Annotated in this window: 91 protein-coding genes and 1 tRNA gene (2 of these 92 cut by a window edge); 58 read left to right on the forward strand and 34 right to left on the reverse strand. The window is 59.1% G+C overall.

The window, feature by feature from the left end; all coding sequences use genetic code 11:
• The 5 genes from Q1A63_RS16710 to Q1A63_RS16730 form a co-directional block, all read right to left on the reverse strand.
• On the reverse strand, window positions 1-608 hold the 5' portion of the coding sequence (locus tag Q1A63_RS16710) for an ABC transporter permease (RefSeq protein WP_298972775.1). 505 nt of this gene lie to the left of the window's left edge; the window shows 608 of its 1,113 coding nt (coding positions 1-608); its start codon is at window positions 606-608; its stop codon lies beyond the left edge, outside the window.
• On the reverse strand, window positions 605-1,381 hold the full coding sequence (locus Q1A63_RS16715) for an ATP-binding cassette domain-containing protein (protein WP_298972777.1): 777 nt from the start codon (window positions 1,379-1,381) through the stop codon (window positions 605-607). The genes Q1A63_RS16710 and Q1A63_RS16715 overlap by 4 nt, the downstream gene beginning before the upstream one ends.
• Window positions 1,382-1,868: 487 nt before the next feature.
• Window positions 1,869-2,288, reverse strand: coding sequence for a response regulator (locus Q1A63_RS16720; RefSeq protein WP_298972779.1), 420 nt, complete (start codon window positions 2,286-2,288; stop codon window positions 1,869-1,871).
• Window positions 2,289-2,392: 104 nt separating this feature from the next.
• Window positions 2,393-4,696 carry an ATP-binding protein gene (locus Q1A63_RS16725; protein ID WP_298972780.1) on the reverse strand — a complete coding sequence of 768 codons (2,304 nt, stop codon included), beginning with the start codon at window positions 4,694-4,696 and terminating at the stop codon, window positions 2,393-2,395.
• A gap of 5 nt (window positions 4,697-4,701) precedes the next feature.
• A complete protein-coding gene (locus Q1A63_RS16730) occupies window positions 4,702-5,451 on the reverse strand; it encodes a transporter substrate-binding domain-containing protein (RefSeq protein WP_299632258.1) in 750 nt (249 codons plus the stop codon).
• A 357-nt stretch (window positions 5,452-5,808) separates the two neighbouring features.
• On the opposite strand from Q1A63_RS16730, the gene Q1A63_RS16735 reads away from it, so the two are divergent.
• The gene (locus Q1A63_RS16735) at window positions 5,809-6,522 is read left to right on the forward strand and encodes a hypothetical protein (protein WP_298972783.1); all 714 of its coding nucleotides are present in this window, start codon (window positions 5,809-5,811) and stop codon (window positions 6,520-6,522) included.
• Between the two features lie 60 nt (window positions 6,523-6,582).
• Window positions 6,583-7,359 (forward strand): alpha/beta hydrolase, encoded by a 777-nt coding sequence (locus Q1A63_RS16740; RefSeq protein ID WP_299632259.1) that lies wholly within the window; start codon window positions 6,583-6,585, stop codon window positions 7,357-7,359.
• 123 nt (window positions 7,360-7,482) lie between these two features.
• Here Q1A63_RS16740 and Q1A63_RS16745 read toward each other — a convergent pair whose 3' ends face one another.
• On the reverse strand, window positions 7,483-8,028 hold the full coding sequence (locus tag Q1A63_RS16745) for a DnaJ domain-containing protein (protein ID WP_299632260.1): 546 nt from the start codon (window positions 8,026-8,028) through the stop codon (window positions 7,483-7,485).
• Between the two features lie 427 nt (window positions 8,029-8,455).
• Between Q1A63_RS16745 and Q1A63_RS16750 the strand changes: the two genes are divergently transcribed.
• Entirely contained in the window at window positions 8,456-14,473 is a 6,018-nt protein-coding gene (locus Q1A63_RS16750; protein ID WP_298972785.1) for a choice-of-anchor I family protein, read from the forward strand.
• 160 nt (window positions 14,474-14,633) lie between these two features.
• Here Q1A63_RS16750 and Q1A63_RS16755 read toward each other — a convergent pair whose 3' ends face one another.
• A complete protein-coding gene (locus Q1A63_RS16755; RefSeq protein WP_298972786.1) occupies window positions 14,634-15,674 on the reverse strand; it encodes a helix-turn-helix domain-containing protein in 1,041 nt (346 codons plus the stop codon).
• A gap of 116 nt (window positions 15,675-15,790) precedes the next feature.
• Between Q1A63_RS16755 and Q1A63_RS16760 the strand changes: the two genes are divergently transcribed.
• From Q1A63_RS16760 to Q1A63_RS16780, 5 genes are all read left to right on the forward strand, one after another.
• Complete coding sequence (locus tag Q1A63_RS16760) at window positions 15,791-16,873, forward strand: class I SAM-dependent methyltransferase (protein WP_298972787.1); 1,083 nt, start codon at window positions 15,791-15,793, stop codon at window positions 16,871-16,873.
• Between the two features lie 26 nt (window positions 16,874-16,899).
• On the forward strand, window positions 16,900-18,126 hold the full coding sequence (locus tag Q1A63_RS16765; RefSeq protein WP_298972789.1) for an NAD(P)/FAD-dependent oxidoreductase: 1,227 nt from the start codon (window positions 16,900-16,902) through the stop codon (window positions 18,124-18,126).
• The gene (locus Q1A63_RS16770) at window positions 18,116-18,316 is read left to right on the forward strand and encodes a hypothetical protein (protein WP_298972791.1); all 201 of its coding nucleotides are present in this window, start codon (window positions 18,116-18,118) and stop codon (window positions 18,314-18,316) included. The genes Q1A63_RS16765 and Q1A63_RS16770 overlap by 11 nt, the downstream gene beginning before the upstream one ends.
• A gap of 31 nt (window positions 18,317-18,347) precedes the next feature.
• Window positions 18,348-19,877, forward strand: a complete 1,530-nt coding sequence (locus tag Q1A63_RS16775) for a cytochrome c peroxidase (protein WP_298972793.1) — start codon at window positions 18,348-18,350, stop codon at window positions 19,875-19,877.
• A gap of 193 nt (window positions 19,878-20,070) precedes the next feature.
• Window positions 20,071-20,844, forward strand: a complete 774-nt coding sequence (locus tag Q1A63_RS16780) for a hypothetical protein (protein WP_298972794.1) — start codon at window positions 20,071-20,073, stop codon at window positions 20,842-20,844.
• A 160-nt stretch (window positions 20,845-21,004) separates the two neighbouring features.
• Here the strand turns inward: Q1A63_RS16780 and tcuA are convergent, their stop codons facing one another.
• Window positions 21,005-22,477: an FAD-dependent tricarballylate dehydrogenase TcuA gene (gene tcuA / locus Q1A63_RS16785; RefSeq protein ID WP_298972797.1), complete on the reverse strand. Its 1,473-nt coding sequence runs from the start codon at window positions 22,475-22,477 to the stop codon at window positions 21,005-21,007.
• A gap of 102 nt (window positions 22,478-22,579) precedes the next feature.
• On the opposite strand from tcuA, the gene Q1A63_RS16790 reads away from it, so the two are divergent.
• Together Q1A63_RS16790 and Q1A63_RS16795 are read left to right on the forward strand one after the other, a co-directional pair.
• Window positions 22,580-23,191: a GntR family transcriptional regulator gene (locus Q1A63_RS16790; RefSeq protein ID WP_299632261.1), complete on the forward strand. Its 612-nt coding sequence runs from the start codon at window positions 22,580-22,582 to the stop codon at window positions 23,189-23,191.
• A complete protein-coding gene (locus tag Q1A63_RS16795; protein WP_298972801.1) occupies window positions 23,188-24,216 on the forward strand; it encodes an AbrB family transcriptional regulator in 1,029 nt (342 codons plus the stop codon). Before Q1A63_RS16790 ends, Q1A63_RS16795 begins: the two co-directional genes overlap by 4 nt.
• On the opposite strand, the gene Q1A63_RS16800 is transcribed toward Q1A63_RS16795, so the two are convergent.
• The 5 genes from Q1A63_RS16800 to Q1A63_RS16820 all read right to left on the reverse strand — a co-directional run bounded on the left by Q1A63_RS16800 (window position 24,194) and on the right by Q1A63_RS16820 (window position 29,748).
• A complete protein-coding gene (locus Q1A63_RS16800) occupies window positions 24,194-25,162 on the reverse strand; it encodes a D-2-hydroxyacid dehydrogenase family protein (protein WP_298972803.1) in 969 nt (322 codons plus the stop codon). The genes Q1A63_RS16795 and Q1A63_RS16800 overlap by 23 nt on opposite strands.
• Window positions 25,159-25,398: a hypothetical protein gene (locus Q1A63_RS16805; protein WP_298972806.1), complete on the reverse strand. Its 240-nt coding sequence runs from the start codon at window positions 25,396-25,398 to the stop codon at window positions 25,159-25,161. Before Q1A63_RS16805 ends, Q1A63_RS16800 begins: the two co-directional genes overlap by 4 nt.
• A gap of 52 nt (window positions 25,399-25,450) precedes the next feature.
• Window positions 25,451-26,536 (reverse strand): 4-oxalomesaconate tautomerase, encoded by a 1,086-nt coding sequence (locus Q1A63_RS16810; RefSeq protein WP_298972808.1) that lies wholly within the window; start codon window positions 26,534-26,536, stop codon window positions 25,451-25,453.
• Window positions 26,537-26,546: 10 nt separating this feature from the next.
• A complete protein-coding gene (locus Q1A63_RS16815) occupies window positions 26,547-28,574 on the reverse strand; it encodes a tripartite tricarboxylate transporter permease (RefSeq protein ID WP_298972809.1) in 2,028 nt (675 codons plus the stop codon).
• 67 nt (window positions 28,575-28,641) lie between these two features.
• Window positions 28,642-29,748, reverse strand: a complete 1,107-nt coding sequence (locus Q1A63_RS16820; protein WP_298972810.1) for a tricarboxylate transporter — start codon at window positions 29,746-29,748, stop codon at window positions 28,642-28,644.
• A gap of 131 nt (window positions 29,749-29,879) precedes the next feature.
• Here Q1A63_RS16820 and Q1A63_RS16825 point away from each other — a divergent pair, with 131 nt between their 5' ends.
• On the forward strand, window positions 29,880-30,554 hold the full coding sequence (locus tag Q1A63_RS16825) for a response regulator transcription factor (RefSeq protein ID WP_298972811.1): 675 nt from the start codon (window positions 29,880-29,882) through the stop codon (window positions 30,552-30,554).
• Window positions 30,551-31,972: a sensor histidine kinase gene (locus tag Q1A63_RS16830; protein ID WP_298972814.1), complete on the forward strand. Its 1,422-nt coding sequence runs from the start codon at window positions 30,551-30,553 to the stop codon at window positions 31,970-31,972. Before Q1A63_RS16825 ends, Q1A63_RS16830 begins: the two co-directional genes overlap by 4 nt.
• Before the next feature lie 51 nt (window positions 31,973-32,023).
• On the opposite strand, the gene Q1A63_RS16835 is transcribed toward Q1A63_RS16830, so the two are convergent.
• Window positions 32,024-33,553, reverse strand: coding sequence for a LuxR C-terminal-related transcriptional regulator (locus Q1A63_RS16835; RefSeq protein ID WP_298972817.1), 1,530 nt, complete (start codon window positions 33,551-33,553; stop codon window positions 32,024-32,026).
• A gap of 209 nt (window positions 33,554-33,762) precedes the next feature.
• Here Q1A63_RS16835 and Q1A63_RS16840 point away from each other — a divergent pair, with 209 nt between their 5' ends.
• From Q1A63_RS16840 to Q1A63_RS16865, 6 genes are all read left to right on the forward strand, one after another.
• On the forward strand, window positions 33,763-34,227 hold the full coding sequence (locus Q1A63_RS16840) for a hypothetical protein (RefSeq protein ID WP_298972821.1): 465 nt from the start codon (window positions 33,763-33,765) through the stop codon (window positions 34,225-34,227).
• Between the two features lie 4 nt (window positions 34,228-34,231).
• Window positions 34,232-34,585, forward strand: a complete 354-nt coding sequence (locus Q1A63_RS16845; protein WP_298972824.1) for a hypothetical protein — start codon at window positions 34,232-34,234, stop codon at window positions 34,583-34,585.
• Window positions 34,586-34,597: 12 nt separating this feature from the next.
• Window positions 34,598-35,905 (forward strand): serine hydrolase domain-containing protein, encoded by a 1,308-nt coding sequence (locus Q1A63_RS16850; protein WP_298972827.1) that lies wholly within the window; start codon window positions 34,598-34,600, stop codon window positions 35,903-35,905.
• Window positions 35,906-36,034: 129 nt separating this feature from the next.
• Window positions 36,035-37,057, forward strand: coding sequence for an alcohol dehydrogenase AdhP (gene adhP / locus Q1A63_RS16855; protein ID WP_298972829.1), 1,023 nt, complete (start codon window positions 36,035-36,037; stop codon window positions 37,055-37,057).
• 501 nt (window positions 37,058-37,558) lie between these two features.
• Complete coding sequence (locus Q1A63_RS16860; RefSeq protein WP_298972831.1) at window positions 37,559-41,110, forward strand: hypothetical protein; 3,552 nt, start codon at window positions 37,559-37,561, stop codon at window positions 41,108-41,110.
• Window positions 41,111-41,122: 12 nt separating this feature from the next.
• Complete coding sequence (locus Q1A63_RS16865) at window positions 41,123-45,157, forward strand: hypothetical protein (protein WP_299632263.1); 4,035 nt, start codon at window positions 41,123-41,125, stop codon at window positions 45,155-45,157.
• A gap of 55 nt (window positions 45,158-45,212) precedes the next feature.
• Here the strand turns inward: Q1A63_RS16865 and Q1A63_RS16870 are convergent, their stop codons facing one another.
• On the reverse strand, window positions 45,213-46,517 hold the full coding sequence (locus tag Q1A63_RS16870; protein WP_298972834.1) for a serine hydrolase: 1,305 nt from the start codon (window positions 46,515-46,517) through the stop codon (window positions 45,213-45,215).
• On the opposite strand from Q1A63_RS16870, the gene Q1A63_RS16875 reads away from it, so the two are divergent.
• A complete protein-coding gene (locus Q1A63_RS16875; protein ID WP_298972835.1) occupies window positions 46,516-47,301 on the forward strand; it encodes a LytTR family DNA-binding domain-containing protein in 786 nt (261 codons plus the stop codon). The genes Q1A63_RS16870 and Q1A63_RS16875 overlap by 2 nt on opposite strands.
• 50 nt (window positions 47,302-47,351) lie before the next feature.
• Here Q1A63_RS16875 and Q1A63_RS16880 read toward each other — a convergent pair whose 3' ends face one another.
• Window positions 47,352-50,006, reverse strand: coding sequence for an HWE histidine kinase domain-containing protein (locus Q1A63_RS16880; protein ID WP_298972836.1), 2,655 nt, complete (start codon window positions 50,004-50,006; stop codon window positions 47,352-47,354).
• 70 nt (window positions 50,007-50,076) lie between these two features.
• Between Q1A63_RS16880 and Q1A63_RS16885 the strand changes: the two genes are divergently transcribed.
• Window positions 50,077-50,469 (forward strand): response regulator, encoded by a 393-nt coding sequence (locus Q1A63_RS16885; RefSeq protein ID WP_298972838.1) that lies wholly within the window; start codon window positions 50,077-50,079, stop codon window positions 50,467-50,469.
• Window positions 50,470-50,542: 73 nt separating this feature from the next.
• Here Q1A63_RS16885 and Q1A63_RS16890 read toward each other — a convergent pair whose 3' ends face one another.
• Window positions 50,543-51,142, reverse strand: coding sequence for a biliverdin-producing heme oxygenase (locus Q1A63_RS16890; RefSeq protein WP_298972840.1), 600 nt, complete (start codon window positions 51,140-51,142; stop codon window positions 50,543-50,545).
• 210 nt (window positions 51,143-51,352) lie between these two features.
• The gene (locus tag Q1A63_RS16895) at window positions 51,353-52,120 is read right to left on the reverse strand and encodes a LytTR family DNA-binding domain-containing protein (RefSeq protein ID WP_298972843.1); all 768 of its coding nucleotides are present in this window, start codon (window positions 52,118-52,120) and stop codon (window positions 51,353-51,355) included.
• Window positions 52,121-52,207: 87 nt separating this feature from the next.
• Here Q1A63_RS16895 and Q1A63_RS16900 point away from each other — a divergent pair, with 87 nt between their 5' ends.
• The 5 genes from Q1A63_RS16900 (at window position 52,208) to Q1A63_RS16920 (ending at window position 56,413) form a co-directional block, all read left to right on the forward strand.
• Window positions 52,208-53,302 carry a linear amide C-N hydrolase gene (locus Q1A63_RS16900; RefSeq protein WP_298972845.1) on the forward strand — a complete coding sequence of 365 codons (1,095 nt, stop codon included), beginning with the start codon at window positions 52,208-52,210 and terminating at the stop codon, window positions 53,300-53,302.
• Window positions 53,303-53,497: 195 nt separating this feature from the next.
• Entirely contained in the window at window positions 53,498-53,788 is a 291-nt protein-coding gene (locus tag Q1A63_RS16905; RefSeq protein WP_298973465.1) for a ribbon-helix-helix domain-containing protein, read from the forward strand.
• 92 nt (window positions 53,789-53,880) lie between these two features.
• The gene (locus Q1A63_RS16910) at window positions 53,881-54,276 is read left to right on the forward strand and encodes a VOC family protein (protein WP_298972851.1); all 396 of its coding nucleotides are present in this window, start codon (window positions 53,881-53,883) and stop codon (window positions 54,274-54,276) included.
• A 31-nt stretch (window positions 54,277-54,307) separates the two neighbouring features.
• Complete coding sequence (locus Q1A63_RS16915; protein ID WP_298972852.1) at window positions 54,308-54,826, forward strand: twin-arginine translocation signal domain-containing protein; 519 nt, start codon at window positions 54,308-54,310, stop codon at window positions 54,824-54,826.
• A gap of 15 nt (window positions 54,827-54,841) precedes the next feature.
• Complete coding sequence (locus tag Q1A63_RS16920; RefSeq protein WP_298972854.1) at window positions 54,842-56,413, forward strand: GMC family oxidoreductase; 1,572 nt, start codon at window positions 54,842-54,844, stop codon at window positions 56,411-56,413.
• 366 nt (window positions 56,414-56,779) lie between these two features.
• Here Q1A63_RS16920 and Q1A63_RS16925 read toward each other — a convergent pair whose 3' ends face one another.
• Genes Q1A63_RS16925 through Q1A63_RS16935 form a run of 3 tightly spaced genes read right to left on the reverse strand, consistent with a single transcriptional unit; the run spans window position 56,780 to window position 61,846 of the window.
• Window positions 56,780-58,105 carry an HlyD family type I secretion periplasmic adaptor subunit gene (locus Q1A63_RS16925; protein WP_298972857.1) on the reverse strand — a complete coding sequence of 442 codons (1,326 nt, stop codon included), beginning with the start codon at window positions 58,103-58,105 and terminating at the stop codon, window positions 56,780-56,782.
• A gap of 1 nt (window position 58,106) precedes the next feature.
• Window positions 58,107-60,197: an ABC transporter transmembrane domain-containing protein gene (locus tag Q1A63_RS16930; protein ID WP_299632264.1), complete on the reverse strand. Its 2,091-nt coding sequence runs from the start codon at window positions 60,195-60,197 to the stop codon at window positions 58,107-58,109.
• Entirely contained in the window at window positions 60,197-61,846 is a 1,650-nt protein-coding gene (locus tag Q1A63_RS16935; protein ID WP_298972862.1) for an ABC transporter transmembrane domain-containing protein, read from the reverse strand. Before Q1A63_RS16935 ends, Q1A63_RS16930 begins: the two co-directional genes overlap by 1 nt.
• Before the next feature lie 243 nt (window positions 61,847-62,089).
• Here Q1A63_RS16935 and Q1A63_RS16940 point away from each other — a divergent pair, with 243 nt between their 5' ends.
• Window positions 62,090-64,981, forward strand: a complete 2,892-nt coding sequence (locus tag Q1A63_RS16940; protein WP_298972864.1) for a PA14 domain-containing protein — start codon at window positions 62,090-62,092, stop codon at window positions 64,979-64,981.
• Window positions 64,982-65,089: 108 nt separating this feature from the next.
• On the opposite strand, the gene Q1A63_RS16945 is transcribed toward Q1A63_RS16940, so the two are convergent.
• Both Q1A63_RS16945 and Q1A63_RS16950 read right to left on the reverse strand, forming a co-directional pair.
• Window positions 65,090-67,507, reverse strand: a complete 2,418-nt coding sequence (locus Q1A63_RS16945) for a DUF2309 domain-containing protein (RefSeq protein ID WP_298972866.1) — start codon at window positions 67,505-67,507, stop codon at window positions 65,090-65,092.
• Entirely contained in the window at window positions 67,504-69,093 is a 1,590-nt protein-coding gene (locus Q1A63_RS16950) for a proton-conducting transporter membrane subunit (protein ID WP_298973469.1), read from the reverse strand. Before Q1A63_RS16950 ends, Q1A63_RS16945 begins: the two co-directional genes overlap by 4 nt.
• A gap of 98 nt (window positions 69,094-69,191) precedes the next feature.
• On the opposite strand from Q1A63_RS16950, the gene Q1A63_RS16955 reads away from it, so the two are divergent.
• From Q1A63_RS16955 to Q1A63_RS16970, 4 genes are all read left to right on the forward strand, one after another.
• The gene (locus tag Q1A63_RS16955; protein ID WP_298972869.1) at window positions 69,192-70,082 is read left to right on the forward strand and encodes a LysR family transcriptional regulator; all 891 of its coding nucleotides are present in this window, start codon (window positions 69,192-69,194) and stop codon (window positions 70,080-70,082) included.
• Window positions 70,083-70,223: 141 nt separating this feature from the next.
• A complete protein-coding gene (locus tag Q1A63_RS16960) occupies window positions 70,224-71,021 on the forward strand; it encodes a phytanoyl-CoA dioxygenase family protein (protein WP_298972873.1) in 798 nt (265 codons plus the stop codon).
• Window positions 71,022-71,509: 488 nt separating this feature from the next.
• Window positions 71,510-72,709, forward strand: coding sequence for a hypothetical protein (locus Q1A63_RS16965; protein WP_298972876.1), 1,200 nt, complete (start codon window positions 71,510-71,512; stop codon window positions 72,707-72,709).
• 187 nt (window positions 72,710-72,896) lie between these two features.
• On the forward strand, window positions 72,897-76,118 hold the full coding sequence (locus tag Q1A63_RS16970) for a reductive dehalogenase (protein WP_298972879.1): 3,222 nt from the start codon (window positions 72,897-72,899) through the stop codon (window positions 76,116-76,118).
• 62 nt (window positions 76,119-76,180) lie between these two features.
• On the opposite strand, the gene Q1A63_RS16975 is transcribed toward Q1A63_RS16970, so the two are convergent.
• Complete coding sequence (locus Q1A63_RS16975; RefSeq protein ID WP_298972882.1) at window positions 76,181-76,666, reverse strand: copper chaperone PCu(A)C; 486 nt, start codon at window positions 76,664-76,666, stop codon at window positions 76,181-76,183.
• A gap of 55 nt (window positions 76,667-76,721) precedes the next feature.
• The gene (locus tag Q1A63_RS16980; RefSeq protein ID WP_299632265.1) at window positions 76,722-77,033 is read right to left on the reverse strand and encodes a hypothetical protein; all 312 of its coding nucleotides are present in this window, start codon (window positions 77,031-77,033) and stop codon (window positions 76,722-76,724) included.
• 210 nt (window positions 77,034-77,243) lie between these two features.
• Between Q1A63_RS16980 and Q1A63_RS16985 the strand changes: the two genes are divergently transcribed.
• Complete coding sequence (locus Q1A63_RS16985) at window positions 77,244-78,698, forward strand: aldehyde dehydrogenase family protein (protein ID WP_298972886.1); 1,455 nt, start codon at window positions 77,244-77,246, stop codon at window positions 78,696-78,698.
• On the opposite strand, the gene Q1A63_RS16990 is transcribed toward Q1A63_RS16985, so the two are convergent.
• From Q1A63_RS16990 to Q1A63_RS17020, 7 genes are all read right to left on the reverse strand, one after another.
• Window positions 78,699-79,634: an AEC family transporter gene (locus tag Q1A63_RS16990; RefSeq protein ID WP_298972887.1), complete on the reverse strand. Its 936-nt coding sequence runs from the start codon at window positions 79,632-79,634 to the stop codon at window positions 78,699-78,701.
• Window positions 79,635-79,700: 66 nt separating this feature from the next.
• The gene (locus Q1A63_RS16995) at window positions 79,701-80,501 is read right to left on the reverse strand and encodes an MBL fold metallo-hydrolase (protein ID WP_298972888.1); all 801 of its coding nucleotides are present in this window, start codon (window positions 80,499-80,501) and stop codon (window positions 79,701-79,703) included.
• Window positions 80,501-81,307: a TatD family hydrolase gene (locus Q1A63_RS17000; RefSeq protein WP_298973471.1), complete on the reverse strand. Its 807-nt coding sequence runs from the start codon at window positions 81,305-81,307 to the stop codon at window positions 80,501-80,503. Before Q1A63_RS17000 ends, Q1A63_RS16995 begins: the two co-directional genes overlap by 1 nt.
• 33 nt (window positions 81,308-81,340) lie before the next feature.
• Complete coding sequence (locus tag Q1A63_RS17005; protein ID WP_298972889.1) at window positions 81,341-82,447, reverse strand: DNA polymerase III subunit delta'; 1,107 nt, start codon at window positions 82,445-82,447, stop codon at window positions 81,341-81,343.
• Window positions 82,444-83,082 (reverse strand): dTMP kinase, encoded by a 639-nt coding sequence (gene tmk / locus Q1A63_RS17010; RefSeq protein ID WP_298972891.1) that lies wholly within the window; start codon window positions 83,080-83,082, stop codon window positions 82,444-82,446. The genes Q1A63_RS17005 and tmk overlap by 4 nt, the downstream gene beginning before the upstream one ends.
• The gene (locus Q1A63_RS17015; protein ID WP_298972892.1) at window positions 83,079-84,248 is read right to left on the reverse strand and encodes a D-alanyl-D-alanine carboxypeptidase family protein; all 1,170 of its coding nucleotides are present in this window, start codon (window positions 84,246-84,248) and stop codon (window positions 83,079-83,081) included. The genes tmk and Q1A63_RS17015 overlap by 4 nt, the downstream gene beginning before the upstream one ends.
• 21 nt (window positions 84,249-84,269) lie before the next feature.
• Window positions 84,270-85,166, reverse strand: coding sequence for an SPOR domain-containing protein (locus Q1A63_RS17020; protein WP_299632266.1), 897 nt, complete (start codon window positions 85,164-85,166; stop codon window positions 84,270-84,272).
• Between the two features lie 193 nt (window positions 85,167-85,359).
• Here Q1A63_RS17020 and Q1A63_RS17025 point away from each other — a divergent pair.
• From Q1A63_RS17025 to Q1A63_RS17105, 17 genes are all read left to right on the forward strand, one after another.
• Window positions 85,360-85,449: transfer RNA gene (locus Q1A63_RS17025), tRNA-Ser, on the forward strand.
• Between the two features lie 1,396 nt (window positions 85,450-86,845).
• Window positions 86,846-87,790, forward strand: a complete 945-nt coding sequence (locus tag Q1A63_RS17030; RefSeq protein WP_299632267.1) for a tripartite tricarboxylate transporter substrate binding protein — start codon at window positions 86,846-86,848, stop codon at window positions 87,788-87,790.
• Window positions 87,791-87,868: 78 nt separating this feature from the next.
• Window positions 87,869-88,309: a tripartite tricarboxylate transporter TctB family protein gene (locus tag Q1A63_RS17035; RefSeq protein ID WP_299632268.1), complete on the forward strand. Its 441-nt coding sequence runs from the start codon at window positions 87,869-87,871 to the stop codon at window positions 88,307-88,309.
• A 5-nt stretch (window positions 88,310-88,314) separates the two neighbouring features.
• Window positions 88,315-89,814 (forward strand): tripartite tricarboxylate transporter permease, encoded by a 1,500-nt coding sequence (locus Q1A63_RS17040; protein WP_299632269.1) that lies wholly within the window; start codon window positions 88,315-88,317, stop codon window positions 89,812-89,814.
• Window positions 89,815-89,817: 3 nt separating this feature from the next.
• Window positions 89,818-90,993: an L-rhamnonate dehydratase gene (locus Q1A63_RS17045; RefSeq protein ID WP_299632271.1), complete on the forward strand. Its 1,176-nt coding sequence runs from the start codon at window positions 89,818-89,820 to the stop codon at window positions 90,991-90,993.
• Window positions 90,990-91,901: a dihydrodipicolinate synthase family protein gene (locus Q1A63_RS17050; protein ID WP_298972903.1), complete on the forward strand. Its 912-nt coding sequence runs from the start codon at window positions 90,990-90,992 to the stop codon at window positions 91,899-91,901. The genes Q1A63_RS17045 and Q1A63_RS17050 overlap by 4 nt, the downstream gene beginning before the upstream one ends.
• Before the next feature lies 1 nt (window position 91,902).
• Window positions 91,903-92,616, forward strand: a complete 714-nt coding sequence (locus Q1A63_RS17055; protein WP_299632272.1) for a GntR family transcriptional regulator — start codon at window positions 91,903-91,905, stop codon at window positions 92,614-92,616.
• Entirely contained in the window at window positions 92,616-93,617 is a 1,002-nt protein-coding gene (locus tag Q1A63_RS17060) for a 4-hydroxythreonine-4-phosphate dehydrogenase PdxA (protein WP_299632273.1), read from the forward strand. The genes Q1A63_RS17055 and Q1A63_RS17060 overlap by 1 nt, the downstream gene beginning before the upstream one ends.
• Before the next feature lie 40 nt (window positions 93,618-93,657).
• The gene (locus tag Q1A63_RS17065; protein ID WP_299632274.1) at window positions 93,658-95,157 is read left to right on the forward strand and encodes an aldehyde dehydrogenase (NADP(+)); all 1,500 of its coding nucleotides are present in this window, start codon (window positions 93,658-93,660) and stop codon (window positions 95,155-95,157) included.
• Between the two features lie 66 nt (window positions 95,158-95,223).
• On the forward strand, window positions 95,224-96,186 hold the full coding sequence (locus tag Q1A63_RS17070) for a tripartite tricarboxylate transporter substrate binding protein (protein WP_298972908.1): 963 nt from the start codon (window positions 95,224-95,226) through the stop codon (window positions 96,184-96,186).
• Between the two features lie 49 nt (window positions 96,187-96,235).
• Entirely contained in the window at window positions 96,236-96,694 is a 459-nt protein-coding gene (locus Q1A63_RS17075) for a tripartite tricarboxylate transporter TctB family protein (protein WP_298972910.1), read from the forward strand.
• On the forward strand, window positions 96,691-98,166 hold the full coding sequence (locus tag Q1A63_RS17080) for a tripartite tricarboxylate transporter permease (protein ID WP_298972911.1): 1,476 nt from the start codon (window positions 96,691-96,693) through the stop codon (window positions 98,164-98,166). Before Q1A63_RS17075 ends, Q1A63_RS17080 begins: the two co-directional genes overlap by 4 nt.
• Window positions 98,163-99,056 (forward strand): amidohydrolase family protein, encoded by an 894-nt coding sequence (locus Q1A63_RS17085; protein WP_298972913.1) that lies wholly within the window; start codon window positions 98,163-98,165, stop codon window positions 99,054-99,056. Before Q1A63_RS17080 ends, Q1A63_RS17085 begins: the two co-directional genes overlap by 4 nt.
• Window positions 99,057-99,074: 18 nt before the next feature.
• On the forward strand, window positions 99,075-100,064 hold the full coding sequence (locus Q1A63_RS17090; RefSeq protein WP_299632275.1) for a DctP family TRAP transporter solute-binding subunit: 990 nt from the start codon (window positions 99,075-99,077) through the stop codon (window positions 100,062-100,064).
• A complete protein-coding gene (locus Q1A63_RS17095) occupies window positions 100,065-100,517 on the forward strand; it encodes a TRAP transporter small permease subunit (RefSeq protein ID WP_298972917.1) in 453 nt (150 codons plus the stop codon).
• Complete coding sequence (locus Q1A63_RS17100; RefSeq protein ID WP_298972919.1) at window positions 100,514-101,800, forward strand: TRAP transporter large permease; 1,287 nt, start codon at window positions 100,514-100,516, stop codon at window positions 101,798-101,800. Before Q1A63_RS17095 ends, Q1A63_RS17100 begins: the two co-directional genes overlap by 4 nt.
• The gene (locus tag Q1A63_RS17105; protein WP_299632276.1) at window positions 101,797-102,465 is read left to right on the forward strand and encodes a cyclase family protein; all 669 of its coding nucleotides are present in this window, start codon (window positions 101,797-101,799) and stop codon (window positions 102,463-102,465) included. Before Q1A63_RS17100 ends, Q1A63_RS17105 begins: the two co-directional genes overlap by 4 nt.
• Before the next feature lie 123 nt (window positions 102,466-102,588).
• Here the strand turns inward: Q1A63_RS17105 and Q1A63_RS17110 are convergent, their stop codons facing one another.
• Window positions 102,589-103,611 (reverse strand): LacI family DNA-binding transcriptional regulator, encoded by a 1,023-nt coding sequence (locus Q1A63_RS17110; RefSeq protein ID WP_299632277.1) that lies wholly within the window; start codon window positions 103,609-103,611, stop codon window positions 102,589-102,591.
• Between the two features lie 397 nt (window positions 103,612-104,008).
• Here Q1A63_RS17110 and Q1A63_RS17115 point away from each other — a divergent pair, with 397 nt between their 5' ends.
• The 3 genes from Q1A63_RS17115 to Q1A63_RS17125 all read left to right on the forward strand — a co-directional run bounded on the left by Q1A63_RS17115 (window position 104,009) and on the right by Q1A63_RS17125 (window position 107,632).
• Window positions 104,009-105,544, forward strand: coding sequence for an ABC transporter substrate-binding protein (locus Q1A63_RS17115; RefSeq protein ID WP_299632278.1), 1,536 nt, complete (start codon window positions 104,009-104,011; stop codon window positions 105,542-105,544).
• 140 nt (window positions 105,545-105,684) lie between these two features.
• Window positions 105,685-106,737: a beta-propeller fold lactonase family protein gene (locus tag Q1A63_RS17120; protein WP_299632279.1), complete on the forward strand. Its 1,053-nt coding sequence runs from the start codon at window positions 105,685-105,687 to the stop codon at window positions 106,735-106,737.
• 55 nt (window positions 106,738-106,792) lie between these two features.
• Window positions 106,793-107,632, forward strand: a complete 840-nt coding sequence (locus tag Q1A63_RS17125; RefSeq protein ID WP_299632280.1) for an alpha/beta fold hydrolase — start codon at window positions 106,793-106,795, stop codon at window positions 107,630-107,632.
• On the opposite strand, the gene Q1A63_RS17130 is transcribed toward Q1A63_RS17125, so the two are convergent.
• The gene (locus Q1A63_RS17130) at window positions 107,629-108,624 is read right to left on the reverse strand and encodes a 2-dehydropantoate 2-reductase (protein ID WP_298972932.1); all 996 of its coding nucleotides are present in this window, start codon (window positions 108,622-108,624) and stop codon (window positions 107,629-107,631) included. The two genes, Q1A63_RS17125 and Q1A63_RS17130, sit on opposite strands and share 4 nt — an antisense overlap.
• Window positions 108,625-108,825: 201 nt before the next feature.
• Between Q1A63_RS17130 and Q1A63_RS17135 the strand changes: the two genes are divergently transcribed.
• The 7 genes from Q1A63_RS17135 to Q1A63_RS25680 all read left to right on the forward strand — a co-directional run.
• On the forward strand, window positions 108,826-110,421 hold the full coding sequence (locus Q1A63_RS17135) for an ABC transporter substrate-binding protein (protein WP_298972934.1): 1,596 nt from the start codon (window positions 108,826-108,828) through the stop codon (window positions 110,419-110,421).
• Between the two features lie 76 nt (window positions 110,422-110,497).
• The gene (locus tag Q1A63_RS17140) at window positions 110,498-111,418 is read left to right on the forward strand and encodes an ABC transporter permease (protein ID WP_298972936.1); all 921 of its coding nucleotides are present in this window, start codon (window positions 110,498-110,500) and stop codon (window positions 111,416-111,418) included.
• 13 nt (window positions 111,419-111,431) lie between these two features.
• On the forward strand, window positions 111,432-112,277 hold the full coding sequence (locus Q1A63_RS17145) for an ABC transporter permease (RefSeq protein WP_299632281.1): 846 nt from the start codon (window positions 111,432-111,434) through the stop codon (window positions 112,275-112,277).
• Between the two features lie 3 nt (window positions 112,278-112,280).
• On the forward strand, window positions 112,281-113,270 hold the full coding sequence (locus tag Q1A63_RS17150; RefSeq protein WP_299632282.1) for an ABC transporter ATP-binding protein: 990 nt from the start codon (window positions 112,281-112,283) through the stop codon (window positions 113,268-113,270).
• Window positions 113,267-114,244 carry an oligopeptide/dipeptide ABC transporter ATP-binding protein gene (locus tag Q1A63_RS17155; protein ID WP_299632283.1) on the forward strand — a complete coding sequence of 326 codons (978 nt, stop codon included), beginning with the start codon at window positions 113,267-113,269 and terminating at the stop codon, window positions 114,242-114,244. The genes Q1A63_RS17150 and Q1A63_RS17155 overlap by 4 nt, the downstream gene beginning before the upstream one ends.
• Window positions 114,245-114,508: 264 nt before the next feature.
• Complete coding sequence (locus Q1A63_RS17160; protein WP_298972946.1) at window positions 114,509-115,183, forward strand: DMT family transporter; 675 nt, start codon at window positions 114,509-114,511, stop codon at window positions 115,181-115,183.
• Between the two features lie 15 nt (window positions 115,184-115,198).
• Window positions 115,199-115,343, forward strand: partial view of an EamA family transporter gene (locus Q1A63_RS25680; RefSeq protein WP_366524378.1) — the 5' portion only. The gene runs 62 nt beyond the window's last position; 145 of the gene's 207 nt are visible here — the first part of the coding sequence; it begins with the start codon at window positions 115,199-115,201; the stop codon falls past the right edge of the window.

Genomic DNA, 115,343 nt, shown 5'->3' on the forward strand with positions numbered 1-115,343 from the left:
CCGATGGCGATGGTGTAGCGGCCAAAATGTGTGGCGCGCAGCAGAATGTAGCCTGCAATCAGCGTCAGCAAGCCAATGACGACCGGTGTTGGCAGAAATTGCAGGGTCTGCCCGCGCCCTATCTCGGTGATCAGATCGGGAAACCGGGCCAGCACGAGGCCTTTGGCCAGCACCAGCGCAAAGCCTCGATACACCAGATCCATGGCCAGCGTGCCGATCAGATCCGGCACCCGAAAGACCGTGATCACCAGACCGTTGATCAGCCCCATGCCCGCGCCAAGCGCCAGACAGATGATCACCGCGACCCACGCGGGGAAATCGTATTGCTTGATCAGGAAGGCCATCATGATGGCAGAGAGGGCGGCAACGGACCCAATCGACAGATCAATCCCGCGTTGGGTGATGACAAAGGTCATCGCCATGGCCATGGGCATGTAGAGGGCCGCATCCAACAGGATCTGGTTGATGTTGGACATCCGGAAATACCGGGCGGGTTCAACTGCGCCCATGAAGAGCGCGATCATGGCAATCATAGCCATGGGCCCCAGGATGCCCATGTAGGGTTCGATCCGCGCGGCGAGGCTTGTGGGTGTGGCTGCGGCGCTCATGCTGCGGCACCTCCTTGTGTAAGATTTGCGCCCGTGATGAGCCCCAGGACTTCCTGGCTGGTGGTTTCAGCGGTGCGCACAACGCCCGCACATTCGCCGCGGCGCATCACGTGGATGCGGTCTGAAATCTCAAAGACATCATCCAGCGCGTGACTGATCACGATGACGGCCAGGCCCTGGTCCTTGAGGACTTCGATCAGTTTCAGCGTCCGCGCGGTTTCCTGCGGACCAAGGGCGGCGGTGGGTTCGTCCATCACCAGTACCCGCAAATCGTCGTGGCGTACCGCGCGCGCAATCGCAACGGCCTGCCGCTGTCCCCCCGACAGGCTTTCCGTCATCACATCCATGCTCTTGAGCTGCACGCCCAATCTGTCTTTCAGAACGGCGGTGGCCTGTTCGGTCATTTCGCGATTGTCGAGGATCGGGATGCCCATCACCCGCTTGGTCAGCTCAGAGCCGAGAAAGAGATTTTGCGCAGGTGTGAGATGATCGGCAATCGCAAGGTTCTGATAAACCGCATCGATGCCATTGGTGATCGCATCCGCATGGCTCGACATGACCAGGGGCGCGCCGTCGAATGTCATATGCCCTTCGGTCGGCTGATACACACCGGTCAGCACCTTGATCAACGTTGATTTACCCGCGCCATTGTCCCCAACGATTGCAAGCACCTCCCCGGCATAGGCCGTCAGATCGACATTGCGCAGGGCGGTGACGCCACCGAAACGCTTCGTAATGCCGTGCATTTCGATGATAGGGGTGGGGTCGGACATCGCGCTGCTCCTTCAGGGTCTCATTCATGCGTTTTGCGGTGAAGATGAAAAACATGAGACCCGTAAGTGGTCACACCGATGCTGCCCGTAGACAGTCATCTTTTTGTCTTGCCTCCCCCGCGCGACAGGCAGCCAAATCTAGGTTACCGGTAACGTAGCTCTAGCATTTGTGGAATTGCGCCACCTGTCAAGTCAATTGTAACGGTGATCAGATTGGGTCAGGTAACGTGGGCAGTCAGAGAGAGATATATTTTCCTAGAGCTTTGAAAAATTTGAGAAATGATGACACGCAGTGAAGGTTGAGATGGGCGTGAGACAACATGCTGGAAGCATTTCTCTGAGCGACCCATGGAAGGGAAAACGGGCGATCTCAACGCCGGTCCGACTCGTTGACTCGCTCGGCCTTTGCGCAAGCCAACCGATTGCCGTGACCTGTCCAATGCCTCAATCGAGCGCCACGCGCGCGGCGGCCATCATGCAAAACGCCCTAGCGGGATTTCCGAAGCAGAAGGTTGATCGCGTTCAGCAAATCCTTGGTATCCGTTGGCTTGCCCAAAGTGATGTCAGCGCCAAGGTCGCGCGAAATATTCAGCAGATCGGCCATTCCCTGGTTATGAATGGCGCCCGAAATGGCGATGATCGGCATCTCTTTCATCCAGGGTTCGAGGTTCCAGCTGAGCGCGCCCCGCAGTCTGGAGATCAGGGAAATACCACCATCGGGGACTGACTTATTGTCTTTCAGCACGATGATGTCAGTGATCAAAAGGTCGAACTTCGCCGCAGAAATATGTGCAAAAGCATCGGTGGCCGAGGTGCATGTCGTGATCTCATGCCCCTCCGCGGTCAGAACTTCGCTCAGCACGGTCGCGAGGCTCTCGTCATCTTCCATCAATAGTATCTTGGCCACCGGCTACTCCGTATGTTCGTTTGGTTCGAGTGGATGGTCCGGATCCCACAGAGCCATCATTGGGGGCAGTAAGTTTCGTTTTCGACAAGCATCCCTACCAGCGCTCACTTTTCATCTACCTTCGATGTCACGGCGAGCGCCTCTGCCAGGATTTCAGCCAATTCCACAGGCGGGCAGGGCTTTTGCACCATCGGTGCCACGACCTTTCCCATTTCAGAAGAGGTAAACCCGGTGTAGCCCGACATGTAAACAACCGGCAGGCCCGGGCGCAGTTTCCGGACACGGCTGGCCAATTCAAAACCGCCAATGCCGCCGGGCATGACAATGTCCGTCAGCAGCAGATCAACCTGCGTGCCGTCTTCAATGATTTGCAACGCTTCCGGTCCTGATCGCGCGGGGATGAAACTGAACCCCAGTTCGGCGATCAGATCTTCCATCACCACCAACAGGCTCTCTTCATCCTCGGCAACAAGAATTTGCTGACCGTTGCCGCGCCGAATGGGCAGGCGCGTGATCGGGGCTTCGCGTTCGTTTTCGGTTGTTCCGCGGGGCAGGATCATGCGGATCGTGCTGCCGTATCCCAGTTCGGAGTAGATGCGCAATTCGCCGTCGGAATGCTGAATGAAGCCATAGACCATCGACAGGCCCAGACCTGTGCCGGAGTTGGTGTCCTTGGTGGTGAAAAACGGATCGATGGCGCGCCGCTTCACTTCATCGGTCATGCCGGGTCCGTCATCCGTGACCGATATTTCCACATACCGATACGCCCGGGCATCATGGCGTGCGACATCTTCGGCGTGCTCCTCCATCATGCCCTGTGTGATATAGGCATGCAGGTCTTCGCGCCGCAGCGCCAGGTCCACATCCACTTCATCCAGCGCGCGTGCCTTGATGATGATCTTGCGTCCCTTGCCAGTGCGCATGATGGCGTCCCGGCTGTTCAGGACCAGGTTCAGCAATGCATTGTCCAACTGACCGTGGTCGCAATAGACAAGCAGCTCCGGATCCGGCGGGACCAAGACAATGTCAACATTCGCCTCGATGGCGGGCCGGGCGAGTGCTTCGAATTCTCTGAAACTATCCGCCAGCGCGCGCGATTTTGCGAGGCCGGGTTGGCGCTTGGCAAAAGCCAGCAGACGACCGGTCAATTCGCGCCCGCGCTCAACAGCGCCAAGCGCTGTCTTCAGCACCCGGTCTGAGCGGTCGGAGATGTTATCTGCCCGTGTGAGCTGCATGGCATAAAGGATCGTTGCGAGCAGGTTGTTGAAGTCATGGGCAATGCCGCCGGTCAGTTGGCCAAGGGCGTCAAGCCTGCCCTTGCGTTCGATCTGCTGCCGATTTTTTTCAAGCAGCGACACATCGTCTAGCACGATGACACACCGCAAATTACTGGCTTCATCTTCCACCAGCGCGCTGGAGACGCGCACATAGCGGTTCTCGTGGTGCCCGTCCCGTGTCATCAAATGCGTCTCACCGGTGAGCACCTGACCCGCCAGCGCACGATTGATCGGGTCCGACGAGGCATCAAGCGGGCGCATGTCCACGATGTCCAGGAACTTGATCCTTTCTGGCCACTGGAAGGGCGTTTGCTGTGATTTTCCGCCCAGCATGTGCCGTGCGGCGGGGTTGATCACATCGACAACGCCATGCTGGTCGAGACCGATAATGCCGTTCATCGTCGTGTCGAGCACAACGCGTAATTGTTCGGACGCCGCGCCAAGGTCGCTGTTCACGTCGGAGAACCGGGTGCGCGTGGTGTTGACCGCAGCCAGGATCGCATCGAGGTCATCCACAACCGACGTATCAGGACGGTCCAGCGCAAGCGGCGGGCCATCCGTCAGCCAATTCGGTTCTGAGACGTAGGCGGCGATCCGACGCAAATGCCGACTGACCAGCCGGGAAAAAATCACAAAGATGGCGATGGAAGCGAACCCGGCCTTGGCAACATTTGACAAGAAGACCACCAGCACCTGCGCATAGAGATCTGACCAGATGCGTGCGCGGCTGAGGCCCAGCTCAAGCGTACCAAGCGGGGTAACCCCACGCGCCTGATCGCGGTATACAAGTTCGATCTTGTCAAGCTGGAGGATTTCGTCGGGATCACTCGGCACACGCTCCCAGAGTCTGCCTTCGTCCGTAGACAGTTTTATCGACGCGATGTCAGGGTTCGAGAAGATGCCGTCCAATATCTGATCGACCTGCTGGACGTCATAAGACCAGAGCGCCAGGCTGAGGCTTTGCCCAAACCCGTTTTGGATCTGCGGGGTGACCTCGCGCAGGGTGGCATCCTGTCGGTGGAATGTCAGATATAGCTGAACCGAGGTGGCAATGACCGACAGCAGCGCACTAGTCAGCAGCACAAGAAGTAGCAGCTTGAACGCAAGGCGGTTGTTTGATCGCTCGGGCATCTAGGCTAGTTCAGATTATGTTTGATGAGCAGCGTGGCCAGCGACCCATCTGCCTGCATTTCAGCAAGCGCGGCGTTGAAGTCAGACACGATGGTTTCATGGTCGGGCCTGAGTTTCGAGACCGCCATATGGATTTCCTGATCAGCCAATGCTGGGTCCATGAATTCGATTTGTTCCAAAAGCGCCGGGTCCGCACCGAGAATGGAGTGCCGTATCACATGCGTGCTGTCCAGCGTCAGATCAACGCGACCGGCCGCGACCATCTGAATGCCCTGAAGGGTGGTTGTGACCTCGAATTTGTTGAGGTGATCCGCGCCGTCAAATTCGGGCTCATAGAGAAAGCCCGTCCCCACTGCGATTGTGTAGGGCTGCAGCGAATTCAACCCACGATACATGATATCCGATCCGTTCTTTCGAACGAATTTCACCTGCGTCTTGAAAAACGCGTCGGAATAGCTGAGCGACACCTGCATTTCCGGGTCAAGAAACAGGCTGGTCACAACATCATAGTCGCCAGCTTTGGCGCCGCTGACCACACGCGACCAGGGCAGGATCGCCGTTTCCACGATATATCCGGCACGTGTCAAAACCGCACGTGTCACGTCTATCGAGATGCCCTGGCCCGGTAATGTCCCTCCGGAGAAAGGTGGCCATTCATCGGCCACCACGATCAGTTTTTCATCCGCAAAGGCAGGGCTTTTCGGGAGAAAAAGAGCAATTGTCAGAACAAAAAACCATTTTTTCAACAATGACATGGGAGGATCACCTATGCGCCTGTGCAAATCTGTCGGCGATTGTATGAATAAATAGCCTGAGATTACAAGCTAGGGTAGCAAGACGAATGATCTAGTCGCCACGAACTTTTATTGCACAGAGGCGCCTTTCTCGTCCAATAAGCGTCCTCTTGAGACAGCGGATCAGAGCAACTTTCCCGCATCCGCCCCGTCGCTGTCCGCTCTTATAGGGAAGGAAGCAAATCCGCTGCGCAGCCATTTCGAATTCCCGTCCACCCATCTAGGCAGGGGCAATAAAATCGGATGCACAGGAAACCGAACATGCAGACAAACCGAGGCCAGAAACGAAGCAAGCCAAGGGGGCGTGGAGCCCAAACGATGGGTAAATCCAGTCGATGCATTTACAGGTATGGCGACCTGATCAGATCCATGGTTGCGGCGCTGTTGATGGTCTTGATTTCCAGCGCGGCACCTGCTGGTGAGGTGTTTTCCACCTTTCCAAAGACCCCTGACACGGATCAGCGATACATCATTTACGTCCACGGACGCATCATCGAAACCGAAGGGGTCGACCCTGTATCGCCGCGGTTTGGACTGTATGCATACGGCGATATTGTTGCAGCTCTCGCCCGAACCGAGGCGCATGTCATTGCCCATTTGCGCGTAGGCGATACCGATCCGTTCCACTACTCCGATTTCCTGACCCAAGAGATCAACGCAATGATATCGCACGGCGTGCCAGCGCAAAACATCACCTTGGTTGGCTTCAGCAAAGGCGGATACATCACCTTGCTCACGGCGAAGCGGTTGCAAATCCCATCTTTGCGATACGTGGTGATGGCCGGATGCACATCAGGTGTTGTGGATGGCCGTGATCGGCGGGCGGACGGCTTGCAGGGGTCAATCCTGTCAATGGTCGATGTGGCCGACGACCTGGGCTTTTCCTGCGCCCCGCTCTTTGCACGCAACCCGCAGCTTTCGCAGGCCGACGACATGACATTCCACGCAGGAACGGCGCATGGCTTTTTCTATCGCGCCGATCCAGCCTGGATTAATGAGGTCCTGTCCTGGTCAGAAGCTGGCGCAACGTAAATCGGCGGGTGCCGCGCCGGCGAAACCAATGACATCAAAGCCCGAAAGGTTGTCTCGAAAATGCTCTATTGCACAGAAATGGGCTCCCAGCAGGGCGATCCGATCTTGTTTCTGCACGCAGGCAGCTTTTCGGGAACGATGTGGCAGCAGATTGCAGGCGGTCTGCCGGAGATGCGCTGTCTGCTTCCCGATCTCCCCGGTCACGGATACTCCCGCAACATCGAACTCCAGACCCTTGCGCACGCCGCAGATACCGTTGCGGCACTGCTTTTTGAGAAACCACGGCACCGCCCGGTGCATCTCGTTGGGCTCTCTTTCGGGGGCTATGTCGGATTGATCTTGATGGCGCGGCATCCTCAGCTGATATCGCGGGCGATGCTTAGTGGCATTCACCTGGGCGCCATCCCGAACCCGCGGATGATGCAGCTCTTTGCGGGGGCCATTTCGCCGCTTATCCGGTTGAAATGGTTTCGTAAAAGGATGGCAGCGTCGCTGGGCGTCACAACGCCGGAGATCTACGACCGGGCCGATGGTGCGGCCAATCTATCCCCGCGCACCCTCAGGAGGCTTCTACACCTCGTTTCGGTATTTGACGTGCAGGACCTGCTTGCTGAGATCAACGTGCCGACGCTCATGATCGCCGGAAAAAAAGAGCATCCCACCATTCTGCAATCGCTTTCCGACTTTCAGCAGCTGATGCCCCAATGCACCGCAAGAACCGTTCCCGAACTGGGGCACGCGTGGTGCAATCAAGACCCAAGGCTATTCACGGAAACGGTGCGTGCCTGGGTCAATCAGAGCCCGCTTCCAAGCCAATTGACTGCTGTGGCGCGTTGAAGTTTGTGCGAAGGAGAGCCGAGCCTTCCGTGCGCTTCGGATCGTTCCCGCTCCATCATCGGCGTCGTGAAAAACGTCACAGGGCAAATAGGGAGCTTGGCAGTCAGACCCGCTGCGGCGCATTTAGATGTGGGGGTAGCAAAGGGCTCGTGTATCCACTCTTGGGCCGGTATCAATCCTGCTGATCTGGTCTAGAACGGTGCGATAGGACGCCGCAGCCAGACGGATCAGCGCGCCGTCAGCGGCGGAGGGTCGTCCAGCGCCTTCAGGGCTTGTGATCATGTTCAAAACAGGTGCGGAGGTCTTCGACCGCGTCTCTTTTTCGGTGCGTTCGGCATGGTTGTCTGGCGCTGATTGTGCCGATGCGGCTCGACGACATTGACCACTGTACTGGCCTGAACGACCGCTTGCCGTTTTCTGTTGCGCGAAGTTGCGATAGTCCGGTCTTGCCCGCTTCGACCGGGGGAGAGCGGTTTTTTTCAGATGTGCCGTCAAAGTGTCAGCGGCCGCATTGATACGCGCCAAGTGACGGGATGACCGGCTCGGATCACTGGAACGATCAGGGTGATGCCTAAGCGCCATGGCCCGACGGACCCGCCGCACATCTTCGAGCGTGGCATCGTCACCGAGGCCTAAAACACGTGCGGCATGTTCTGGTGTAGCTGCCATTTTCGCTCCAAAGTGTTGCGGAATTCGTTAAACTTTTTCTTTTATATTATGAAAAATTTGAAACGAATACTCGGATAAGTATTCGTGGTTAACTGTCGTACCGGCCATTAGCACATTGTTATTATTTGGTGGAGGGTGCGGCGTAGCAGACAGAATACACAGGCACGCAGGCGGTTGTAGCGACCGTTGCATTGAAGGTCGCCTGTCCCGTTTTTCGCCGAAAAGCGCAACGATTTCACAAGTCTGTACGGCGCGTGTATCAAATCTGTTACGTTCTGCACCTAGCAATACGCTGGGGGGCAGGCGCTGCCTTAGTCAAATTGTAAACACGTCGGATCCAGTGCTTTGTCTGCATTGGTGTTGGTGTCGGTTGCCCCCGTTGAACGATCCTTGCGGATAGAAAGAACCATTTTGGGGGCCACGATACATGACATTCACGCTACAAATTCTTCACGCATCCGACCTTGAGGGTGGACTGGACGCGATTGAAAACGCGCCAAATTTCGCAGCCGTCGTTGATGCGCTTGAACAGGATGCAGCAGATAACGGTACCGCATCTGTTCTCTTGTCCGCAGGCGACAACTATATTCCCGGCCCCTTCTTTAATGCAGGCGGTGATTTCGGGCTGAGCGCGACCTTTGAAGGATTTTATAACGCGTTGTTTGGACTAATTGATACTTCGGTTCTGGATCCGGCCGCGGACACTAACGGCGATGGGTTTTTCGACAATGCCGAAATTGAGGCAGAGATCACGGCTGGGTCGGTCACCTTCGATCAGGTCTACACCACGGATGTGAACGGGGATGGGTTTGCCGATTACTTCGAGGAAATCGATACCGCCTCCGGGCGTCTTGATATTGCGATCATGAACGCCCTTGATTTTGACGCTTCGGCAGTTGGCAACCATGAATTCGACGCTGGCACGGATGCCTTCGAGAACATCATCAACTACGATAGCGAAGAGGGCAACGCGCTTTCCTCCGGTCGCTACGGTACGGTGAACTTCTTGCAGGAAGTCGACACGCCCGGTGCGCAGTTTCCATACCTCAGCGCCAATTTGGACTTCTCACAAGACTTCGATGTGGGTGCGCTCTTTACCAACGAGATCCTGCCCAACACCGATTTTGCTTCCGATCTGCTGAGCGCGCGGGACAACCCCGCGGACCCTGCAGCGACGGCATCGGATTCCAATGACAGCAAGGTTGCGCAGGCCACGGTCCTTGAGGCCGGAGGTGAGCAAATCGGCGTGGTGGGCGCCACAACCCAGCTCCTGGCGTCGATTTCGTCGCCCGGCGACATTGATGACGTCTCCAACCCCGGCGCAAACGATATGGCGGCGCTGGCCGCTGTGCTGCAGCCGGTGATCGATGATCTGATCGACGGTGCGGACAACACGCTGGGAACAGCCGATGACCTGAACAAGGTCGTGCTGGTCAGCCACCTGCAGCAATTCGCCCTGGAGCAGGAGCTGGCGGGCCTGTTGCGCGACGTGGACGTCATTGTCGCAGGCGGCTCTGATACCATCAACGCAGATGCGCAGGATCGGCTGCGCCCCGGCGATACTGCCGATCAACCCTACCCGGTGATTGTGGACGATGCGGATGGCAATCCGACAGCGATTGTTTCGACGGATGGCGAATATTCCTACGTCGGGCGTCTGGTGGTCGAATTCGACGATAATGGTAATATCGTACCCACCTCGATTGACGAAGACGTCTCAGGCGCCTTTGCAACGGATGAGCAGGGGGTTCTGGACGTCACCGGGGCAGCAACCCTCGTGGAGGCCATCGCCGCCTCGCAGATGGCGACGGACGTCAAGAACCTGACCCAAGAGGTCACGGGCATTGTCACTGCGCTCGACGGAGATATCGCAGGGCAAAGCGACGTGTTCCTGAACGGTACCCGCGAAGCGGTTCGTACCGAAGAAACCAATTTCGGCAATCTGACGGCGGATGCGAACCTGGCGGCGGCCCAGGAGGTGGACCCCGAGGTGGTGGTGTCGATCAAGAACGGTGGCGGTATCCGTGCCTCGATCGGCGAGTTGGTTGATAATGGCGATGGTACCTCCTCGCGCCTGCCCACGGCGGCAAACCCGCTGTCGGGCAAGGATGCGGGCGAGATTTCGGAGCTGGACATCGATAATGCGCTGCGTTTCGACAATGGCCTGTCCATTGTCGAACTGACGCCCGAGGAGTTGAAAATCATTCTGGAACATGGCGTGGCGGCCACCGAAGATGGCGCCACCCCGGGGCAGTTCCCCCAGGTCGGCGGTCTGCGGTTTTCGTTTGATCCCAGCGGTGAGGCGCAGGTTCTGGACGGCAGCGGCACTGTCACCACCGAGGGCGCACGCATCCAGAATGTTGTGCTGATTGATGAAAACGGCACCGCGATCCAGCAGATCATCACCGATGGCGAGGTTGCAGTGGGTGCGCCCGCGTCGATCAAGGTTGTGACACTGGATTTTCTGGCCGGTGGCGGCGACGGGTATCCGTTCAGCAATTTCTCCAGCGTGACCGACCTTGGTATTGGCGAACAGCAGGCACTATCTGACTTCCTGACCGACAACTTCCCGGAGGACGGGAGCACGTCGTTTGATCTGGCAGATACCGACGCGCAGAGCGATACCCGCATTCAAAACCTGTCTGTGCGGGATGACAGCGTCAACGTGCCGCTCGCCAGCGAGGAGCTGCGCTTTGAGATTGTCGCGGAATTCGAAGGCGAAGGGGGCGAAGGCGCCTCTGAAGTCGTCGTGCATGAGGATGGCAAGCTCTATGTCACTAACGGCGAGATGGACCGGATCGATGTCTTTGACATTGCCAGTGACGCACTTGCCATGTCCATCGACCTTTCCGGTCTCGATGGCTACGACGGTGTTCAATCCGTGGCGGTCAAGAACGGTGTCGTGGCCGCGGCAGTTGCACGCGACGTTGTCGAACAAATGGTTTTCGGCGAAACCGTGGACCTGTCGCAACCCGGCTTTGTCGCGCTCTTTGATGCGGAAACGGGTGAGCTCCTGTCGCGCGTCGATGTGGGCAACCTGCCGGATCAGCTCACCTTCAACGACGATGGCACGCAGCTTCTGGTCGCAGGCGAAGGCGAAAAGAACGACGACAGCGATCATGACGACAACCCATTGGGGACCGTTGCGATTATCGACACAACTGATCCCACCGCGCCGGTGGCAAACGTGCTGGATTTCACCGCGTTCAATGGCCTCGAAGATGTCGCGCGTGACGCTGGCATCCGCATTCAGGAAGGGGTGAGCCTCGCCGAGGACGTCGAGCCGGAATACATCGCGATCAGCCCCGATGGCAGCACCGCCTTTGTGTCCCTGCAAGAGAACAACGCCATTGCGAAGGTGGATCTGGAGACCGGTGAGATCTTTGACATCTTCTCGCTCGGCACAGTCGATTTCAGCAGCGAGAGCAAGCTCGATGCAGATGACAACGGCGTCATCGATATCCGCAATTTCGACAATCTGGTGGGCTTCCGTATGGCCGATGCGATTTCCAGCTTCGAGATTGACGGTCAGACCTATATTGCCACCGCGAATGAAGGTGACAGCCGCGATTTCGATGAGGACCGCGTCGAGGATCTGGCCGAAGACGGGCTGCTGGACGACAGCGTCGACACCACCGGGCTGGAGCGTCTTGAGGTCTCCACCATCGACGGGGATACAGATGGCGACGGCGACGTTGACGTGCTGCATACCTTCTCCTCGCGGTCGTTTTCGATCTTTGATGAGGATGGCAATCTGGTCTTCGATTCCGGCCCCGAATTCGAACAGATCATCGCCAATCTTGCCCCTGAGCGGTTCAACGACGATGACGGTGATACCGATGGGGACGAAGACCGGTCCGATGCCAAGGGCCCGGAGCCTGAGGCGATCATCATCGGTGAGGTCGATGGCGATACCTTCGCCTTCATCGGGTTGGAGCGGGACAGCGGCGTGATGATTTATGACATCAGCGATCCGGCCAATGCGAGCTTCGTCAACTATATCCCACCTGCCTTTGTCGACACGACGCCCGGCGGCGATGTGGCACGTCATGGCCCGGAAACCATCGCCTTTATCTCGGCTGAGGAAAGCACCACGGGCAATGCACAGATTGCCGTGGCCTATGAGATTTCGGGCACAACCATCGTCTACGATCTGACCGCTGCGGCACCCCGTCTGACCATCTCGGAAATCCAGGGGGCCGGGCATGTCTCCGCCTTTGAAGGGCAAGAGGTGCGCACCACCGGCATCGTCACGGCCATCGATGGCGCGGGTTTCTATCTTCAGGACCCGGAGGGTGACGGCGATGACGCCACCTCCGATGCGATCTTTGTCTTCACCGGGTTTGGCAACACGGATGTTGTCTCTGTCGGGGACGCCATCGATTTGCGCGGCACAGTCAGCGAATTCATCCCGGGCGGTGCCGGATCCGGCAACCTCTCGACCACGCAGATCAGCAATGCGCAGATCGAGGTCACCAGCAGCGGCAATGCCCTGCCAGCGGCCACTGTGCTGGGGGCTGCGGGCCGGACACCGCCGACCGATGTGGTGATTTCGGAGGGCGAATTGCCGGTGAACCTGCAGGACGAACCGGGCACCTTCAATCCGGAAACCGATGGGATCGATTTCTACGAGAGCCTCGAAGGGATGCTGGTCACCATCGACAATCCGACCGCTGTCGGCGCCACCAACCGTTTTGGCGAATCCTGGGTGGTCGCAGATGATGGTGCGGGTGTGACCTCGCCCACAGGCGGTCTCAACGACCGGGGCGGGCTGACCATCAACGCAAATGCTGAAGGGACCGGGGATCTCAACCCTGAAAAGATCCAGGTGCAATACGACCGCGATCTTCTGCCCGACGGGTTTGATCAGTTCGACGTCACGGTGGGCGATGCGCTGACCAATATCACCGGCGTCGTCGACTACGGCTTCGGTAACTTCGAAGTGCGCGTCACCGAAAGCTTCGAGGTGGAAACGCCCAGTGAGAACGACCGCGAGGTGACGGAATTGGAAGGCACGGATGATCGCCTGTCGGTGGCCACCTACAACGTGCTCAACATCACCTCGGCACCGGCGGATGGTGATGCAGCGCAAATCGCGGAGCTTGGCGAACATATCGCCACAAATCTGGGCGCGCCGGACATCCTCGCCTTGCAGGAAATCCAGGACAACAGCGGCGTGGCCGATGACGGCACGCTGGATGCGGATGAAACGCTGCAGGCGCTGGTGGATGCCATCGAAGCGGCGGGTGGTCCGCGTTATGAGTTCGTGAGCGCAATTGTGGATGAGGATGGCGAGAACGGCGGCGTGCCGGGCGGCAATATCCGCAACGCTTTCCTCTACAATGCGGAACGGGTTGACCTGAAGGAGGTCGAAACGCTCGAATCCGACAAGCTTGCTGAATACGGTGTGACAAACTCAGACGCCTTTGAGGGCACGCGTGATCCGCTGCTTGGGGTGTTTGAATTCAACGGCCACGATGTGACGCTGATCAACAACCACTTCAGCTCCCGGTTCGGGTCGACGCCGGTCTTTGGCGGACCGCAGCCCTTCGTTCAGGCGGGTGAAGCGGAACGCGAACAGCAGGCTTTGACGCTCAACGAAGTGGTGGACGCCATTCGTGCCGACGACCCACAGGCTAAAATCTCGGTGCTGGGGGACCTTAACACCTTTGAGTTCACGGATGAGTTGGCCGAAGATCTGCCAGGTATCGGCGAAGCCAAGGTTCTCACCAACCTGATCGAAAATCTGGAGGGCGACGCGGCCTATACCTTCAACTTCCAGGGCAACAGTCAGTCGCTGGATCATATCTTCGTCACCGACAACCTACTCGCGGATGCGGAAATCGACGTGGTCCATGTCAACACCGACTTCAGCGATTTTGCTTCTGATCACGAACCGATTGTGGCGACTTTCCTGCTGGAGGACGAGGGTGGCGAAACGCTTGTTGGCGACAACCGCAAGAACGTGCTGGAGGGCGGGAACGGCGATGATCTGATCCTCGGCCTCAGGGGTCATGACATGCTCTTTGGCAACAAGGGGGACGACGAGATTTTCGGTGGCCGTGGCCGCGACATGATCGATGGCGGTGAAGGTGACGATAACCTCTTTGGCGGGCGCGGTCGCGATTTCATCAACGGCGGTGACGGCAATGATGTCATCAGCGGCGGTAACGGCAGCGATACGATCATCGGTGGCGAAGGCGACGACACCATGAGCAGCGGTGCCGGTGCTGACGAGTTCATCTTCTCGGGGATGTTTGGCAATGATGTGATTGCTGATTTCAACAAGAACAGCGATTCGCTGGATTTTGTCGGCGTCGCCCAGGATGAGCTGGCGATTGAAGAGAACGATCTTGGCACAGTGATCACCGCATCAGGCGACGCGGAGGGTACCGTGACTTTGGTGGGCGTGTTCGATTACGACCACGAGTTCTCGTTCGTCTGAGGATTGGGTTCCCGCGGATCGCCGATCATCAAGGATCTGGTCGGCGATCTATTCCCATGCTGCAAGATGTCTCCGGTTTGGGCCGGGGACATTTTCTATGGGTGCAATCGATACATCGGTCGACCAAGATCAGATAGGAAGCCATGCGCAATATCGGCTGTCATACCGTCCCAAGATCATCAAACCGCATTGTATTGACCAGGCGTTTCTTGCGGTAAGCCGAAGCTGACAGCCCGACATGTCGTTTGAAAGCGTTCCTGAAGCTGGAGGGTTCTGAATAGCCCACTTCTGCCGCGATGTCCTCGATGGCCGTGTCCGTTGTTTCCAGCATCTGCTTCGCTTCTTCGATGCGCAATGTCTGGATGTAATCCGCGGGCGACTGACCCGTGGCACTGCGAAACCGTCGCAACAGGCTGCGTTCGGTGAGCCCGGACCTTTGCGCCATGGCCGCTACCGGTTTTGGCACCGCGTAGTTATCTGCTGCCCAAATCTGGGCCTCGGCCACCACCGCGTCCTCATGCTGGCGGCCTGCAATCAGCGATGCATAGTGGAGTTGCCCCTCCGTGTGCGGCTGTAACAGATAGAGCTTCGCCATGTGTCTGGCCTCTTGCTCACCGGCAAATCGACCGATCAGATAGAGCATCAGATCCCCCCAGGCGGAGGCCCCGCCGGCTGTGACCACGCGGTGACCTTCCCCCGCCGGAACGAGAATGCGTTCGCGTCGCAACTGAACGTCGGGAAAGGCGCGCGCCATGAAATCGCAAAAGCCCCAATGGGTCGTGGCATCCAGACCATCCAGAAGGCCGGTGGCCGCCAGCAGAACCGAGCCGGAGCACACGGATGTGATGATGGCACCATTGGCATGGGCATCAAGGACATAGGCTGCCATTAGGTCAAATTCCGCGGGCATCGGTTGTGATGGATCGAGGTGCAGGTCCGGCACGATGACCAGATCTGGCTGCGCGATATCGCAGAGCGCGCCGTCGGGTGTGATGACGCGGCCGTTTACATCGCTGTAGGGTTTACCATCCAGCGACAGCAGCTTTGCCGCAAAGGCGGGCGCACGCGGCTCTGCGCCATGCAGCACCTCCCAGTCGCGCCCGACCGACGCCATCACGTCAAGAATGCCGAAGACTGTTGAAGTGCCGACACAAGGCATCGCGAGCACAGCCGTCCGACAAGCCGTTGGTTCATGGGGCATGGGTGTGTCCGATTTTCACCGTTTCGATCTGTTGGCCGCATATCACGACTCAAAAACATCCGGCAATACCACAGTCGACAGACGGGGCATTCCGCTGCGTCGCTCGGAGCAAGATTATGACTGAACACACATCCCTGTTGCCCATTGATGAGGCCAAGGCCCAGGATTTCGCAAACCGCATGGTCGGCGCTTTGAACAGCGCTGCCTTGTCCCTGATGACGTCGCTGGGTCACCGCACCGGTCTCTTTGACACCCTCTCGGCGCTGCCTGGCGCGACCTCGCAGGAGCTGTCTGACCAAGCTGGTCTGGCGGAGCGATACGTTCGCGAATGGCTTGGCGTGATGGTCACGTCAGACGTGGTTGAATACGATCCGCAGAAGCGGTCTTTCACGTTACCACCCGAGCACGCGGCGTTTCTGACGCGCGCCGCAACGCCCAACAACATTGCAGTGACCAGCCAGTTCATCGGCGTTGCCGCCGCGGTCGAAGAGGAGATGCTGGCGCGCTTTCAGGACGGAAACGGCACGCATTATCACCACTATGATCGGTTTCATGCGGTCATGGCAGAGGACAGCGCGCAAACCGTGGGCGCTGCCCTGATGGATCATATTCTGCCAATTGTGCCGGGTCTCCGTGACAGGTTGCAGGCGGGCATCGATGTCGTTGACGTCGGGTGTGGCGGTGGCCGCGCGATGCTGCTGCTGGCTCAGAAGTTTCCGGCCAGCCGCTTTACCGGGATCGATCTATGCGCGGACGCTTTTGCGGACAGCGCTGCGGAAGCAAAGCGGCTAGGCCTTACAAACCTGACCTTCAGGGCGCAGGATCTGGCCGAGGTCGACACGCTGGGACCATGTGACCTGATCACTGCCTTCGATGCGGTGCATGATCAACGCGATCCACAGGGTCTGCTGGATCTGATTTTCAGATCGTTGAAACCCGGCGGGCTTCTTCTGATGCAGGATATTGGCGGGTCGCGTGATCTGGAGATCAACAAGGAAAATCCCTTTGCGCCGCTGCTTTATACAATTTCCCTGATGCATTGCACGCCGATTTCGGTGGGGCAGGGCGGACCGGGGCTTGGGGCCATGTGGGGCGTTGAGACGGCGCAGGAATTCCTGGCATCCGCTGGCTTCCAGCAGGTCGATATGCAGCGCCTGCAGCATGACCCAATCAACGCCTATTTCATCGCGCGAAGGTGACGCCGTTCTGAGTGAGGAGAGTACCAGTGACAGAAGATTTCAAGAACAGCGCAATTGTGATCGGTGCGGGCTTGTCGGGCCTGGCCGTGGCAAAAGAACTCCGCGCGCGCGACATTCCGGTGAAGATCCTGGAGGCGCAGAATCAGGTGGCTGACCCGTGGCGGTCGCGGCATCCACAATTGCGGCTGAACATCCACCGGCATTACGCCGCTCTGCCCGGCAAGAAGATGACACGGGCGGATGGCACCTTTGTGCGCCGAGACACGGTGGTGCAATTCCTTGAGGAATACGCGCATGATCTGGATGTAGATATCCATTTTGGCGAATCCGTCAGCGCAGTCGAGCGCGCCTGGGGCGGTTGGCAGGTGGTCACCAACCGGGGCGTGCATCGGGCGGCTTATCTGATCGTCGCCACAGGTCGGGAGCGGTTGCCGGTGATTCCGGTCTGGCCTGGCATTGAAGACTTCGGGGGCGCGGTGATCCACGCAGCCGACTTTGCAGATCCGCGATCCTACGATGGCAAACGGGTGCTTGTGGTGGGGGCAGGAAACTCCGGCACCGACGTGCTCAACCACCTGTCGCGCAGCGCGCCGTCAAAGGTTTGGGTGTCGCTGCGGCACGGGCCATCGATCCTGCCCACGCGGGTTTTCGGGTTCCCATTGCATCGGTTGGCGGGGCTTTTTCTGCACGTCCCAAAATGGTCGCTGGATCCGCTTTTTGCCGCGATCCAATGGCTGGCCTTTGGCAATCTTCGCAGTCATGGGATGCGGCGCCATGTCTTGGGCGGCGGGACGCGCATGCTGCGTGAGGGGGTGACTTTTGCCCTTGATGACGGGTTCGTTGCCGCGCTGAAATCCGGTCGGGTCGAAGCGGTGGCGGAGACCGTCGGATTTACGCCGAACGCCGTAAAGCTCGCTGATGGGCGGAAGATTCTCGCCGACGTGGTGATCTGCGCGACCGGCTACGCGACCGGGTTGGCGCCATTGTTCGAAAAATTTGGTGTTCTGGATGCCGAAGGGAGGCCTCTGCACCCCACTGGTGAGCCTGATGAGAATTGCCCGGGCCTGTGGTTCACGGGGTACAGAACTCATTTCAAAGGGTTTTTCCATAGAGCAAGCGTAGGCGCGCAACGCATTGCAGAGGCAATTAGCGCGTCTGAAAAAAAATTATCGACCGTGAACCGCGTCACATACGGCGCGAACGACTTGGCGCTAAAGGCGCTCAATGTGAATGGAGTTAACGATGACCAGTAAAGTTATGAACCGCTTGGTACCGCACAGACCGGGCCTGCGAAAGATTCTGCAAAAATGGGTAGCAGACCTGCGCCAACGACGTGAACTGCGTGCCCTTGATGATTTGCCCGACCACCTGTTGCGGGACATGGGGTTGGACCATCACACCCGCGCAGAACGCAACCGGTTCGGTCGCGATCTCTGGAACTGATCCAAATCTAGAAACCAAATTTGAACAAGAGATGAGACCGATGCAGCACCTGCAAACCCGTCCTGCCGCCCAACTGTTCTTTCGGCGCTTTTTCACGACCGTCAGCGCAATTTCAATCATCGCGATGTCTGTAGGCGGCGTGTTTCACGCCAAGGCGGAAGAAAAGACGATGCGACCGGCACCATTAACGGATGCGGCCTTCCTCTACGATGGCGCGCCGCCGGAGGCGATGGTTTCTCTGGGCCGCGCTTTGTTTTTCGACCCCATCCTGTCCGGAAACCAGAATATCGCCTGCGGCACCTGCCATGATCCCGCGCGCGGAAGCAGCGATGGTGTTGCCTTGTCGATTGGCGAAGGCGGAACCGGTTTTGGCCCGGATCGGCGCACTGCGGATGGTGTTATTGAACGCATTCCGCGCAATGCGCAGGCGCTGTGGAATATTGGTGCGCGCGAATATGTCTCCATGTTTCACGACGGGCGGCTGGAGCCTGATGTCGCGGGCACCTTTGCAAGCGGGTTCTGGAGCCCCGCCCGCGAAGATTTGCCAGAAGGCTTGGATACGCTGCTCGCCGCACAGGCGATGTTCCCGGTGTTATCGCCGTCCGAGATGGCGGGGCAGAAGGGTGAAAACCCGGTTGCAACCGCTGTTGCCGAAGACCGCCTTGGTGATGCCTGGCGTCTGCTGGCCGCGCGTTTGGATGCAAATCCCGACTATCGGGCCATGTTTGACACGGCCTTTCCCGAATTGGCATCGGACACGCCTGTTTCCTTTGTCGCGGCGGCGCGGGCCTTGGCGGCGTTTCAAACCGTCGCGTTTCGATCTGATGAGAGCCCCTTCGACAGGTGGAGCGCCGGCGACGACACGGCCCTTGATGCGCAGCAGAAGCGTGGATTTGTGCTTTTTAATGGCAAAGCAGGCTGTGTGACCTGCCACTCCGGTCCCCTAATGACGGATCACGCATTTCACGCGATCGGCGTACCGCAGGTAGGCCCCGGCAAGGGGCATGGCGCGGATACCGGCTATTGGCGGGCGTCTGGCTTCAAGGATCGGCTGGAGGATGAAGGGCGCTACCGCGTCACTTTTGAAGAAGCCGACCTTTTCGCCTTTCGCACGCCCAGCCTGCGCAACGTCGCGCTGACCGGCCCGTGGGGGCACAATGGTGCCTTTGGTGATCTGGAGGCGATGGTGCGTCACCACCTCGACAGCACCGCGTCACTGCATGCCTACGATGTCGCCGAGGCGAGATTGCTACCGCTAGATCAGGTGATCGAGGCGAAAGGTGAAGGATCAAAGCTGCTCTTTCCGCTGGTCGATGCGAAGCGCCGCGCGGCGTTTGATCTGCGTGACACCTGGGTGCACCGATCCGACAACCTGCGCCACCGGATTGCTGCTGCAGCGCAGATCGATCCGGTGGCGCTGGAGGATGAGGAGGTTGATGCCTTGATGGCCTTCCTGCACAGCCTGACAGATCCGACGGCAATTGACCGCACACATCTCATACCTGCGCGCGTTCCCTCCGGTCTGCCACCGCAACCCGCCGCTTCGCAGGATGTGCCCTAAGGCGACCGATCTGTTTTGAACACGCACTCTGACCCCGAATGGTCCCGGATCGATGGCTTACATCTGACCCGGGACGTGCCGACAGCCCAAAACACCCGCTGCTGGCTTTCACCTGGCCCGATCTCATCCCTTTCGGATCGGGCCGTTTTCCAAAAAGGCAATTTCGCCAAATCAACTTATGAAGGACTGAAAAATGCATAAATCTCTCTTCTCCGGCGCGTCGCTACTGGTTCTTGCAACGGCGGCCCTGGCTGCGGATAAAGCTGAGCTCGAATTCGATTCCGGGGTTCCGGTTGGGTCGGTCGCAAACACCTCGGCGACGCTGGCCACATCCGCCGCGCCTGAACACATGACCCTGAGTTTCATTTTCCACATTGATGAAGGCATGGCAGAGCAGGACGTCTTCTACGAAAAAGTGCCGGGCTCGGGTGAGGTGTTCCGCCCAACGGCGGCCACCCGCGATATGGAGGCCCCCCTCTATGCACCGGCGGTTCCTGTTGCCCATAATTTCCTGGATACCACGGACACGGGCCCCTATCCGAAAGGTCCTGCGCTGGGCATCACACTGGGTGAGTGGTTTGCGGCCAAAGGCGCAGGCACCTACACCTGCGAGGACGGCGTCGGTGAGGTGGATTTCGCCTTCGAAAACCTCGTGCCGAATGGTGTCTATACGATGTGGCATGATTTCATGGTGTGGCCGCCGACAGAACCGTTCATCGGCACCTACGATCTGCCTTTTGGCGCACGCGATGGATCGGAAAACGTCTTTGTCGCAGAGGCGGACGGGTCGGCGAAATTCATGCGGACGATCTCACCCTGTCTGCAGCTTACCGGAGAGCACCTCATGGCCGATCTTGCGGTGGCGTGGCATTCAGACGGTCAGACCTACGGGCCGCTGACCGGCGAATTCTCCACCGTCACACATGTGCAGATGTATGTCGGCCTGCCCAAGCGCGCGGGCATGTAGCTGCAGGTTTCGGGGCGGTAAATGTGCCGCCCCGGTGTCCTGACAAACTGCAAGGTGGTGGGCTTTGCGACGATGATCGAAGATCATTTGCACTCAAAACGCGCAAGCCAACGACATCCATTCCCAACCCCATGCAATTGACTGTTTGGATAAATTCGGCTCAGGTGCCTCGGGCGGCGCCGTCCCCGGCGCGGCGCCCGAAAACGGCCCCCGAGGTCAGGCCGGACCCGCCGGGGTAACCTTCAAAGAAAACGCCGCCAACCATTTCGCCGCAGGCGTATAAGCCGGGAATTGCGTTTCCGTCCCCGCTCATAACCGCCCCTTGCTCAGACACTTTAAGGCCGCCATAGGTGAAGGTGATGCCACCGGTGACCGGGTAGGCCTTGAACGGTGGGGTGTCGAGCTTTTGCGCCCAGTTGGATTTCGGCAGGTCGAGGCCAATCGTGTTCTTGCCGTCAAGGGTCGTGGGGTCAAAGGTGACCTCCTCGTTTACCGAAGCATTAAAAGCCGCCACCGTCTCTAACGCCCGGGTTTGGTCTACGCCGTCCATCTTGGCGCAAAGTTCCTCCAGCGTGTCCGCCTGCACGAAATGGGCATCATGGAACCGGTACTCCGCATAGAGTAAATCATCGACCTTTGCGTCGAAAACCTGCCAGGCGAAATGGCCTGGCTGCTCCAGCACCGCCTTGCCGAATTGCGCATAGGTGTAGTTGCGGAAATTCTCGCCCTCATCGACAAAGCGCGCACCCTTGGCGTTCAACATCACGCCCAGAAAGTAGCAGATCTTGCGGTAATTCTTGCGCTCAGAGGGGGGCAGGGACAGGCCGCCATAGTCCGCCATGTGCAAATCCATCGGTGTGGCGTGGCAACCGGCGTAGAGCCCATATTGCATTGCCCCGACCCTGCCAGCCATCACCAGACCGTCGCCGGTGTTATGAGGGGTACCGCGCACCTTTGCCTTGTCCCAATGCCCGCCCATCAGTTCCGCGCGCATGTCGGCACTGGCCTCAAACCCACCGCAGGCCAGTATGACGGCATCCGCGTGCAGCACCCCACCGCCGGTCTCGACACCGCAAACACGTCCATCCTCCATGATCAGACCGGTGACCGCGCTGTCGTACCTGATCTCCCCGCCCAGTCGTTCGAAGGCAGCCAGTTCCATATCAAAAAGCCCGACGCCTTCGTTTTCGGTCGCAAGCGTCAGCCCACCCCAGAACACATGCCGCCCATTCTTCTCAAAACTCTGACGGCTGTAGATCGGTTCGAATTTGACACCATGATGTCCAAGCCATTGCATCGTCGGAAGGCTTTCTGCGATCAGGCTTTCCTGTTCCTCGGACAGGGCGCGCCCGCCGTTGAAGGCCAAGAGGTCACTGGCGAATTTGTCCCTTGTGTAACCCCCGAAATCGGTCACAGAGAGTTTCGGATCATCGGGGTCCTTGAGCAACGGCAGCAGGTCATCGGCGCTGTCATAGGCAAATCGCATCGCGCCCGCGGTATATTTGGTATTGCCACCGGCGAGCGTTTCATCCGCCTTTTCCAGCATCAGGACCTTTGCGCCGGCTTCACAGGCGGCGATGCCAGCGCAGAGGGCGGCATTGCCCGATCCAACAACGATGACTTGCTTTGACATTTGCGACTCTCCTCAGTATTGCCGTATTGTATCCAGACGTATACAATTTGGAAAGCCATTGTCTTGACCACTCCTGAACCAACGGATCTTTCTCAAGGGGGCGTGGCCTTCGCCAAAATCATGGCGGCGATCCAGGCGGGGGAATTTAAGCCAGGCGACCGGTTGCGTGAGGTCGATGTCGCGAACCGCCTGTCCCTGTCACGCACCCCGGTGCGGGAGGCATTAAGGCGGCTTGAAGCCGAAAACATCATCGAGCACCGGCCGCGTAGTGGCGCCGTGATCCGAACCCTGTCGCGGACCGAGGTGGTCGAGCTTTATGAGATGCGCCTGGTGCTGGAAAGCACGGCGGCACGGATGGCTGCCAAACACGCTGCCGAGGCCGAGGTTGATGCGCTGGCCGCCCTGAACGCGCAGATCGCCGCCGCCGTGCAAAAACCCACGGTCGCCGCCGCGATCAACCAGCAGTTTCACCGCTCGATTCATTTGGCGGCACGCAACCGTTTCCTGTTGGAATCTGCGCGTGCGCTCAACAACGCCCTTTTGCTTCTAGGGCCCACAACGCTGGCGGATGCGGCGCGGATCCGCACGGTCGTGGATCAGCATGCGGTGATCATCGATGCCATCCGGACCGGGGATGCCGGAGCCGCTGCCGCCGCCGCTGAAACCCATTTGCAGACGTCATTGCGCCACCGTCTCATGGTGATGTCCGCATGAAACAGGTCATTCTATCGCATGCGATCGCAACCCTTGGCGTGGGTGCGTTTCACCTGCTGCACCTGCCGCTGCCGTGGTTGCTGGGGCCGATCACAGCCTGTCTCATCGCGGCCCTTGCCGGGGTGCCGATGCGCGGGGTCCCGGTGGTCAACAACCTGATGCGCACCATTCTGGGGGTTGCCGTGGGGGCGACCTTCACCTGGGCGCTTGTGGTGACGATGGCGGGCATGTGGACGACGCTGATCCTTGTGCCACTGATGGTGTTTCTCATTGGTCTTATCGGGGTGCCGTATTTTCAGCGTCTCTGGGGGTTTGACTTCGCCACCAGCTACTATGGTGCGATGCCCGGCGGCCTGCAGGATATGCTGCTTTTCGGGGAGGAGGCCGGGGGGGACGTGCGCGCGCTTTCGTTGATCCATGCGACGCGGGTATTGGTCATCGTTGTGGCGCTGCCCTTCATTCTCAAGGGCTATTGGGGAGTTGATCTCAGCAATCCCCCTGGCGTGCCCGCAACGACGCTGCCGCTGTCGCAGCTGTTCCTGATGGCGGTTTGCGGGATCGTCGGTTGGCAGGTCGCGAAGCGGGTCGGGCTCTTTGGCGCGTCCATTCTGGGGCCAATGATCCTTGCGGGTGTCCTTGCGCTGCTGGGTGTTCTGCAGCACCGCCCCCCGGCAGAGGCGATCTGGATGGCGCAGTTTTTCATCGGGATGACGGTGGGCACAAAATACGCGGGTGTGACCGGCCATGAGGTGCGCCGCGACGTGACCGCAGCGCTGGGGTTCTGCCTGATCCTGCTGGTGCTGACGAGCCTCTTTGTCGAGGCGATCCATCTGCTACAGCTTGCCCCACCGATGGAAACGCTGCTGGCCTTCGCCCCCGGGGGGCAGGCCGAAATGACCGTGCTTGCGCTGATTGCAGGGGCCGATATGGCCTTTGTGATTGCCCACCACGTGCTGCGCATTGTCGTGGTGATCCTTGGGGCACCGCTGGCGGCGCGGATGTTCAGCCCCAAACCTCCGGGTTGATCATGTTGATGGGCGCGCCATCGGCATAGGCGTTGATCTGGTCAAAGATGTCACTGAACTGCAGATCAAATTCATCCTCGGTGACATAGCCGATGTGCGGGGTTGGCAGCACATTGGGATGTGTCAGCAGCGGATGCGTCGTGTCGGTCAGGGGTTCGCTATCAAAGACATCGACGGCCGCGAAAATGCGGTTTCGCGTCATTTCCGCTTCAAGCACGCCGGGGGCGATCAGACCGGACCGCGACGTATTCACCAACAGACTGCGCGGTTGCATCGTGGCGAGGTCTGCGGCGGTCACGATGCCTTTGGTCTCAGGCTTCAGGCGCACGTGCAGGCTGACGATATCCGAGGTGGCAAAGAAGGCTTCGCGGTTGGCTGCAACTATCACCCCGTCTGCGGCGGCGCGGGCGCGCCCTTCCGGCGAGGCCCACCATTGCACCTGCATCCCAAGCGCCTCGGCATATCCCGCGACGGCCTTTGCGATCCTGCCGTAGCCATAGAGGCCTAGGGTTCGCCCCCGCAGGCTACGCCCCACACCCGATTGCCAGGTACCCGCGCGGAGCGAGGCAACTTGCTGGGGGATCTGCCGGTAGCTGGCCAGGATCACGGCCAGCGTATGTTCTGCGGCGGCATAGGAGGGCGTGTCGGAATGCATGTTCGAGCACAAGAGCACGTTATGACGCGTGCAGGCGTCCACATCGATATGCGGATAGACGCTGCGCTGCGAAATCAGGCGCAGGTCGGGCAGGTGTTCCAGCAGATCCGCGCCGATCCGCGTGCGCTCGCGGAAAAGCACCAAAGCCTCCGCCTGCCGGAGCCGCGCCGCCAGACGTTCTGGGTCAGGTTCATGGTCGGTCCAAACGGTCACCTCATGCGCGGCCAGCTTGGCAAAGCAGGGCAGGGTGCGCAGCGTGTCGAACCAATCGTCCAGAATATGGACTTTCACCGGCTTTCTACGCCGTCGGCTGCTGTGGGCGCGCGCGGGGTCGGAATAAAGACGTCTTCTTCCAGCGAGCGGATCGCCAGCAACACCTTTTGTCGTTCCGCCAGCAGGTGATTGAATTGCGCGTCGCATCCCGAAATCGGGACCGGGTAAGCGCTGATTTCATCGCTGAGCAACCGGCGCGCCACGGCAAGTTCTGATTGCGCGGCCAGGATGCAGTCTTCGAACTGATCGGTCATGATGCTTCCTCCTTGTTTACTGTATACTATTGTATACTGAAATTAGGCTGCGTCAATCACCTGCCCAGACTGATGCGGGCACATAGACAGCGCCGCTCGCCAGTTTACGGGCGGTGCGCACCAATCCGGCGGATTTCACGGCAAAGCCGCTGGCGGTGTTCTCGAAGGCGACATCGACGTCAATGGCGCCGGATGGGTGTTCCAACGTGACCCGGGCGGGCGTTTCGTTTGGCAACGCCACATCGGCCACGGTGCCAGGGGTCAGAATGCAAGAGGCGAGGCATTGTGCGCCGGTCACCGCCATGGAGGGGTGGCAATTCCACGGCATGAAATAGCGCGCCGTCATCGTTCCGCCGTCTCTTGCGGGGGCCAGCAAGCCAAACTTCGGTGTGACGGATTGCGACACATCACCCATCCCCATGCGCAGGCCCGCTTCGCGACGCACCGCTTCCATACGCACGAAAAAAGCCTTGTTTTCATCAAGCTCCGTTGCACTTTCATACCCGTTCAGCCCGAAGCTTGCAGCGTTTGCGATCACCATGGGCATGGCCACATCCATGCAGGTGACCTCTATGCCCTTAATCACGTCGATCAGATTGCCGGTGGGCAGGAAAGCCCCGGTCACGCCGCCGACGGTTTCCATGAACTGTAGCGCAACGGGGGCCGCACTGCCCGGCACCCCGGCAATCTGCGTATCACCGTCATAGCGGACCTGACCACCCGGCGTCTGCACCAGCGCCGCAACCTTGGCTCCGGTATTTACGGCGCGAATGTTGACGGGCGTCTCGTCTTGCCGTGCGGGAACCAACCCCATTTCGATGGCCGCGGGGCCGACGCCCGACAGGATATTGCCGCAGGTGGGTTTGAAATCGACAAGCCTGTCTTCGACACTGACCTGCGCAAAGAAATAGTCGACATCCGCCCAAGGGTCGTCTGATTGCGAGAGCATCGCGACCTTGGTCGTGACCGCCACGCCGCCGCCGATCCCGTCGATATTGATCGGATGGCCTGACCCGAGCATGGCGATCAGCACCTCGGCCAGGGTCTCGGCATCCTCGGGCAGATCGGCGCGGTTGAGGTAGGGCCCGCGCGAGGTGCCGCCGCGCATGAAGAGGAAGGGGATGGCGGTCTGGGTCATGGCCGTCTGCTCAGGTCAACGGCCATGGCAAATCCGCATATTCCTGCAGCAGCCCGGGTGGAAAATCGCGGTTGAGCAGCCAGGCCATGCCACACATGAAGGTGAGGCCGACGGCAGTGTAGATCGCGGCATAGGCGGTGCTGACGCGGGCGCGCAGCTTCATGAAGCTGAAGAGGAAAACGGTGAGCGCGAGGATGAACCCGAAAAGCGAGGTCAGGATCAGCAGCCCGGCAAACCACGCCAGCGTCGGCCACAATCCATGGGTGGCATCGGCCTCCTCCCCGCTCTTTTCGCGGTCGGCAAAGATCGTATCTGTTTCGGGCTTCAGCATCATGGTGATGATCAGGATCGCACAACCGACCAGGCAGACCCCGGCGACAAACATCGGGAAGGTCCGGTCGCGGCTGAAGCTCGGGATCGAGGCGGCGTCATAGAAGGCGTAGGCGATATAGCCGGTCACCACGAGCAGCATCACGAAAGGCGCACGCTTTGAACCGGATTGTACGTCGCCTTCGGCCATGATGTTTTTGGCCTGGCGCAGCCCCATCACGACAGAGATCACAGTGATGATCAGCAGGACAATGACGATCGGGCTGAAGATGTAGTCGAGCCCGTCCTCGAAGCTTTTCCGGAACCGCGACTGCGCGATCTGGAGCGCCTGGTTGGCGTAGTTCTCCGCAGGGGTGGAGAGCACAAATCCGATCAGGAAGGCGGGCCGCGACCAGTCAAAGCGGCGCATCATCAGTCCCAGAAAGCCGATGGCGAAGAGGGCGACAAGATCCATCAGGTTTTGACCGGACTGGAAGGCGGCAAAGCTGATGATCATAAAGAGGAACGGCGCCAGCAGGGCGAACCGAATGGTCGTCAGTTTCGCAATGCCGCCGGAGGCCGCGATGCAGATGATGGTGCCCACCACATTTGCCAGCGCCAGCAACCAGACGATGGAATAGGTGATGTCGAGGTTGTTTTTCAACATGGCCGGGCCGACCTCGATCTGACCGGAGCCCAGAAGCGCGATGGCCCCGATGAAGATCGCCATGGAGCCGGAACCGGGGATACCAAAGAGCAGGGTTGGCACGAGACCGCCGCCTTCCTTGGCGTTGTTGGAGCTTTCCGGTCCGATCACGCCGCGCACTTCGCCTTTGCCGAAGTTCGATTTGTCCTTGGTCGTCTGTACCGCGTGCCCGTAGGCGATCCAGTCCACGACCGACCCGCCCAAACCGGGGATCACGCCGACGACAACGCCGATGATCGAACACCGCACGGACAGCCAGATGTTGGCAAACCAGTCTCTCACACCTTCGAGCCATCCACCGCCCAGTTGCGGCTCGCTGGAGATGGCGCGGTCCTGGCGCAACAGCGAGACAATCTCCGGGATGGCGAAGATACCAAGGCCGACGATCACCAGTTTCAACCCGTCGGTCAGATAGGGCAGGTCGTAGGAGGACATCCGCAGATCGCCGGAGGAGGCGCCTTCGCCGATGGTGCCGATGAGCATGCCAAGACCGGCCGCCACGATCCCCTTGATCGCCACGCGGCCCGCCAGAATGCCCACCATGGACAGGCCGAAGATCGTGATCATCAAAAGCTCCGGCGTGCGGAATTCGAGCACGATGGGCCGGGCGATCAGGATGAAGACGGTGAGGAAGCTAGCACCTACCAACCCACCGAAAAGGGAGGAGGCAAAGGCGGCGGACAAGGCCCGCGCGGCCTTCCCTTTCTTGGCCATGGGGAAACCGTCGAGCACCGTCGCCTGCGAGGCGGATGATCCCGGAATCCCCATCAGGACGGAGGCAAAGGTGTCGGAGGTCGGCACCACCGCGACCATACCCACCATCAGCGCCAGGCCCAGGATCGGATCCATCCCGAACATGAAGGGCAAGAGCAGCGACAGACCGGCAATCCCGCCGAGCCCCGGAAAGACCCCGATACACAGGCCCATCACAACGCCAAGCACCAGATACCCGATCACGACGGGTTGCAGGATCAACCCCCATGCATCGCCCAATGCGGGCAACGCCTCCATGATGACATCCATGAACTCTCTCCCTGCCTTGCTTGGAAAAGCGCCCCGACCGTTGGCCGGGGCGCTCAAAAAACAAGGCTTAGTTCAGCGAAACGCCGTATTTTTCCTGCAGCCAATTGACCACGAAGTCCTTGGCTTCCGGCGTCACATTGGTGCCGCTTTCCAGCGCTGTTTGCGCGGCCTCACCAGTCATTTGCGGGTATTTGCCCAGACGTTTGCCGGAGATTTCCGCAAAGTCGGCCCGCGCCTTCACCGCTTCAAAGGCAGCGGTATAGGTGGCGATGGCATCCGCCGTCGCACCTGCTGGCAAGAAGACCATCTTCTGGGCGGGGAATCCCGCGATGAAGAATGCCTTCCAGGCATCCCATTTTTCGCCGGAAGTTTCACAGCCATCGGTGGCCTCGCACACTTCCTTGAAGGTGGGAATGTCCGGGAAGGTCGGGTCCCGCACGATATTGCCCGCATCATCCAACGCGCCCCAGGTCATCATCGGCACGGCAGTGCCCGCCTCGACCAGCGGGGTCACACCCGACAGATAAGAGGAAGAGGTCTGGTAGTCGATATTGGCCTCACCCCGTTCAAACATCAGGCGACCATCGCCGCGTCCCTTGATGCCCATGACGCTCTCGACATTCAGCCCCAGCATTTCCCAGGCCAAAGTGGGCACAAGATCCAGACGGGTCGCGCCCTGATTGCCGTAGATGAAATCTTCACCCTGCAGCGGTGTGGCGCTCAGCCCGTCCATCTTTGCAGCCAGATCCGGTGGCAGATAGGCGACGCCACCGGTACCAGAGGCGAGCACCACGTTCCAGTCGGCGTAGTTGTATTTCACCCGCGGATCGCTCAGCAGGAACGGGAATTGCGTTGAGCCGCTGGAGCCGAAGATCAGCGTGCCATCGTCATATTCCTGCTCCTGAAAGAAGTTGGCGCCTTTGGTCGATCCGGCACCGGGCATGAACTTCACGACGACGGTGGGCTCGCCGGGCAACGCCTCAGACAGCAGCGGCGCATAGAAGTTGGCCCATTTGGCCGATCCGCCGGTTTCGGAGAACGGAATGATCCACTCAACGGTCTTGCCGCTCAGATCGATGCCGTGGCCGCCCGCATGGGCCTGAAGTGAAAAAGTCGCAGCAGCCGCGGCCACAAGGCCAACCGCCACGCGACGCGTGGTTGTGATTAAGGACATATGTTCCTCCCTGATATGTGGCGCTTCCTTTCGGGAAGACGCCATGCAAAATCGCCGGTCTTGTCCCGGACCGGTTGATGTCACAAAGGTTACCTGCGAACCTTGCACGAAACTTTCAGGCTTCAAAAAAGATGCGGATCACCCTTGTTGAAGACAATATTGGCCTCGCCAAAGGCATTGCCTACCGGTTGCAAGACACCGGACATGCGGTCGATTTGTTGCACGATGGGCACGAAGCCTCGGTGTTTTTGCGTGACGATAGCTCTGATCTGATCATCCTCGATATCAACCTGCCGGGGATCGACGGGCTGGCCCTGCTCAAGGAGCTCAGAGCGCGCGACGACGGGCGGCCGGTTATTTTGCTGACCGCGCGTGCGGAGACCGAAGACCGGGTCATTGGCCTCGATGCCGGCGCCGATGACTACTTGATCAAACCTTTCGAGATGGCGGAGCTGGAGGCACGCGTGCGTGCGTTGACCCGGCGGCGCGCGGTGCCGCACCGACAAACCGCGCAGATTGGCGCAGTGAGTTTCGACGCCGCCGCGCGCCAGCTTTTTGCCGATGACGCGCCCTTGGAATTGCCGCGTCGTGAGCTTTCGGTGTTTGAATGTCTTTTGTCTGCCGAAGGTCGGCTGGTGTCCAAGGCGGCCCTGCTGGACTATGCCTACGGCGTCGGCACAGATGTCGATGAGAAGGTCGTCGAGGTTTATATATCACGCCTCCGGTCACGGCTAAAGCCCTATAATATTGGGATAAAATCCCAACGTGGCCTGGGATACCAAATGCGCTACGAGCCCGAGGCATGAAGGTTCAATCGCTGCGCGCGCGGCTGATCCTGATCATCCTGACGCCGCTTTTGCTGATCTCTGTCGTGGCCACGGCCTGGCAGTTTCACAACACGACCGACCGCGCCGAGGAGATCTTTGACCGCGGCTTGCTTTCGGCGGCGCTTGCCATTTCCCGTGACGTCGCGGTGTCCGGCGGCGATGCGCTCAGCCCGGCCACACGTCGGTTGGTGAGCGATACCTCGGGCGGTGAACTCTTTTACCATGTCTTTGCGCCAGACGGCGTGTTCGTCACCGGCTATGCCACCCCGCCGGTGTCGCCTTTCCCGGTCGCTGCAGGGCCGCAGGAACCGCAATTCTATGACGCGGTTTACCAGGGTCGCGATGTTCGTGTGCTGCGGTTCCAGGACGCGACGGTCATCGACAATGTCTCCGGCCTGTTCACCATTACCGTTTGGCAGGACACGCAGGTGCGTGCCGGTTTCATCCGCGATGTGGTCCTGCGCGTGTTTGGCGTGATCGCCCTGATGGTGGTCAGTGTTGCCTTGGTTGTCTGGTTCGGTGTCGGCTTGGGATTGCGGCCCCTGCTGGATCTGCAGGAGGCCATTGCCCGGCGTAATCCGAATGAACTTGAGCCGATTCGCCGCAATGTACCGGTTGAAGCGCAGGGGATTGTCTCGACCCTGAACACGCTGCTGGACCGGGTGTCCCGCCGGATCAGTTCCAAGGACGAATTCATTTCAAACGCAGCGCATCAACTGCGCAACCCGATTGCGGGTGTGCTGGCGCTGGCCGAAGCGGTTGAGAAAGCCCCCACGCCGGAGGCTGCAAAATCCCGAAGCTCCGAATTGATCGCCGCCGCGCGCCATGCGACCCACCTGACAAACCAGTTGCTGTCCTTTGAGCGTGCAACCGGGTCAGATGTGGCCCTGAACGGCGAGGTGCTGGACGTTGAGGCGCTGATTGCGCTGGTGGTAACCCGATTTGAACAGCAGCACCCGGGCTACACCGTCACGGTCACATCTGACCGAAAAACATCGCATCATCACATCTGGGGCGATCCCGTGATGCTGCAGGAGGCGTTTTTGAACCTGCTGGCCAATGCCGTGGTCCATGGTGGCCCACAGGTCTCGCGCATTGATCTGCACATTTCCGCCTCGGACCGGGCCATCGAGATTATCGTGGAGGACGACGGTATCGGCATTGACCCTGCTGACCACGTTTTGGCCATTGGTCGTTTCAGCCAGGCCAAGGCCGGTCCCGGCAGTGGTCTGGGTTTACCAATCGCGGCGCGCGTAGTCGAAAACCACAAAGGCGCGTTGCAGATAAAACCCAGTACTTCCGGCGCGAAGATACAGATTTCCCTGCCTGTCTGGCGGGATCAGGATGCTGCGCGGCCTGCAGCGGCGGCGCACCAGCGTCATCTGTCTCAAACCTGACCCATCAGAGGGCTTTTCAAAAGTCTCGCCCGATCTTCGAAGGGACACAGATCAAAGCGGGGCGGCGCTGTCTTCCGGGAAGCCTGCATTTCGCATCAGGTCGAGGTAATGCTCCAAATCCTCAGGTCTGAGAAACGGCTCAACGCGTTCCGTGCGCGCAACCGACGTCTGCGGCGCTGCGGCCAGAACCTTTTCGCGCGCGGCCTCGGCTTCCTCGGTCCGGCCGAGCTTTGCATAGGCGAGCGCCAACAGCTCATAGGTGCCCGTTGTCTTGGGGGAGCGCTGCTCCATCACCTCAGCCGTCTCCGCGTAGTGCCCGGCGACAAGATGCGCGAAGGCCAGATCCCAAAGGTACCAGCCGGGGTAGCGCGGGTTCCGCTCCATCGCGCTTTCGATGAACTCGATCCCCTTGTCGGGCTCACCAGCGTAGGTCAGCGCCCAGCCAAGATGTACCAGCATTTCGGCATTGTTGGGGTTGAGATCAATGGCCTGCTGGTAGGCGGCCAGCGACTGCTCATGCCGCCGCTGATAAAGACGGATCGCCCCCATCGTCCAATGCCCGTAAGGATCATGCGGGTCGATCTCGATGGCCTTCTCCGCCCGGCGCTCCGCTTCGATCAGCGATTGCTCCGGCGCGTCGCTCCAGCCGTTGCGAAAATCCTGCAGATAGGCCCAGCCTGCATAGGCATGCGCGCGCCCGTAGAGCGGATCAATCTGCAGGGCGCGGTCGAATTCGGTGATCGATTGCAGGGTCTCTTCCGCACGGTAGCTTTCAAATAAAACCAGCCCGTTGAGAAAGTGGTCGTAGGCGGCCAGGCTTGCGGTCGGCATCCGCTGCACCCGGGAAAGCTCGCTTGCGCGCAGCTTGCTGTTGGCCCCATCTGCAATGCCCACAAGGCGGACGACTTCGGTCACGATCTCGTTTTGCAGCACCAAGAGATCGTCCGCCGGACGCTCAAATCGTTCAGCCCAAACGGTCTTGGACGTGGCGGCTTCATAAAGCTGCACATTCACCCGGACCGTCTTGCCATGCCATTGCGCGTCACCCGACACAACGTAGCGCGCGCCCAACTGCCCGGCGATCTCCAACGGCGACATGCCCTGCGCGGCATAGGCAAAGGTGGTGTCGGCGGCGTAAACCAGAACGGTGCTGAATTGCGACAGATCGGTTACCATGTCGCGTGCGACAGCCGTGACAAAGGCCGTCTTCTCTGCGTCGGCTTGGCCAAAGGCAAAGGGCAGAACGGCCACCGACGGCAGGTTTGAGATGGCAGGCGGGGCAGAGACGCTTGCGACCATCCGATTGCCGGGCGTAAGCACCAGCCCCGCAACCAGTGATACCAGCAACGCTGCCACGGCAATCAAGGCCACGCGCCTGACCGGCCGTTTTGGTTCCGGTTCGACATTGGCAGGGCCGATTTCCTTGAGAAGCTGCATCTTGGTCCGGACGCCGAGCTTGCGGTAGATGCTGTTGAGATGCGTGCGGACGGTGGCAGGCGCGATACACAACCGCTCGGCGATCTCCTTGTGGCTCAGACCGTCCACATAAGCGCGTGCAATTTCGCTTTCTCTCTTTGTCAAAATCTCTTGGCCGGGCATCGGGGCGCGCCTTTCAAAGATACCCCCTGATCCTAGCAGTAACCGCAGAATGGGTCAAAATGCGTAGGGAAAATACGCCATTTGAACGATGCCAATTTCCAGCAATGCAGACCAGGCTTGAAGGGCGGCACTCATAGCCCGCGTCTGCCCATATCAACGTTTTCAAACCCTTTCAGTTCAGGAGTATTGCAATGGACCGTCTCTCGCATTCTTATCGTTTCTCCACGCAAATTCAGCGTGCCTGCACCGTGCTGATCTGCGTGACCGCAATCGCGGCCACAGCAGTCAGCGCGCAGGACAGAAGCAAAGCGCCACTGGAACCGGAGCCGATGGTGACCGACCGCTCCGTCATCGCGGGCACGGTCGGGATGCCGATGCTTTTCACCTTTGATCCCAAATCGGTGGAGGACGGGCCACACGAGCTTGCCCATGACATCCTCACCGGGCGCAGCCTTGTGGTGACGTTCAAGAACGGCAAATCGGAGCGTGCGTTTCTAAAGGTGCCGTTCAGCGGACGCATCGATCTCAAAAGGACAACGGGCTTGAACAGCTGTTCGACCATCCACTGCGCCACCACGCAGGTGCCGACCTGTTTTGAGCTTCCAGAGGGTGGATGTACCTGCGTCTGCGGCGGCAGCTTCAAGGCGCTGGAGTAGGATCATGCGTCAATCTGATTTCACATGGGTCAGCTTCCAGCAGGACTTCAATTCCGCGACCACAAATGCCAGTCGCGGCTTCAAGATCGACGGCACCCCGGTCGGGGTCGGATACCTGCTGATCCAGCAGTTTGATGTCGAGGCGGACACGCACCGCATTTTGATCAACGGCAAGCCGCTCGACGGGTTCGACCTGGCCAGAGACAAAACCGATCGTGTCTGGACAACCTGGATGGATGGCATCCCGCCCGGGGTTCTCAAGCGGGGGTCCAACAAGATCAGCATTCTGCGCGACGCCCAAGCCAGCGAATTCTTTCGGATTGGCAGCGTCGCCATCCATTGGCGCGAAAACGGATAAAGGAGCGATCTGATGAACAAGACCAAAACCGCCCTGTATTACCGTCCCAACTCCGCCACGGTGGACGATGAGCTCTTCGACGATCTGGCCAAAAAACATCCCGGGCGTGGGCGGCCCAGTGATGTCGGCATGCTGGTGCCCGATATTGCCTATCTCAAAATCGAAGACTGCGATGAAGAGCCGCCAGGCCGCCGTCCGGGGGTGTCAGAGCGTGTGCCCCGGCCCGCGATCAAGGTGGATGGCGGTCCGCAATTCAGCATCGACGCCTTTGCCGATGGCCTCCGGCTTCGGCTCAACAATCGCAGCACGGGCTGGGCCTTTGTCATCAATCAGAACGGGCAGGAGGCCATCTCGGATGCAGGCGGCAACGCCACGGTCGCGGGTGATCTCGATGGAGCTGGCACGATTTTGAGCGCACGGGCCTTCACCCCGGACACCCGCGTGAATGTGGCCAGTGTCTCCAAAACGATCACAGCGGTTGCGGTGCTGCGCCTGCTGCGGGCAACCGGCAAATCCGTCACCTCCAAGATCTGGCCCTATCTGCCCGCCGGTTGGCCGGTCGAGGCCTCGGGCGTCGCGGATCTGGAGTTTCGCCACCTGCTGACCCACCGCACCGGTTTGACCACCCAGAACGCCGCCTTTTCCCAGACGCTTTCCGATGGGGGGCTGCAAACCGCGCTTTTGCTCGGCGCAGACCCCGGTGCGCCCTACGCCTACCGGAACGCCAATTTCGCGCTGTTCCGCCTGATCATTCCGGCCCTGTGGCGCGAAGCGGGAAACACCGCCGCCAACAACGACACCGATGTCGGGGCCGCGTTTTTCTATGCGGCTTACATCATCGACCAGCTGTTCGGTGAGATGGGCGGCGCGATCGGGGAGAATGCATCAACCAGTGTGCTCGATGACCCGCCCACGCGTTACTATGCGGCGGCGGGCACCGCGCAAGGAATCGAGTACCCGAATTGGGCGTTGCTTGCGGGGGCCGCCGGGTGGCATTTGTCGGCGCGCGAACTTGCCGCCTTTCTGGCCTTCATCACCTATGATGACGATGTTCTGGACGCCGCTTCGCGGGCGCAGATGGACAGCCTGCGCCTTGGGTGGCAGCCAACGGGCAGCTACGATGGCAGGTTCGGTGATTATCGCGGTCACTCGGGCAGCATCCGGTCGACCGTCAATGGCGTCACCGGCAACACCCGCGCCGGGATCATGAAATTCGGCATTCAGGTCGAAGCCGCCTTTGTCGCCAATTCCTCCATACTTGGGGTCAACGCACCCGTTGCCGACCTTTTGGCGGATGCTTTTGACGCGGCCTGGGGGTGACGCTCAACAGCACGGCAAAAATCCGCAAAACCACGAAAATCGCGTGCCAAATTGACGTCGATCAACCCAATCCGGAATTTCCGCATCAGTTTGTCATCACCCCCAATTTCTGATGTGGAGCGCTGGCATATGCAAAAGACGATGAAGGCTGCGGTGGTCACCAAACTTGGTGATCCGCTGGATATTCGCGAGGTCGATGTTCCCGAAATCGGGCCCGGAGAGGTGCTTGTCCGCGTGCGTGCTTCGGGCGTCTGTCATACCGATCTACACGCCGCGAACGGCGACTGGCCGGTAAAGCCAACCGCCCCCTTTGTCCCCGGTCACGAAGGTGTTGGCGAGGTCGCGAGGCTCGGCGCGGGCGTTACCCATCTGAAAGAAGGCGATCGGGTGGGGGTGCCTTGGCTGCACACGGCGTGCGGGCGCTGCGAGCATTGCTCCGGAGGCTGGGAGACGCTGTGCGAAAGCCAGCAGAATACCGGGTATTCTGTCGATGGCGCCTATGCGGAATTCGTCAAAGCGGATGCGGATTATGTCGGGCAAATTCCGGATGTGCTTGATTTCGGACCAGCCTCCCCGGTGCTTTGCGCTGGCGTGACGGTCTACAAGGGCCTCAAGGAAACCGAAGTGCGCCCGGGCCAGTGGGTTGCGATTTCAGGGATCGGCGGCCTGGGGCATATGGCGGTACAATACGCAAAGGCAATGGGCATGAACGTGGTCGCGGTGGATGTCGCGGACAGCAAACTTGATCTGGCGCGCTCTCTGGGCGCGGATGAGGTGATCAACGCGGCCAAGACAGACCCTGTGAAGGAAGTCGCCAAGCATTTGGGCGGCGTTCACGGCGCATTGGTTACGGCCGTGAGCACCAAGGCGTTTGCCCAGGCCACGGGCATGCTACGCCGTCACGGAACCATGTCTCTTGTGGGGCTGCCGCCGGGGGATTTCCCGCTCCCGATTTTCGAAGTGGTCCTGAAGCGCCTGACGATTCGCGGCTCCATTGTCGGCACGCGTCTTGATCTCTCGGAGGCTCTGTCCATCGCCGCCGAGGGCAAGGTGTCAACGACCTACAAATGGGACAAGCTCGAAAACATCAACGCGGTGTTTGATCGGATGCGCCAAGGTACAATCGACGGGCGTGTGGTGCTGGAAATCTGACGGCGCGCCCAACTGCCCGCGCAACACTCGCAGCTGCTCTCGGTGATTTGACGAAGAATGCTGCGCCCGCGTGCTGGAGATGCCGCAAATTCGGCGGTGGGGTATCCGCAGTCAGACGGCGTTTTATGCAGAGCATTCCGCTGGCTAGGGGGCGGGCCGAGAGCGTTTTCAAGCATAGATGTATCAGGGCGATGCTACGAATTCTGTGGATCATCATGACCTGAATCGAGATGATTTCATGTTTGAAACAGCCTGTTCTTTGAGAGAATTTTACGCTGTGTAGCGGCCTCGCGCCAAGCGCATTGATGCGCTGCCCGACCAATGTGGATGCCAGCTCGAAAGACCCGCTTGCCGGTGCGTTGTGTCGCCCTCGGCCTCTTCCCTCTCGCCGTGCGATTCTCGTCAGGATAGAAAATCTCACATTTCTGTGATATGCTTTCCCCTATTCTAGTGATTTTTTGACAAGCTTTTTCCTCAGAACGATTGTTCGGAGTAGGCGCCATGGGTTCTTCGCTCACCCTCAAATTAGCCAACGCGATAAATGACATTTCTGCAGCCGGAACCGACAGCCGCGCGCATCTCGACCTGGAAGAGATCGGTGATCTTTTTGCGCCACTCATCCCTGAACGGATCGAGCGCCGACGGATCATTCGACCGGAAGACCTCTTTGTCGCTGATCTGGTGCTGCACAATCTGAGCGTGACGCCCGGTCCACCCCAGCGGCTGATCCGTACGATACAATCCCGACCGGCACATCTGTGCCTTGGCCTTCAGGGGCAGCACTTTGGCGAGGAAACACTGGTCACCGGTGCGGCGAATGGCATTCCCTCCGATTTGCTCTCGGGAGAGCTGGAAGTCCCACCCCCGGCGCCGCGTGTGATGCGTGCGCGGCTTGCCTACCCTAGCCGCGTGGTCGTGCGCATGCCGCAGACGCAGATGGCGCTCGACTACACGGTGGATGCCATCCTCAAGGCCATCACCACCTGGCCGCTCAACCTTGATCCGCTGGCGCGCAGTCTGCCGGTCTTCGCAGAGTTCGGGGTTGCCGAGCTGACCAAGACGGATCTTTCTGATCTGGTAAAAGTCGACGCCTTGCAGAACGCGGTTTCCGCCTTGCAGCCGTTGAAGATGGACCTGCAGGATATGTTGAGCGAACTGGACGCCGCACCGGTTGCTCGTGGGGCCATTCGCGATGCCCGGCGCAGCGCTGTGGGGGCCCTGTCAACCAGATCCGCCGGGTTGGTTGGCGGTGCTGCAACCGATGACGCGACGGCGTTTCGCGCCAAGCTGGATGCAACACGCGGTCTGGATGACACCAAGAAAGCACTTGGAACGGCTCTCTTTGAGGTGCAACGCGCCAAGGACACAGCGGATCGGATCTCAGCCCAGCAAACATCTGATCGCCTCACGGTCGCAGAAATCTCGAAAATCTCGCAGGTGCTGATCTATGCGCTGCTGCCGCACCGCCCCGGCCATCTCGTCACCTCGCTCGAACTGCCCTATCGATTGCTGCAAAGCCCGCATTCGAACGCATCTTTTGTGCATCCAACCGCACCGGTGACGCTCTCTGATCGGACCGAGCTGTGGCGCACGACCCTGATGCGGCGCACGACGAGCGATCCTGCCCCGATCGGACCGAATGGATTGCCGATCACGGTGATGTGGAGCCCGGATTACACCGGATCGGCAGCGCCAAAGAAAGACCCCTTCCGGATGTCGCTGGCGCCACGCCATCGCGATGATCTGGTGCGGCTGATGTCGGGACATACCGAACAATTGGCAACCACGGGCAAGAGCTACACGCCAACGCCCGCGCGTGCCCGACGTCTGCAGCTCTCCGCCTGGGGCGGTGTGTTAGAGGCGGACGGCGAGTGGATGGTGGATGTCCAGGGTGTCGACACCGAGGAGTGGAAACACGATGCCTCCTACGGGCGGGATGAATTTGTGCGCGTGGTGGAAGGCGGGTTTCTCTTTCCCTTCGGACACCGCGCCGCCTTTGTCACCCTGACGCAGCGCGAGATCGAGGATCACACCGCGTCTGGCTGTGGCGCCTTTCTGCGCCAGCGTCGTTTCATCGTGTTGCGCGAGGCGGTGAAATCCTTTCCCGCGCCGGGTATGGTGCATGACGGGCGTAAGCTGCCGTTCAAAACCATCACCTGCCTGACCAGGAAAACGCCTGCCCTCGACAGCCCGTCAAATGCCCTCTCGAGCGTGGCGGGGCTGAATGAAATGCAGGCCTTCTGGCCGGTCGCCAACAATGAAGGCAGCCCGTTCCGTTTCGAATTCGAAGCGGTGGACATCTCTGGCCGACGCACGACTTTCAAAAGCAATGTGATCTTCGTCTTCAAATCCCTCGCCTTTCCGCCTGCGAACCAGATCAACAAGGTGCAGACCGGATTTGCCGGTGCGGGCTCATCGATCAACGACCGCAGCCGCGTGCCCTTTGAGGGGCAGGTGGTGCGCATGGCCCCGGTAGGCGACGGCACGCCGGGCGATGTGGACGTGCCATTGGACGAGATCGTCTTTGAGGGCACCAGCGCCCAAGGGCAGACCCCGCCGTTTCATCCTGCCGTCAGATGTGCGGATGCACGGCTCAAAGCCCTGGAAGGGGTCACCGGAAAAACCGCCTCCGAAACGGTGGAATTCGAAAAAAGCACCTATTTGCCGCAGGGCTATACCAACAATCCCTGGCGCGTGTTTCTGGAGCTGAAGACACCTTTCAAGGTCGATATGGGCGGCGACGTTCCAACCGACAAAGTGGGCGGCATCGGGCAGCCGACGCAATCGCTTTCGGCGATCTCCAACGGGTCGGGTGCTGTGTCAGGATCGGTATCGGCGCTGACGGGCGGCAATGTCGATCCCGCCGATATGTTCCCGGAGGCGAAAATCCTTGGTGGATTTGATCTCAAGGACATCATCGCGCCCTTTATCGCCGGTGCATTGGGGCAGGTGCCGGGGTTTAAGACCGAAGAGTTTCCCGACAAGATCGTCACCAGCTGGAATTATAAAGACGACAACATCACCGCCTCCATTCCCGGGCTGGTCTTTGGCGCGGGCGGGCAGAGCACACTCGAACTTGGGGCCAAGCTCACCGCCTATTTCACCTATCCGGACCCCGATCTGGGGTTCAAGAACAAGGACGGTGACCCGGCACCTGATTTCGGCGCGGGCACCGACCCCGGCTGGAAAGACCCGGAGGCGGAGGCGACCGGTAAGCTGACCAACTTCAAGCTCGATTTCTTTGGTTTCGTGATCGTCTGGTTTGATGAGTTCAGCTTCAAATCCACGGTCAAAAAGAAATTCGACCCCAACCCCAAGCTACATGACACCGACCCGGTGGTCTTTGGCGGCCCTCTGGAATTCATCAATACGCTCAGTGAGCTGATCCCGTCGGGTGGATTTTCCGACCCGCCCATCATCAAGCCCGGCCTGACCGATTTGCAGGTGGGGTATGATTTCAAACTGCCCAACGTCGAGGTCGGCATTTTTGCCCTGAAAAACATGAAGATCGGCGCGATCCTGACCATCCCGTTCCAGGGCGATCCTGTGGCGCTCAAGTTCTTTTTCAACACCCGCGAAGCGCCGTTTTTGCTGACGGTTTCGATGTTTGGCGGTGGTGGCTTCTTTGCTCTGGTCACGACGGCGGACGGTATTCAGGAGGTCGAGGCCGCCTTCGAGTTTGGCGCCTTTGCAAGCTTTGACATTGGCGTCGCGTCGGGCGGCGTCTACGTGAAGGGTGGCGTTTATTTCCACTGGAAAACCGACGCGGTCACGCTAGAAGGCTATGTCGAGATGGGCGGCGAGCTTTCCGTCCTGGGGCTGATCTCTGTCTCCGTCACCTTCCATCTGTCGCTGGGCTACTACAAGGAAGCGGGCAACTCCTACGTCAAGGGGCAGGCGACACTGACCGTCGAGGTCGAAGTGCTGTTCTTCTCGGCCTCGGTCAAACTGAAGGTAGAGCGGAAATTCTCCGGCTCTCCGGGCGATCCAACCTTTGCGCAGCTCATTCCCGACGCCACCGTTTGGGAAGACTACTGCTCGGCATTCGGATAGAGGGAGGAGATCATGGCGGACCGCACCCAACGCGTCATCTGGACGGCAATGCCCAACGGAGTGAACGAAGCAGGCCAATTACAAATCACCGCACTTGCCTCTCCGCGGCTCGTCGCGCTGAACGCCCCGGTGGAACCCTTGCAGGAATGGCCGGATTTTACGTCCTGGGCAGACAAGATGCTGCAGGCGGAATTTATGGTTTTCCTCGGCGGGGCCGATGCCCGGGCGAAACGGGTGTCAGAGCCCGACCCCGATATCTGGAAAGCGCTTTTCGCGGAGAGCACGCCGGTGATCAACCATGCGTTTGAAGACCGGCGGGGGGATCGTATCCTATCCTATCCGGTGGCGCGTGTGCATGATTTTGTTGGTGAGGTCTACGGCGATCTCGGTATCTCGGTGGAGGATGAACTGCCGGAAAAACGTGATCTCCTGCGGCCGGTCATCACCCTGGTCAGGGAGGAGGTGCGCGACACCGATCTGCAAAGCGCGGTTCTGGAACGGCTTCATCCGAAAAATGATCGGGAGGGTCTCAAGGACGTCCCCGGCGCGTTTGTGCTGCAGGAAGTCTATAACATGCCACTTGCCGCGACGGACCCGGCGGCAGGTCAACATGTCAATCAGGGGCCGGACGATCCGCGCACCAATGCCGTTTGGCGCCAGCATAAGTTCGAGAGGCTGCCTGATGCGAATGATTTCCGGGATCAGATCGATTTCCATGCGATTGTCTCCGCGCTTAACCAATATCCGCATCTGCTGCGGCTGACCGGCCTTGCTGTCGATCTGGTTGTTGAGGCGGACGCGCTGCCCGACGGACCGTTGACTGATGCGCTGTCGCTCAAGGTTTCCTGGGAGCCAGATGCCAGCGGTGCGGTGGATACGCTGGATGATGGGCTGCCGCGCACCATGACGCGGCGCGAAGATCGGGCGTTTCACGCTGTGCCCCGCCAGAACAATGGCGTCTTGTCCAATGGGTTCCTGAACATCGACAACGAACGCTATCGTCTGATCCAGATGGATGTAGACGGCGCCGGGGTGAAGCTGCGCAACGCGGCCCGCAGTTTCCTGCGCGCGCCGTCCACCAAAGAAGGCCAAACGCCGGACCGGGCCGGCATCCCGACCATTCGAACAGCCGGGTTGCAATTGGTCGAGGTGGATCGCCATCTGAGCCTGGAAGGGGCTTTTGATCGGTCGGGCGAGATGGAGGACGCACTGAACAACGGCCAGCCCATCGAGCTTTTTGCCGAAGACATCGTGCGGGGCTATCATGCGGATATCATCGACCAAACCACCGCAAAGCCCTGGCAATCGCTCTGCCGCCGCGACAGCACTTACGATCTGATCAACAGCTCTGTCAGCCTGAACATCGAAGACGAAGAGGGGATGATCCGGCTTGGCGCACAGGAGGCCGCCGATCCCGATGATCCGCAATTCCAGAACCTGGTGAAAATTGGCGAGCTGGTCTTTGCCTGGAGCGGGTGGAGCCTGACGGCGCCGCGGCCGGGCCTCGCGATTTCCACGGCTGCGGATGATCACCCCGATGCCGCAGACAGCGCGGCCCCGCCGGGCTTGCCGCTGGAGACGAATTTCGCCGTTCACCCGAAATCGCTGCCCGTGCTGCGGTTCGGACATGAATACCGGGCGCGGGTGCGGGTCGCCGATCTCGCAGGCAATGCGCTGCCTTTACAAGAGGGCGACGCAAAGATCCCGCCCGAGGCCAGCGGTGCGCATGTCTTCCGCCGGTATGAACCGGTTCCGGCACCGTCGAATGCGCTGGTGGATGGGGTAGGCGGGCTGGAGCGGCCTGATGACGGCGAGTCCATGGGGCGCATGGCGATACGCTCCTTCAATGAGACCGAAGCAGACAACACCGTGGTGACTACTGCTGAGATTCGCCGCCATATCGTGCCGCCGCGCACCTCCCAGGTGATGGCCGAACAGCATGGCGCGATTGATGTCGACGGTGTTCCGGATCCGGCGCAATATCCGATGTTGGCCTCGCGGGATGACAATCTGGCCGAGATCGACGTGCTGCATGAAGATCCGCTCACCAACTCCTCCGATCTGGTCAAATACAGTGTCGGGCCGGAGGGCTTGTCGCTGCCATATCTGCCCGATTGGTTGGCGCGTATCGCCGTGGTGCGGCTGGATTTCGATCCTAAGGAGGGCGTGACCCAGCGCTTTGAAGTGCCCTACTACGAGGGTGCGGGCAAATGGCCGGATGCTGCCCCCTTCAAGCTGCGGATTTTCGAACAACCCGGCGAGGTGGCCGGGTTCGATGCCAGCACGCGCACCCTGAATATGCCGCTGGATAAGGCGGAGATGATGCGTGTCCGGATCAGCCATAGGCTCAAGGACGCAGATCTGGATCTGATGGCGATCTGGCAGACCATGCGCACGCGACCGGGGTTGGCCGATGATTTGCAGGCGAACCTGCAAGAACGCATCCTGCGCGGCGACCACTGGATGATCACGCCCTGGCTGGAGATGGAACTGGTGCACGCGGTGCAGAAACCGCTGGTGCGCCCAGGTTTTCTGTCGCTCGGAGCAAACCGCGCGAAAGGTGCGACTGAGGCCACGATCAACTACCGCTCGCCCGTGCACGCCAAAAGCACAGCCAAGGTCGAACTACTGGGTCGCTGGCGCGACCCCTCCGATGTGCCCGCCGAAGGACCGCCGCGCGTTATCAATCAATCCAGCAGCGCCTTTGACACGCGCCTCTATCGTGACAGCTTCCCGAACGGCGAATTGCGTGTCGTCGGCCCGCATGCGTTCGGTGATACCCGCTTTCGCCGGGTGCAATACCGGCTCGAAGCGCCTACGCGGTTCCCTGAATTCATGCCCCCGGCCATCCGCCAACAGCCCGACGTCATGAAAGTCACGTCAGACCCCGGTGTGGCGCTGATCCCCAATGCGTCATCACCGCCGCCGCCAGAGATCGTGGAGGTCACCCCCACCTTCGGGTGGACGCGCACGACCAATGGCAGCCGCACCTCCAGTTTCCGCTCTGGCGGTGGTTTACGGGTCTGGCTGAAACGGCCCTGGTTCGCGACGGGTTTCGGCGAAATGCTGGGCGTGGTCATCGCCAATTCCAGCAGCACCAAAGGGCAGATCACCGGCCCGCTGCTGAAATACGTGACGCAATGGGGGATTGATCCGATCTGGCGCTCGGGCACGATCAACAGCGCCTCACCCCCCGCAGGCGCCTTTCCAGACAGATTGGTTGGCGGGCCGATCCCGATTGACCGCTCTCCGGAGTTCGTGCCGGATGAAGAACGCGAACTGGTCCCGGCCTTTGCGCAGCTGAAGAACCTTTTCTTGCCCGAAAGCGGCGGGGCGCGGGTCGATGTGGTGCCCCATCCGGTAAACTATGATCCCGGCCGCGGGCTCTACTATTGTGACATCCGGGTACGTCCCGGCAGTTCCTATTACCCCTTCATCCGCATGGCGCTGGCGCGGTTTCATCCGGTGTCTGTCAACAGCGCGCATCTCTCTGCCGTCGCCTTGGCAGACTACATGCAGATCGCGCCGGACAGGTTGCTGGTGATGACACCGGGGGCGGCACGTAACGAACGCAAATTGCAGCTCTTTGGCACCTCCTACACACGATCCGCCTTCAAGGAGCAGCGCCCGCGCAGCAATGGGGAACCGGTGGTCCGGGTCGAGATCCAGACCAAGGATCCCGACCTGTCGGACGAATTGGCGTGGAAACGTTTTGAACGCATCCAGATCGACGATCTGGTTTTTGGTGTCGCCGTGGAGACCACCCCGGCAAGTGCCACCGCGATGGTCTTATCGCAGGCGGAGGATTTGAGGGCTGTGGCCACCAGCCCGGCACTGCAGGTGGATCTCGATCAGTTTGTGCACATTGGCCCGCCGCTGATCTGGGAAACCACGATCCGTGTGCCCAGACGGCGCGCGGGGGAGGAATTGCGCGTGATGGTCACCGAATACGAGCGTCATATGGTTGATTCCGATTGGGACGGTGCGGACAAGGATGGCCCGGACCCGGCGCTGCGTCTTGTCTACGCTGAAACGCTCGCCCTCTGAAACAAGCGCAGGTTGGCCTTCACACAGTCAGGTCACGACCCGCTTGCGACCACGGTCAATTCAGCCCTGACGCGTCTTTCTCCGCCACGCCAAAGGCATTCGAAATCGAGCGGAACGCCGCAACGGTTTCATGATCGCGTGTGTCAAAATCATAATCCGCGCTGGTTTTGACGATGACGATGTTTCGCCCGCGATCGATGTAGATGTACTGCCCCCAGATTCCGATTGCCAAGAATTCCTCCTGCGGGGCCTCCGGGATCCACCAATGATAGCCATAGCCAAATGTCCAGAAAGAGGCGGGGTTGTCGCCGGGTTCCAGATGCGGCGCGCTTGGGGTTGTGGAGGCGTGCACCCAGTCACGCGGTACAACCTGCATATCCTCGCGTGCACCTCCCTCCAGGTACAGCCGCCCAAAACGGGCGTAATCGCGCAATGTCGCGTTCAGGCAGCAAAATGGCAGCACTGGCCCGTTGCGCCCGGTGTTCCAAAAGGCGTCACCCTCGGCCCCCATCGGACCCCAAAGACGGGTTTCGAGGTATTCTTCATTCGGGATCCCCGTCGCGGCCTCCAACACCAACCCCAACGCGATGCTGTCTGAACTGACGTAGTTGTTGTAGGTCCCGGGCGTGCGGACGCGTTCAAGGGGGGTGAGCACGTCCTCCATTGCGGTGCCTGCGGCCAGTGCAAAGAACAATCGGTTCACGTCGGAGACCGGGTTATTGTAATCCTCATCAAAGGCCACGCCGGACGACATGGTCAACGCATCCCTGATGCTCACCCCGGCATATCCGGAACTTGCGAGCGCGGGTACATATCGGTCAATCGGGTCATCGAGGCTGGCAATATGACCTTCATCCAGGGCGATGCCGATCAGGGCGGAGAGCACGGATTTCGCCAGAGACCATGACGTGAAACGTGAGGCAGCACTGGCCCCAAGGCGGTATTCTTCATGCAGGATGGTTCCATCCTTCACCACGATCAGGCCGGTGGTCGTTGTCTTGTCAAGAAACTGCGCCAGCGACTGTTGTTGCCCGTCAAACTCGAAACTATCTGGCAAAGCTTGGGGGTCTTTTGTAAAGACCCAAGGATGCCCGGTCGCGGCAACCACGCGCGACGGAAAAACATCATCCATCGCGCGAAAATTCTCGACCCGGTTTGCTTCGGTAAAAAGCGTGATGCCCGCCCAATAGGGCGAGCTGCGCAGCCACAGAAACCCGGCGGCGCACGCCAGCGAAAGAGCGCAGATAAATCCCAGACCAAGCCGCATTCGCATATCGTTTTCTACATCCTCTTTTCCGACGATCTGCGCCGCGATACGGTGGCTGAAAGCCGCGGGAAACCCAAATGACGCCAACAACATGCCAAATGTCGTGAACGACAGCGCCGTTACCTATGCGCTTTTCGAGGCGCGCGATCTGGCGTCTCGTCCGCGGTTTTGGCTCGGCATGATTGGCGTGTCTTTGGTGTTGGGGCTCGTGGGGCCTTTCGGCACATTTGAAACGCTGCCGATTGCCGGGCGGATCGGATATTGGTCCGTGGTTTGCCTTGTCAGTTTCTGGGTCGGGTTTCTTACGTCAACGGTCCTGGCGGGTCTTGCCGAGGACCGTGGCATACCCGATCCCGTTGCGGTGACGCTCGGCGGGCTTGGCGCGAGCCTGCCCATTGCAGGCACTGTCAGTGCGATGGATGCTGCTGTTTTTGGCGCGTCCTTCTGGTGCGAAATCGCGAGATTGTTGCCCTATGTTGCCGTTATTTCGGTCGTGGTTGCTGCGCTATTTGAGGTCATGAGCGGGCCGGACACCATCCCCGTCACCGCCGCAGAAACGCCCGACCTGCCGGAATGGACACGCCGCCTTCCCGCCGAGATCGGGCGCGATCTGATCGCGCTGCAGGCGCAGGATCACTATGTGACTGCGCGGACGTCGAAGGGTGAAACGTTGCTGCGTACCTCGATGACGGAGGCCGAAGAGGCATTGGGGGCATATGGGCTGCGCGTGCACCGGTCATGGTGGGTTGCAAGACAATGGATCGACACGATCGAGACCCGGAGAGGCAGGCTGATGATTGTGTTGCGCGATGGCGCTCGTGTCCCTGTCGGGCGGGTGTATCGATCAGCGGTCCGCAAGGCGTTGCAGCGACCCTAAATGACGCGGCCTCTTTTGGGCCCGCTGGCGCATCGCATTTGGCAGGCTCGCTAGGTGGTCAGTCGGACCAGTTGGTCCTGCAGTTCCAGGGCGGAAACGGGCTTGGTCAGCAAGGGAATATCGGCCATTTCCGGTGCCATCGCCGCAGTATCCCCATACCCGGTGACGAAAAAGAAGGGCACGCCCAAATCCCGAAGCTTCCGCGCCACTGGAATGCTGGACGTATTTTTCCCCAGGTTCACGTCCAGAATGGCCAGCGAAACCTCTTCCAGTTCAAGGTGCCCAAGGGCATCAGACGTATTTGAAAACACTTCTACTTCCGAGACACCGAATTCCACCATCTGGTCCTTCATCTCTTTCGCGATGATAAAATTATCCTCAAGGATCAGCACCGGCGCCGTTAGATTTGAACCAATAAATTCCGCAGGCTCATTGATCTCAATAGGTGTCTGCTGCGACAGCTCACTGAATTGCGCGACATCGTCAAAATGCCGATTGGGCAGGGTGAAAACCGCGCGTACGCCATCCGGTTCGAAAATCAGTTCTGCCGTGCCACCAAACTCGTGCGGGACCGCCTGTTCAATCATGGCCGTTCCAAACCCGGTGTCATCCGGGTGCGCGACGCCGGGGCCACCGTGTTCTTTCCATGTGATCTGAATGCCATCGGGCAAATGCTCAAGCAAGACGTGGATCTTGCCACTTTCCTGCGTCAAGGCGCCGTATTTGGCGGCATTGGTTACAAGCTCGTGAACGACCAGCGAAAAGATGGGCGCGATTTCAGCGCGTAGATTCCTGTCTTTCCCCTGCACGATGGTCTGCCGTTCGGCGATGCTTCCGTAGGGTTCAAATTCCTTCTTGATCAACTCAGTAATGGATACCGGGCTGACCAGCGATCCAGCGCTCAGCTCATGGGATGCCGCCAGCGCCCGGATCCGGCTTTCCATGGCCGCGGCATAGCTGTCCAGCGATCCATACCGCCGGCGGGCCTGACGGGAGACAGAACGCACCAGGGCAAGAATATTACGCACCCTGTGGTTTAATTCATCAATCATCAGCGATTGCTGTCGATACATGGTGTTCAAAAGCGTTTGGCGTTCCGACGCGTGCAGCAATGTTCGGACATGCCTGACGAAATAAAGGTCATCCTGCGACCAGGCCTTGCTGTAGCCTTGCACGCGTTCCAGGTAGGTCGAAAACGATCCGCGCGGGGTGAGACGCTTTGATCCCTCGACCGTTTCGATTGTTTTTTCAGGATTTCCGGCCCAGGCGATTTCCTTTGTGATCTCGTTTCGAAATATGCAGACGGCTTTGTCGTCCGAAATCTTGGTGATCAGCACGCCGGAACAGCCATTTGTGAGTTTCGCAAAGGCGGGGAACGCCATCGCCAGATTGTCTATCGCGACCACGTCCTCGTCCTGTTCCTGCGAAAATGCGAGCAAAGCCGACAGCAGCTTTGCGTCCGGCAAAGACGACCCGAATGAGTGCGTTGCGGCATCGCTCAATGCCACGATGGCGTTCGCGTCAATGACCTCCAGGATCGTTGGGGCGATTTCCGGCAGCATGTTTTCGATTTTGACATCGCCGTGTTTTTTGGAAACGATTGCGCCGTCAAGCGACCTGATGCGCTCTAAGGTGTCTTTTTGTCGTATCGATAAGAGCTTGGACGAAAAGACGGGCACAAAGTTTTCCAGCACTTCCCGCAGCTTGGGGGCGACCACCTTCGAGGCGCGATGATGCAGCGAAATGATCCCCCAGAGCTGCCCCTCCACGGTGATGTTCAGTGTCATTGTCGCTTTGCTGCCCAGATTGCGCAGGTACTCCATATGTACCGGTGACACGCCGCGGCAGGCGGCAAGGGTAATGTCCAACGGCGGGCACTCTGCCGAGGCCGCCAGCAGCGGGGGCGTAATCTGCTCCGTGTCTTCGATCAGGCGTAGTGGGATCTGTTTCATGATTGCGCGCGCCTGGCTTGGGATGTCCCAGCTTGGAAAGCGCAGACCCAGAAACGGCTGCATGGAAGAGCGACAGGTTTCGGCGATCACCTCGCCGTTAAATTCCTGGTCGAATTTGTAGATCATCACCCGGTCAAAACCGGTCATATGACGCATCAGTTCGACAGTCAGGTTAAACAATTCACTTTGCGTTTCGCAGGATTGCATCTGAGCCATTAGAAAGCTCATCGATTTAAGAGCGTCCGTGCCACCAAATGTCTCATCTGACGCCGGTTCGATTTCGAACACAAAGAAATCCTGACTTTGGAAAGCACTTATTTCAACAAGCGCCCCTGCAACCTCGAAGGTGCCCATTGTCATCCGTTGCTTGGAAAACCCCGATCTCGATGCCAGATTGCGCAATTGATGGATTGTCTCTGACCCCAGAATATCCACGAGGTTTTTGCCCAGAACCTCATCGGCAGACATGTCCAGAAAGGCGTCGCAGTTTGCACTTGCATAGGTCACGACGTTCGTCTTTGCGTTAGACGCCAGCAGGCAGGCAAAGGGCTGAATGATGCCAGGAATATGGACCGGTTCCGCCGCGCAGGTTTCCAACGCTTCGCGCAATTCACTTTCTTTCAAGCTTTTGTCCATATAAACACCCCCCTCGTCGAAAGCGGCCGCGATTTTCAGATGAAATCCGACCGTAGGCGCGGGCGTCAAAACGCACTGGAAATTTTCGACCGCGCCATTGTAAACCGTATACTGCACGATGTAACTACACGCTATAGGTGTGTTCAGATCAAGCATTGGAGGGGACACTTTGGCTACTATTCTTCTGATGGAAGACGATTTGACGGTTGGTTTTGAGCTGAAAAGGGACCTGATAATGGCGGGTCACAGCGCGCGGATGTGCACCAGCGCTTCTGAAGCAAAAGAGGAGCTGTTGCGCGAAGAATATGATCTTTTGATTTCAGATGTGATTGTCAAAGTGGACGGGCGCGCAGTGCCTGATGGTGGCATCGGTCTGGTCGGCTGGGTCAGGCGGACGGATAGGGTGCGTACATTGCCGATTATCGTGATCACCGGAACCTTCAGATATCCAGGCATGGAAAACATCCTGGACCTAGCGCGCCAAATTGGAGCAGATGTTGGAATCGAAAAGCCCTTTAAATCAAAGGAATTACTGGCCAAAGTTGATGTTTTGACCAGGTCGGACAAGAGGGCATCATGAGGTGTGAGTGTGACTTAACGTATGGGGCTATATCTTCAGTCTTTGAATTAGATACCTGTCCTTACTCATTGCTTTAAAATGATTTTGTGGTTCTGTAGCTGTATTCTTCACAGTATGATTTCACAAATTTACCGAAGCTTCTGAACATCATCGAAGTTGCCGAGGTCAATAGCAATTGTGCGACCGGGTCAGCGCCCATTACATCCAACTCTTGTACCAACAAGCGCCATGCCTTTGGGTCTGTTCCCGCGCTTAAGTAGCTCCTGGGGGCGTCGGGTAAAATCTTTTTTACGTTGTTATTCAAATGCTTGGCGCCGAAACCTGATCCATGAAGTACATAGAGAGCCGCTAGGATTTCTGGCGGTGTCACTGGATTGGGTAACGCGGGTTGCTTGGGGGTGAACGGTTGGATTCCCAGCTCGAATAGGTCTGCTTCCAGGGCCCAAACGGCGCGGTCGACGGAGAGTTCGGCAAAGGTGTCAGCGGCGGATCGGGATGTCTCAATACTCTTGAAGAAAAGGCAATAAGATCCTAAAATCTTGCCGTAATCTTCCAGCACCAGAGTTTTGTCCGCCAACCGGGAAATCCATGGGTGATCGTGCAGCGCCTGATGATCCTGCTCCGTCGCTGCGGCGAGTGTTCGGCGCATGGAATTCGACCGCTCGCGCGTCATGCGCTTTGCTCCTCAACAATTTTTTCTTCAGGAGGCAGGTTTTTTGACTACCTCCAGAAAGTTGAAATTCCTCCTAATGGTAGCATTCGTTGAGTTGAAGATGCCAGCAAGTTCCTCAGCTTCTACCGGGCCACACAGCGATGATCGTGATGGTTCGTTTCAGGTTGCCGAATGTCGGGTGATCTGAGTTTGGTGCCATGCAGCCTCCCGCTAATACAGCACCCCTGCTTCCTTGGCGTGTTTGCGGAAAGTACGCCCCACCGGCACGGCGCTCCCGTCAGACAATTGCAATTGCAAGGCACCGTCCTTTCGACACATGGTCGTGACGGCATCGCTGGCCACCCAATGGGACCGATGCACCTGCGCCCCCGCAGTTGGCGAGGTTTCGTTGATCGCGTCGCGCAGCCGCATCTGTACAAGAGTGGCGCCGCGATCTGTTATGATTTCCACATAATGGTCCTGGGCAGTCAGGCGGATCAGCCGACCTCGTTTGGCCCCCGGCAGACGGCGTAGAATGTTTGGGTGGGTTTTTGTGTCTGCGGGCGTTTGCGCCAAACGCAGCAATGTTGCGATGGCCAGGATGACCAAGGCAGACTGACCAAAAAGCCTTATGACATCCGCGATGTCCGGCCGCGCCCCAAAGCCGATAGCAATGATCATCACCACGGCCGTGACCGGGCAGGCAGCGATGATCGACGCGGCGGGCACCCAGAACCTCTCCAGCCAGCCTGCGTGCTGCGCCAATCGGTCAAAAGCCAGAAAGATGATTTGGGCCGGTAGGACCGTGCCGAAAACCACCAGCATCCAATAGAGATAACGTTCGATCACAAGGAAGTCGGGCCGCGTGCCAAAGGGGCCAACAAGACCGGTCAACAGTGCGATCAGCAGCAGGATGGTAATCCGCCGCCGTGACCCGAAAAGCTCCTGTGTTGCTTCCACCAGCACGGAGTGGATGTTGTTGGCGGCGAAAAGATGCATTTCACGAATTCCCACTTGCAGGCCAGCGATCCAGTTCTCAGCACACCTCTGCGAATGAAAATCCAGAAGCATTGGAGCGAGAATAGCATGAAAATTCGTTTTTTGGGAAACCCGGGACTTCAGGCAATGCGGTTGCCCATGGCCTTGATCGGGTCTCTTGTCACGTCAGCGGCGCTCGCGTGCTCGACGGTGGCGCTTGGACCGGACGAGACGACCCTGGTGGCCTATAGCTATGACACCTCCGCCACCGGTGCGGGATTTGTCGTCGTGAATCCGGCGGGTGCATATCGCACGTCGATCATGGAGGAAGGGCCCGCGCAGTGGCAGAGTGCATATGGCAGCATCACTTTCAATCAGCTGGGCGTCGGTATGCCAACCGCGGGCATGAACACAGCGGGGCTGGCCATATCGCTTATGTGGAATGATGAGGCCAGGTTTCCGCCCCTTGCGGATCGCAGCGTTGTCAACGAGTTGGAGTTCATTCAATTCCTTCTGGATCGCGCGGGGTCCGTCGCCGAGGCCATTTCGCTTATCGATGAGGTGGGTGTGCAAGCATTGGTGCCGATCCACTATTTTATCGCGGATGCGACAGGCAATACCGCCGCGCTCACGCCAACACCTGAGGGGCTTGCCGTCCTATCCGGCATAGATATGCCGGTGCGCGCCTTGACCAATTCGAGCTATGACCACCTAGTTGAAGGTTTGGCGGGGTTCACGGGCTTTGGCGGACACACCCCGATACCGCTGACCAGCAAAGTCGTTGATCCGGGCAGTCTGGCGCGCTTTGCGATCACGGCGGATGCAGCGCAATCCCGGGAGATGGTTTCAGTGGGGGAGGCCTTCGACGTTTTGACGTCTGTCGAAAACCCGCAGACCCGCTGGCAGATCGTCTTTGCGCCAAGAGATCAGATGGTGCATTTCAGGTTGGCGGATCAGACAGCGCACGACGAGATCGATATGAGTGCGGTTGATTTTGCCTGCCATTCGGTACCTTTGGCCGCGAACCTTGCGGAGCTATCGGGGGATCGGATGAAACTCATCTTCCAGCCGATTGAGATCGGTCCGCTGACGGATGTGTTGGGTCAGGTGCTTGAGGGGTTCGTTGACGCCACCGGCCTCTCTCCGGAAATCGCCGGGCCGCTCGCGAGCGCGCAACTTGGTGCTGTTTCTTGTCGGTTTTAGCTCTCCGCGGGCTGCAGGCCGCGGCCGTATCGAGGCAACTTCACATATGAATTTGGCCCGCTTTGCACTCAAATCGACGAATGTTGGGCGAGCGAGACTCACCGGGTCAAAGCCGACGCATTCAGGCCGAACTTGCCAAAAATTCATTTGAGTTCAAGAATGGTGGTAAGCGACGCTGAGCGGGAGGTGCCAGATATGTGTCAGATTTTTGCGGGCCAGGACCCAGAAGACTACAGGCCGATCACCCGTCGATTGCGCTTGAACGGCCAAAGCACAAGCATTCGCCTTGAACGCAATTTCTGGACGATTGTGGACGGCATTGCGCAGCGCGAGGGCATGACGACGCCAGCATTCATATCGAAGCTCCACTCTGAAGTTCTTGAACTTAGAGGAGAAGCTGCCAACTTCACATCGCTGTTGCGGTGCGCCTGCCTGATCCGGCAGGAGCAGTTCACTGCGGCAGGTGATGGCATCGCCGCTGAATAATACGCCGATGTAGTAGCGCGCTACTACCAACGGCCTGATTTGGTTCGATATCCTGCTCAAACAAGCTGACTTCAACGGTTTGGGAGGACCCGATGGCCAAGGCAATTCACAGCATGATTCGCGTTCTGAATGAAGAACGCTCCGTCAAATTCTACGAGGATGCCTTTGGCCTGTCGTCGGCCGAACGGCTGGATTTCGAGAAATTTACGCTGGTCTATCTCAGCAATGCCGAGAACAGCTTCGAGCTGGAGCTGACCATCAACAAGGGCCGAACAGAGGCCTACGATCTAGGCGACGGCTACGGCCATCTTGCCTTCTGCGTCGATGATCTGGCCGCCGAACACAAGCGATTTGAAGACGCCGGTTATGCGCCGCGCAAGATTGTCGATTTTGCACCGGGGGGGGAAACACTTGCGCGGTTCTTTTTCGTGCAAGACCCGGATGGCTACGAGATCGAGGTCATGCAGAAGGCGGGGCGCTACCATTGAATTTGTTAGATCACGGGAGGAGATCACACAGTTGACCCATCAACATTCAAATTTGACAAGACGGCAATTGCTGTCGCGCAGTGCCGCGGCGGGCGCGGCTTTTGTCGTGGGCACGAGCTATGTTGCCTCAAGTTCAGCCGCATGGGCCATGGAAGTCGAGCACTTGCAGCCGACGACGATGGCCACTCTGATCCAAATGGCACGCGACATTTATCCGCACGACCACGTGGCCGATGCGTATTACGCCGCTGCAGTTAAAGGGTATGACAGCGCGGAGAATGCCGAGACGGTGGAGGCTGGTATCGCAGCTCTGAATGCTGCGGCGGCTGGCAAGGGCCACGCCAGCTATATCGATATGGGGTGGGAACGCGATCGCGTCGATATCCTGCGCGGTATGGAAAGCAGCAGTTTCTTTCAGATGGTGCGCGGCGGTCTGGTGACCGGGCTCTATAACCAGAAAGCGGTCTGGCCGCTCTTTGGCTATGAGGGCGAGAGCTACTCCAAAGGTGGCTACATCGACCGCGGCTTTGACGACATTTCTTGGATTTAAGGGGAGGATGGCACCATGACGGCACCTTTTGACCTCACCGACGACAACGTGGTCGTCATCATCGGAACCGGCGCTGGCGGCGGGGTTCTGGCAAACGAATTGGCGCAAAAAGGCGTGAGCGTCGTAGCGCTGGAGGCGGGTGGGCGGTATCTGCCCGACGATTACATCAACGACGAATGGGAAAGTTTTGGCCAGTTGGCCTGGCTGGATGCGCGTAGCACTTCAGGGGATTGGCGCGTCGCCAATGACTTTTCCGGGTTGCCCGCCTGGATCGTGAAGGCCGTGGGCGGCACTACCACCCACTGGGCGGGGGCGTCCCTGCGGTTTCAGGATCACGAGTGGAAAGCTAAATCCACCTATGGCGATGTGCAGGGGGCAAACCTGCTCGACTGGCCCATCGATCCGCGCGAAATGGATGACTACTACACGAAGGCGGAAGACAAGCTGGGCGTGACCCGCACCGGTGATCGGGCAGGGCTGCCGGGGTGCAATAACTACAAGGTCTTTGAGGCTGGCGCGAAGAAGCTGGGCTATAAAGAGGTTCACACCGGGCGCATGGCGATCAATTCCGCCGAGAACGACGACAGACCTGCCTGCCAGCAGACCGGGTTTTGTTTTCAGGGCTGCAAATGGGGCGCGAAATGGTCGGCGGCCTATACCGATATTCCGCGCGGCGAGGCCACGGGCAACCTGGAAGTGCGTGACCGGGCCCATGTGCTGAAGATTGAGCATGACGACAGCGGCAAGATCATCGGCGTGCTTTATGCAGATGCCGAGGGCAACCAACACCTGCAAAAGGCACGGATTGTCTGTGTGGCGGGCAATTCTATCGAAAGCCCGCGGCTGCTTTTGAATTCCGCGTCATCAATGTTCCCCGATGGGCTGGCCAATAGCTCCGGTCAGGTTGGGCGCAACTATATGCGGCACATGACCGGATCGGTCTACGCGGTTTTTGACAAGCCGGTGAAGATGTGGCGCGGCACCACTATGGCGGGCATCATTCAGGACGAAGCGCGGCACGATCCGTCGCGCGGATTTGTCGGTGGATATGAGCTGGAGACGCTGGCCTTGGGCTTGCCGTTCATGGCTGCATTCCTCGACCCGGGTGGCTGGGGGCGTGAGTTCACCACGGCGCTGGATAGCTATGAAAACATGGCCGGCATGTGGATCGTGGGTGAGGATATGCCGCAGGAGACCAACCGCATCACGCTGAACCATGATTTGAAGGATCAGTATGGGCTGCCTGCGCCGAACGTGCATTTTGATGATCATCCCAACGATATCGTGATGCGCAACCACGCGTACCAGCAGGGGATGGCGGTCTATGACGCGGTGGGGGCCACGCGGGTGTTCCCGACGCCGCCGTATCCCTCGACGCATAATCTCGGCACCAACCGGATGTCAGAAAATGCGCGGGACGGGGTGGTCAACAAGCATGGGCAGACCCATGACATTGCCAATCTGTTCATCTCGGACGGGTCGCAGTTCACGACGGGGGCCGCTGAGAACCCGACGCTTACGATCGTGGCGCTGGCCATCCGGCAAGCCGATCACATTGCAGAGGAGATGGGCAAGGGCGCTTTGTGAACGCTCACTGATCAAGGCAACAGAAATCCGCTGGGGGAACGCCCTTCTTCCAGCGGAAATTCTGCTGAAAATCTGGCGGTTACCAATCGTGCTAGCTCGGGGGTGGCACTCCAAGTTTGTGTGGTCGGTGGTGACGCCTGGGTTGTGAAGCTCATCGTGAATTGTGGTGCTTTCGCGAAGCTCTTTCATGGCGTTTTTTATGCCGCAACTTGGCGGCTTGGCACCAGTCGGGGGCTGCCGACAATGCGTCGCCAAATGCACAGATGCTAGTCGCCGGAACATGAGAGGCGCCAAGAACGCGCCATAAAAGGCTTCCAAATGCCAATCTTGTCGATTTGTGTTGTGCCGTCTCGAAGGTAGGCCCGCTTATCGCTCGCCAAATGCGCGTTCAAGCGAGCGATAAATTGGCTTACCCAGATACGCCAGCATGCTGCGTTCATCTGTGACAATCTCAGCACTACCGGTCATCCCCACGCGCAGCGGTTTTTCAAATGCACCGGCTCCAATGGTCAAACTGTCCAGCTCCACCACACCTCTAAAATAGACCTGACCATCCTTGGGATCCACGACTACAGTTGGTGACAGGCTTGCAATTGTGCCCATGACCTCGCCGTAGCGACGTGCGTCAAAAGTTGTCAGCTTCAAAGACACCGTATCCCCCCGCTGAATGTGCCCGATGTCTGCCTCCTCGATGCGGATCTCCGCGACCAACTGATCGTTTGTATTGACCAACTCGAAAAGGGTCGCGCCAGCCTCGACAATTTCACCGATGCGGGGAAAATCCACTGACTGAATGAGGCCTGCACTTGGCGCCCGCACCAAGAGTTCCTGTTGTTGATCTTCAAGCGATGCAAGTTGGGTGGCCAATGCCTCTTTCTCTTGCAGCAATGCGAAGAGCTCCGTCAGGGTTTGTTCACGCAGCGCCAGATCGCTTTCGATCGGCTGGTCACGCACTTCTGCGTAGTTTGCGCTTGTTGTGGCCAGTTCGATACTGGCGTCAATCAACCTGCCGCGCAATTCGTCCAGCGACTGTTGCTCGGCGTCAAGTCTGATGCGGGTAATGCTGCCGGATTCAAACAGTTTTGACAGACGGGCAACCGCGGCCTCTTTTTCCACGACACGGCTTCTCATAAGTTCTTGTGCGGCTTTCAGGCCTTCGATGATCGTCTTCAGGCTCTTTGCTCGATTGCGCGAAATCTCTTTTTGGAGCTCATGCAGGTAGAGCCGCGATCGTGCATAGTCTTCACCATCTGTGAGCAGCACATCTAATTCTGCGGGGTTTGACGTGGGTTTGTTGAGTTGATCCAGAATGAAGGACAAGGTTTCCGTTCTGGCACTGACGGCATCGTGCTGTTGTTGAACACTGCGAATGTTTCGCTCAAGGCTCGGTGATGTCAGAGTGGCCAGTACCTGACCTTCGCTGACCTGTTGCCCCTCTTTCACCAGCACTGAGTTTACGACACCGCTATTGATGCTTTCCACTTGGTACGCGCGCCCGAGCGTGGTGATTTCACCGGTGGCGCGCGCGAGTTCCGGGACTTTGGTTTGGGTGGCAAGCGTGACGGCCGAAGCAAGAAAAGCCGCAAGCGTGAATACGATAACGGCAGAGATATTTGGCTCACGGCTTTTCTCTCGCGCGCTTTTTCTGTCAAAAATGCCAATCTGGTCCGTATGTGACTTACGAAATGCCATGTCAGGATTCCTTGTTTGCGGCAATCAGCGCGGTGATTTTACGCTGACCGTCTTTTCCGACGTCATTGGCAACGATCCGGCCCTCTGCCATGAAAATGCAACGATCCGCCATCTGAATGTATTCAGGATCATCTGAGACAACGATGATCGTCCGCTGGCTCTTCAACCCATCCAGAAAACGTATCAGTGAGGCTCTGCGAAGGTAGTCAAGGCCGGCATTGGGTTCATTCAGCAAGTAAACCGCTGCAGGTCGGATGAAACTGCGCGCGAGAGCAAGGCCGCGCGATGTCGCGGAAGAAAGCGTCTTGCGGTAGTTCTCAGTCAATCGGGTATTCAGACCTTCCGGGAAGCCCTGGACCTCCTGTTCAAGCCCAAAGGCGGCAACAATCGCTTCGATGTCTTCAAGGGGGGCTGTCGGGGCTGCCAGGCGAAAGTTCTGCAGCAACGTGCCGTGAAACACCTCTGGTTTCTTTTGGGCGTAGCTGAAAGATTGCCGCAAGTCGTCGACCGGGATTTGACGCACATCAATCCCATCAAGCTGCACTGAGCCCACGATCGGTTGATGCAGTCCCATCATCACTTCCAGCAGTGTTGTTTTGCCACTGCCGTTGCTTCCTGCGATCACCACGAACTCGCCTGCTGCGATGTCCAGCGACACCTGCGACAGCGCGGGCACCGTGGTTTCAGCAAATCGATGTGTCACGCCTGCAAGCGTGATGCGCCCGTCAAACTCCTTCTGATGCGAAGAGGCTGCACCGCGCACCATTTCCTGCGGCATGGCAAGCACACGATCAACCTGCTGTCGACTTTTGAAGAAGCCTAGAATCTGAGGCGCATTTGAGTACAAAGATTGAAGCGGGGTGAGAACCTTCCAGACAAGAGCCATGACCGCGATAAGCGCACCAAAAGACATGGTGCCTGCCATTGCCGCAAGTGTGCCCAGCACAATCGCACCGACACCCGCGATCATCATCAGGCTTTGGCCGAAGGACTGACACACATGCTGAAAACGTCGCGCTTTGCGTGAGGCGCTCGCAGATTCCTGTGCGACGGCGGTATACCGTTTGCGCCAGAAATCCCCCAACCCTAACCGATAAAGGTTGCGCTGTTGGCTGACGGTTTCAAACAGGTATTTTTGTTGTTTTGACTTGATCGTTGCCGCCTGCGTATTCAGGGATTGTTGCACAGGCAAGGTCACCCAGATTGCCAGCACGAAAACCGCAATCAGGCCCAGAACAAGAAATCCAACCTGAGGCGCTAGTGCGAAGATTATCCCCAGGAACACCAGGATAAAGGGAAGATCCAACAGGGTTGTCAGAACCTGCCCGGCAAAGATATCGCGCATACCCTCAAATTGTTTGAACCGGGCAATCTGCTGTTCGACATCTGATTTCTGAATTTGATCCGGTGGCAAACACAGCAGTTTTCTGAACAGGGCCAACCCCAGTCTGTGCTCGACGACGCGCCCCATATAGGCCACTGCCGAGGATCGTGCGTAACGGAAGCCCGCATCTGCGGCCAGTACCAAGACAACGCCGAGTGCCAGAGAAATCACCAGACTGCTGGAGCCGGAGGGGATGACGCGATCATAGATCATCATGATGAGAAGCGGCGTCGCCAATCCCATCAGGTTTGTCATGAACGATGCGCCGACCAGCCAGGGGATAAGACCCCGAAAACCGGCGGTGATCATTCTGAAGTTTTCGAAGGTTTGGAGATTTTCAGATTGAGCGAAGCGCTCGATCTTTACGACAGTCCCGCGCACGTCAGACGGTGCACACCAGATCGGGTCATTTGCCTCGGTGCTGCTGAGCAGGAGCTTGCCGCCCTCTACGCCCAGAACCGCGATGACCTTTCCAGTTGCGTCTACGAATAGAGCAGGGCAGTCGTTTGCACGAATGTCGCTTTGTTTGGCCAGGGCGACAGATGTCGGGATGTCGAGATTGTCCAGGGTGGCAATCAGATCGTTCGCCGACATGCTGTCTGCTAGATGTGGCGCGGCTTCGGTCAGGTTGCGGTGGCTGCTGTGCCACCCTGCCGCCATCATCAGTTTTTGCAGCAGGTTCAGACCGGGATGAATAATGGTGTCCATTATGCGCTCCTTTGCGAGGCGAGTGCTTGCGAGGCCGCGTCGTCATCCGCATCATCGTCCCAGAGCTGTAGGCTGTCCGTTGTGCTGTCCACCAACATGATTTTCTGATCCGCGAGCGCGAGAAGCTGTTGGCGCGGCGTCGCCATCACGAGTGTTGTTTGACCCTTGATCGCTTCAATGCACCGCGCGAGCCGTGTCACAGCGCGCTCATCCATCGCGGAGGTGGCGTCATTGAGCAAGAGGATGCGAGGCTCTAGCGCCAGCGCCCGAACAAGCGCGATGGTTTGCAGCAGGGCGAGACTGGACGTAATTGCGCCAACTTGCCCCATTGGCGTGCTGTACCCCATTGGCATGTGGTGCACTTTCTTCTCAAGGCCTAGCTCAGCGGAGTAAAAAAGGCTGCGTTCGATGGCCTCGCCTTCCCCAAAACAGGCAATGTTTTCGAGCAGCGTACCTGAGAAGACCGTGGGGTTCGGATCTGCATAAACGATACCACGACGTCCACGCGTCGCGGCAAAATGTGTGATCGGTTTGCCATCAATCAGAATCTGGCCGGAAGCCGGTGCCTGCTCGCCCAGAACCAGGCGCATGAAAGTTGCCTGTCCAGATCCCGCTTCGCCAACCACACTCAGGGCCTTGCCTGCGCTCAGATCGAAGGTGACATCAGAGAAGACAAGCCCGTCCTGCGTGCTCCGTTCAGCGGAGACGTTTTCGAATGCAAGCTGGCCCTGCAGGTCCTCTGCAAACGCGGTTTCCGGATCGCGTTGCTGCAGCATCGATATTTCATCAACCTTGGATTTTGCAGCGTCGATGCTTTCGGTTTGCGCCCAATGGCTCAGCATCTTTAGAAGGGGCTGAACCGTGCGTCCGTTCAAAAGCATGCAGGCTGCCAATTCGGCAATCCCGATCTTTTCAATGATGACCAGGTACCCTCCCAGAAGCCCCATCGCGGCAACGGCAGCCTGCGAGAACAGCGCACCAAACGACTGGGACATGCCGGAAACCTGGATCAGATTCTGGCTGATATCGACCGATTGCTTTTGCAGCACCTCGTACCGGCGCAGCAACTGCGGTTCCATCGTGTCGGCTTTGACTGTCACAATCTGGGAAAGACATTCGATCAGGAAGGAATAGCGCCTGCCATCCAGCAGTTTCCGCTTCTCAAAGATGGGACCCTGCGCCCGCTGCAAAACGGACTTGAAGGCGTAGAGCATGACCAGACTGACCAGCGGTACAAGCACCAACCAGCCGCCAATCAACCCGATCATTATGATGAAGATCGCGGTAAACGGCATATCGACAGCAAACAGGCGCCCCTGTCCGCTGTAATAATCCCGCAACTGTGCGAATGCGTTCAGGCGTTCCAAATGAACCCCTGTCGAAGAGGCGTCATACGCGTTTGGATCGGCGTTCAACGATCGTTCCATGAAATGATCGCTCAGCTTCAGTTCGAACCGCTCGCCCTGATGCCCCATCAGAATGACGCGTGTCCATTTCAGGAAAAAGTCAAGAACGGCCACCACACAAAGGCCGATGAAAAGTAGCGTGAGTGTCGCATATGATTCAAATGGGATGACCCGGTCAAAAACCTGCAAAACGACCAGTGGCAACGCCAGCGCGAGCATATTGATGGCAAGGGAAGATACCACGACAGATGCGCCCATCCGTGGTGGTGAGATCTTGTTTTGTTGCGCTAACGTATCCGACCGCACAGTTGATTTCGCTCCCCAGATCACGTGGCTTTTTCTTATGGCGTGAGTCGTTAGTAAAACGTGCATCTGGCTGACTAGATGTGGAAAAATTTATAAAAATCAGATGTTTAAATTTTTGATTGTAAAGGTGCTCTTAACGGTATTCCCCACTGATGCGCGGCACGCACGCAGGAGATAAAGATGTCGGACAATGATCGCGTCGAGGAAGCCGAGGCGTTTCTTTCGCAAGCTGAAGAAACAAGCTCTGTTAAAGAGAAAGTGGCAGTGCAATCTCTGCGGGGCGACGTCACCCAAGAAGATGCATCGCGCAGCAACCTTCACTATGGTGAGCAAGAGGATGCGGGCGCAGATCGTACAAGAGACGATGCGACACCTTCTTCAAGTGATGTTGATGCAGGGCTTTCGCAGGAGGCTCAGACCTCCGGCGGGCAACAATCATTGGATGCCGACAAAAGCGGTGTAGCAAACGCTGGTGCGCCTCAGCAGTCGGCTTTTGATCAATCGACGTCGCGAGGCGATGGTCAAAGCGACACAGTGCTTTCGCAGGAGCCCGCGCCAGAATCGCAGCCGTTTTCGACTCCGCGTAGTAACGCCGACCCCTTGTCGGTAGAAACGTTTTCCACAGAAAATGCCGCGCCCTCGGAGCGACCCCAGGAAGAGCAGTTATCTCAGCCCTTGCAAACAGGGGAAGAAACACAATTCGATCAGGAGGATAATCCGCAACAGGCAAAGGCTTCGCCGCCGCCAAATCACGCCCCCACAGAGCTTTCGTTGGATCCGGTTGAACTGGCGGAGAATGATGCGGGCGCAATCGTTGGCCAACTCTCCGTCATTGATCCAAACGCAAGCGATGTGCATGAGTTTTCGGTTTCTGATGATCGCTTTGAAGTCGTCGAGGGTCAGATAAAGCTGAAACCGGGTGTTTTTCTCGACCATGAGCAGGAAGCATCGCTGCGCTTTGACGTTACGGCGACCGATGCAGATGGCGCCAGCTATACGGAATCCTTCGAGGTTTTTGTGGGTGATGTGAATGAAGCACCAACCAGCGTGTCGATCGATCAAAGTCATGTGGCGGTGGATCAAGCGGGCGCGGTTGTCGGACAGATCAACGTTGTCGATCCGGATCAGGAGGCGAACTACGAGTTCACGCTCTCTGACGACCGCTTTGAGGTGTCCGAAGGGCAATTGAAACTGCGTGATGGGATTTCTTTGACAGAGGAGGATGCTGGTGATCTTGCCATTGAGGTGATGGTCACTGATCAGGGCGGGGAAACCGTGAGCCAGACATTCGATCTGGGCGTTGTGGAAACGGCAAGCGTCAACGTGAGTTCCGGGTTTCATGCCAGCTATTTTGACGTGGATCACAAGTTGTCGAAGCTGGATCAGATCGACTGGACCGGCGAGGCGACGCATGAAGAGGTTGTGGGGGAGATCAACTACACCAACAGTCGGGAGTCCTTCTGGGAAGGCGGCTCCAAGGACACGTTCGGCGCAAGAATTACCGGCAACATCGAAGTGGAAGAGGGCGGTACGTTTGACTTTTTCATTGGCGGCGATGACGGGGTGATCCTGCTGGTGAATGGTGAAGAGGTGATCGACAACGACGGCCTGCACGGGTTCCGCACACGCAGCGGCGAGATCGAGCTGGAGCCGGGCACGCATAGCATCGAAGTGCGCTATTTCGAAAACTACGGTCACGCGGGCCTGAAGCTCGAATGGGAAGGTCCCGGCACCGACGGGCGGGAATTGGTGACAGCCCCGGAAGTCGATGACTTGCAGACCATCAACGGGATGCCGATCGCGCTTGAGCTTGATGTTTCGGCGCCTGAAGCCACAGGTTCGGATCAAATCTCGCATCAGATAGAGGGGCTGCCGCCAGGCACCGTCGTTGAAGCGGGTGATATGAGTGTTGAAGCAGGCCCAGAGGGTACAGCCGACATATCAGGAATGGACCTTTCCTTGCTCACGGTGACGACACCCATCGAGTTTACCGGCCAGGTTTCGGCACAGATTGTGACAACCACAGATATTGGTGACGGCAATCAAGTATCCGTCACCGCGGATCTTGAACTCACGGTCAGCCAGGCGGATTTGACGCCCCCCAGCGTACAGATGGAGACCGGTTTCCGGGCCAGCTATTTTGACGTGGATCATAAGCTGTCGAAGCTGGATCAGATCGACTGGACCGGCGAGGCGACGCATGAAGAGGTTGTGGGGGAGATCAACTACACCAACAGTCGGGAGTCCTTCTGGGAAGGCGGCTCCAAGGACACGTTCGGCGCAAGAATTACCGGCAACATCGAAGTGGAAGAGGGCGGTACGTTTGACTTTTTCATTGGCGGCGATGACGGGGTGATCCTGCTGGTGAATGGTGAAGAGGTGATCGACAACGACGGCCTGCACGGGTTCCGCACACGCAGCGGCGAGATCGAGCTGGAGCCGGGCACGCATAGCATCGAAGTGCGCTATTTCGAAAACTACGGTCACGCGGGCCTGAAGCTCGAATGGGAAGGTCCCGGCACCGACGGGCGGGAATTGGTGACGGCAGTCGACGACCTTGCGGTTCCGCAAAACGGCATGATCGCCATCGGTATTGGCGACGATAATCTGTCAGACGCGGCCACTGTGCAGATGTCCGGACTGCCTGCGGACACGATCTTGATGAGCGGCGATCAGGTTGCCGTGTCCGACGGGAGTGAGATTGACCTGACAGGGTGGGATTTATCCTTGCTGGAACTTGCACCACCGCCCGGATTTGAGGGGACGATTTCCGGGGAAATCACTACCACGGATACGGCCTTCAACGGGCAGATGGTTTCGGGAAGTGATGTGTTTTCCATCGATGTCGGCGATGTCGACAACGGGCAAAATCAATCTTCGGACGGAGAGACTTCTGATGCCTGGGCTTCTTATGAGAGTGCTGACGCTTCATCCTCATGGGTGGATGCTGCCGACGATCAAGGGGCCGGTGATGAGCAAAATGAGGATGTGATGGCAGAAGAGGTCGAGGAAAATCATGGGTCAGAACAGAACCATGAGATGAATGAGACCTATGAACGTCAAGATTGGTGACTGCGCTTCTATAGGTTGATCGCGTCGCAGCGCGTGAAAGCCTGCGCTAAACGGAAGGCGCTGAGATAGTCATTCATCCCAGCGCTCTTGAACTGCAAACGCTTTTTCTCACGCAGCCAGGTTTGCCTTGATATCGGTGTGATCAGTCTGGAAGTCCTCCCATTGAAGATTGCCGGAATACCGCTTTACCAGTTGCCCCGAGCCATCCATCAGAAACAGATGCAGCCAGCGATTGTCGAAAAGGGCGCGTACATCCGGATGCCGGTCAAGAATGTCGGTCACGGCTTCCCGCGGTGCCTCGATGCAAACCGACAATCGCAAAGGATCATGTGCGAAGGTTTTCCCATCGTGAACGGATTGCCAGGGAAGACCCGCGCGCAGCACGCCGCCATTGCCCTCCACAACGCCGATGCCCCCGGTAACGTTGTGCAGGAGCTTGCTGCCCGCCCCAAAAAGACCCGGAGCGACAACGGATCCGTAGTATTGCAGGCTGATCCAACTGGCGACAACAACCGGGGCGGTCAGGATTAATTCCAGAACATCAAACCCTTCGTCCTTGCGCCAATCGTAGTCATGCAGGAAGGCTCGCCCGTCGAGCGCCCTCCCGCGGGTTCTGCGGCGCGGGGCAGCGATGAAAGCGCTACATCCTGCGAGCGCCCATTCGGGACGGGTCTCAGACCAGTCCTGCGCGCGTGCTTTGACCGCGTCGCCGGTCGTGGATCTGGGCAACCGCAGCGCGCGCTCGGTCCGTGCGCGCTGGCCAGCAGCAGCCAGAAGTTCCTTGGCTTTTGTGACAAGCATCCGATCCGCGTCCGAATCCAGATCGGCATCGTAAAGCGTCACGTCATCTGTGGTCGTCTCATGCAACGCGCCGATGAAGCAGGTATCGTTGGGGATCTCAATCCCACTTCTGGCCAGGCCATCGCGCACATCGCGCGCGTTCAAGAGCCCGGCAAGCAATCTTGCATTGACCTCGCCAGAGTATCCACCGCAGGCGCCGCAATGCAGTGCGCTCGCATGAGGGTTGTTCACCACATTGGCGCCGTGTCCAACGATCAAAACCAGCGGGGCGAAGCCCTCTGTCAAAGACATCGCGCGAAGGATGGTACTTGCGACCATGACTTTGTCTGCCAGCGTGAAGCTGTCCGCAAAGTGTGGAGCCTGCGTATCCGGCGCGGCAGCGTCATCCAAACCAAGCGCATCGCGCAGCAGTTTGCCGATGTAAATCGGGCCAGCCGCTTCCACAAACGCAAAGGAAGACACAGCCGCCAATTTGAAGCGGCCCCAGGCCCTGATGGCCCGTGCCGAAAGCCGTGTCGATTGCTCCTCCGAGGTCTTGCCTGATGGGCTTGAAGAGGAAGAGATGCCGGGGGTGAGCAAAACCGGCAGGCGCAACTCTTCAACATCCGACGCAAATCCGCGATGTGCAGCGGTCAGGCCGAAGAACCCCGCAAAGCCAAGCGTTTCCACGCCGGGATCGGTGGTTTCTAGCGCCCTGCGAAATACTTCGGAGCGAACGTCGATACAAAATGCGGCCTGAAGGGTCGGGCGGTTGCCCGCGCCTTTGGTGCTGGCCGAAGACAGGGTTCGTGCCAGACGTCTTTGCGCAGCATGTTCTGCGGCCTCCTGTAATATCGCATTTACAATTTGCGCAGAGGTCGGCTCGGGTATCGATGCATGCGCCGCCCGCGTGGCCTGCCATTCGGCATCGATTTGGGGTTTGTACCGCACATATAGGGCCTGCTCCCAGACAAGCCGTATCGTGAGCATATCTGTGGTGATCGGGTCAGTTTTCCGGTCCAATTCGGCCTGCCACACTCTTTGCCGTGCGACCTGCGCCCAGCCCCCCAGGCTGGTCAGAAGCTGATGGAAATAGGTCGGTGCGCTCTGAGAGGACATCCCAAGCGCGTCGCAGGCCTGCGACAGGGCGGTGCGCGCACTGTCCGGTGTTGCGGCGACCAGGGCGGCAAAGCCCGACAGGCCGGTGATTTCGGGCGTCAGATCGCGACGTGCAAAAACCTGCCAGCTTTCAAATGCGCCGCGCCCGGCCGTCGCCTGCCACAGGGCCTGACCCGCATCGAAATATCCCGCCGCCCACGCGCCGATCCGCGCATCAATGAGCGCAGGCCAGTCAAGGCCTGAGGCCCGAGCGGCCAAATCGGCAATAGTGGGCAGGGCGTCGATCTCTTCCTCCGCCTCCTGAGCCATCTCTTTGAGAACTTCAATCGAAGTTGGTGCCGCCGAGGGTGCGTGCTGCAATGCCGCCGTTAAATCGCCGTCGGAAATCGTGCCATCCGCAATTCGGTCCGCATACCATGTTCGTGGCATGGTGAGGGAAGCCCCCGAGATCCGCGCAAGAAGGGCGGAGGTTTCGCTCAATGAAAGGTCGGTCTGGCCCAGAAACGGGTTGACCGCGACGGAGGAGGAGAGCGGCCAGAGCGGCGGGATGGCGCGGCTCGCGGTCTCAGAGCCTGCAATCAGTTCAAGATGTGCGCCGGAATAGCCGGTATAGGTGTCAGCCCTCATTGTGCGGCTCCTTTCTGGGATTTTGCGGGAATAGACCAGCCGCGCAGCAGACGATCTTCGACTGCGTTGATGTAGAACCCGTTGGTCAGATGAATGCGCAGCCCCTGCGCGGCCGGGTGGTGTGACCAGAGCGGCAGTGTTGCCTGCGCCAGGGCAACCAGCCCGAAGCTCAAAAGCGCCAGCAGGATCAGCGCCCACTCCAGCGCGCCGGGCATTGGGGTTGGCGGCAGGCTGGATGCTGTAAGCCAATAGACACCTTTTTGCAGCACGACGTAGCTGATCGCCGCGCCCAGCGACATCAGCGCCGTGCGCCATGTCAGCGCCCGGGGAGCCGCATCGGCCAGCCCTTGCGCCAGCAAATAGGCCACACCAAAAATCAGAATAGCGCCAAGGGCCACACTTTGCGGTGAGCTTCCTGCAAACCCGAAGAGCATGCTGAAAGCGGTGTAAACCGCGCCATAGATGGCGATGGCCAGCACAAAAGCACGGCTCACGGCGGCAAGGTCGGGCACCGCTACCGGACCAGGCCGCGCGATGCTTGCGACGCGTTCCACCGCGCCCCCTGCCGCCAGAAACGCATGCGCTTTGTAGAGCGAGTGTGCAACGATGTGCAAAAGCGCCAACGGGAAAAGGGCAAGCCCGCATTGCAGGATCATGAAACCCATCTGGGCCACGGTGGACCACGCGAGGGAGACTTTGACGGTTGGTTGCGTCAACATGACCAGCCCGCCAAAGAGCGCTGTGAAACCGCCAATCAATACCAGACCGGCGAGTACCAGCGGTGACAGCAACATCACGTCGGCGAAACGGATCAAGAGGAATCCGCCAGCGTTCACCACGCCAGCGTGCAGCAGCGCGGACACGGGTGTAGGTGTCTCCATGACTTCGGTGAGCCAGCCGTGGGTCGGGAACTGGGCGGATTTCAACAAGGCGGCGAGCGCGAGGAAGGCAGCAGCGGTCGCTGCCAAACCACCGCCCTGACCGAGTTGGGCCGCTGCCATGATCTGGGAGATCTGCAGCGTTTCATAGCTTATCGTCAGCAACACCGCCGCCGTGATCAGAGCAATATCACCCGCCCGCGCGGTTAGAAATTTTTTGCGCGCAGCGCGCTGTGCCGCGATCCTCTCGGGGTAAAACAGAAGCAGTCTGTGCAAGCACAGGCTGGTCACAATCCAGGCACCGACGAATTGAACCAGGTTGCCCGACTGCACCAAGAGCAGCACCGCGGCGAGCGTGCCCAGCAGCCAGATGGTAAACGGGGTCTGGCGTGCCTCCCCGTCGAGGTAGACGCGCGCATACCGCACAACGATCCACCCGATGAAGGCGACCAGCAACAGCATGGTGGCACTGACAGCATCAAGCCGCGCGGAAATGCCGATGCCCGAGGCGCCGATCAAAAAGCTGTCACTTGCACCCTGAGCGATCAGCAGTCCAAGTGCCAAGAAAGCGACGAGCAAAGCGACAAGCGACACACCTTCGCCAATCCTTGCTGCCCGATCAGGGGTGAGATCGCGTCTGAGGTGCAGCCCAATCGCGGCGGTGGTCAGAATGGCAGGCGCCAGCAATGGCAAGGCATAGGTCAATATGAGATCCCCCGTTTGCGTCGTTCAGGAGGAGATACACAGGGCATAGCTGATATAAAAATTCATTGATAACAACAAATCGTTCACTTAAAACGAATGATATGCACAGCATGAATTACAATCACCTGCGCTATTTCTGGCATGTGGCGCATGATGGAAACCTGACCCGCACGGCGGCGCGCCTCAACCTGTCGCAATCGGCTTTGTCGGTGCAGATCCGTAAATTGGAGGATCGCCTTGGTCACCCCCTGTTTGAGCGGCGCGGTCGCCAATTGCACCTGACCGAAGCGGGCCGGATTGCGCTGGATCATGCGGATACGATATTTGGGGCAGGGCAGGACCTGCTCGCCACGCTCAGCCGCACCGGCAGTCCGCGTAAAGTGCTGCGGGTTGGGGCGCTGGCCACCTTGTCTCGCAATTTTCAGATCGAATTCCTGCGCCCGTTGTTGGGCGCGCAAGATGTCGAACTGGTGCTGCGGTCAGGCACGTCCATGGAACTCATGCAGGGATTGGAAACGCTCAGTCTCGATGTTGTTTTGACCAACCGCGTGCCAACACCGGACGCGATGACCGATTTTATGGTCCATACGCTTTCGGAACAGAGCATCGGTGTGATTGGCACGCCCAAAAGGCTGGACAATACCCTGACGCTCTCAGAGCTTTTGAGCACCCACCCGGTCATCGTACCAACCAGTGAAAGCCCCGTGAGGATCGGGTTCGATACACTGTGCGCACGATTGGGTATCGACCCGGTTCTGGCCGCGGAAGTGGATGATATGGCGATGATGCGCCTGCTGGCGCGCGAGGATATCGGCCTGGCCATCCTCCCGCCGATTGTGGTCAAGAACGAATTAGTGACCGGGCTGCTGAAAGAGGCGCAACATCTCATTGGTCTTACTGAAATCTTTCACGCTGTCACGGTCAAACGGAAATTTCCAAACCCACTGCTCTCCTCTCTGCTGGAGCGACCGGTGGCGGCTCAGGGTGCGTGAGAACCAGCCCCACCCGATGCGCTTCTGATCGATAGAAAGGTCTTGGAAGCGTTTCGGTAGATACCTGACACGCCCCGCAAACGCCCTGATTGACAATGGACATCGGCTGCATTTCTTTGACGCCCAGAAAGAGGTTCCGACATGACGCATCCGCTGATCACGGCAGACGACATCCAAAGCTACCAGAATGAAGGTGTGGTGCTGATCAAAGGTCTGTTCAAGGATCATATTGAAACGATCCGGGCGGGCATCGAACGCAACATGGCCGAGCCAGGGCCCTATGCCGCGGAAAACCTGAATGAGGGGGAAAGCGGCCGGTTCTTCGATGATTACTGCAATTGGACCCGCATTGCCGAATTTGAAGAGGTGATCCGCACATCTCCTGCGGCAGAGGTCGCTGCCGATCTCATGGCATCCCAGCGGGTCCAGGTCTTTCACGATCACGTGCTGGTCAAGGAACCCGGAACCTCGAAGCCCACGCCCTGGCATCAGGATGGCCCCTATTATTTTGTCGATGGGAGGCAGAATGTCAGCTTCTGGTCACCGATGGATCCGGTGAAGGATGCCAGCCTGCGCTGCGTTGCGGGTAGTCATCTCTGGGAGAAACCGGTGCTGCCGACGCGCTGGCTGGCGCAGACCAGCTTCTTTCCCGACGAAGACGCCTATATGCCGGTGCCCGATCCCGATGCCGAAGGAATGGAAATCAGGGAATGGGAGATGGAACCGGGCGACGCGGTCGCTTTTAGCTTTGCGAGCTTGCATGGTGCGCGTGGCAATACAGCGCAGGCCCGCCGACGCGCCTTTTCCCTGCGGCTTGTGGGAGACGATGCGCGCTATGTGGCCCGGCCCGGACCGACATCTCCGCCGTTTCCCGGACATGGCATGCAGGCTGGGGACATCCTGCGCGAAGATTGGTTTCCCGTGATCTTCAACAGGTAGGGTGCGATCTGCCGCAATTGGGTTCTGGCGTGATGTATAAAGTCAGCGTGATATCTGGTTTTCAAAACTCAATTGGATCTCTCTGTGAGTAACTCGAACAGAACGGCAGATTTTGGCTATAGTTCACATTTGTGACCTGCGCGCAAAGGTGCTTTTCGGCCCGACTGGAGCCCGAGGCGCCACAACCTTCCGGGGAGCAAGCAAAAATATGCTGGGCATTAAAAACCACCCATTGTTGAGCGAATTCGCGCCTATCGCATGAGCTCATCCGTTCAACCGCTTGAAATTGCTCGCTAATCGAGCCTTTAGTTGAGGTGCTACTTTGAAGTGAGGGTGTAGCAAATGCGCCACCAAATGGTTTTTGGCGCATGCTACATTGTCGTTTCAATTGTTCGACTTTCTTGGTTTCCGGTTTCCGTAAAACAGAATTATCAAAACCATACTCCTGACTAATTATCACTTGGAGGCCAGGCACTATGTCCGAAGGCATGAAGGATAACTTGGAATGCGCGCCCGGTACGACGGCGCAAAACGCTCTGTTCGAGCACCCGCTGAATACGTCAGATTGGGAAAAACGGCTGTCCGAAGCGCGGGCACAACGCGAAAAGGTGCTGTCCAAGCGCACAGAGCCACCCTCGAAACCTGGCTTCAACCCGACCGCTCTAACCGGCAAGGCAGCCAAATGCGATACCATTTCCGAGCCTGTGTTAAATGCTGTGGTCGAAACGCCCGAACAGAAACCAGAAACCACTTCTGAAGTGAACCGTGCCATTCTGGATGACGAAGAAAAGGCTGATGCGTCTGAGCTGGCTTTTGTTTCGCGGCGCAACGCAACGCCTGAGATGCCGCAAAAAAGCCAGGGTTTTCAAATTCCAGGCTGGTTGAAAGTCACCGGTGCGTCGAAGCCACTTTACCTCGTGATGTGCAGCGTCGGCCTCGGGTTTGGTCTTGCCTTGGGTTTCGGTTTCTTGCTGGGCCTGGGCTGGCCACTGCTGCCCAACGGCCATCCCACTGCGGGTCAATTACAGTCTGAAGCCGTTCTGGCAGATGGTGGCACCGTAGTCCAAAGCGCCCCACCAATTGCCGTTGCACCCATCGCACAGAACACTTCCGACACCCAGGGCGTGACCATCGATCTGCCAGAGTTGCCACTGCCGCAATGGACTGCTGAAGCCTCGTCTAACATCACGCTGCCGAACATCACGCCGATTGCCTATTTGTCCTCCAACACTGAGGACGGCTTCGGCGCGGTCAGCGCCCTGCCGGTCATTGAAGCTCCGCGACAGACCGCCTCAAAGGTCGGTGAAGAACCTGATGCTTCAGCAATGTATGCGCAGACGTTGCAGTTTTTTGTGCATGCCCCGGAAAGCGTTTCAGATAAATCGCTCGAAGGGTACATAGCGCAACTTGAGGATACCGGCTTTCCCGTTGCCCGGATCGGTCGGGAAAGCGTGCGGGTCTCTGCGACGCATTTACGGTTCTACAGCCCTCAGAACGCGGATGTCGCGCGCGCAATCGCCGCGAATCTGGGTGTAGAAGCAAAGGATTTCTCGCAAGATGCGGGCAATTCGTCTCGTATCGAGGTTTGGTTGGCCGGGGCGTCGCTTGAGACGATCGAGAACGAGAAGATTGCGCAGAGATCGAACTTCTTTTCAAGATGGCTCAAGGGCCGCCAGGAAGAACGTTAGAAGAGACCCTGACAGCGCGAAATCGAACCGCGCGTGGCGCCATGCGCGAAACGTCACATCCGTGTAGCGCCAACGGTTGTGATCCGAGGGAGCGACCGGGGTCGGGCTCGCATTGATTTTGACATTCCGCCGTTTGCGGGGCATTCCGGTGCTCAAAGAATGAGCGTTGTGTGCCAAAGGAAAAGAGTTGAACGCCCGGATTTTCTCTACACGAAAGCGGCCGTTCCACCTCGGCCCGTTCCCGCTGGAACGTTTGGCGCGGGTGTCGTCAGAACCTGATCTGGCCAACGTGCCCACCATGCAGCCGGTGCATTTTGACAACGCGGCCGTGCCGCAGTCGCTTGTGAACGCAATGGGCGAGTATCAGGCGATGCTTGACGCGATCAGGGACGGCCTGATCAATAAGGAAATTGCGGGCTGTCCGGAGGACCCGGATGAGCGGGCGCGGCATATAAAATCCTTTGGCTATTTCCAGGATGCACCGATGGTCGGGGTCGGGCGGTTCGATGCCAGTCAGCTGCTGGCGACGCCGATCAGAAATCCGGAAATTGATCGCCTGGCCGAGCAGCTTAGAACCAAGCAGACCAAAACCCTTGCCGCCGGGATTGATACCATCATGGCGGATCTCAAGGACAGTATGACGGCGCCGCCACGCACTCTCGATGCTCACACGCACACGGTTGTCTTTTTGTACAATTACAACCGCGATCCTGCGCCGGATGAGCCCGGTTTCGACTGGATCGCTGATACGCACCCGCAACGGGCGAGCCTGCTGGGGGCAGAAACGGCGATCATCATCGCGGGCTATTTGCGGGTCTTGGGATATGATGCCAAAGCGCATACGACAACCTCGTCCGAGGTGGATCTGAATAAGCTGGCGGTTGGTGCGGGGCTGGCCACAGTGGAAGAGGGTCGCCTGGTAAACCCCTACATCGGCGACAGATTTCAGGTTGCGGCCCTGACAACGAATTTCGAAATGACACCGGATGCGCCGCTGGTGCCTTTGGCGAAACAACCAAAGTCCATCACAGGTAGCCTGGCATGGAAACTGGGTAAGGGGTCGCAGAAAAGCGCGCGTACGCTCGACCCTTATGCAACACGGCACTATGCCCAAGGGGCCTATCCGTTTGAAACGCTCAAGCGGGTTGAGAAGCCGACCACCTATATCGACGAGGCGCGGGTGGCACGTGTGCCCAAGCGCACCGACATGTTCGCGCGGGCGCAGTTCGGGGACCTGGGCAAAGCCAGCCAGGAAGCCGCCACTGGTGGGTATTTTGCGCAAAAGGCACCGATCAGCCGGGCGATCAGGCGTCCCTCGGGTGCGTTTCTGTTGCTGCAGAACGGCCCGGTTGCGCCAGAAATCTCGCCTGCTGCCAAAGACGCCGCCCGCAACGCCGAAGGGATCAAGGCCGCGAGCTACTTTCTGGGAGCGGATGCCGTGGGCATTTCGCGCTGTCCCGAATGGGTGTGGTATTCCCATGATGCAGTTGGCGAGCCGATTGTGCCCACACACACCAGCGCGATCAGCATGATCATCGACCAGGGGTTCGAGACCACTGAGGGTTCTTCCGGGGATGACTGGATTGCGGTTACGCAATCGATGCGTGCTTATCTGCGGTTCTCGCTGTTGGGCGGGGTCATCGGCAAACAAATCCGCAACCTTGGCTATGAAGCGCGGGTGCATACCAACCTGGATGGGGAAGTCCTGCAACCGCCGCTGTTGCTGCTTGCCGGCCTGGGCGAGGTGAGCCGCATCGGCGAGGTGATCGTGAACCCGTTTCTGGGGCCGCGCCTGAAATCCGGATGTATCACCACGAACATGCCGCTCGCGCATGACAAGCCTATTGATTTTGGCATGCAGGCCTTTTGCGAGGCCTGCAACAAATGTGCCCGTGAATGTCCGTCCGGGGCGATTACCGCCGGTCCGAAGCTCATGTTCAATGGCTATGAAATCTGGAAATCGGACAGTCAGAAATGCACCACCTACAGGTTGACACAGCAGGGCGGTGCCATGTGTGGGCGCTGCATGAAAACCTGCCCCTGGAATGTCGAAGGCCTGCAGCACGAAAAACCTCTGCGCTGGATTGCGATGAACGTACCGGCCATGGCGGGCGTTCTGGCAAAGGCTGATGATCTGGTGGGCAATGGCCGCATCAATCCGCAAAAACGCTGGTGGTGGGATCTGAAGGTGAATGATCGCGGTGGTTTTGATGCGGTGTCCGACCCGAAAAACTACCGCGAGTTGCAGACCGATCTGGAACTGACCTACGAGGATCAGACCCTGGCGGTCTATCCGGCAAACCTTGCGCCACCGCCCTGGCCATTTCCGTTTCCGATGGATCGCGAAAAGGGGATCGAGGCCTATCAGGCCCTGATCACCGCGCAGGAATATCAGGCGCGGCTGGAACGCGGCGACACCGAAGGCTTGGCGCATGCTTACCTGGGGGCCGGGGATGCACCGGTTACCCGTGTGGGCATCCGCGCGGTCGAGCACCTGTCGGAGACCGTTGTCAAATACGAGTTGGCGTCGCTGGACGGTACACCCTTGCCCGAATGGCGGGCGGGTGCGCATCTCGACATTGTCGTGGCTCCAGAGTTCGTCCGGCAGTATTCGCTCTCGGGCAATCCTGCGGACCGGTCGACATACGAGATCGCCGTTCTGCGCGAAGAGGCCGGGCGCGGTGGATCGAAACTGCTGCAAAAGATCTTTTCGCAAGGGCGCAAGATCTTTGTGTCCAACCCCATCAACCATTTCCCATTGGCAGACGAAGGCACGAAGCACATGCTGATGGGGGGCGGCATCGGCATCACGCCGATGATCGCCTTCGCCCATGAATGCCATGCGAAAGCGGTGGATTTCGAGCTGCATTATTCGGCGCCATCCCGCAGCAGCGCGGCCTTTCTAACCCATCTGACCGCACAGCCCTGGGCGGAAAAGGTACATCTGCATCTCTCGGATGAAGGCACCCGCGCCGATCTTGATCAGACGCTCTCCGGCTACCGCGACGGGTGGCACGTCTATACCTGTGGGCCGGACAGCTACATGGCTGCGGTCATGACGGCGGCCCAGAAACAGGGGTATCCCGAAGAGGCACGGCATCTTGAATATTTCTCTGTGCCGGAGCTGCCTGAATATGAAAACCACGCGTTTACGCTGAAACTCGCGGGCTCGGGGCAGGAATTTGAGGTTCCCGCAGATAAATCCGTCACTGATGTTCTGGCCGAGAATGGAGTCAGCGTCGATGTGAAGTGTTCTGACGGGATTTGTGGCGTGTGCAAATGCGGCCTGGTTTCCGGTGAGGTCGAACACCGCGATTTCGTGCTGTCGAAGAAACAACGCGAAAACGCGATCATTCTGTGTCAGAGCCGAGCCGCCAAACCCGGCGGTTTGGTCGAGATCGATTTGTGACGCATCGCTGATCGCTGCTTTGTGACACGCGAAGGGGCCAGTTGCCCGACCCCTTCGGCATCTCAGTTCGACATCGTATGGCCGGAATGGTCCGTCTTGTCCTCGTGAGTGCGTTCTTCGACGTTGAACATCACGTCGATTTCGCCCGCATTTTCAAAGATCAGTGTCGCCGGGATTTTTTCACCCACTTCAAAGGGATCGCCGCCAAGCCCCATGAACATGACGTGAAATCCGCCGGGCTCAAGTGATACGGTTTCCCCGGCGGGGATCTCGATGGCATCTACATGCATCATGCGGGCAACGCCGTCTTTTTCTTCGGTGGTGTGCAATTCGACTTTTGGGAAGTCAGCCTTCACGCCGATGAGGCGATCTGCTGTGTCACCGGTGTTTGTAACCTCCAGATAGCCACCGCCTGTTTTTGCCGTGGCCGCTGTGTTGAAAGTCATCGGATGGTTGATCACAAGGTCGCCCAGCTTGAACTCATGTGCAAGCGCAGCGGTCGACAGCGACAGAAGGGCAGCCGTGGCTGCGATGATCAGGTTTTTCATGATTTTTTCCCGTAGAATGCGCAGACATGGGTGCGCGCCGTTGTGTGAATGAAGGTCAGGCAATCACACGGGCTGGCGGTGCGCGGGACGGATGCGCCGTGTCGGGTCGCGCGGGGCGCAAGAGATCACGGGCGGAGGCGAACGGGGCCGAGCATTCTATCGCAGCCGGGATCGGCGCAGAGTTGACCACCTCCTGCAACAGCACATTTTGCGTGATCAGGCAGGCGTCACAGGTCGTGCTGAGGTGATGTGCGGGGTCCGTTTCGCCGCAGATTTCCGCCAGCGTCCCGCCCATGCTGAGATAGGCCAGCAATTCGGGCGAGGATCTGTCGTCGGAAAAGCGATGTGCAAAGCCCGTTGCCGTCATTGCGAAAGTCGCAATGAGCATCATCAAACTTGCCAGAAGTGTGAATCGGGCCCGCATCATGGGCGAATTCTATGTGGTCCCAGGGGGGTGGTCCAGATGAGAAGCGCGCCCGCGCAGCTTTGCCGCATGATACCAGCGTCAGATAACCGGCTTGACCTTTGTGGGTTCGGGTGACCTGATCCTCGCGTGCCATCAAAAGGGGGCTTGAGGATGACAGTGCGGCCGTTAGGGGTGGACCCGTCGGGATGTTTTATCGGTGGGCAGTGGCAGGCGAGCGCATCGGGGCAGACACTCGCGCTGGGCGATCCTTCGACCGGCGAGGTGCTATGTCAGATCGCGCGCGGTGGCGCAGAAGACATTGACCAGGCGGTAGAGGCTGCCTCAGCGGCAATGGCAGGGGCCTGGGGAAAGACCACGGCGGTCGAGCGGGGCCGTGTTCTCTACCGGATCGGGCAATTGGTGCTAGAGCACATCGATGCGCTTGCTGAACTGGAAGCGCGCGATGTGGGCAAGCCGTTGAAACAGGCCCGCGCGGATGTTGTCGCACTGGCACGCTACATGGAGTTTTACGCCGGGGCCGCCGATAAAATCCACGGCAGCACAATTCCTTACCTGGACGGCTATATGGTTTACACGTTGCGGCAGCCCCATGGGGTCACCGGGCATATCGTGCCGTGGAATTACCCGATGCAGATCATTGGCCGCTCCGTCGGGGCGGCCCTTGCCATGGGCAATGCCGCGGTTTTGAAGCCTGCGGAGGAGGCCTGCCTGACGGCGCTGGCCTTCGCGGAACTGGCCCACCGGGCGGGTCTGCCTGCGGGGGCCTTGAATGTCGTGCCGGGTCTGGGGGCCGAGGCCGGGGCCGCACTGACGTCACACCCCGGCGTGCATCACATCTCCTTCACCGGGTCGGTCGGCGTCGGCAAACTGGTGCAGCAATCCGCCGCTCAGAACGTGGTGCCGGTGACGCTGGAGCTTGGGGGCAAATCCCCTCAACTGGTTTTTGAGGATGCCGATCTCGACGCGGCGCTGCCATTTCTGGTGGGGGCTGGCATCCAGAATGCGGGCCAGACCTGTTCGGCGTCTTCGCGCATATTGGTACAGCGTGGCGTCTATGACCGGGTCGTGGCGGAAATGGCGGCCCGCTACAGTGCCTTGCAGGTTGGGCGTGCGATGGCGGATCTGGATGTCGGGCCGCTCATCTCCAACCGGCAAAAAGCGATTGTCGAAGGGTTTCTGAACGACGGGGATGACCTTGAAGTGGTCGCACAGGCGGCATTGCCTCCCGATCTTCCAGCAGGCGGCGCTTACGTGGCTCCGACGCTGTTTGCCAATGTGCCCAGCGATCACAAACTGGCGCAGGAGGAGATTTTTGGCCCCGTGCAGGTGATCATTCCGTTTGAAGATGAGGCTGAGGCCCTGGCGATTGCAAATGGCACGCACTACGGGTTGGTGGCATCGGTCTGGACGTCGGACGGGGCGCGGCAAATGCGGTTGGCCAAAGCGCTCAAGGCCGGTCAGGTCTTTCTGAACAACTATGGGGCTGGCGGCGGTGTGGAGCTGCCTTTTGGCGGGACCGGCTTCTCGGGACATGGGCGCGAGAAGGGGTTCGAAGCGCTTTATGGGTTCTCGTCGCTGAAAACGGTGGCTGCCCTGCACGGGTGATCAGACGGTCTCCAGCAGGATGAGCCATACCCAGATCGTCAGGACGGAAATCCCCGTGGCCATCAGCACGGAGGAGGCGGCAACCCGTTTGGCGCGCCCATACATATTGGCGAAGATATAGGCATTGAACCCAGGTGCCATCGCAGCGGTCAGCACGCCGGAGCGGAACCCGTCGGTGGGTAGGTTTTGCACGGTGCCGAATAGCCAGACCAGCGCGGGGTGCAGCAGCAGCGCGATGCCGCAGATCATCACAACGACGCGGCTGTCGCCTTCGGGGCGGTATTGCACGAGAACCCCGCCGAGCGCAAAAAGGGCGGCGGGCAGAGCAGCGCGGGCAATCAGCGAGAGCGCATCATCCACAACCGTTGGGATCCCCAGGCCCGACAGGTTCACGATGAATCCCAAGCCGATGGCGAGGACAAGCGCGTTGCGAAACATCGCGCGCACGACAGCGCGGGCCATCACGGTGGCGGATTGGCCGCGATTGCGGGTGACTTCCATGACGGTGATGCCCAGCCCGTAGCAGAAAGGCGAGTGCAGCGCGACGATGGCGAAATTGCCGGTCATCGCATCCGCGCCATAGGCCCGTTCGGTGATCGGCAGGCCCAGCAGCACGGAGTTGGAAAAGAGGCAGCAAAAGCCGATGGCGACGCAATCTTCCCAATCGCGCTTGAAGAGCGCGCGCGCCCCGAACATGCCAGTGAAAAAACAGATGCTGGCACCGGCATAGAAGCTGCTCAGCAGGGCCGGATCGAAGGAGCTGTCGAGGTCAAGCTTGGCGATGGCCTGAAACAGCAGGCACGGGATGGCGAAGTTCTGGGTGAAGCCCATGACGCCGTCGATGCCCGCAACCGGAAAGAGTTTGCGCCAGACGGAAACATAGCCGAAGCCGATGACAAGAAACACGGGAAGGATGACATCGAGCAGGGTTTGCATTGGGTGCCTTTGCGCCTGTGGCCCGGGCGGGAGCCTCCGGCGGGGATATTTTGTGCCAGAAGAAATTCAGGGAGCGGGAAACGTCAGGGTCAGCCCATCGTAGGCCGGTTGAATGTGGGGGGGTGTTTCGGCCTGCAAAGTGTCGTAGTCGAGGTCGATGTGCATGTTGGTGAGCACAGCGCTTTTTGGTTGAACGCGGTCAATCCATTCCAGCGTGCGGGCGAGATGCGCATGGGTCGGATGGGGATCGCGGCGCAGGGCGTCCACGATCCAGCAGTCCAGGTTTGCAAGGATCGGCCATACGTTTTCCGGGATCTGTGCGACGTCCGGCAGATAGGCCAGATCGCCGATCCGAAAGCCGAGGGCATTCATGCCCCCATGCGCGACCTCAAAGGGAGAGAAGCGGATCGTACCGCCTGCGCCGTCAATGGTGACATCGCCCTCAATGAGGTTCATGTTGAGGATGGGCGGGTAGGCAGACCCCTCGGCCTGTACAAAGGCGTAGTCAAACCGCTGCATCAGCGCGTCGCGGGTGGGTGGATCGGCCCAGACCGGCAGGCGCGCCCGCATGTTGAAGACGATCATCCGCAGATCATCGATGCCGTGCACATGGTCCGCATGGCTGTGTGTGTAGATCACCGCGTCGAGCCGCCCCACATCGGCGGTGAGCAGCTGGTTGCGCACGTCCGGCGAGGTGTCGATCAGAACCGTCGTGGTGCCATTGTCGTTCTCGCGTTCGACCAGAAGCGAGCATCGCTGGCGTCTGTTCTTGGGATTGTCGGGGTCGCAGTCGCCCCAGTGTCCGCCCAAGCGCGGCACGCCGCCTGAGGATCCGCAGCCCAGAATGGTCGCGCGCAGTTCAGCCATCAAGCGGGGGCCTGGTAATTTGCTGCCTTGGAGAACAGACGGTCAAAATTGGCCTGCGTGTGCGCCGCAAACGCACCATAGCTGATGCCCATGGTGTCAGCCCCGCGCTGTGCTGTGTGGGTTATATATGCGGGTTCATTGCGTTTGCCGCGATAGGGCGGCGGTGCAAGATAAGGCGCGTCGGTCTCCACCAAAATACGGTCCAGAGGAGCCGCCGCAAAGATATCGCGCAGTTCGGACGATTTGGGGAAAGCTGTAATCCCCGACATCGACAGATAAAACCCCAGATCCAACGCCGTGCGCGCCAGATCGGCGGATGAGGAGAAACAGTGCATCACACATGTGAATGCGCCCTGGCGGTATTCTTCTGTCAGGATGCGTGCCATATCGGCATCGGCATCACGGGCGTGGATGATCAGAGGCAACCCGGTGGCTCGCGCGGCCTCGATGTGTACGCGCAGGGAGGTCTGTTGGATTTCTGCCGTATCCGCCGTGTAGTGGTAGTCGAGGCCGGTCTCCCCGATGCCCACCAGTTTGGGATGCTGTGCGATGGTAATGAGTTTGTCCACGCTTGCCTGGGGTTCGCTGGCGACGCTCATCGGGTGGGTCCCTGCGGCATAGAAAACCGGCGCGTGGGCTTCGGCGATTGCGCGCACGGCGGGTTCATTTTTCAGCTTTGTGCAGATCGTCACCATGCGGGACACGCCAGCATCCACCGCGCGGGCAACGATTTCCGCGTGCTGGCCATCGAAATCCGGAAAGTCGAGGTGACAATGGCTGTCTGTGATCTGAAGTTTGTCGGTCATGCCGGTCCGGTCGTGCTGGCACCAGATCGGCATCTACCCTCTGGCGGTTTGACTTATCTTGATCAGGGTATCTAGGACCAGAGCGGCAGGGTCAAGGTTCACCGCGCGGCCATGTCGCGCGCGTGCGCCGGTTTCCTGCGCGACCTGTGCCCAGGCACGGCCCGCGGTTTGATCAGGTGCCAGGCGCGCGAGAATTGCCGCTTCATTCGGGGCGGCCTCAACGGTTGACCCGGTGCCGGACGCGCCCCGGTGGGCGAGGCGCGACAACAGCAGGTCGATGAGTTCAAACAGCAGGTCGCGCTTGGCCTCGGCACCGCGTGCGGCAGCGGCTTCTGCGAGTTTCAGGGCGGCAGCGCGGTCAAACTGCGGCAGGGTCTGGATCAGCGCCACCAGCTCCGCATATGTCTTCAACCCATCCAGCAAGGACAGCCGCATGGCCGCCCCCACCGATCCGCCTGACAGTTCCGCCAGGGCATCCGTCCGCGCGCCCACATCGATGCCTGCCTGAGCAAAGGCGCGCGCCATATCGTCCGGCGACAGCGTATTCAGGCGCAGCGTGCGACACCGGGACCGGATGGTGGGCAGGAGCCCGGAAGGGTGATGGCTGATGAGCAGCAGCGTGGCGCGGTCCGGGGGCTCCTCCAACATTTTCAGCAGGGCGTTGGCCGCCGACGGGTTCATGTCGTCCGCTGCATCCACGATGACAACACGACGCCCGCCATCGGCTGCCGACAGCTGAAAAAACCCCGCAAGGGACCTGATGTCATCGACGACAATCTGATCGCGCATCCTGTCGGTGGTGGGGTTCGGGGTGCGGGTGATGGATTTCAGGCCCGGTTCCGCCCCCGCCGCGATCCGCCGTGCGACCGGGTGTTCGGGATCGATGGCCAGCGCGGTGGGGGGCGGCGGCGCGCCGAAGAGCCCGTCGTCGTCAAGCGGCGGGGTGGCCAGCAGGAACCGCGCCATGGACCAGGCCAACGTCGCCTTGCCAATGCCGCGCGGGCCGGTCAGCAGCCAGGCATGGTGCAAACGCCCGGTGCCAAAAGCATCCAGAAACGCTTGCTGTGCAGCGTCCTGACCAAAAAGCTGAGGGGTGTCCCGCGGATGCGGGGCGCCTTCGATCTGATCGGGCGTGCTCATGCCAGCTCTGCGCTCACAAGATCCGCAATGTCGCCTGCCACCGCGTCCATGTCTCTCGCGCCATCGATGACCCGGAAACGGTCGGAGAATTCGCGGGCCAGATCCAGAAAACCTTGCCGCATCGCTTTTTGCAGGTCTTCACCAAAGGCTTCAAATCGCTCGTCCACGGTTTGCCGCGACAAGGCGCGCGAGAGACCGACGCCCGGGTCCATATCGATCAGAATGGTCAGGTCGGGTTCATGGCCGATCATTAGTGTGTGCAATTGATCGACAACCCCCCGCAGATCGCCCCGCGACAGTCCCTGGTACATGCGCGTGCTGTCGGCAAAACGGTCGCAGATCACGATCTTTCCCGCGGCCAGTGCGGGCAGAATTGTCCGTTCAAGGTGATCGCGGCGCGCAGCGGTAAAGAGCAGGATTTCCGTTTCAGCCGACCACCTGTCAGGGTCCCCCTGCAAGACTAGGGCGCGGATCTCTTCGGCCCCCGGGGAGCCCCCAGGCTCGCGGGTCAGGACAACTTCGTGCCCGTTTGCAAGCAGATGATCAGCCAATCGCTTGACCTGAGTGGATTTGCCTGACCCGTCTATGCCTTCGAAGGTGATAAAGGTGCCGGTACCGCGCGCGGCTGCGGTCACGTCGCCCCCTCGGGTCCCTGAATGAATTTTGTGAACAGCACCAGCGCTGCGGTGCTCACGCGGCTGACAAAGCCACCACGTTCAATCGCACGATCCGCCACCAGCGGCAGGCGCGTTTCAGGCAGGCCTTCAAGCGTAAACACAAACTCGGCCAGCTGATCACCCGCGGCGATGGGGGCGTTAATCGGCCCGGTGTAGATCACTTCGCCCTCGATCTCATTGCCTGCCAGCGCGGGCATCAGAATGCTGATGTCCTCTGCGGCCACCAGACCGACTGAGGCCTCGCTGCCCATCCACACATCCGCTTGCGCAAATTGCTGACCTTCTTTCGCCAGAGGGCGCATGGCAAATTGACGGAAGGCCCAGTTCACGATGGCCTGGGATTCCTGAGCGCGTTCGGCCACGGTGTCCATGCCGGAGATCACAAAGATCACACGCCGGTCGCCCTGTTTGGCCGACCCGGTCAGCCCATAGCCCGCCTCTTGCGTGTGACCCGTCTTCAGGCCATCGGCCCCAATGCCCATGGTCAGCAGCGGGTTGCGATTCAAACGGTTGCTGGGCACCCGGTTGTCGAATTCAAATTCGGTTTCTGCAAAGAGCGGGTAGAACTCCGGGAAATCCGTGATCAGGCGATCCGACAGGGTGGCCAGATCGCGCATCGACATCAGATGCCCGGGCTGCGGCCAGCCGTTCGAATTGGTGAAAGTCGAGTTGGTCATGCCCAGTTGTTGCGCACGCTGTGTCATCAGGCGTGCAAACCCGTATTCCGTGCCATCTGGCGACAGTGCCTCGGCGATGACCACGCAGGCATCGTTACCGGAAAGCACGATGATGCCGCGGATGAGGTCCTCGACGGTGACGGTTTCACCCGACCTCAGGAACATGCTGGAGCCACCATAGGACTGCGCGTGTTCGGAGACAGGCAGTTCTTCATTCAGATCAAGCCCGCCGTCGGACTTGCCACGCCGAATGGCCTCAAACGCCATATAGAGCGTCATCAGCTTGGACATGGACGCGGGTGGCATCGGTGTTTCGCCATCCTTGTTCAACAGGACAGTGCCGGTCGTCTGATCAAGGACAAAGGCGGTCTGTGCCTTGGTATCAAAGGCCAGGCTCATGGTGGTGGAGGCGATCAAAGCCAGAAGGGCTGCGGCAAGACGGATCATAGCGACACGCTCCTGAGTAGATTAATTGGTCACGGCGTAGGCATCCGAGAAGCCCTCGCCCTTGATGGTGGCAAGCAGTGTTTTCTGCTCATCGGACGTGGTGGCTGGGCCAACGATCACACGCCAGAAGGGTTTACCGCCCGCCTCTTGTTCCTTGACGGTCGGTATCAAACCCGCGCCACGCATTTGTTTCGCCGCGCGCTCGGCATTTGCCTCCTGGCTGAATATACCGATTTGGACGAAAGGCTTCTTCAAGGTGGATTTCGGCAAGCTGGATTGGATTACCGGTGTGGCGACCGCTGGGGCAGGGGCCGCTGAGGTTTCAGCAGCGGTTGGCTCTGCGGCGTCAATCGCGGCGCCTGCGGCTGCAATCGGGTCAAGCGCGGTTTCGGTGATGTCGTCCGTGGCTGCGACGGTTTCCTCAGCGGGTGCTACGGGCTCCGGTGTCACCACCTCTTTGCGCAAGGCTGTCACGTCGAGCTCCACCGGTGCCCCGGCAAGCACGCCTAGAGCTTCCGCCGCGTCAGAGGACATCTGCAGTCTTGGCCCGGGAATATCGCGTTCGCGGCGGAAGAGCGCGCCAACGACGAACTGCCCATTGGTCTGGTTGCGGATGATTACCCGCTCCGGTTCGGTCACGTCCGGATGTGCCACCCAAACACCGCCCAGCGAAGGCCGCCCGTCCCAGAGGCCAGGTTCCTTTGCGGAAAACACTTCCGGCGCTTCGACGTCGCGCTCGGTCACGGTGCCGCTCTGGGCGGCAACGGGAGCTTCGGCTTCATCCGTGGGCTTTGGCTTGAACACCTCGCCGAGATTGAAAGAGCCTGCATCGTCGCAAGCAGTCAGAACGCTCAAGGCGAACAGCCCCGCAAAAAGTCGAAAAGCTGGAGAACGATGGTGGATGATGTCGCCGCTCATGTATCTGTCCTTGCCTGTTATCCGGTTGTCCGGCGTCTTTTTCGCCCGCATGTAGCGGGTCTTTGCCGATACTCTACCCCGGCTGACGCGGCCTGGGAAGATCTTCCGGATCAAATCGGCGACATTCCCCAGAGGTATTGTGGCGTTTTTTGTGGTTTCAGAATCATTTGCGGGCAACTAGGACGGTCAGACCGGAGGAGTGGCAGAGTGGTCGAATGCACCGGTCTTGAAAACCGGCGTGCGTGAAAGCGTACCGTGGGTTCGAATCCCACCTCCTCCGCCATCATTAACTTATTGAACAATTTCAATGATTTACGTAAACTCATTGACCGCAGTTGACCGGCGTATTGACCAATGGAAAGCTCATTAGGATTAGTCCACAGTAGCGATGGAAGAACGAATACCAATAACGATACGCTTTCAAAGGCTCGGGGTTGTGAAAAGTGACCACCGCTGACTGGGCAATTACTATCTCGTTGGCATCGCTAGCTCTTTCCATTGCTGGTTTTATTTGGAATGTTTGGTCTAAGTTATCTATCCGAAAGCCCGGCTAAGGGTTGGCATCTCAAACAGAATTGCTTTTGGCGAAGGATGGGACCACAACCCGGAAAGCATTTGCTTGAGCGTGATAGACCATGGTCCCGGTGAAGTAACCTTGGACAACACTGTTGCGCGTCCTCGGCGGCGCTGGCTGGGACTTAGAAAGCCCCGCACCTATGCAATGCTGAACCCATCTAGCAACTGGCCATATAGTGGGACCTCAGAAGGGCCATTTAGCGGTGGGCTTCCTAAGACCATAAAGTTGGTTGAGACTTTCTACGCCCACTTCCCTCGCTCTCGGCGATGGTTTGATGAAGCAAGACTGGTTCGATTTGGCTTTACGGACAACTTCGGGCGCATTCACTGGGCACCTCGAAAGCAATGCAAAAAGATAAGAGAACAACTATTGTGTGATGCTTCCCTTGAGAGGTTTAACAAAAGCAGAGAGTAGCTCCTCTTGGGCGCTCCGCTAAGGAATTCGCTGCGGTAATTGGTGAAGAACTGATCGAAGTGAAAAAGAAGTTGGCCACGGCTGCATCGAACTTATCCAACAAACTTATGAAACACGTCAAAGCCGAAAATGAGGGAAACAGAAAGATTACAGTCGACTGCCTGTGCCATAAGCTACTGGATAAGTTACCTGACGTAGGTGCCTAAGAACGGTGTGTGTCGGCCTGATCATCAGCAACGCCTAGCGCTTCCCCCCACCGTTTGAAACGCTTTCCATATGTGTCAGACGCATTTCCCATGCTCGCTAGTTTGTGGAATAGGAGGTTTTGACCTGCCTTACCTTTCACTCTCTCTCGGACCATCGACACAAGGGAACTATGAACGGGCACTCTACGGGCCGCTGAGGGGTTCTTACCTTGCTGTAAATTGAAGGTGAGTTGATCACCATTCTCCTCAACCTCTTCGGCCCACAATATCACGATTTCTGCCTGTCTCATCCCAGACAACAAGGCCACCTTGAACACGTCCTTCATGACGCTTTGCGGTCTCCCACATATAGCTTCCACTCCGATCACGACACCCACATCAGGCTCAGCATTAATTTTAGTATTTGGTATTCCAAAATATCAAATACTAGTTTACAAGAATCGAGGGTGCGATAACTGCGCACCGTCAAGGGAGGAAAACCAATGAAGATAATGTTCGCCATTGCTGCGGTGGCTGCCATAGTTGGCGGTGACCTTGTCGCTGAAGGCTACCCATCCAAAACCATCGAGGTCATCACCCATGCCGGTAACGGCGGCGGCACCGATGTGACCACGCGCATGATGATGATCCGCGCGCGGCGCGAGCTGGGAACCGACATGGTTGTGGTCAACAAGCGCGGTGGCGGTGGGGCCTCGGCGATGGATTACTACCTGACCCAAGAGGCTGACGGGCACAGCATTTTGACCTTCACCATCGGTCACTCGGCCACGGTTGCCTTGGGCAAGACCGATATGACCTTGGAAGATGTGCGGCCCATTGCGCGCGGCACCGATGATCCGCAGATCCTGATGACCCGTTGCGGTGTTTATGAGAGCGCCGAGGCCTTCGTTGCGGCGCAGAAAGACACTCCGCTGACCTATGGCACCACGCATCTGGGCGGTATCGATGATGTATCGGCCTTTATGTTTGCGCGCCGTGGCGAGTTGGCGACGCCCAAGATCGTGCCCTTTGAAGGCGGCGGCGAACTGGCCACGCAATTGGTGGCGGGCGCAGTTGATGTGGCGGTTCTGAACCTGGCCGAAGCCGGATCGCAGATCGACGCGGGCGATATCTGTCCGATCGTCGTACTTGCTCCGGAGCGGATGAGCGGGTTACCGGATGTCTCGACCGCGCAGGAGCTGGGCATTGATGCAAATTTCTCCACCGTGCGCGGCTTTGTGGTGCATAAGGGCACGCCAGATGATGTGGCGGCCAAGATCGAAGAGGCGCTGCTGAACGCCATGGGACACACCGTCTACCAGGGTTTCCTGACCTCGGTGGGGCTGGACGCAAGTTCGGTGGCAGGTGCTGACGTCTGGGGCAATCAGCTGGCCTCAATGCAGTCGGACATGGATGCTGCGCTGCGTGAATTGGGCTTTATCGAATAAAGCCCATCTCCCCGGGGTCGGCCCCTTCGAGAGGGCTGACCCCACCTATGCTTCTTTAACCTGTTTGGGGACGACAAGATGACGCGTTACGCGGTTCCGTGCGGCATAATCGTCTTTTGCCTGCTGGCCTATTGGCTCAGCACGCAATTCGACCGGGTGCCCCCCATCCTGTTGCGCGGCATGCAGCCTGCGGACTTCCCGCAGATGGTGATGTTGCTGATCATGGCCCTGGCGGTGCTGGTGGTGGTTTTTGACAAGCCCATTGCGCATGATCCGATCCCGCCGACTGTGTGGATCAGCCTGGGGTTGTTTGTCGTCTTCGTTCTGGCGGCGCAGGTGGATCTGTTTCTGGGCCTCGGCGTCTTTGCGGGCGCGCTGGCCTGGGTCTGGGGCGAACGGCGGGCCTGGGCCATTGCGCTGGTGGCTGTGCTCAGCCCGGCGTTGATCTTTTTACTCTTTGATCAGGTGTTCAGCATCCGCTTTCCGCGCGGTCTGCTCACCAGTCTTTGGTACGGGTGACACGAATGGAACCGTTGATTGCTGGCCTTGTTGCGCTGATGGACCCGAACCTGCTGGTGCTGCTGTTCGCGGCAACTTTGGGCGGGGTGATCATCGGTGCGCTGCCGGGGCTGAACGCCACCACGGGGGCTGCCCTGCTGTTACCCTTTACCATCACAATGGACCCTATCCCGGCGATTGCGATCCTGACGACGATATACTGTGCGGCCACCTTCGCGGGCGCAATCACGGCGATCCTGATCAACACGCCCGGGACCTCGGCCAGCGCCACGACCTGTCTGGATGGGTATCCGCTGGCGCAGCGGGGCGAGGCCGGGCGCGCCCTGGGCATGGCCACGATTTCCTCCACCATTGGAGGCATCATCTCGGTCATCTGCCTGATGCTGGCAGCACCCTTGATGGCCCGCATGGCCTATAACTTCGCGCCACCGGAATATTTCGCACTCACGGTCTTTGGCATTTCGATGCTGGCCACCATCGGTGACGGTACGCCGTTGAAGAACATCATCGCGGGCGCCTTTGGTGTGCTGCTGGCGACGGTGGGCAAGGACCTTCTGACCACGGTCGAACGCTTCACCTTCGGGTTCAATGAGCTCTCTGAAGGGATTGGGTTTGTGCCGGTGATGATCGGCATCTTTGGCATCTCCGAGCTTTTGGTCCAGGCTGAACGTTTGAGCGTTGAGCGGCGGCAGGTGTTTATGAAAACCATCAAACTGCCGTCGCGCGCGGATTATGCAAGGGTGTGGAAAACCATCCTGCGCAGCTCCGGCATTGGCACCTTTATCGGCATCCTGCCCGCAGAAGGGGCCACCGTGGCCTCAATGATCGGCTACAATGAGGCGCGCCGCTGGTCCAAAACGCCGGAAGAGTTCGGCAAGGGTTCTGTCGAAGGCATCGCCGGGTCCGAGGCTGCGAACAACTCCGCCACGGGCGGGGCCATGGTGCCGACGCTGGCGCTCGGCATCCCCGGCAGCCCGACAGCGGCAGTTATTCTGGCGGGGCTGATGGTGCATGGGTTGCAGCCGGGCCCTACCATGTTCACCGAACAGGCCGAATTCGCCTATGCGATCTTCTGGTCGATGCTCTTGGTCAATGTCATGTTCATTTTCGTGGGACTGTTCGGGGCCAAGATTTTTGCCCGCGTCACCTTTGTACCGGTGCAAATCCTCTGGCCCATCGTGTTCACCTTTTCGATTGTGGGGGCCTATGCGCTGGATCAGTCGATGCTGGACGTCTACATCGCTATCGGCGCTGGCGTGATCGGCTACTTCATGCGCCGTTTCGGCTATTCGGTTGTGCCGCTTGCCATCGGGTTGATCCTGGGCGGCATGCTCGAAAAACGCCTGGGTCAATCGCTGATCATGCTCGACGATCAATGGTGGCTGATGTTCACCCGCCCCCTGACGCTTTTGTTTTTTGTGCTCACCATTCTCGCGCTGTTCGGGCCGCTGTTCTGGCGCCGGCTGTTCAACCAGCGTGACCCTATGGTTTCCACCGGAGAGTAACTCATGACCAAGATCAAATCTATTCGTACCCGCGTTTGGAACTGGACCGGCCCGACCGTCCCGCCCCAGGGAAATTTTTGCACCAATGCCTCCGATGCGCTGTGGATGAAGGGCGATGCGATGGCGTCCTTCCGGTTTCACCAGTGGCTGACCTGCGAGGTGGAGGCTGAGGATGGCACCATCGGCATCGGCAACGCCGCCCTTGCCCCCACGGTGGTCAAACAGGCGATTGATGACTGGTACGCGCCGCTGGTGATCGGCGAGGACCCATTCGATTATGCCTACATCTGGGAAAAGATGTACCGCCGCACCCATGCCTGGGGTCGCAAGGGCATCGGCATGACGGCGATCTCGGCCATCGACATTGCGATCTGGGATCTGATGGGCAAGCTGGTGGGCAAGCCGGTGTTCAAACTGCTGGGCGGGCGCACCAAAGAGAAAATCCCGGTCTATTACTCCAAGCTTTACGCAGCGGATATTCCGACGATGCAGGCCGAGGCAGTAGAAGCGCAAAAGCATGGCTATCAGGCTTATAAATCGCGCTTTGGCTTTGGCCCAAAGGACGGCATGCAGGGGATGCGCGAGAATCTCAAGCGCGTCGAAGCCCTGCGCGAGGTGCTGGGCTATGACGTCGATCTCATGCTCGAATGCTACATGGGCTGGAACCTTGATTACGCCAAGCGGATGCTGCCGAAGTTGGCGAAATATGAACCGCGCTGGCTCGAAGAACCGGTGATCGCCGACGATGTGGCGGGCTACGCCGAGCTCAACGCCATGGGCATCGTTCCGATTTCGGGTGGGGAGCATGAGTTCAGTGTGATGGGCTGCAATGACCTGATCCAGAAAAAGGCCGTGAGCATTCTGCAATACGACACCAACCGCGTCGGCGGCATTACGGCTGCGCAAAAGATCAACGCCATTGCCGAGGCCGCGCAAATCCCGGTGATCCCCCATGCGGGGCAGATGCACAACTATCACCTGACCATGGCCAATACCAACTGCCCGATCAGCGAATATTTCCCGGTTTTCGATGTCGAGGTGGGCAATGAGCTCTTCTACTACATCTTCGACGGCGACGCAGAGGCGGTGGAGGGCTATCTGCAGCTCGATGATGAGACGCCGGGCCTCGGCATCTCTATCACCGACAAACACCTCAAACATTTCGAGATCACAGAATGAGCAAATACACCGGCATATGGCCCGTCGCCCCTACGCCCTTCAACGACGATGGTACGCTGGACTTGAAGGGCATGAAGCGGGTACTCGATTGCCTGATCGATCAGGGGGCAGACGGGATTTGCATACTTGCGAATTTCTCTGAACAGTTCCTGATCTCGGACGCAGAACGCGAGACCCTCGCGCGGTTGAGTGTCGAACATATCTCAGGTCGGGTGCCGGTGATTGTCACGATCAGCCACTACGCGACCCAGATTGCCGTAGAGCGCGCGCAGTTCGCCAAAGACCTTGGTGCCGACATCGTGATGATGATGCCGCCCTATCATGGCGCGCTACTGAAAGGTACGCCGGAGCAGAGTTTTGAGCAGTTCGCGGTCGTGGGGGAGGTGGGCATTCCGATCATGGTACAGGATGCGCCGCTGTCGGGTGTTGATCTGCCGGTGCCGCTGCTGGTGCGGATGGCGCGTGAGATCGAGGCGGTGAAACTCTTCAAGATCGAATCCCCGCGGGCCGCCAACAAGATCCGTGCGCTGATTGAGCAGGGCGGGGAGGCCATTGAAGCGCCGTTTGACGGCGAGGAAGCGATCACGCTGCTGGCCGATCTCGATGCGGGGGCCACCGGCTCCATGACCAGCGGCATGATCGTCGATCAGATCAAGCCGGTGATCACCAAACACCATGCGGGCGATGTGGCGGGTGCGACCGAGGCTTACGGCCGGGTCGCCATGGCCATCAACCACGAAAACCGGCAATGTGGCTGGCAATCCTGCAAGGCCGCGATGGTCGAGGGTGGGGTGATCAGTTCCGAGTTCTGCCGTCACCCGATCCCGCCCCTTCACCCGGCGATCCGCTCCCGGTTGATTGAGCTTCTGCGGCCTCTGGAGCCACTGGTCCTAAGATGGGGAAGATAAGATGAGTGAGAGCGCCTGGACAAACGAACTGCGCGAATTTGTTGAGCTGAAACCACGGCAGTCTCTGGCGATGGAGGCAGCTGACAACCTGCGCGAATTCATCATGCTGGGCAGGCTGGCGCCGGGGATGCCGGTGCGCGAACGGGACCTGGCCGAGGCCTTTGGCATCAGCCGCACCCCCCTGAAAGAGGCCCTGCGCATTCTCGAAGCTGAAGGGTTGATTGTCTACGGACCCACTCGTCGCCCCCGCGTGGCCGACCCGTCGCTGGATGAAATCAACGACTGGCTGCGGGTGCAGGGGGCGCTGGAGGCGTTGGCGGGAGAGTTGGCCTGCGCAGAGGCGACCGACGCGCAACTGGCCAGGATCGCGGAGATCAACACCTCGATCAAAGAGGCGCGGGACACGGACGGGCAACTGGAGGCGTTCCGAATGGATATGCGGTTCCACGAGGCCATCGTCGCCGCCTCTGGCAATGAGGCCTTGGCTGAAACCCACGCGACCTACAATGCGCGTCTGTGGCGGGTGCGGTTTTTGTCCTCGCAACGGGTGGCCAGCCGCGAAGCGACGCGGAACGAACACCTGGAAATTGTCGAAGCGCTCACCGCCCGCGACGCCACTGCCGCGCGCAAGGCGCTGAAGAACCACCTGCGCACGGCGGAGACCAACATCGCCGCCGCAGTTGCCGAGATTGAAACCGCCAAGGAGACCGATTGATGCGTCCCAGACTTGCCATTGTCCCCGGTGATCCCTCCGGCATCGGACCAGAACTGATCGCGAAGCTCTTGCAGGAAGACGGCGTATGTGTCGCTGCCAATATCCTGCTGGTTGGTGACGCGCATCTGTGGCAACGCGGCGCCGAGCAGGCCGGGGTCGAGGTGCCGCTGAACACGGTTGACGAAGCGGATGTCGCTGCGTTCGAAGGTCTGGCGCACTTGCACCTTGCGACCATCGCGCCCGGTGACGTGAAAGTCGCTGAGGTGACCGTTGCGGGCGGCACCACATCGCTGCGCTGTCTGGACAAGGCGCTTGACCTGGCGCAGGCGGGCCATGTGGATGGCGTGCTCTTTGCGCCCTTCAACAAGGCCGCGATGACCTCCGCCGGGCTCAATGCCGAGGATGAGCACCGCTACATGGCGCGCTATCTGGGCTTCGAAGGGTATCATTCCGAAATCAACGTGCTTGATGAGCTGATGACCACCCGCGTCACGAGCCATATCGGCTTGAAGGATGTCGCGGCGAACATCGATGGCCCCGGCATTATGCGCGCGGTCGCGTTGGCTCATGACACGCTGGCCCGGTCCGGCAAGACGCGGCCCCATGTGGCGGTCGCAGCGCTGAACCCGCATGCGGGTGACAACGGCAAGTTCGGGCGCGAGGAGATCGATGTGATCGAACCCGTCGTTAAGGCCTGCCAGGACAAGCAGATGAATGTGACCGGCCCCTGGCCTTCGGACACCGTGTTCCTCAAGGCCAAGCGGGGCGAGGTTGATGCCGTGGTGACCATGTATCACGACCAGGGTCAGATCGCGATCAAGCTGATGGGGTTCGACCGGGGCGTGACCGTGGCGGGTGGCCTGCCGATCCCGGTGGCAACCCCTGCCCATGGCACGGCCTTCGACATTGCGGGCAAGGGCATCGCCAATGTGAGCGCGACCCGACAGGCTTTTGAATTGCTTTTGCGCATGGCTGAAAACGCAAGGAACGCGGCGGCGTGATGCCGTTCGAACTACACATCGGATAACGGGATACCCCAAGATGAGCTTTAAACCGCATGGAAAACATCTGATTGCCGGAGAGTGGGTCACAACCGACCAGACTTTTCTTTCTGATCCGGCCCATGGCGCCGCCCATACCTTTTGCATCGGCACGACCGAAATGGTGGAGCGCGCCTGCGCAGCAGCAGAAACTGCCTTTGAAACATTTGGCACCACCGCCCGCGCAACCCGCGCGGCCCTTTTGAACGCGATTGCCGGTGAGATCGAGGCGCGCGGCGATGCCATTACCGAGATCGGTACGCAGGAAACCGGCCTGCCTGAGGCGCGGCTTCAGGGGGAGCGCGGGCGCACGACCGGGCAGTTGCGCCTGTTTGCGGACCATATCCTGAAGGGGGATTATCTGGACCGTCGCCATGATGCCGCCTTGCCCGATCGCGCGCCGCTGCCGCGCCCGGATTTGAAGATGTTGCAGCGCCCCATCGGGCCGGTCGCCGTATTTGGTGCGTCTAACTTTCCACTGGCCTTTTCGACGGCAGGCGGGGATACGGCGGCGGCGCTTGCAGCGGGATGCCCGGTTGTCGTTAAGGGGCATTCGGCCCATCCCGGTACGGGCGAGATCGTGGCCGAGGCCATTCACGCGGCAATCCAGAAAACCGGCATGCCCGCAGGCACTTTCAGCCTGATCCAAGGGGGCAAACGCGACGTGGGCACCGCACTGGTGCAGCATCCGTTGATCCGTGCCGTAGGCTTTACCGGCTCGCTGGCCGGAGGCCGTGCGCTTTTTGATCTCTGCGCTGCGCGACCGGAACCGATCCCGTTCTTTGGCGAGCTTGGGTCCGTCAACCCGATGTTCCTCTTGCCCGAGGCCACTAAGGCCCGCGGTGCCGAGATCGGCACGGGCTGGGCAGGCTCTCTAACTATGGGGGTTGGGCAGTTCTGTACCAACCCCGGCATCGCGGTGGTTTTGCCAGGCGCCGATGCCTTCGTCGCTGCCGCTGCGGCCGCTTTGAAAGACGCAGGTGCCCAGACGATGCTGACCGACGGCATTGCGGATGCTTATCGGCAGGGCGTGGCGCGGGTTGCAGACGGCGCGACGGAGCTGCTGGGCACCGCCTCTGACGGGCGCGCGGCGAAACCGTACCTCTTTAAAATCTCGGCCCAAGATTGGCTGGCCAACCACGATCTTCAGGAAGAGGTCTTCGGTCCCCTGGGCATCATTGTCGAGGCGGAAAGCCTGGATCAAATGGCCGATATCGCCCGTGCGATCCAGGGCCAGTTGACCTGCACGCTGCATATGGACGAAGGCGACACTGGGGCGGCGCAGACCCTGCTGCCGCTGCTCGAGCGCAAGGCGGGCCGCATCCTGGTCAACGGCTTTCCGACGGGTGTCGAGGTCTCCGACACGATGGTCCATGGCGGGCCATACCCGGCCTCCACCAACTTCGGGGCCACATCGGTGGGCACCCTGTCCATCCGTCGCTTCCTGCGCCCGGTTTGCTACCAGAACCTGCCCGATGCGCTTTTGCCGGAGGCGTTCTGACACAAGCCGCGCCTGGTCGCCACGCCGGGCGCGGTTGCTCTACGAACCGTGGCATGGGAGGATAAAATGACATCATTCAAGTTCACTTTCGCCGCTGGCCTGTCGGCGCTCGCAAGCCTTGTTGCCGCGCCGGTGCTGGCTGATTACCCTGAACGCCCGGTGACCATCATCGTGCCCTGGGGGGCAGGCGGTGGCACCGATACCATCATTCGCATCTTCGCCGTGGGCTTCGAGAAGGAAATGGGCCAGCCCATCAATGTCATCAACCGCACCGGCGGCTCTGGTGTGGTGGGGCATTCGGCCATCGCCAATGGCAAGGCTGACGGCTACACGCTGGGCGCCTGCACGTCCGAAATCACCTATTTCGAGACGGTTGGGTTGGCGGACATCACGCCCGCCAGCTACGATTTGATTTCACGGCTTGCAACGATCCCGGCGGGGGTCACCGTTGCGGCCGATAGCCCCTATGCTTCGGTGAAAGAGGTGATCGACGCGGCCCAAACGGGCACGTTGACTTCCTCCGGGTCCGGGCTCGGTGGGCCATGGCACATGGCCGTTGCGGGCATGATGAAATCTGCCGGCGGGGCGGCTGACACGGTCAAGTTCATCCCCTCCAAAGGCGGGGCGCCGGCACTGCAGGATTTGGTCTCCGGTGGCATCAGCATGTTCACCGGCTCCCCCATTGAGGCCCGCGCGCTGGCCGATGCAGGCGAGGTGAAAATCCTTGGTGTCATGGCCGATGAACGATCCCCTGCCTTCCCGGACGTCCCGACCTTGAAAGAAAGCGGGGTGGACTGGTCGCTGACCAACTGGTTCTCGCTCTGCGCCCCCAGTGGATTGCCGGAGGAGGTCAAAGCCAAGGTCGAGACGGCTGCCAAAGCCGCCCATGGCTCGGACGCCGTGCAGGACGCTTTGGCACAGCGCGGCATCACACCGCTCTTTGATGGCTCCGAGGCCTTTTCGGTCTTTGCGGACGAGTTCTCCGATGCGGCCAAAGAGCTGCTGACCGATCTCGGCATCGCCAAGTAAGCAAGCGCTTTCGGGCAGGGCGCACCCCTGTCCGGAGGCATGTCACACTATGCAGTTTTCAAACCGCTTCATCGGCATCGTCGCCCTGATTGGCGCAGCCGCCATCTTCTACGGCACCTTCGGGTTTCGCGCGGTGCCGGGCCAGCAGTTTGGCTCGGGCTTTTTCCCGCGCATCACTGCGGGCTGCCTTGCGCTGACGGGCTGTGCGATGATCCTGTCCTCCGGGCCGAGCCCCTGGATGACGGTGCCGGAGTGGATGCGAACAGCTCAGGCATTCAAAGCGGCAGCGCTGCCCCTCGGCGGCATCGCATGGGTTCTTGTCGCGCCGTTCCTGGGGTTCATACTGACCACGGCCCTGCTGATCCTGACGCTGGTCATGCTCATGCGCGGCCGCTTCCTCTTCGGGCTTGGCGTGGCCGTCGGGCTCAGCCTTTTGCTACATGTTGTTTTCAGCGTACTTCTGCGTATCCCGCTGCCCTTCGGGGTCGTTGAAGGCTGGCTGGTGTGAGTGTCCTGACCGACGCCCTGACGCTGGTTTTTCAACCGGACGTTCTGATCACCGTGATCCTTGCCAGCCTTTTGGGGCTGACCATCGGGGCCATTCCGGGGCTGACGGCGGTGATGGGGGTGGCATTGCTGATCCCGATCACTTTCTTCATGGATCCCGTCCCAGCGATTTCCGCCATTGCGGCGCTGGCAGCCATGGCGATCTTTGCCGGCGACATTCCTGGAGCGCTGCTGCGCATTCCTGGCACACCCGCCTCGGCGGCCTATGTGCAGGACGCCCATGTCATGGCAAAGGAGGGCTGCCCGGAACGTGCTTTGGGATTGTCCATGGGCGCGGCCTGCTTCGGTGGCGTGGTCGGGGTGATCCTGTTGATGGTTGCTGCGCCGTTGTTGGCGAGATTTGCGACCAACTTCTCATCAGTGGAGTATTTCTGGCTGGCTCTTCTGGGTCTGAGCTGTGCCGCCATTATCTCGACCGGCGCGCCGCTGAAGGGCATCTTGTCGCTTTTATTCGGTCTCTGGGTCGCCTCCATCGGCATTGATGAGGTAGCGGGGCAGCCACGCTTCACCTTCGGCTCGACTGAATTGATGGGCGGGGTCAGCTTTATCCCCGCGATGATCGGCATGTTTGCGATCCCGGAGATCCTGCGCAACGTGGCGCTTCCCCAAGGCAAGATCACCCCGCCCCGCATGGGGCCGGTGTTTCAGGGGCTTGGTGCAAATCTGAGGCGACGCAGAACCAATCTGCTGCGGGGTAGCCTCGCGGGCTCCATGATCGGCGCTCTGCCGGGTGCAGGAGCCGACATCGCTGCCTGGGTCGCCTACGCGGTGGCCAAGCGCCGTTCGAAAACGCCGGAAAAATTCGGTCATGGCCATGACGAGGGCATTGTGGAGGCGGGTGCCGCCAACAATGGCGCGCTTTCCAGTGCCTGGGTGCCAACGCTGGTCTTTGGCATCCCTGGCGACAGCATCACGGCCATCGTGATCGGTGTTCTCTACCTCAAGGGGCTCGAACCCGGGCCGATCATTTTCACCAAAACGCCCGAACTGGTCTATGCGATCTTCATCGCCTTCTTTCTGGCCAACCTGCTGCTCATTCCCTTTGGCTGGCTGATCATCCGCGCCGCGCGCCACCTGCTGACGATGAAGCCCGCCTACTACCTGCCGGTCGTCTTTGCCTGCTGCATCGTCGGCAGCTTTGCCATCAACAACACAGCATTCGGCGTGGTGGTGATGCTGGTTTTCGGCCTGATCGGCTGGCTTTTTGAGGAAAACGGTATCCCGGTCGCCCCCGCCATCCTTGGCATCGTCTTGGGGGGCATGCTGGAGTTCAACTTTGTCACCTCCATGCTGAAATCCGACGGCAACCTGATGATCTTTGTGTCGCGACCGGTTGCTGCCGCCTTGGCGCTGACCGTTCTGGCCGTTTGGGCCTGGCCCATTGTGAAACACATCCGCGGGGGCCGCGCATGAGAGTGATCGACGCGCATCATCATTTCTGGGACCCGGAGCGGAATTATCATCCATGGTTGCGGGACGAGCCGATGATCCCGTTTCGCTACGGGGACTATGCGTGCATCCGAGGGCGGTTCATGTCTGAGGAATATGATCAGGCGTCCCGGGGCTGGGATGTTGTCGCCAGTGTCACGATGGAGGGGGAGTGGGACCCGTCCGACCCCACCGGGGAAGCCATCTGGATGCAAAAGATCGCCGATGCAACCGGGCGTCCGGCTGCCCATGTGGCGCAGGCCTGGCTGGACCGCGACGATCTCAGCGCCGTGCTGGACGTGATCGGCCCGTTGCCCATCGTCAAATCGGTTCGCCACAAACCGCACGCCAACGCGGCCCCTGGTCAGGCGCCCGGCGGTATGAGTGATCCGGCCTACTGCCAGGGCTTCAGAAAGCTGGCCGAGGCGGGGCTGATGTTCGATCTGCAAACCCCGTGGTGGCACTTGGGTGAAGTGCCTGCGATGGCCGATCTGGCGCCAGAAGTGCCGATCATTCTTAACCACACTGGCTTGCCCTCCGACCGCTCCCCCGAAGGACTGGCAGGCTGGCGCGCGGCGATGGAGGCGATTGCAAAGCTGCCTCAGGTGGTCGTGAAAATCTCAGGCCTCGGCCTGCCGGGGCGTCCCTGGCGCCTTGAGGACAACCGCGACATCATCCGGCAGACCATCGACATCTTTTCGCCTGATCGCGCGATGTTTGCCTCGAATTTCCCGGTCGATGGGCTCTGCGACTCCTTTGACACGATCTTTTCCGGCTTCGACCTCGCCACCCGTGACTTGAGCGAGACCGAGCGGGGCGCGCTGTTTTCTGGCACTGCGGCCCGCATCTACGGCATCGAGGAGGTGCCGACCTAACCATCAGTGGAGGACGACATGAAACAACGTACACTTTTGAACACCATCGGGCTGGCCATGGCCGGTGCCGTCATGGCAGGCGCGTCTTTTGCGCAGGAGGTCACCTTGCGCTTTGGCCACTACGCCAAACCCGGCGATACCGCCTATCTGGCAGCGGAACACTTCAAGTTCACGGTCGAGAACATGACCGGCGGAGAGGTCGAGATTTCGCTGCACCCTGCGGGCGAGTTGGGCAATTCCCCGACCATGCTGGAAGGGGCACGCCTTGGCTCGATCGACCTAGTGCTGGTCGGCAACCCCTATTTCACCGCCTTCGCGCCGCAGGTGAACCTGCTTGATCTGCCGTTCCTGTTCCAATCGGCGGAACACGCCTATGCGGTGATGGACGGAGAGGTGGGTGAGGAGTTAATGGCCTCGATCAACCAATCGAACCTGCAAGGGCTCGCGTTTTGGGAGATCGGGTTCCGCAACCTGACAAACAACACCCGTGCGGTGGAAACGCCCGCCGATCTGGCCGGTCTAAAACTGCGCACCACACCGAACCCCGCACATCTTGAAGCCTTCAAGATCCTCGGCGCCAACCCGGCCCCAATGCCTTTCTCGGAGGTCTATTCGGCCTTGCAAACCGGCACCATCGACGGGCAGGAGAACCCGGTCAACCACATCTACGCGTCGAAACTGCATGAGGTGCAAAAGCATCTGTCGCTGACCGCCCATGCCTATACGGCGGCCCCGCTGGTGGCGAACTATGGTAAGTTCGCGCGGCTCAAGCCTGAGTATCAGGAGGCTTTGCGGATCGCGGCCAAACTTTCGGCCTCTTACGAACGGGCGCTGAATGCGGCCAAGGAGGCCGGCAGTCTGCAAGCAATGATAGACGCCGGTGTCGAGGTTGTGAAAGAGCCTGACGTCTCCGCCTTCCGGGCGGCTGTCGCAGAGCAGACGCGTGTGGCCTATGTCGACCAGTTCGGCGATGACCTGCTGAACAAAGTCGACGCGTTGGCCGAATAAATGGTAGGCCTTGTAAATCTGGTGGTGCGCCTGTGGCGCATCACCGTGGGCGGGCTGATGCTGGCGGTCGTGGTTCTGACCGTCAGCCAGGTCTTTGCCCGCTATGTGCTGAACAGCTCGATCATCTGGGCGGAGGAGGCCAACCGCCTGCTCTACGTTTGGGTGATCCTTCTGGCGGCCATCGGGGCCGATCACATGCGCATCGGGCTGATGGCGGACAAACCGCGCTGGCGCCCGGTCTTGGCACAGGTTGGCGTGATCGCGGGCGTCGCGGCACTGGGGCTGGTCGTCTGGGGCGGCTGGACCATGAACGCGGTCTTTGGGTCTGACCGCTACGTGACGCTGGGCCTCTCCAAAGCCTGGTACTTCTGGGCGGCCATCGCGGGCGGAGCCGCCTGGGCCGTCGTGCTGCTCTGGCGCGGCTTTCTGCCTGAAAAAGAGCCCAAGACATGACGCTTCTGGTTCTGCTTGGCACGATGATCGGGCTGTCGCTGCTGGGCGTGCATCTGGTTTTTGCGATCCTGCTGTCCTCGACCCTGGCGTTGCTGATTTATCGCGACTACGTGCCGCTGGAAATCATCGCACAGCTGTTCCTGTCGGGGATCGACAATTTTCTGCTTCTGGCAGTGGGGTTCTTCTTCCTGGCCGGGGAATTGATGAACCGGGGCGGGGTGACGCGTCGCATCGTAGCCCTTGCCGAGGCCTGCGTTGGCCATATCCGAGGCGGGCTGGGTCATGTGAACGTGGCCTCATCTGTGTTTTTCTCAGGCATTTCCGGTTCTGCCGTAGCCGATACGGCCGCCATTGGGTCGGTGATGGTCCCGGCGATGGAAAAGGCCGGGTTCTCACGCGGATTTGCGGCTGCGGTGACGCAATGTTCCAGCGTCATTGGTCCGATCATCCCGCCGTCGATTCCGATGATCGTCTATGCCGTGCTGGCGCAGCAATCGGTGGGCAAGATGTTTCTGGCAGGTATCCTGCCCGGGTTGCTGGTCGCGATCTGCCTGATGGTGATGGTCTATGTGGTCGCCATGCGGCGTGGCTATCCAGCGGGCCGCTGGCAGGGTTTTGGAGCCATCCTGCGCGCAGGCTCATCGGCGCTTGTGGCACTGGCGACGCCGGTGATCATCGTCGGCGGTATTCTGGGCGGGGTCATGACGGCCACAGAAGCAGGTGCCGTCGCCGTGACCTACGCCTTTGTCATCGGCAAGTTCTGGTTTCGCGAACTGACCTGGACGGCATGCGGAGAGGCTCTGGTCGCCGCGGCCAAGGGCAGTGCGACCGTTCTGGTCATCGTTGGTGCATCGTCGGTCTTTGCGTGGATCGTGGCAGATCTGAAAGTCTCCACCACCGCGGCGGAGTTGATTTTTTCCATCAGTGATAATCCGTTTTGGGTTCTGGTCATGGCTATGATCTTCGTGCTTTTGATCGGTCTCTTCATGGACCCGCTGGCAGGGCTGGTGGTGACAGTGCCGGTTCTCTTGCCGATTATGCAGGACATCGGCGTTGATCCTATTCATTTCGGCGTTTTGATTGTGCTGAACCTGATGATCGGACTAACGACGCCACCGGTGGGATACCTAATCTACCTGTCAGCCTATATTGCGCGGGAAAAGCCCGAAGTGGTCATCCGGGAAAGCCTGCCGTTTCTCGCGGCGCTTTTTGCAGCCCTGATCCTGTGCATATGCTTTCCGGCTCTGGTTCTGACCTTGCCACAGCTCTATTCCGGAGGATGACCGTGATTTATGATCTGACCATGCCCATGGAAAGCGGCCATTTCCGCTGGCCGCTTGAGCGAGACAAAAAGGGTGATTTCAAGGCTGGCGATATCTTCGAAGTCACCTCTTTCGGTGTCTCCTGTCACGCGTTCACGCATCTCGACGCACCGTGCCATATGGTGCCGGGCGGGCCGACAACGGATGCGCTGGAGCTGTCGCGCGTGATGGGAACAGCGGCGGTGATCGACCTGTCGGATATTGTGCCAAACGAGGAAATCACCGCCCGCCATCTGGATCGGGCCGCGCAACACTTGGTGCCGGGCCAGATCGCCCTGTTTCGCACTTGTTGGGACGAGCAACGGGACTGGCGTACGCCAGCGTACTGGCACGACGCGCCGTATCTTTCTGCCGAAGCTTGCCGTTGGCTACGGGATCGAAATCCAACCTCGGTCGCCTTTGACTTCCCGCAAGATCACACGATCCGCCGGGTGCTGGATGGCGAGATGCCTCCCATCGAAGAGCATGTCTCTCACGATATTCTGCTGCGTGACGGGATCACGCTGATCGAATACCTGATTGGCACGGCACAGATCACGGAACAGACTGTTCAATTTGTCGCGCTGCCGCTGAAACTGCCCGCCAGCGATGGTGCTCCTGCACGCGTGGTTGCGTGGAACGGTTGAATGTGGGTGAATTCCGGTCACGGCATCGCTTGCACGCGCCAAACCGATGGATTCGAGGAGTGCAGTCCTGCAGATCGCTACCAGGGGTCTCGCGATAAATGCCCTCTCACAAGATGCGCGTGGCTAAGACGTGTTGCCTCTGGACAGTTCCACACGGAAAACCTCACGCCTTTTTTCGGTCGATCTGGTGTCGATGGCCTCGAGCAATGTTTTTGCCGCGACCTGGCCCAGTTTCAGGCGTTCGATGGGCACGGTCGTCAGGCGCGTTCGTATGGCATGTGCCAAAGACGTTCCGTTAAACGCGGCAACCGCCACTTGGTCGGGCACCGAAAATGAGGCCTCGTGCAGCCAGGATAGACCACCGGTCGCCATGGCGTCGTTCAGGAAATAGATCGCATCCGTGTCCGCTTGTTTTCGCATCAGGTCGGCGACAAGCGTACGGCCTGCCTCCGGCTGCCGGGGAAGCTCCTGATCAATCACTTCGGTGAGCTGCAAACCGGCCTCGCAGATTGTCCGTTTGAAGGTCTCGAACCGGCGGGCCGCACAGATGTCTTTTCTCAGCTCTGCACCAATATACGCCGGGCGTCTGACGCCCCGGTCGATGAAGTGCTGTGCTGTGAGGCGACCGGCCTTGGCGTGATCGGGCGCAATGCAGCCGTCATAGTGTTCGTCTTCCTCGTCCCAGATTTGAATGATCGGACAGGCCCAGCTTTTCAGCAACTGACCGGCTTTCGCTGTTCGGTGAATCCCACCGGTGAGGATAATTCCCGCTGGCTGCATCGACAGAACCGTTTGAATAATCTTCTCTTCGCTTTCTGGGTTCAAATGCGACTCGCCGATGAAGGTCACATATCCCTCAGGTCGAAGCACATCGTTGATACCTGCCACGACCTCGCCAAAAACGGCGTCGTTGATCGAGGGGAGAACCACGGCGACGATGTTACTGGACCTTGAACTCAACGACCCGGCAAAGAGGTTGGGCACATATCCCAGATCGCTTGCCGCCTGTTTGACGCGTTTCCGCGTCTCTTCGGAAATACTGCCGGTGCCGCGCAATACCTTCGACGCGGTCATCTGACTGACACCTGCACGTACCGCGACATCGGCCAATGTTGTTCGCTTTTTGGGACCTGCAGTTTCATTCATGGGCGCACCGTAGTCTCAATTCCGGTGCCCGACAACATATCGCGTAATCGCCTTGCCGTGCCGTTGACTTTGCGTAAGGTTATCGATAATCCTATTCCTTGGGAGGACGTAGATCGCATCGGAACTAAACCGTGCAATCAGGCGGCATATTGGTTCTGAATATCGCACTGCTCCTGATCGACGGAACCGAGATCGCGACCGTAGTTTTAGTGACGCCGGTGTCCGCAAACGCGCATAAGCCGCGTTTCGATTTTGTCAGTAAGAGAACCGACCTGAGCGATCTCGACCGAAAGACGTAGCCAAGGAAATGCACTGGGAGGAAAGATAAATGAGACTTCTTGAAAGCGCGGGAGTGCCGATAAAATCGGCGTTAGCGGGCGCGATTGTGGCGTTGTGCATGTCAACGTCTACCTTTGCCGGGGAGCGCGTGATTTTCGCGACGACCGTACCGCAGAACGAATCCAATCTGTTCTGGGGCGGTACCGGGGAGAGATTGCCCTCGTTTCAGGCGCTCGTCGGGCATGATCCGATCACCGGCAAATATGACAATTCCGAACTCGCAGAAGAATGGTCCGCCGATGAGACATTCACGGAATGGACCTTCAAGCTGAAGAAAGACGCCGAGTTTCACTATGGCTGGGGCCCTGTCACGGCGGCGGATGTGCTGCACAGCTATGAGCTGACAACCGGACCCGACAGCACGATCAACTCGCTGGAGCTGCTGCGTGCGCAATCGGTTGAGGTGATTGACGATCATACGATCGTTTTCAAGTTTGACACGCCCCGGACGGACTACGCGTTCCAACATGCGGGTCGTGGGTCCTTGGTGATCTACAGCAAGGCGCAATATGAAGCTGAAGGGCTTGATGGGTACAACACGCGTCCGGCAGGTACCGCGGCCTATCAATACATCGAGCGTAAGCCTGGTGTCGGGGTAACATTCGAGCGTGTCACCGATCACTGGCAAGGCGAGCAGCCGGACTTTGAGGTGCTGGAAATACGCTATGTGCAGGAGCAGGCCACCATCCTCGCCCTCCTGCTGTCGGGTGAGGCCAGCATCGCCAGCATTCCGCGCGAGTTGCAGGGGCAGGCGCTGGACGCGGGCAAGAAGGTGATTTCCTCGAAAAACCCGGCCATGGCGACGGGGGCGATTTTCAACGGCATGTACGGCAAATCGGGGGACCCTGCGTTCAACCCAGACCTGCCCTGGTCCAATGTGCTGGTACGTGAGGCGATGAACCGGGCGCTCAACCGTCAGGAAATGATTGATGTGCTCTATGACGGCCGCGCCGAGCCTGCGGTCAGCTGGCTGATGGATTCCCGGAACGAAGGTTTCGTGCCTGAGCTCTTTGACCGTTTCGAAGAGATGTATGGTTACGACCCTGAAAAAGCCAAGGCGCTGTTGGAAGAAGCAGGCTATCCGGATGCTTTTGCAGACCCGGTTATTCCAATCGTCTCTTCCACGCTGAACGGCAACCCGGAATTCCCGGTCATGTCGGAGCTGTTGCAGGTCTATTTCGATGCGATCGGTCTGCAAACCAAGATCGTGGAAATGGACTGGCCAACGCTGGGTTCCATGGGCCGCGCGCGCGAAAGCTATATGATCAGCCCCGTGCGCAACGCGCCTTTGCGTCCGACCGAAGCGGCTCTGGTCAACTTTCATACCGAGCGCGGCACGCCCTATGGTGGCTTTGAGGATGACAAGATCGAAGGTCTTGCCAACACGTTGGAGGCGACCATTGATCCAGACAAACGTCATGCCATAGCGGCCGAAGGCTTCACCTACCTGTTCGAGCAATATGCCGATATGCCGCTTGCGACGGTGCATGCGGAGGTTGCGGTCGATCCGACGGTTGTCGCCGATTGGACCTTCCCCGGTGTGACGACCAATAGTGTCAGCCATTGGCACCTGATCAAAAGCGCTCAGAAGTAACGCGCTTTGATTTAGTGGTCCCGGGCGTGGCAGACGACCCGCCATGGCCGGTGCCGCATCTTTTTCCCTAATTGCGCAGAAGCAAGGACAGCTATGATGTGGCGTGCTCACCTTTGGCGTAACCTAAGACAGGACTGCAGGTGACAGACGGGTACCGCTACACCGCCTACGTCTCCTGCCTGTCGGGCAATGAGGTCGACGTGTTTTCGGGCGATGAGATGACCGGCGCTTTGGAACATGTCCAGACGATCACGCTCCCCGGGCGGGGAAACGGTCTGGTTGGACGGGGGCTGCCCCTTGCACATGCGCCGAACCGACGACGGCTTTACGCAGCGGTCTATGGCGATCAGACCACGCCTGAAAAAGATCTTGTCGACACCTATGCCATCGACCCGATCACAGGTCTTTTGACCCATATGTCCAGCACGCCTGTGATGGCGCAACTGTCGCATATCTCGGTGGATCGGACGGGTGGGTTCCTGCTGGGGGCTTCTGAACCCTCCGGGTTGGTGGTCGCCTATCCGATCGGAGACCACGGCCACGTGCAGGCCCGCGCAAGCGGGACAGTGGTGCCTCTGCCCGGCGCGCATCAGATACAGACCGACTACACGAACCGCTATACCTTTATCCCCAGCCTGAGCGACGATGTTCTTGTCAGTCTGCTGTTTGACGAACGGATCGGCAGTTTCACAGCGAATTCACCGCCCGAGGTTGCGTTGCAGACGGGGGCAGGGTGCCGTCATCTCGCCTTTCACCCGAACCGCCGGTACATGTATCTGCTCAACCAGCGAGACGGCAGTCTGGTGTGTTACCGGCTGGACCCGGCAGACGGTGGCCTGTGCGCGCTGATGCGTGTGTCCATTCTGCCGGAGGATTTTGAGGGCGCCCCCTGGGGTGCGCAGATCAAGGTATCTCCCAGGGGGGACCGGCTCTTTGCCTCCGAACGCCGAAGTGACACGCTGGCCGTCTGGGATATCGACCCGAACAATGGGCACCTGTCCAGCCGCCACATCGTTTCGACCCCCAAGAACCCGCGCTGTTTTGATGTGACCCCGAACGGGCGCTTTGTTGTTTTGAGCGCGCTCAAGGGCGATTGCATCGCGCTATACGACGTGTCGGAAAGGTCTGCACCGCCGCGACATGTGATGGAACTGCCCACAGGTGGAGAACCGGGATGGGTGGAAATCCTGTAACTGCCGACGCGGCGCACCCGGCGTCCCGCACTCAAAACACATAGAGAGGCCCAAAATGAAAAATGGCGACCCGCGCTTTATCGAGATCGATGGTGATAACGCCATTCATGCAATCCATAGCTCTCCACAAAAGGGCAAGGCGACCTTTGTCTTTTTGAACTCCATGGGCGCCTCTACGGCCGTTTGGGAGGATGAGATTGCCCCGCTTTTGCGGTCCGGTGGGCTTGGCACGCTGTCGTTTGACTATCGTGGTCAGGGCCAGTCAACATACGGGGCTGCCGCCAGGCTGGAACCTGCCGAAATCATCTCCGACATTGGGTTCACGCTGGCGCAGGAGCGCCCCGAACATCCGATCTTTGTAGGCCTGTCCATCGGCGGTCTTTTTGCGGCGCGGGCCTGGCTGGAGGGCGCCGCGGCAGATGCAATGGTGCTGGTGAACACGCTGCGTAAACCCAGCGCGCAGGTCGATTGGATCAATGAGCTGGAGGCGCGGCTGATTGCCATGGGAGGCATGCCGCTGGTGCTCGATGTGCTGCGCCCGGTTCTGTCGGGCTGCGATCAACTGGAGACGTTACGCCCGTCGCATTTGCCCAAACAGGGCTATACCCCATGGCCCCCCGAACATCCGCGCCGCCGCCTGGCGGAAGGGGTCCACAAGGCCGATTGGGGTTTTCCCTGGCCGGACCTGTGTATCCCGACGCTGGTGTTCACGGGCCTGCATGATCGGTTGTTCCGCATCCAGAGCGATGTGGATGACATTCTGGTGCAGATCCCTGATGTGCAAACCATCATCTATCCGGATGGGGGGCATTCGCTGCATGCGGAGTATCCCCAACGTTTTGTCGGTGATCTTGTGCGTTTTGCAGATGACCTCGCCACTAGAAAGAGCGGTTAGGGACTTGCCTGCGGGTAGCCTCCGGCGAGGCGGGCGCGCAGAATTACAAGGCCGATCACAACATCCAGGGTTGGTGTCGGCACGCCTACCTGTCGGCCAAAATCCTGTACGATGCGAAGCATGGTATCGATCTCCATGGGACGCCCGAGGTCTACATCCTGGCTCATCGAGGGTTTTTGGTGGGCACCCGCACCGGGCGCAAAGACCTTGTCGACATCATCGCCGAGCCCGTCAAACCCATGTGCCTGGGCCACCGCTGCCCCCTCCAGAAACAGTGCCCGCGCGACGGGGTGTGCGTCAGGATCGTTCAGCACCTCATAAGCCATGCCCCCGGTCAAGACGGATGCAGGTGCGGTTGAGAGATTGCGCAATAGCTTATGCCACATGGGGCGTCGCAGGTCCTCTTCAAGTTCGAACCGGGCGCTTGGAGTTTGCAGGGACGGCAGCATCGCCCTGATCTGATCCGCGCCTGCTGGGGTGGCCGCCCCGATCACAAAGCGATTGCGCGCAGAACGGTTTTGGATCAGCCCGGGTTCCACAACCTGATTGGTCGAGTGAATCACCATGCCCACCGCCTGATCTGCCGGTACAAGGTTTGCCAACGTCCCATCTGGATCGAGCCGTGTGCAGTCGGGCGCCTCGCCACCGCCACTGAACCCTGTGCCGTACCACCAGAACACGCCGTTCATGGCCGTGATGACAGGCGTGCCCCGTCGCAGCAGATGTGCGCAGGAGGTGAGTACACCTGCAAGGGCCGGGGCTTTGAGCGTGGTGAGGATCAGATCCTGCGGGCCCAGATCACCGGGGGTATCCGTCGCGGTGACGGCACAGGTGATCACATGGCCATCCGGGTTCCGTACCCGCAGGCCACCGGACTTGATCGCGGCAAGATGCGGTCCCCGTGCCAGTACGCTGACGTCGTGGCCTTTTTCATGAAAGACCCCGGCCAAAAAACCTCCGACCGCCCCGGCCCCAAGAACTAGAATGCGCATGATTGCTCAGGTTTGAACGGCAATAAGGTCGTTTCTGACAAGTGTGTTGACATAAGCCGCATGTCTCCTAAAGTTAACAGAGTTATCGATAACCTAATCGAGCAGCAAAGAAACTGCAAATCTTGACATTGAACCCCTGGGAGGCGGGTTCGGTCAACTTGCGGCACCTGAGGACATAAACAAGCGATCTGGGAGGATACTATGTTTGCATCAAAACTCGTGCGTTTGGCCGCGATCAGCTCTTTGCTAGTGTCGGCGGCGGCAATCATGCCGGCGCAGGCACAGACCATCGAGATGGTCATGAGCCCGCCCGCCGTAGAGACCAACCGTTACTGGAACACGCCGGGGGACTTTGCCCTTGGCCCGTCCATGCAGGGGCTCGTCGGTCATGACCCGGTTACCGGCGCCTATGACAACAGTGGTCTGGCCGAAAGCTGGAGCCATAACGATGATTTCACCGAATGGACCTTCAAGTTGAAACCCGAGGCTGAGTTCCACTTTGGCTGGGGGCCTGTGACGGCAGCGGATGTGGTGCACAGCCTTGCCTTACACACCGGTCCTGACACGACGTTGAATGGTATCAGCCAGTTGGAAGGGGCAGTGGCGGACGCCCTTGACGATCACACGGTGAAATTCACGCTGCCTGCGCCGCAGGTCGACTTTTTGTTCGTGCACGGTGGTCGCGGGTCTCTGGTGATCTACTCCAAGGCGCAGTTCGACAAGGAGGGACTTGAAGGTTACGATGCGAAACCCGCCGGCACCGCCAATCTGCAATATGTGGCGCGCAACATCGGCCAGGGGCTGACCTTTGAGAAGGTTGAAGGCCACTGGTCGGGGCAGGACGCCCAGTTCGACCGGCTAGAGCTGAAGTTTGTGGCGGAGCCTGCAACGACCCTCGCGCAGCTTCTCTCCAAGGAAGCCGATATCGTCATCCTGCCACGCGAGCTTCAGGGTGACGCGCTTGGGGCAGGGTTCCAGGCGATCCCGTCGACCAATGCATCGAACCAGACCACAATGCTCTTTAACGGCACCTTCCTTTTGCCCGGATACGACGGTCTTGATGAAACGCTGCCCTGGCTCGACATTCGTATCCGCGAAGCCATCAACCGCTCCATCGACCGTCAGGCCGTGATCGACGTGCTCTATGACGGGCGCGCCGAAATCCTGCCCGTCTTCGGGATGGACCCCCGCCACGAAGGTTATGTGCCTGAGTTGGCCGAGCGCTTTGAAGCGGCATACGGCTATGATCTGGAAAAAGCACAGGCGCTGATGGCTGAGGCCGGGTATCCGGAGAACTTCTCGAACCCGGTGATCCCGATCCTGTCGTCCACGCTGGCGGGCAACCCGGAATTCCCGGCAATGGCGGAACTCATGCAGGTGTTCCTCGATGAGGCGGGCTTTCAGACCGAAATCGTCGAGATGGATTGGGCCAGTCTGGGCGGCTTGCGCAGCGCGCGCGAGGCCAGGATGTTCCATCCGATGCGCAACCTGCCGGTGAAACCCAGCGCTGTGGGCATCCGCAATTACTATTCCGCGACTGGCGGGCCTCGGAACAATTATGAAGACGAGGTCATCGAAGGACTGATGGAGAAATACATGGTCTCCATCGACGTGGATGAACGCAATGAACTGGCTGGCGCGATTTTCACCCGCGTGTTCGAACAATACGCCGTGGCGCCCTTGGCAAGCATCTCGGCGGAGGTCATTGTAAACCCCGAGACGGTCAGCGCATGGACCTTCCCGGGCACCACATCCGTGGGGGTCAGCCATTTCGGATCCATCGTTCCGGCGAATTGATCCGCTCACATGCCACTGTCCGGGCCCCCCTATCGGCCCGGACGTTCAACACCGCACCACTGCTGGGACCACATGAATGCTTCGTTTCATTTTTACACGGCTGACGCATATGCTGATCGCCCTCTTTGTGATCACCGTGATCGTCTTCAGCCTCAGCCATCTGACGGGCAGCCCGATCGATGCGCTGTTGCCGGATGACGCGACGCAGCAGCAGATCGATTCTTTGACCGAACATCTGGGGTTGGATCGGCCCTATTACGTGCAGTACCTGACCTTTCTGCAAAACGCAGCCGTGGGGGATTTTGGCGACTCGACCAAGTGGAAAGGCAATACCGCCGCCGCGGTTGTGCTGGAACGTCTGCCCGCGACGCTTAAACTGGGGGGGCTTGCTGTTCTGATCAGCGTGGTGGTGGCCATTCCGCTGGGTGTGCTCAGTGCGATCTGGCGTGGTTCGATCTTTGATCGCATGGCCGGGATCATTGCGCTGTTGGGGCAGTCGTTCCCGGCGTTCTGGCTGGGCATCATCCTGATGTGGATTTTCGCCGTGACTCTGGGCTGGTTTCCCACCTCGGGTTACGGAGGGCTGTCTTACATGATCTTGCCCGCCATCGCGATGGCCTGGTTCCAGATCGCCGCGCTGACCCGGTTGACGCGTTCGGCCATGCTGGAAGTGCTCGATACCGAATATGTCAAACTGGCGCGGGTCAAAGGCGTGAACGAGCGCGCGGTGATCTGGAAGCACGCCTTTCGCAATGCGGCCATTGTGCCCGTGACCTATTTCGGCGTGCTGGCGGGGTCCTTGCTCACCGGCTCGGTGGTTGTGGAAACGGTCTTTGCCTGGCCGGGGACCGGTCTGCTGGCCATTGATGCGATCCGCGGGCGGGACTTCCCGGTCGTGCAGTCCGTCGTCATGTTCTTTGCGGTCTTCTACCTGCTGGCGAACTTCCTTGTCGATGTCCTTTATGCGGTGGTCGATCCCCGCATCCGCTTTAGTTGACGGGGGCTGCAAAATGACAAAAACACCTAAATTCCTGGGCCGACTGCCCATCTTGCCCATCGCGGTTTTGATGATCGTGCTCGTCATTCCAGCGCTCTTTGCGGATTTCATCGCGCCGCATGACCCGTTTAAGGCCTATCTGCGCAACCGTTTGCAGCCGCCGCTGTTTTTCGGCGGCACGACCGAGTTCATCCTCGGTACCGACCGGCTGGGCCGGGACATCCTCAGCCGGATCATGCATGGCGCGCGCTATGCGCTGGTGATCTCGCTGGTCGGGATCATTTTGGGGGCCATTGTCGGTACCGTGCTGGGCCTGATCGCCGGGTATATGCGTGGTGTGGTCGACGCGCTGATCATGCGGGTGGTCGATATCACATTTGCACTACCCAGCATCTTGCTGGCCCTGGCCTTGGCGGCCGTGTCCGGCCCGAGTTTCCAACTGGTCATTCTGGTGGTCATCTTCGTGATCTGGGGTTTTTTTGCACGGCAGGTGCGGGCCGAAACGCTGATCTTGCGCGAACGTGATTTCGTGGCGCGCGCGCGCGTGGCGGGGGCCTCTGACATTCGCATTCTGCGCAAATACATCCTGCCCAACATCATCAATACCATTGTTGTTCTGGCGACGTTGCAGATTGGCGTTGTGATCGTCCTTGAGGCGACGCTGAGCTTTCTGGGCATCGGCATTCCGCGCCCGATCCCGGCCTGGGGGCTGCTGGTCGCGGATGGCCGTCAGCTTATCGTTTCCAGCTGGTGGATTTCGTTTTTCCCCGGCACGGCCATTTTGCTTACCGTCTTGTCCGTCAACATGCTGGGCGACAGCCTGCGTGACTGGCTCGACCCCAAACTACGGCAGGTGTGATCCATGAGTGCCTCAGTTCTTCAGGTGAAAAATCTGCGCACGGTTCTGGACCTGTCCAGTGGATCCGTGCCCGTTGTCGATGATGTGAGTTTTGATGTCGGCGCGGGCGAAACGCTGGGCATCGTCGGGGAGTCGGGCAGTGGTAAATCGATGACGGCGCTGTCGATCATGCAGGTTTTGCCCCAACCGATCGGACGTATTGAGAGCGGGGAAATACTGCTGGAGCAGACCGACCTGGTGGGCCTGTCCGATGAGGAGATCGCCAAAGTGCGCGGGCGTGAGATCGGCATGATCCTGCAAGACCCGCACACCTCGCTCAATCCGGTGTTCACGGTTGGCAATCAGGTGATCGAAGCGCTCCAGATCAACAATCCGGGCACATCACGCAAATCGCTGTTTGGTCGGGTCGTTGATCTGCTCAAAAAGGTGAACGTTGCGGACGCGGAACGCCGTGTCCATGCCTATCCGCATCAGATGAGTGGGGGCATGAAGCAGCGCGTGGTAGGGGCCATCGCCATAGCAGGAGCGCCCAAGGTCATCATCGCGGATGAGCCGACAACCGCGCTCGATGTCACGATCCAGTTGCAATATCTGGAACTGCTGCGCGACATTCAGGAAGAAACCGGCACCGCAATCATCTTTATCACGCACGATCTCGGGATTGTTGCCAACCTTTGTCACAAGCTGGTGGTAATGTACGGCGGCAAAATCGTCGAGTCCGGCACGGTCGCAGAGGTGTTCCGCGCACCCTCGCACCCTTACACCGAGGCCTTGTTGAAATCGGTCCCCAGTGTCGATCAAAAGGTGGACAGGCTTTACGCCATCGAGGGCCAGCCACCGGCGCTCTCCGCGGACCGCAAGGGCTGCAGCTTTGCGCCGCGCTGCCCCTATGCCCGGGACATCTGCACGCGCGAGGTGCCACAACAGGAAGCAGGATTGAGCGGTGGAGACACGCACCTTGCCAGCTGCTGGAATATGGGAAGAGACACGTGAGCCATCCGCCGATTTTGAACGTCTTCGGGCTGACCAAGCATTTTCCGATCCCGCACGGGCTGCTCGGTCGGCAGGAGCACATTGTGCGCGCCGTCGATGACGTGAGCTTCAGTCTGGAACACGGGCAGACACTTGCTCTGGTGGGGGAATCCGGTTGTGGCAAGACTACATTGGCACGCATGTTATTGCGACTGCTGGACCCTACCTCTGGCACTGTGGAGATCGAAGGCAAAGACATCGCAACCATGTCAAAGGCTGAGATCAAAACGTTTCGGACCAATGTTCAGGCGGTCTTTCAGGACCCCTGGGCATCCCTAAGCCCGCGCATGCGTGTCTTCGATATCGTGGCCGAAACACTGGTCGTGAACGACAGCCTGACCAAAGGGGAACTGACGCGCCGCGTGGATGAGGCCCTGATTGCAGTGGGCCTGCGGCCGGAGCAGGCAAAATACTATCCGCATGAGTTTTCCGGGGGTCAACGCCAGCGGATTGCCATTGCCAGCGCGATCATCGCCAAACCCAAGCTGATCATTTTGGATGAGCCGGTTTCGGCCCTTGATGTCTCGATCCGGTCCCAGATCATGAACCTCTTCAAGGATTTGCAGCAAGACGTGGGCTGCAGCTATGTCGTGGTCGCGCATGATCTTGGGACAACACGTTTCATGGCGGACCGGATCGCGGTGATGTATCTGGGCAAACTGGTGGAGATTGGCCCGACCGACCAGATGTTCGACACGCCTCAGCACCCCTATACCAAGGCGCTTTTGTCTGCAGCCCTGCCGTTGAGGGTTGATACCCCGCATGAGGCGATTGTCCTGCGCGGCGACGTGCCGTCCCCTGTTAATCCACCAGCGGGCTGCCCGTTTCACCCCAGATGCCAGAGTGTTATAGGCGACATCTGCAAAACCAAGCTACCCCGGCTGAAAGACCTTGGATCGCCCGACCACGTGATGAGCTGTCACCTAGATCCCTGACTGTTGAAGCATGCGCCCACCTATAACCAAACGACTAAAAGGGACACGCGCAAATTATCTCTGGAAGCTGACATTTGCTAGTCATTTGGCAAGGCCGGCTTTAGGTCTGCTTGCTGTCTTCGAAAGAGTTGCGCCGCCGACGTCCGGAAGGAGCCCAAAACATGCTGGTGTGGAGCAGAATGTCCGAGAATAAAAACGACCTTGACCTCAAGTTAAGTTGAGATTCTAGGCTTGTCTTGAACTCATAATCTTGGACTCAAGTTTTTGACATCATTCTGGATATTTGCAGCTATCGGAACGGCAACCTGTTTTGCAATTTCGAGCCTTCTTGCCTACGATGCAGCTAGATCTTTGGGCGCTGTAGTTTTCAGTTTCGTACGAATGTCGATTGTCGCAGTCGGCTTCGCCTTATTGGTTCTTATCTCGGATTTCGATCCATCGCTCGATTTTTGGGATATCTCGCTACTTATCGTATCAGGTATTTTGGGCGTCTTCTTTTCAAACACGCTGCGCTACTCGTCGTTGGCGCGTGTCGGGCCTTCGCTTCAATCACTACTGAACACGACCACTGCACCTTTCGCATTGGCGCTTGGCTTTCTGGTTTTGGGACAGGTCGTGAGCGGGCTCTCTCTAATCGGCGTTGGCATAGTATTCGGCGGCCTCGTTTTGGCTATTTTTTCGCGCAACTCCGATGCTCTAGTGCGTTTCTCGGGGGAAAGCGGCAATGTCACTAGCGGAATCCTATTTGGCTTAGCATCCGCGCTTTCGCGGGCAGGAAGCGTCCTCGTCGCAGCACCCGTCATGTTTGACGGTACTGATCTGATTTCGGCAACATTCGTTCGGTCTTTAGCCGGATCGCTCAGTTTGTTGCTTACTGTGGTCCTTTCCACGGAAAGAAAAGCGCAGATCAGGTCGATGCCGATGCCGATCGCACGTTAGGTGTTCTCGAGCGCAGTGATTGGTACCGGTCTCGGAATGACTTTGCAGCTATACGCACTCAGTGGCGGCCCAGTTGGTGTCGTCTCCACGCTTACAGCAACCACTCCGTTAATCATTCTGCCTCTGATTTGGTTCTTTGGCAAAGCACGTCCGCCAGGGT

It is taken from the genome of uncultured Roseobacter sp. (assembly GCF_947499265.1).
In the GTDB taxonomy this organism is placed as follows: domain Bacteria; phylum Pseudomonadota; class Alphaproteobacteria; order Rhodobacterales; family Rhodobacteraceae; genus Roseobacter.

Excerpts from the sequence above, each read along its gene's own strand:
- Q1A63_RS16740 (WP_299632259.1), top strand. The coding sequence starts at position 6,583 with ATGCTCTATTGCACAGAAATGGGCTCCCAGCAGGGCGATCCGATCTTG.
- Q1A63_RS16840 (WP_298972821.1), top strand. The coding sequence starts at position 33,763 with ATGGACCGTCTCTCGCATTCTTATCGTTTCTCCACGCAAATTCAGCGT.
- Q1A63_RS16815 (WP_298972809.1), bottom strand. The coding sequence starts at position 28,574 with ATGGATGTCATCATGGAGGCGTTGCCCGCATTGGGCGATGCATGGGGG.
- Q1A63_RS16910 (WP_298972851.1), top strand. The coding sequence starts at position 53,881 with ATGGCCAAGGCAATTCACAGCATGATTCGCGTTCTGAATGAAGAACGC.
- Q1A63_RS17135 (WP_298972934.1), top strand. The coding sequence starts at position 108,826 with ATGTTTGCATCAAAACTCGTGCGTTTGGCCGCGATCAGCTCTTTGCTA.
- Q1A63_RS17045 (WP_299632271.1), top strand. The coding sequence starts at position 89,818 with ATGACCAAGATCAAATCTATTCGTACCCGCGTTTGGAACTGGACCGGC.
- Q1A63_RS16960 (WP_298972873.1), top strand. The coding sequence starts at position 70,224 with ATGACGCATCCGCTGATCACGGCAGACGACATCCAAAGCTACCAGAAT.
- Q1A63_RS16810 (WP_298972808.1), bottom strand. The coding sequence starts at position 26,536 with ATGACCCAGACCGCCATCCCCTTCCTCTTCATGCGCGGCGGCACCTCG.
- Q1A63_RS17035 (WP_299632268.1), top strand. The coding sequence starts at position 87,869 with ATGACGCGTTACGCGGTTCCGTGCGGCATAATCGTCTTTTGCCTGCTG.
- Q1A63_RS17060 (WP_299632273.1), top strand. The coding sequence starts at position 92,616 with ATGCGTCCCAGACTTGCCATTGTCCCCGGTGATCCCTCCGGCATCGGA.
- Q1A63_RS16780 (WP_298972794.1), top strand. The coding sequence starts at position 20,071 with ATGCATAAATCTCTCTTCTCCGGCGCGTCGCTACTGGTTCTTGCAACG.
- Q1A63_RS17040 (WP_299632269.1), top strand. The coding sequence starts at position 88,315 with ATGGAACCGTTGATTGCTGGCCTTGTTGCGCTGATGGACCCGAACCTG.
- Q1A63_RS17020 (WP_299632266.1), bottom strand. The coding sequence starts at position 85,166 with ATGAGCGGCGACATCATCCACCATCGTTCTCCAGCTTTTCGACTTTTT.
- Q1A63_RS16860 (WP_298972831.1), top strand. The coding sequence starts at position 37,559 with ATGGGTTCTTCGCTCACCCTCAAATTAGCCAACGCGATAAATGACATT.
- Q1A63_RS17115 (WP_299632278.1), top strand. The coding sequence starts at position 104,009 with ATGTCAACGTCTACCTTTGCCGGGGAGCGCGTGATTTTCGCGACGACC.
- Q1A63_RS16865 (WP_299632263.1), top strand. The coding sequence starts at position 41,123 with ATGGCGGACCGCACCCAACGCGTCATCTGGACGGCAATGCCCAACGGA.
- Q1A63_RS16750 (WP_298972785.1), top strand. The coding sequence starts at position 8,456 with ATGACATTCACGCTACAAATTCTTCACGCATCCGACCTTGAGGGTGGA.
- Q1A63_RS16985 (WP_298972886.1), top strand. The coding sequence starts at position 77,244 with ATGACAGTGCGGCCGTTAGGGGTGGACCCGTCGGGATGTTTTATCGGT.
- Q1A63_RS16965 (WP_298972876.1), top strand. The coding sequence starts at position 71,510 with ATGAAGGATAACTTGGAATGCGCGCCCGGTACGACGGCGCAAAACGCT.
- Q1A63_RS16770 (WP_298972791.1), top strand. The coding sequence starts at position 18,116 with ATGACCAGTAAAGTTATGAACCGCTTGGTACCGCACAGACCGGGCCTG.
- Q1A63_RS17140 (WP_298972936.1), top strand. The coding sequence starts at position 110,498 with ATGCTTCGTTTCATTTTTACACGGCTGACGCATATGCTGATCGCCCTC.
- Q1A63_RS16955 (WP_298972869.1), top strand. The coding sequence starts at position 69,192 with ATGCACAGCATGAATTACAATCACCTGCGCTATTTCTGGCATGTGGCG.
- Q1A63_RS16875 (WP_298972835.1), top strand. The coding sequence starts at position 46,516 with ATGCCAAATGTCGTGAACGACAGCGCCGTTACCTATGCGCTTTTCGAG.
- Q1A63_RS17150 (WP_299632282.1), top strand. The coding sequence starts at position 112,281 with ATGAGTGCCTCAGTTCTTCAGGTGAAAAATCTGCGCACGGTTCTGGAC.
- Q1A63_RS17100 (WP_298972919.1), top strand. The coding sequence starts at position 100,514 with ATGACGCTTCTGGTTCTGCTTGGCACGATGATCGGGCTGTCGCTGCTG.
- Q1A63_RS16975 (WP_298972882.1), bottom strand. The coding sequence starts at position 76,666 with ATGAAAAACCTGATCATCGCAGCCACGGCTGCCCTTCTGTCGCTGTCG.
- Q1A63_RS16980 (WP_299632265.1), bottom strand. The coding sequence starts at position 77,033 with ATGACGGCAACGGGCTTTGCACATCGCTTTTCCGACGACAGATCCTCG.
- Q1A63_RS16715 (WP_298972777.1), bottom strand. The coding sequence starts at position 1,381 with ATGTCCGACCCCACCCCTATCATCGAAATGCACGGCATTACGAAGCGT.
- Q1A63_RS16805 (WP_298972806.1), bottom strand. The coding sequence starts at position 25,398 with ATGACCGATCAGTTCGAAGACTGCATCCTGGCCGCGCAATCAGAACTT.
- Q1A63_RS17070 (WP_298972908.1), top strand. The coding sequence starts at position 95,224 with ATGACATCATTCAAGTTCACTTTCGCCGCTGGCCTGTCGGCGCTCGCA.
- Q1A63_RS16995 (WP_298972888.1), bottom strand. The coding sequence starts at position 80,501 with ATGGCTGAACTGCGCGCGACCATTCTGGGCTGCGGATCCTCAGGCGGC.
- Q1A63_RS16775 (WP_298972793.1), top strand. The coding sequence starts at position 18,348 with ATGAGACCGATGCAGCACCTGCAAACCCGTCCTGCCGCCCAACTGTTC.
- Q1A63_RS17105 (WP_299632276.1), top strand. The coding sequence starts at position 101,797 with ATGACCGTGATTTATGATCTGACCATGCCCATGGAAAGCGGCCATTTC.
- Q1A63_RS17075 (WP_298972910.1), top strand. The coding sequence starts at position 96,236 with ATGCAGTTTTCAAACCGCTTCATCGGCATCGTCGCCCTGATTGGCGCA.
- Q1A63_RS16870 (WP_298972834.1), bottom strand. The coding sequence starts at position 46,517 with ATGTTGTTGGCGTCATTTGGGTTTCCCGCGGCTTTCAGCCACCGTATC.
- Q1A63_RS16830 (WP_298972814.1), top strand. The coding sequence starts at position 30,551 with ATGAAGGTTCAATCGCTGCGCGCGCGGCTGATCCTGATCATCCTGACG.
- Q1A63_RS16900 (WP_298972845.1), top strand. The coding sequence starts at position 52,208 with ATGAAAATTCGTTTTTTGGGAAACCCGGGACTTCAGGCAATGCGGTTG.
- Q1A63_RS16990 (WP_298972887.1), bottom strand. The coding sequence starts at position 79,634 with ATGCAAACCCTGCTCGATGTCATCCTTCCCGTGTTTCTTGTCATCGGC.
- Q1A63_RS16850 (WP_298972827.1), top strand. The coding sequence starts at position 34,598 with ATGAACAAGACCAAAACCGCCCTGTATTACCGTCCCAACTCCGCCACG.
- Q1A63_RS16820 (WP_298972810.1), bottom strand. The coding sequence starts at position 29,748 with ATGTCCTTAATCACAACCACGCGTCGCGTGGCGGTTGGCCTTGTGGCC.
- Q1A63_RS17050 (WP_298972903.1), top strand. The coding sequence starts at position 90,990 with ATGAGCAAATACACCGGCATATGGCCCGTCGCCCCTACGCCCTTCAAC.
- Q1A63_RS16895 (WP_298972843.1), bottom strand. The coding sequence starts at position 52,120 with ATGCATCTTTTCGCCGCCAACAACATCCACTCCGTGCTGGTGGAAGCA.
- Q1A63_RS16905 (WP_298973465.1), top strand. The coding sequence starts at position 53,498 with ATGTGTCAGATTTTTGCGGGCCAGGACCCAGAAGACTACAGGCCGATC.
- Q1A63_RS16920 (WP_298972854.1), top strand. The coding sequence starts at position 54,842 with ATGACGGCACCTTTTGACCTCACCGACGACAACGTGGTCGTCATCATC.
- Q1A63_RS17095 (WP_298972917.1), top strand. The coding sequence starts at position 100,065 with ATGGTAGGCCTTGTAAATCTGGTGGTGCGCCTGTGGCGCATCACCGTG.
- Q1A63_RS16735 (WP_298972783.1), top strand. The coding sequence starts at position 5,809 with ATGGGTAAATCCAGTCGATGCATTTACAGGTATGGCGACCTGATCAGA.
- Q1A63_RS16760 (WP_298972787.1), top strand. The coding sequence starts at position 15,791 with ATGACTGAACACACATCCCTGTTGCCCATTGATGAGGCCAAGGCCCAG.
- Q1A63_RS16745 (WP_299632260.1), bottom strand. The coding sequence starts at position 8,028 with ATGGCAGCTACACCAGAACATGCCGCACGTGTTTTAGGCCTCGGTGAC.
- Q1A63_RS17130 (WP_298972932.1), bottom strand. The coding sequence starts at position 108,624 with ATGCGCATTCTAGTTCTTGGGGCCGGGGCGGTCGGAGGTTTTTTGGCC.
- Q1A63_RS16925 (WP_298972857.1), bottom strand. The coding sequence starts at position 58,105 with ATGGCATTTCGTAAGTCACATACGGACCAGATTGGCATTTTTGACAGA.
- Q1A63_RS16755 (WP_298972786.1), bottom strand. The coding sequence starts at position 15,674 with ATGCCCCATGAACCAACGGCTTGTCGGACGGCTGTGCTCGCGATGCCT.
- Q1A63_RS16940 (WP_298972864.1), top strand. The coding sequence starts at position 62,090 with ATGTCGGACAATGATCGCGTCGAGGAAGCCGAGGCGTTTCTTTCGCAA.
- Q1A63_RS17030 (WP_299632267.1), top strand. The coding sequence starts at position 86,846 with ATGAAGATAATGTTCGCCATTGCTGCGGTGGCTGCCATAGTTGGCGGT.
- Q1A63_RS17005 (WP_298972889.1), bottom strand. The coding sequence starts at position 82,447 with ATGAGCACGCCCGATCAGATCGAAGGCGCCCCGCATCCGCGGGACACC.
- Q1A63_RS16825 (WP_298972811.1), top strand. The coding sequence starts at position 29,880 with ATGCGGATCACCCTTGTTGAAGACAATATTGGCCTCGCCAAAGGCATT.
- Q1A63_RS17085 (WP_298972913.1), top strand. The coding sequence starts at position 98,163 with ATGAGAGTGATCGACGCGCATCATCATTTCTGGGACCCGGAGCGGAAT.
- Q1A63_RS16725 (WP_298972780.1), bottom strand. The coding sequence starts at position 4,696 with ATGCCCGAGCGATCAAACAACCGCCTTGCGTTCAAGCTGCTACTTCTT.
- Q1A63_RS17055 (WP_299632272.1), top strand. The coding sequence starts at position 91,903 with ATGAGTGAGAGCGCCTGGACAAACGAACTGCGCGAATTTGTTGAGCTG.
- Q1A63_RS17145 (WP_299632281.1), top strand. The coding sequence starts at position 111,432 with ATGACAAAAACACCTAAATTCCTGGGCCGACTGCCCATCTTGCCCATC.
- Q1A63_RS16795 (WP_298972801.1), top strand. The coding sequence starts at position 23,188 with ATGAAACAGGTCATTCTATCGCATGCGATCGCAACCCTTGGCGTGGGT.
- adhP (WP_298972829.1), top strand. The coding sequence starts at position 36,035 with ATGCAAAAGACGATGAAGGCTGCGGTGGTCACCAAACTTGGTGATCCG.
- Q1A63_RS17065 (WP_299632274.1), top strand. The coding sequence starts at position 93,658 with ATGAGCTTTAAACCGCATGGAAAACATCTGATTGCCGGAGAGTGGGTC.
- Q1A63_RS16845 (WP_298972824.1), top strand. The coding sequence starts at position 34,232 with ATGCGTCAATCTGATTTCACATGGGTCAGCTTCCAGCAGGACTTCAAT.
- Q1A63_RS16730 (WP_299632258.1), bottom strand. The coding sequence starts at position 5,451 with ATGTCATTGTTGAAAAAATGGTTTTTTGTTCTGACAATTGCTCTTTTT.
- Q1A63_RS16885 (WP_298972838.1), top strand. The coding sequence starts at position 50,077 with ATGGAAGACGATTTGACGGTTGGTTTTGAGCTGAAAAGGGACCTGATA.
- Q1A63_RS16930 (WP_299632264.1), bottom strand. The coding sequence starts at position 60,197 with ATGGACACCATTATTCATCCCGGTCTGAACCTGCTGCAAAAACTGATG.
- Q1A63_RS16890 (WP_298972840.1), bottom strand. The coding sequence starts at position 51,142 with ATGACGCGCGAGCGGTCGAATTCCATGCGCCGAACACTCGCCGCAGCG.
- Q1A63_RS16945 (WP_298972866.1), bottom strand. The coding sequence starts at position 67,507 with ATGAGGGCTGACACCTATACCGGCTATTCCGGCGCACATCTTGAACTG.
- Q1A63_RS17110 (WP_299632277.1), bottom strand. The coding sequence starts at position 103,611 with ATGAATGAAACTGCAGGTCCCAAAAAGCGAACAACATTGGCCGATGTC.
- Q1A63_RS17000 (WP_298973471.1), bottom strand. The coding sequence starts at position 81,307 with ATGACCGACAAACTTCAGATCACAGACAGCCATTGTCACCTCGACTTT.
- Q1A63_RS17015 (WP_298972892.1), bottom strand. The coding sequence starts at position 84,248 with ATGATCCGTCTTGCCGCAGCCCTTCTGGCTTTGATCGCCTCCACCACC.
- Q1A63_RS17090 (WP_299632275.1), top strand. The coding sequence starts at position 99,075 with ATGAAACAACGTACACTTTTGAACACCATCGGGCTGGCCATGGCCGGT.
- Q1A63_RS17125 (WP_299632280.1), top strand. The coding sequence starts at position 106,793 with ATGAAAAATGGCGACCCGCGCTTTATCGAGATCGATGGTGATAACGCC.
- tcuA (WP_298972797.1), bottom strand. The coding sequence starts at position 22,477 with ATGTCAAAGCAAGTCATCGTTGTTGGATCGGGCAATGCCGCCCTCTGC.